The sequence below is a fragment of the Streptomyces sp. SudanB52_2052 genome, assembly GCF_964272415.1.
Taxonomy (GTDB): Bacteria; Actinomycetota; Actinomycetes; order Streptomycetales; family Streptomycetaceae; genus Streptomyces; species Streptomyces olindensis.
Map to the genome: position 1 here is coordinate 1,072,659 of NZ_OZ186796.1, position 112,498 is coordinate 1,185,156.

The 112,498-nt window shown below is 71.8% G+C and carries 98 protein-coding genes, 3 tRNA genes and 2 pseudogenes (2 of these 103 only partly in view); 52 read left to right on the forward strand and 51 right to left on the reverse strand.

All coding sequences use genetic code 11. The annotated features are described in order from the left end of the window. The 5 genes and pseudogenes from ACSUPV_RS04625 to ACSUPV_RS04645 form a co-directional block, all read left to right on the forward strand. Positions 1–708, forward strand: the 3' portion of a protein-coding gene (locus tag ACSUPV_RS04625) for a lysylphosphatidylglycerol synthase transmembrane domain-containing protein (protein ID WP_436946968.1). The gene continues 276 nt to the left of window position 1, outside the view; only the last 708 of its 984 coding nucleotides appear in the window; the start codon falls outside the window, past its left edge; it ends in the stop codon at positions 706–708. Between the two features lie 321 nt (positions 709–1,029). Then, positions 1,030–2,127: a mechanosensitive ion channel family protein gene (locus ACSUPV_RS04630; RefSeq protein ID WP_031112935.1), complete on the forward strand. Its 1,098-nt coding sequence runs from the start codon at positions 1,030–1,032 to the stop codon at positions 2,125–2,127. 242 nt (positions 2,128–2,369) lie between these two features. Then, on the forward strand, positions 2,370–4,589 hold the full coding sequence (locus tag ACSUPV_RS04635) for an NADP-dependent isocitrate dehydrogenase (protein ID WP_359795152.1): 2,220 nt from the start codon (positions 2,370–2,372) through the stop codon (positions 4,587–4,589). 142 nt (positions 4,590–4,731) lie between these two features. After that, on the forward strand, positions 4,732–5,520 hold the full coding sequence (locus ACSUPV_RS04640) for an N-formylglutamate amidohydrolase (RefSeq protein ID WP_031112932.1): 789 nt from the start codon (positions 4,732–4,734) through the stop codon (positions 5,518–5,520). Between the two features lie 61 nt (positions 5,521–5,581). After that, positions 5,582–5,743 (forward strand): annotated as a pseudogene (locus ACSUPV_RS04645) (cytochrome P450); the annotation flags it as partial. 9 nt (positions 5,744–5,752) lie between these two features. Here ACSUPV_RS04645 and ACSUPV_RS04650 read toward each other — a convergent pair. The 3 genes from ACSUPV_RS04650 to ACSUPV_RS04660 all read right to left on the reverse strand — a co-directional run bounded on the left by ACSUPV_RS04650 (position 5,753) and on the right by ACSUPV_RS04660 (position 8,330). After that, positions 5,753–6,265, reverse strand: coding sequence for a hypothetical protein (locus tag ACSUPV_RS04650; RefSeq protein WP_436946969.1), 513 nt, complete (start codon positions 6,263–6,265; stop codon positions 5,753–5,755). Beyond that, a complete protein-coding gene (locus ACSUPV_RS04655; protein WP_031112930.1) occupies positions 6,262–6,837 on the reverse strand; it encodes an RNA polymerase sigma factor in 576 nt (191 codons plus the stop codon). Before ACSUPV_RS04655 ends, ACSUPV_RS04650 begins: the two co-directional genes overlap by 4 nt. A 62-nt stretch (positions 6,838–6,899) precedes the next feature. Continuing rightward, positions 6,900–8,330, reverse strand: coding sequence for a S8/S53 family peptidase (locus ACSUPV_RS04660; protein ID WP_436946970.1), 1,431 nt, complete (start codon positions 8,328–8,330; stop codon positions 6,900–6,902). A gap of 181 nt (positions 8,331–8,511) precedes the next feature. Here ACSUPV_RS04660 and ACSUPV_RS04665 point away from each other — a divergent pair, with 181 nt between their 5' ends. Continuing rightward, positions 8,512–11,079 carry a CHAT domain-containing protein gene (locus ACSUPV_RS04665; RefSeq protein WP_359790414.1) on the forward strand — a complete coding sequence of 856 codons (2,568 nt, stop codon included), beginning with the start codon at positions 8,512–8,514 and terminating at the stop codon, positions 11,077–11,079. 82 nt (positions 11,080–11,161) lie between these two features. On the opposite strand, the gene ACSUPV_RS04670 is transcribed toward ACSUPV_RS04665, so the two are convergent. Continuing rightward, a complete protein-coding gene (locus ACSUPV_RS04670; protein ID WP_436946971.1) occupies positions 11,162–12,901 on the reverse strand; it encodes a LuxR family transcriptional regulator AbsR2 in 1,740 nt (579 codons plus the stop codon). Positions 12,902–12,997: 96 nt separating this feature from the next. On the opposite strand from ACSUPV_RS04670, the gene absR1 reads away from it, so the two are divergent. The 12 genes from absR1 (at position 12,998) to ACSUPV_RS04730 (ending at position 32,508) form a co-directional block, all read left to right on the forward strand. Then, positions 12,998–14,080 carry a beta-glucuronidase AbsR1 gene (gene absR1, locus ACSUPV_RS04675; protein ID WP_436946972.1) on the forward strand — a complete coding sequence of 361 codons (1,083 nt, stop codon included), beginning with the start codon at positions 12,998–13,000 and terminating at the stop codon, positions 14,078–14,080. 288 nt (positions 14,081–14,368) lie between these two features. Beyond that, entirely contained in the window at positions 14,369–14,671 is a 303-nt protein-coding gene (locus ACSUPV_RS04680; RefSeq protein ID WP_436946973.1) for a trypco2 family protein, read from the forward strand. 263 nt (positions 14,672–14,934) lie between these two features. Continuing rightward, positions 14,935–16,047, forward strand: coding sequence for a hypothetical protein (locus ACSUPV_RS04685; protein ID WP_436946974.1), 1,113 nt, complete (start codon positions 14,935–14,937; stop codon positions 16,045–16,047). Then, positions 15,990–18,353 carry a hypothetical protein gene (locus ACSUPV_RS04690; protein WP_436946975.1) on the forward strand — a complete coding sequence of 788 codons (2,364 nt, stop codon included), beginning with the start codon at positions 15,990–15,992 and terminating at the stop codon, positions 18,351–18,353. Before ACSUPV_RS04685 ends, ACSUPV_RS04690 begins: the two co-directional genes overlap by 58 nt. Before the next feature lie 344 nt (positions 18,354–18,697). Further along, positions 18,698–20,065, forward strand: coding sequence for an ATP-grasp domain-containing protein (locus tag ACSUPV_RS04695; protein ID WP_436946976.1), 1,368 nt, complete (start codon positions 18,698–18,700; stop codon positions 20,063–20,065). A gap of 301 nt (positions 20,066–20,366) precedes the next feature. Further along, positions 20,367–26,573, forward strand: coding sequence for an amino acid adenylation domain-containing protein (locus tag ACSUPV_RS04700; RefSeq protein WP_436946977.1), 6,207 nt, complete (start codon positions 20,367–20,369; stop codon positions 26,571–26,573). A 19-nt stretch (positions 26,574–26,592) separates the two neighbouring features. Beyond that, entirely contained in the window at positions 26,593–27,012 is a 420-nt protein-coding gene (locus tag ACSUPV_RS04705; RefSeq protein ID WP_436946978.1) for a RidA family protein, read from the forward strand. Next, positions 27,009–27,884, forward strand: coding sequence for an alpha/beta hydrolase (locus ACSUPV_RS04710; protein WP_436946979.1), 876 nt, complete (start codon positions 27,009–27,011; stop codon positions 27,882–27,884). The genes ACSUPV_RS04705 and ACSUPV_RS04710 overlap by 4 nt, the downstream gene beginning before the upstream one ends. Continuing rightward, on the forward strand, positions 27,881–29,140 hold the full coding sequence (locus ACSUPV_RS04715) for an MFS transporter (protein WP_436946980.1): 1,260 nt from the start codon (positions 27,881–27,883) through the stop codon (positions 29,138–29,140). The genes ACSUPV_RS04710 and ACSUPV_RS04715 overlap by 4 nt, the downstream gene beginning before the upstream one ends. Then, positions 29,137–31,011, forward strand: coding sequence for a non-ribosomal peptide synthetase (locus tag ACSUPV_RS04720; protein ID WP_436946981.1), 1,875 nt, complete (start codon positions 29,137–29,139; stop codon positions 31,009–31,011). Before ACSUPV_RS04715 ends, ACSUPV_RS04720 begins: the two co-directional genes overlap by 4 nt. Positions 31,012–31,111: 100 nt before the next feature. Beyond that, a complete protein-coding gene (gene gntA / locus ACSUPV_RS04725) occupies positions 31,112–31,816 on the forward strand; it encodes a guanitoxin biosynthesis heme-dependent pre-guanitoxin N-hydroxylase GntA (RefSeq protein WP_436946982.1) in 705 nt (234 codons plus the stop codon). Beyond that, positions 31,813–32,508 carry an MOSC domain-containing protein gene (locus tag ACSUPV_RS04730; protein ID WP_436946983.1) on the forward strand — a complete coding sequence of 232 codons (696 nt, stop codon included), beginning with the start codon at positions 31,813–31,815 and terminating at the stop codon, positions 32,506–32,508. Before gntA ends, ACSUPV_RS04730 begins: the two co-directional genes overlap by 4 nt. 87 nt (positions 32,509–32,595) lie before the next feature. Here the strand turns inward: ACSUPV_RS04730 and ACSUPV_RS04735 are convergent. From ACSUPV_RS04735 to ACSUPV_RS04750, 4 genes are all read right to left on the reverse strand, one after another. Next, positions 32,596–32,669 (reverse strand) — tRNA-Pro (locus ACSUPV_RS04735). 65 nt (positions 32,670–32,734) lie between these two features. After that, a complete protein-coding gene (locus tag ACSUPV_RS04740) occupies positions 32,735–33,031 on the reverse strand; it encodes a hypothetical protein (protein WP_436946984.1) in 297 nt (98 codons plus the stop codon). A 129-nt stretch (positions 33,032–33,160) separates the two neighbouring features. Next, positions 33,161–33,760, reverse strand: a complete 600-nt coding sequence (locus ACSUPV_RS04745) for a M28 family metallopeptidase (RefSeq protein ID WP_436946985.1) — start codon at positions 33,758–33,760, stop codon at positions 33,161–33,163. Positions 33,761–33,931: 171 nt separating this feature from the next. After that, on the reverse strand, positions 33,932–34,930 hold the full coding sequence (locus ACSUPV_RS04750) for a LacI family DNA-binding transcriptional regulator (RefSeq protein WP_436946986.1): 999 nt from the start codon (positions 34,928–34,930) through the stop codon (positions 33,932–33,934). Positions 34,931–35,041: 111 nt separating this feature from the next. On the opposite strand from ACSUPV_RS04750, the gene ACSUPV_RS04755 reads away from it, so the two are divergent. Together ACSUPV_RS04755 and ACSUPV_RS04760 are read left to right on the forward strand one after the other, a co-directional pair. After that, positions 35,042–36,193, forward strand: a complete 1,152-nt coding sequence (locus ACSUPV_RS04755) for a Gfo/Idh/MocA family protein (RefSeq protein WP_436946987.1) — start codon at positions 35,042–35,044, stop codon at positions 36,191–36,193. A gap of 138 nt (positions 36,194–36,331) precedes the next feature. Further along, complete coding sequence (locus ACSUPV_RS04760) at positions 36,332–36,979, forward strand: hypothetical protein (protein WP_382609965.1); 648 nt, start codon at positions 36,332–36,334, stop codon at positions 36,977–36,979. Between the two features lie 24 nt (positions 36,980–37,003). Here the strand turns inward: ACSUPV_RS04760 and ACSUPV_RS04765 are convergent, their stop codons facing one another. Continuing rightward, positions 37,004–38,038, reverse strand: a complete 1,035-nt coding sequence (locus ACSUPV_RS04765; protein WP_436946988.1) for a LacI family DNA-binding transcriptional regulator — start codon at positions 38,036–38,038, stop codon at positions 37,004–37,006. 109 nt (positions 38,039–38,147) lie between these two features. Here ACSUPV_RS04765 and ACSUPV_RS04770 point away from each other — a divergent pair, with 109 nt between their 5' ends. Genes ACSUPV_RS04770 through ACSUPV_RS04785 form a run of 4 tightly spaced genes read left to right on the forward strand, consistent with a single transcriptional unit; the run spans position 38,148 to position 42,151 of the window. Next, complete coding sequence (locus ACSUPV_RS04770) at positions 38,148–39,305, forward strand: phytanoyl-CoA dioxygenase family protein (protein WP_436946989.1); 1,158 nt, start codon at positions 38,148–38,150, stop codon at positions 39,303–39,305. A gap of 8 nt (positions 39,306–39,313) precedes the next feature. Next, positions 39,314–40,090: an SDR family oxidoreductase gene (locus ACSUPV_RS04775; protein WP_031112889.1), complete on the forward strand. Its 777-nt coding sequence runs from the start codon at positions 39,314–39,316 to the stop codon at positions 40,088–40,090. A 43-nt stretch (positions 40,091–40,133) separates the two neighbouring features. After that, positions 40,134–41,138 (forward strand): Gfo/Idh/MocA family protein, encoded by a 1,005-nt coding sequence (locus tag ACSUPV_RS04780; protein WP_436946990.1) that lies wholly within the window; start codon positions 40,134–40,136, stop codon positions 41,136–41,138. After that, a complete protein-coding gene (locus ACSUPV_RS04785; RefSeq protein WP_436946991.1) occupies positions 41,135–42,151 on the forward strand; it encodes a Gfo/Idh/MocA family protein in 1,017 nt (338 codons plus the stop codon). The genes ACSUPV_RS04780 and ACSUPV_RS04785 overlap by 4 nt, the downstream gene beginning before the upstream one ends. A gap of 51 nt (positions 42,152–42,202) precedes the next feature. Here ACSUPV_RS04785 and ACSUPV_RS04790 read toward each other — a convergent pair whose 3' ends face one another. From ACSUPV_RS04790 to ACSUPV_RS04810, 5 genes are read right to left on the reverse strand one after another with little or no spacing between them, the layout of a single operon-like run. Then, positions 42,203–43,222, reverse strand: coding sequence for a Gfo/Idh/MocA family protein (locus tag ACSUPV_RS04790; protein ID WP_037770413.1), 1,020 nt, complete (start codon positions 43,220–43,222; stop codon positions 42,203–42,205). An 18-nt stretch (positions 43,223–43,240) separates the two neighbouring features. Then, positions 43,241–44,143 (reverse strand): sugar phosphate isomerase/epimerase family protein, encoded by a 903-nt coding sequence (locus ACSUPV_RS04795; RefSeq protein ID WP_031112882.1) that lies wholly within the window; start codon positions 44,141–44,143, stop codon positions 43,241–43,243. Position 44,144: 1 nt separating this feature from the next. Next, on the reverse strand, positions 44,145–45,056 hold the full coding sequence (locus ACSUPV_RS04800) for an ATP-binding cassette domain-containing protein (RefSeq protein ID WP_031112881.1): 912 nt from the start codon (positions 45,054–45,056) through the stop codon (positions 44,145–44,147). A 5-nt stretch (positions 45,057–45,061) separates the two neighbouring features. Beyond that, complete coding sequence (locus ACSUPV_RS04805; RefSeq protein WP_037770422.1) at positions 45,062–46,138, reverse strand: ABC transporter permease; 1,077 nt, start codon at positions 46,136–46,138, stop codon at positions 45,062–45,064. Further along, a complete protein-coding gene (locus tag ACSUPV_RS04810) occupies positions 46,138–47,157 on the reverse strand; it encodes a sugar ABC transporter substrate-binding protein (protein WP_037770424.1) in 1,020 nt (339 codons plus the stop codon). The genes ACSUPV_RS04805 and ACSUPV_RS04810 overlap by 1 nt, the downstream gene beginning before the upstream one ends. Positions 47,158–47,479: 322 nt before the next feature. On the opposite strand from ACSUPV_RS04810, the gene iolC reads away from it, so the two are divergent. The 7 genes from iolC (at position 47,480) to galE (ending at position 55,651) form a co-directional block, all read left to right on the forward strand. Beyond that, positions 47,480–48,457, forward strand: coding sequence for a 5-dehydro-2-deoxygluconokinase (iolC, locus tag ACSUPV_RS04815; RefSeq protein WP_382609984.1), 978 nt, complete (start codon positions 47,480–47,482; stop codon positions 48,455–48,457). 13 nt (positions 48,458–48,470) lie between these two features. Continuing rightward, entirely contained in the window at positions 48,471–49,349 is an 879-nt protein-coding gene (locus ACSUPV_RS04820) for a Cgl0159 family (beta/alpha)8-fold protein (protein WP_031112871.1), read from the forward strand. A gap of 14 nt (positions 49,350–49,363) precedes the next feature. Beyond that, the gene (iolB, locus tag ACSUPV_RS04825; RefSeq protein ID WP_031112869.1) at positions 49,364–50,257 is read left to right on the forward strand and encodes a 5-deoxy-glucuronate isomerase; all 894 of its coding nucleotides are present in this window, start codon (positions 49,364–49,366) and stop codon (positions 50,255–50,257) included. After that, positions 50,254–52,125: a 3D-(3,5/4)-trihydroxycyclohexane-1,2-dione acylhydrolase (decyclizing) gene (gene iolD / locus ACSUPV_RS04830; RefSeq protein ID WP_037770432.1), complete on the forward strand. Its 1,872-nt coding sequence runs from the start codon at positions 50,254–50,256 to the stop codon at positions 52,123–52,125. The genes iolB and iolD overlap by 4 nt, the downstream gene beginning before the upstream one ends. Positions 52,126–52,169: 44 nt before the next feature. Continuing rightward, positions 52,170–53,663 carry a CoA-acylating methylmalonate-semialdehyde dehydrogenase gene (locus tag ACSUPV_RS04835; RefSeq protein WP_436946992.1) on the forward strand — a complete coding sequence of 498 codons (1,494 nt, stop codon included), beginning with the start codon at positions 52,170–52,172 and terminating at the stop codon, positions 53,661–53,663. 21 nt (positions 53,664–53,684) lie between these two features. Next, complete coding sequence (locus tag ACSUPV_RS04840) at positions 53,685–54,470, forward strand: GntR family transcriptional regulator (protein WP_031112854.1); 786 nt, start codon at positions 53,685–53,687, stop codon at positions 54,468–54,470. 80 nt (positions 54,471–54,550) lie between these two features. Next, entirely contained in the window at positions 54,551–55,651 is a 1,101-nt protein-coding gene (gene galE / locus ACSUPV_RS04845; RefSeq protein WP_436946993.1) for a UDP-glucose 4-epimerase GalE, read from the forward strand. 30 nt (positions 55,652–55,681) lie between these two features. On the opposite strand, the gene ACSUPV_RS04850 is transcribed toward galE, so the two are convergent. The 6 genes from ACSUPV_RS04850 to ACSUPV_RS04875 are packed head-to-tail and all read right to left on the reverse strand — an operon-like array spanning position 55,682 to position 63,304. Beyond that, entirely contained in the window at positions 55,682–57,493 is a 1,812-nt protein-coding gene (locus tag ACSUPV_RS04850; protein ID WP_037770434.1) for a glycoside hydrolase family 15 protein, read from the reverse strand. A gap of 27 nt (positions 57,494–57,520) precedes the next feature. Further along, a complete protein-coding gene (gene rfbB, locus ACSUPV_RS04855) occupies positions 57,521–58,531 on the reverse strand; it encodes a dTDP-glucose 4,6-dehydratase (RefSeq protein ID WP_037770437.1) in 1,011 nt (336 codons plus the stop codon). Beyond that, positions 58,528–59,595 carry a glucose-1-phosphate thymidylyltransferase gene (locus tag ACSUPV_RS04860; RefSeq protein WP_037770439.1) on the reverse strand — a complete coding sequence of 356 codons (1,068 nt, stop codon included), beginning with the start codon at positions 59,593–59,595 and terminating at the stop codon, positions 58,528–58,530. Before ACSUPV_RS04860 ends, rfbB begins: the two co-directional genes overlap by 4 nt. Further along, a complete protein-coding gene (locus ACSUPV_RS04865; RefSeq protein WP_078651158.1) occupies positions 59,592–60,569 on the reverse strand; it encodes a UDP-glucuronic acid decarboxylase family protein in 978 nt (325 codons plus the stop codon). The genes ACSUPV_RS04860 and ACSUPV_RS04865 overlap by 4 nt, the downstream gene beginning before the upstream one ends. Before the next feature lie 17 nt (positions 60,570–60,586). Continuing rightward, complete coding sequence (locus ACSUPV_RS04870; RefSeq protein ID WP_037770614.1) at positions 60,587–61,912, reverse strand: UDP-glucose dehydrogenase family protein; 1,326 nt, start codon at positions 61,910–61,912, stop codon at positions 60,587–60,589. Positions 61,913–61,966: 54 nt separating this feature from the next. Continuing rightward, positions 61,967–63,304, reverse strand: a complete 1,338-nt coding sequence (locus ACSUPV_RS04875) for a glycosyltransferase (RefSeq protein WP_078651159.1) — start codon at positions 63,302–63,304, stop codon at positions 61,967–61,969. 129 nt (positions 63,305–63,433) lie between these two features. Between ACSUPV_RS04875 and ACSUPV_RS04880 the strand changes: the two genes are divergently transcribed. Next, the gene (locus tag ACSUPV_RS04880) at positions 63,434–64,396 is read left to right on the forward strand and encodes a class I SAM-dependent methyltransferase (RefSeq protein ID WP_436946994.1); all 963 of its coding nucleotides are present in this window, start codon (positions 63,434–63,436) and stop codon (positions 64,394–64,396) included. A 14-nt stretch (positions 64,397–64,410) separates the two neighbouring features. Here ACSUPV_RS04880 and ACSUPV_RS04885 read toward each other — a convergent pair whose 3' ends face one another. From ACSUPV_RS04885 to ACSUPV_RS04895, 3 genes are read right to left on the reverse strand one after another with little or no spacing between them, the layout of a single operon-like run. Beyond that, complete coding sequence (locus ACSUPV_RS04885) at positions 64,411–65,358, reverse strand: NAD-dependent epimerase/dehydratase family protein (protein ID WP_037770454.1); 948 nt, start codon at positions 65,356–65,358, stop codon at positions 64,411–64,413. Beyond that, entirely contained in the window at positions 65,358–66,101 is a 744-nt protein-coding gene (locus tag ACSUPV_RS04890) for a sugar transferase (RefSeq protein WP_382610000.1), read from the reverse strand. The genes ACSUPV_RS04885 and ACSUPV_RS04890 overlap by 1 nt, the downstream gene beginning before the upstream one ends. A 28-nt stretch (positions 66,102–66,129) precedes the next feature. After that, complete coding sequence (locus ACSUPV_RS04895) at positions 66,130–67,191, reverse strand: glycosyltransferase (protein ID WP_051649445.1); 1,062 nt, start codon at positions 67,189–67,191, stop codon at positions 66,130–66,132. On the opposite strand from ACSUPV_RS04895, the gene ACSUPV_RS04900 reads away from it, so the two are divergent. Together ACSUPV_RS04900 and ACSUPV_RS04905 are read left to right on the forward strand one after the other, a co-directional pair. Then, on the forward strand, positions 67,190–68,746 hold the full coding sequence (locus ACSUPV_RS04900) for a Wzz/FepE/Etk N-terminal domain-containing protein (RefSeq protein ID WP_436946995.1): 1,557 nt from the start codon (positions 67,190–67,192) through the stop codon (positions 68,744–68,746). The two genes, ACSUPV_RS04895 and ACSUPV_RS04900, sit on opposite strands and share 2 nt — an antisense overlap. A gap of 18 nt (positions 68,747–68,764) precedes the next feature. Further along, on the forward strand, positions 68,765–70,180 hold the full coding sequence (locus ACSUPV_RS04905) for an O-antigen ligase family protein (RefSeq protein WP_436946996.1): 1,416 nt from the start codon (positions 68,765–68,767) through the stop codon (positions 70,178–70,180). Here ACSUPV_RS04905 and ACSUPV_RS04910 read toward each other — a convergent pair. From ACSUPV_RS04910 to ACSUPV_RS04935, 6 genes are all read right to left on the reverse strand, one after another. Continuing rightward, a complete protein-coding gene (locus ACSUPV_RS04910; protein WP_359790378.1) occupies positions 70,138–71,154 on the reverse strand; it encodes an NAD-dependent epimerase/dehydratase family protein in 1,017 nt (338 codons plus the stop codon). The two genes, ACSUPV_RS04905 and ACSUPV_RS04910, sit on opposite strands and share 43 nt — an antisense overlap. Before the next feature lie 46 nt (positions 71,155–71,200). Further along, a complete protein-coding gene (locus ACSUPV_RS04915; RefSeq protein ID WP_436946997.1) occupies positions 71,201–72,232 on the reverse strand; it encodes a glycosyltransferase family 2 protein in 1,032 nt (343 codons plus the stop codon). Continuing rightward, the gene (locus ACSUPV_RS04920) at positions 72,229–73,431 is read right to left on the reverse strand and encodes a glycosyltransferase (RefSeq protein ID WP_436946998.1); all 1,203 of its coding nucleotides are present in this window, start codon (positions 73,429–73,431) and stop codon (positions 72,229–72,231) included. The genes ACSUPV_RS04915 and ACSUPV_RS04920 overlap by 4 nt, the downstream gene beginning before the upstream one ends. Next, complete coding sequence (locus ACSUPV_RS04925; protein ID WP_436946999.1) at positions 73,428–74,903, reverse strand: lipopolysaccharide biosynthesis protein; 1,476 nt, start codon at positions 74,901–74,903, stop codon at positions 73,428–73,430. The genes ACSUPV_RS04920 and ACSUPV_RS04925 overlap by 4 nt, the downstream gene beginning before the upstream one ends. Positions 74,904–75,026: 123 nt before the next feature. Next, a complete protein-coding gene (locus tag ACSUPV_RS04930) occupies positions 75,027–76,085 on the reverse strand; it encodes an LCP family protein (protein WP_078651162.1) in 1,059 nt (352 codons plus the stop codon). Further along, positions 76,085–77,407 (reverse strand): DegT/DnrJ/EryC1/StrS family aminotransferase, encoded by a 1,323-nt coding sequence (locus ACSUPV_RS04935; protein ID WP_078651163.1) that lies wholly within the window; start codon positions 77,405–77,407, stop codon positions 76,085–76,087. Before ACSUPV_RS04935 ends, ACSUPV_RS04930 begins: the two co-directional genes overlap by 1 nt. A gap of 143 nt (positions 77,408–77,550) precedes the next feature. On the opposite strand from ACSUPV_RS04935, the gene ACSUPV_RS04940 reads away from it, so the two are divergent. Further along, positions 77,551–78,291 carry a TetR/AcrR family transcriptional regulator gene (locus tag ACSUPV_RS04940; RefSeq protein ID WP_031112828.1) on the forward strand — a complete coding sequence of 247 codons (741 nt, stop codon included), beginning with the start codon at positions 77,551–77,553 and terminating at the stop codon, positions 78,289–78,291. Between the two features lie 233 nt (positions 78,292–78,524). Next, complete coding sequence (locus ACSUPV_RS04945) at positions 78,525–79,625, forward strand: hypothetical protein (RefSeq protein ID WP_436947000.1); 1,101 nt, start codon at positions 78,525–78,527, stop codon at positions 79,623–79,625. Positions 79,626–79,661: 36 nt separating this feature from the next. On the opposite strand, the gene ACSUPV_RS04950 is transcribed toward ACSUPV_RS04945, so the two are convergent. From ACSUPV_RS04950 to ACSUPV_RS04960, 3 genes are all read right to left on the reverse strand, one after another. Next, positions 79,662–80,480: a DUF427 domain-containing protein gene (locus tag ACSUPV_RS04950; protein ID WP_031112826.1), complete on the reverse strand. Its 819-nt coding sequence runs from the start codon at positions 80,478–80,480 to the stop codon at positions 79,662–79,664. Positions 80,481–80,624: 144 nt separating this feature from the next. Beyond that, positions 80,625–81,608 carry an aldo/keto reductase gene (locus ACSUPV_RS04955; protein WP_031112824.1) on the reverse strand — a complete coding sequence of 328 codons (984 nt, stop codon included), beginning with the start codon at positions 81,606–81,608 and terminating at the stop codon, positions 80,625–80,627. 88 nt (positions 81,609–81,696) lie between these two features. Next, on the reverse strand, positions 81,697–82,359 hold the full coding sequence (locus ACSUPV_RS04960; protein WP_037770471.1) for an NUDIX domain-containing protein: 663 nt from the start codon (positions 82,357–82,359) through the stop codon (positions 81,697–81,699). A gap of 242 nt (positions 82,360–82,601) precedes the next feature. Here ACSUPV_RS04960 and ACSUPV_RS04965 point away from each other — a divergent pair, with 242 nt between their 5' ends. Further along, entirely contained in the window at positions 82,602–83,864 is a 1,263-nt protein-coding gene (locus ACSUPV_RS04965) for an FAD-dependent monooxygenase (protein ID WP_436947001.1), read from the forward strand. 66 nt (positions 83,865–83,930) lie between these two features. Here the strand turns inward: ACSUPV_RS04965 and ACSUPV_RS04970 are convergent. Then, positions 83,931–84,004 (reverse strand) — tRNA-Pro (locus tag ACSUPV_RS04970). A 98-nt stretch (positions 84,005–84,102) separates the two neighbouring features. Between ACSUPV_RS04970 and ACSUPV_RS04975 the strand changes: the two genes are divergently transcribed. The 3 genes from ACSUPV_RS04975 (at position 84,103) to ACSUPV_RS04985 (ending at position 87,710) form a co-directional block, all read left to right on the forward strand. Continuing rightward, on the forward strand, positions 84,103–84,699 hold the full coding sequence (locus ACSUPV_RS04975) for a DUF309 domain-containing protein (protein ID WP_436947002.1): 597 nt from the start codon (positions 84,103–84,105) through the stop codon (positions 84,697–84,699). A gap of 74 nt (positions 84,700–84,773) precedes the next feature. Beyond that, positions 84,774–85,553 (forward strand): precorrin-6A synthase (deacetylating), encoded by a 780-nt coding sequence (gene cobF, locus ACSUPV_RS04980; RefSeq protein WP_031112815.1) that lies wholly within the window; start codon positions 84,774–84,776, stop codon positions 85,551–85,553. A gap of 81 nt (positions 85,554–85,634) precedes the next feature. Next, positions 85,635–87,710, forward strand: coding sequence for an MDR family MFS transporter (locus ACSUPV_RS04985; protein ID WP_382610033.1), 2,076 nt, complete (start codon positions 85,635–85,637; stop codon positions 87,708–87,710). A gap of 18 nt (positions 87,711–87,728) precedes the next feature. Here ACSUPV_RS04985 and ACSUPV_RS04990 read toward each other — a convergent pair whose 3' ends face one another. Further along, positions 87,729–88,469, reverse strand: coding sequence for a cobalt-precorrin-6A reductase (locus ACSUPV_RS04990; protein ID WP_382610036.1), 741 nt, complete (start codon positions 88,467–88,469; stop codon positions 87,729–87,731). Between the two features lie 107 nt (positions 88,470–88,576). On the opposite strand from ACSUPV_RS04990, the gene ACSUPV_RS04995 reads away from it, so the two are divergent. Beyond that, complete coding sequence (locus ACSUPV_RS04995) at positions 88,577–89,377, forward strand: TIGR01458 family HAD-type hydrolase (RefSeq protein WP_031112811.1); 801 nt, start codon at positions 88,577–88,579, stop codon at positions 89,375–89,377. Here the strand turns inward: ACSUPV_RS04995 and ACSUPV_RS05000 are convergent. Then, positions 89,363–90,136: a sulfite exporter TauE/SafE family protein gene (locus ACSUPV_RS05000; RefSeq protein ID WP_031112809.1), complete on the reverse strand. Its 774-nt coding sequence runs from the start codon at positions 90,134–90,136 to the stop codon at positions 89,363–89,365. The two genes, ACSUPV_RS04995 and ACSUPV_RS05000, sit on opposite strands and share 15 nt — an antisense overlap. 79 nt (positions 90,137–90,215) lie before the next feature. Next, complete coding sequence (locus ACSUPV_RS05005) at positions 90,216–91,403, reverse strand: thiolase family protein (RefSeq protein WP_436947003.1); 1,188 nt, start codon at positions 91,401–91,403, stop codon at positions 90,216–90,218. 195 nt (positions 91,404–91,598) lie between these two features. Here ACSUPV_RS05005 and ACSUPV_RS05010 point away from each other — a divergent pair, with 195 nt between their 5' ends. From ACSUPV_RS05010 to ACSUPV_RS05025, 4 genes are read left to right on the forward strand one after another with little or no spacing between them, the layout of a single operon-like run. Continuing rightward, positions 91,599–91,856, forward strand: coding sequence for a WhiB family transcriptional regulator (locus ACSUPV_RS05010; RefSeq protein ID WP_031112805.1), 258 nt, complete (start codon positions 91,599–91,601; stop codon positions 91,854–91,856). Then, complete coding sequence (locus tag ACSUPV_RS05015) at positions 91,853–92,335, forward strand: Dps family protein (protein ID WP_031112804.1); 483 nt, start codon at positions 91,853–91,855, stop codon at positions 92,333–92,335. Before ACSUPV_RS05010 ends, ACSUPV_RS05015 begins: the two co-directional genes overlap by 4 nt. Before the next feature lie 33 nt (positions 92,336–92,368). Then, complete coding sequence (locus ACSUPV_RS05020) at positions 92,369–92,713, forward strand: DUF3140 domain-containing protein (RefSeq protein WP_031112803.1); 345 nt, start codon at positions 92,369–92,371, stop codon at positions 92,711–92,713. A gap of 2 nt (positions 92,714–92,715) precedes the next feature. After that, positions 92,716–93,363 (forward strand): endonuclease, encoded by a 648-nt coding sequence (locus ACSUPV_RS05025; RefSeq protein ID WP_037770487.1) that lies wholly within the window; start codon positions 92,716–92,718, stop codon positions 93,361–93,363. Positions 93,364–93,411: 48 nt separating this feature from the next. Here the strand turns inward: ACSUPV_RS05025 and ACSUPV_RS05030 are convergent, their stop codons facing one another. The 8 genes from ACSUPV_RS05030 to ACSUPV_RS05065 all read right to left on the reverse strand — a co-directional run bounded on the left by ACSUPV_RS05030 (position 93,412) and on the right by ACSUPV_RS05065 (position 101,618). Beyond that, the gene (locus ACSUPV_RS05030; protein WP_037770490.1) at positions 93,412–94,101 is read right to left on the reverse strand and encodes an SDR family oxidoreductase; all 690 of its coding nucleotides are present in this window, start codon (positions 94,099–94,101) and stop codon (positions 93,412–93,414) included. After that, entirely contained in the window at positions 94,098–94,979 is an 882-nt protein-coding gene (locus ACSUPV_RS05035) for a cupin domain-containing protein (protein ID WP_436947004.1), read from the reverse strand. The genes ACSUPV_RS05030 and ACSUPV_RS05035 overlap by 4 nt, the downstream gene beginning before the upstream one ends. Next, positions 94,976–96,337, reverse strand: coding sequence for an amidohydrolase family protein (locus ACSUPV_RS05040; RefSeq protein WP_359790394.1), 1,362 nt, complete (start codon positions 96,335–96,337; stop codon positions 94,976–94,978). The genes ACSUPV_RS05035 and ACSUPV_RS05040 overlap by 4 nt, the downstream gene beginning before the upstream one ends. 42 nt (positions 96,338–96,379) lie before the next feature. Next, positions 96,380–97,360, reverse strand: coding sequence for an alpha-ketoacid dehydrogenase subunit beta (locus ACSUPV_RS05045; RefSeq protein ID WP_436947005.1), 981 nt, complete (start codon positions 97,358–97,360; stop codon positions 96,380–96,382). Continuing rightward, positions 97,348–98,325 carry a thiamine pyrophosphate-dependent dehydrogenase E1 component subunit alpha gene (locus tag ACSUPV_RS05050; RefSeq protein WP_436947006.1) on the reverse strand — a complete coding sequence of 326 codons (978 nt, stop codon included), beginning with the start codon at positions 98,323–98,325 and terminating at the stop codon, positions 97,348–97,350. Before ACSUPV_RS05050 ends, ACSUPV_RS05045 begins: the two co-directional genes overlap by 13 nt. Continuing rightward, positions 98,325–99,662 (reverse strand): M24 family metallopeptidase, encoded by a 1,338-nt coding sequence (locus tag ACSUPV_RS05055; RefSeq protein ID WP_436947007.1) that lies wholly within the window; start codon positions 99,660–99,662, stop codon positions 98,325–98,327. Before ACSUPV_RS05055 ends, ACSUPV_RS05050 begins: the two co-directional genes overlap by 1 nt. Before the next feature lie 52 nt (positions 99,663–99,714). Continuing rightward, positions 99,715–100,356, reverse strand: coding sequence for a helix-turn-helix domain-containing protein (locus ACSUPV_RS05060; RefSeq protein ID WP_436947008.1), 642 nt, complete (start codon positions 100,354–100,356; stop codon positions 99,715–99,717). A gap of 98 nt (positions 100,357–100,454) precedes the next feature. Further along, positions 100,455–101,618, reverse strand: a complete 1,164-nt coding sequence (locus ACSUPV_RS05065) for a sensor histidine kinase (protein ID WP_436947009.1) — start codon at positions 101,616–101,618, stop codon at positions 100,455–100,457. A 179-nt stretch (positions 101,619–101,797) separates the two neighbouring features. On the opposite strand from ACSUPV_RS05065, the gene ACSUPV_RS05070 reads away from it, so the two are divergent. The 5 genes and pseudogenes from ACSUPV_RS05070 to ACSUPV_RS05090 all read left to right on the forward strand — a co-directional run bounded on the left by ACSUPV_RS05070 (position 101,798) and on the right by ACSUPV_RS05090 (position 105,817). Further along, complete coding sequence (locus tag ACSUPV_RS05070; RefSeq protein ID WP_382610069.1) at positions 101,798–102,526, forward strand: response regulator; 729 nt, start codon at positions 101,798–101,800, stop codon at positions 102,524–102,526. A 111-nt stretch (positions 102,527–102,637) separates the two neighbouring features. Beyond that, complete coding sequence (locus ACSUPV_RS05075; RefSeq protein ID WP_382610072.1) at positions 102,638–103,456, forward strand: hypothetical protein; 819 nt, start codon at positions 102,638–102,640, stop codon at positions 103,454–103,456. Positions 103,457–103,633: 177 nt separating this feature from the next. Continuing rightward, positions 103,634–104,446, forward strand: coding sequence for an SAM-dependent methyltransferase (locus ACSUPV_RS05080; protein ID WP_031112782.1), 813 nt, complete (start codon positions 103,634–103,636; stop codon positions 104,444–104,446). Positions 104,447–104,519: 73 nt separating this feature from the next. After that, the gene (locus ACSUPV_RS05085; protein WP_031112781.1) at positions 104,520–105,056 is read left to right on the forward strand and encodes an NUDIX hydrolase family protein; all 537 of its coding nucleotides are present in this window, start codon (positions 104,520–104,522) and stop codon (positions 105,054–105,056) included. Positions 105,057–105,089: 33 nt separating this feature from the next. After that, positions 105,090–105,817: pseudogene (locus tag ACSUPV_RS05090) on the forward strand (family 43 glycosylhydrolase). Positions 105,818–105,891: 74 nt separating this feature from the next. Here the strand turns inward: ACSUPV_RS05090 and ACSUPV_RS05095 are convergent. Further along, positions 105,892–105,965 (reverse strand) — tRNA-Pro (locus ACSUPV_RS05095). 136 nt (positions 105,966–106,101) lie between these two features. On the opposite strand from ACSUPV_RS05095, the gene ACSUPV_RS05100 reads away from it, so the two are divergent. Further along, positions 106,102–106,806, forward strand: coding sequence for a transketolase (locus tag ACSUPV_RS05100; protein WP_359790406.1), 705 nt, complete (start codon positions 106,102–106,104; stop codon positions 106,804–106,806). A 44-nt stretch (positions 106,807–106,850) separates the two neighbouring features. Further along, a complete protein-coding gene (locus ACSUPV_RS05105; protein ID WP_436947010.1) occupies positions 106,851–107,768 on the forward strand; it encodes a transketolase family protein in 918 nt (305 codons plus the stop codon). Positions 107,769–107,781: 13 nt separating this feature from the next. On the opposite strand, the gene ACSUPV_RS05110 is transcribed toward ACSUPV_RS05105, so the two are convergent. The 6 genes in view from ACSUPV_RS05110 to tdh are tightly spaced (at most 55 nt apart) and all read right to left on the reverse strand, a layout consistent with a single transcriptional unit that may run on beyond the window. Continuing rightward, positions 107,782–108,138, reverse strand: a complete 357-nt coding sequence (locus ACSUPV_RS05110; RefSeq protein WP_031112777.1) for an MmcQ/YjbR family DNA-binding protein — start codon at positions 108,136–108,138, stop codon at positions 107,782–107,784. A 30-nt stretch (positions 108,139–108,168) separates the two neighbouring features. Further along, entirely contained in the window at positions 108,169–108,696 is a 528-nt protein-coding gene (locus tag ACSUPV_RS05115; RefSeq protein ID WP_031112775.1) for a GNAT family N-acetyltransferase, read from the reverse strand. Continuing rightward, the gene (locus ACSUPV_RS05120) at positions 108,693–109,265 is read right to left on the reverse strand and encodes a helix-turn-helix domain-containing protein (RefSeq protein ID WP_031112774.1); all 573 of its coding nucleotides are present in this window, start codon (positions 109,263–109,265) and stop codon (positions 108,693–108,695) included. The genes ACSUPV_RS05115 and ACSUPV_RS05120 overlap by 4 nt, the downstream gene beginning before the upstream one ends. A gap of 46 nt (positions 109,266–109,311) precedes the next feature. After that, positions 109,312–110,214, reverse strand: coding sequence for a LysR family transcriptional regulator (locus tag ACSUPV_RS05125; protein ID WP_037770514.1), 903 nt, complete (start codon positions 110,212–110,214; stop codon positions 109,312–109,314). 31 nt (positions 110,215–110,245) lie between these two features. Beyond that, entirely contained in the window at positions 110,246–111,439 is a 1,194-nt protein-coding gene (locus ACSUPV_RS05130; RefSeq protein WP_436947011.1) for a glycine C-acetyltransferase, read from the reverse strand. A gap of 55 nt (positions 111,440–111,494) precedes the next feature. Then, a protein-coding gene (gene tdh / locus ACSUPV_RS05135) for an L-threonine 3-dehydrogenase (RefSeq protein WP_031112768.1) crosses the window boundary here: on the reverse strand, positions 111,495–112,498 show its 3' portion. Its footprint extends 25 nt past the window's final position; 1,004 of the gene's 1,029 nt are visible here — the last part of the coding sequence; its start codon lies beyond the right edge, outside the window; its stop codon occupies positions 111,495–111,497.

Genomic DNA, 112,498 nt, shown 5'->3' on the forward strand with positions numbered 1-112,498 from the left:
CTGGCGACGCAGTTCGCGGCCGGCGCGGCCAACCACCTGCTGCCGACCGGGCTGGGCGCGAGCGCGGTCAACCTGCGGTTCATGACGGTGTGCGGGCTGCCGCTCGCCCGCTCCTCGGCGGCGCTCGCGCTCTACCTGCTGGCGGAGAGCGTCGGCCGGGTGGCCCTGCTGGGCTTTCTGCTCCTCGCGTTCCCCGACGCGCTGCGGCTCGGCACCCTGGTTCCGGAGACCGCGTTCGGCCCGCTGCTGGCCGGGGCCGGCGCCCTGGTCCTGGTCGCGGCGGCCGTGCTCGTCCTCGTCCGGCGGGTGCGCTCGGCCGTGGTGACCTTCCTGCGGACGGCGCTCGGCGAGGCGCGCTCGGTGCACACCCGCCCGGCCCGGGCCCTGGCGCTGTGGGGCGGGTCGTTCGCCTTCCCCGCGCTGCAGGCGACGGTTCTGGTGCTGGTGGGGAAGTCGCTGGGGCTGGACGTGCCGCTCGCGCACATGGCGGTGGCCTACCTGGCGGCGACGGTCGCCGTCGCGCTGGTGCCCACGCCGGGCGGGATCGGCTCGGTGGAGGCGGCGCTGGTCGTGGCGCTGGTCGCGGCGGGCGGCCCGGCCGCGGTGGCCACGGCGGTGGTCCTGGCCTTCCGGGTCGTCACGGTGTGGCTGCCGCTGGTGCCGGGCGCGCTGACGCTCGGGGCGCTGGTGCGGCTGAAGGTGATCTGAGTCCGGGCGGCGCTCCGGTCCCGGCGCGCGGGAGCCGCGCGGGACGTGGCGAACGGACGCCGCGCCGGACGTGGTGCCGGACAGCCGAGGGGGCGCACATGACGGCGCGTCATGTGCAGTAACTCACGCCCCGGTCACCCCCGTCCGCGGTACGAACCCCCGTCCGGGATGCGGCAGGATGAACGATCGTGCCGACCGCGGGTCAGGGTGGTCGGTCCCCATCGGACATCCCGGAAAACGAGCAGGTGACGACGTGACGAGACTTCACATCCGGCCGCCGGCGACGGCGTTCGCCGCGCTTCCCCTCCCCGGAGGTGACCGGTGAACCGGGCCCTCACCGTGGACGATCTGCTGTTCGCCGGCATCGCCCTCGCCTCGGGCCTGCTGGCCGCGTTCGCGCTGCGGATCCTGCTGCGCTGGCTGGGCGGGCACGCCGACCGCACCCGCTGGAGCGGGGACGACGTGATCGTGCACGCGCTGCGGGCCGTGGTGCCGTGGGCCGCGGTCGTGGGCGGCGCGGCGGGCGCGGCGGCGGTGCTGCCGCTGACCCGCACGGTGCAGCACCACACCAACCAGGTGCTCACCGTGCTGCTCATCTTCGTCGCGACGGTGTCCGCGGCGCGGGTGGTGGCCGGACTGGTACGCACGGTCACCCAGTCCCGGTCCGGGGTCGCCGGCTCGGCCACGATCTTCGTCAACATCACCCGGATCCTGGTCCTGGCGATCGGCTTCCTGGTGGTGCTCCAGACGCTGGGCATCTCCATTGCCCCGCTGCTCACCGCCCTCGGTGTCGGCGGTCTGGCGGTCGCGCTGGCGTTGCAGGACACCCTCGCCAACCTCTTCGCGGGCATCCACATCCTCGCCTCCAAGACCGTCCAGCCCGGTGACTACATCCGGCTCAGCAGCGGTGAGGAGGGCTACGTCGAGGACATCAACTGGCGGCAGACGACGATCCGCAACCTGTCCAACAACCTCGTCGTGATCCCCAACGGTCAGCTCGCCAAGGCGAACATGACCAACTTCATGCGGCCCGAGGAGCAGCTGACCATCCTGGTCCAGGTCGGGGTGGCCTACGACAGTGACCTGGACCACGTGGAGCGGGTCACCAACGAGGTCATCGCCGAGACGATGAAGGACGTCGAGGGCGCCGTGCCCGACCACGAGCCGATCATCCGTTTCCACACCTTCGGCGACTCCCGCATCGGCTTCACCGTCATCCTGGGCGTCGGCGAGTTCAGCGACCAGTACCGGATCAAGCACGAGTTCATCAAGCGCCTGCACAAGCGGTACCGCGCGGAGGGCATCCGCATCCCCGCCCCGGCCCGGACGGTGGCGCTCCAGCAGGGCGCGGTCGTCATCCCGCAGCAGCGGACCGGCGAGACCGAGCCGGGCGAGGTGCCGGCCGCCAGGTTCGACTGAGCGCCCCGGCGGTCGTGGGCCGCTCGCCGGCCAGGTCCGGCGTCCCGCACGGGCGACCGCCGTACCGGTCGGCGGACCGGCCTGGGCAGCCGCCGGGGCCGCCTCCGTCCCGTACCCCACCCCCGGCGTGGGCCCCCGGGTGATCAGTGGCGCAAAACTGGCAGCGGACCCCTGTCGAGACGAGGTCGATCACGAGATATCTTGATGTCGAGCAATGTTGCAGACGTGGAGCGGAGCACCCGGTGACTGACTCGACCATCATCTATACGCACACTGACGAGGCCCCCGCCCTGGCGACGTATTCCTTCCTGCCGGTGGTCCGGGCGTACGCCTCGCAGGCGGGTGTCCCGGTGGAGACCCGCGACATCTCGCTGGCCGGGCGCATCATCGCCGTGTTCCCGGAGTACCTGACCGAGGACCAGCGCATCCCGGACGCCCTCGCGGAGCTCGGCGAGCTGGCCAAGACGCCCGCCGCCAACATCATCAAGCTGCCGAACATCTCGGCGTCCATCCCGCAGCTCAAGGCCGCCATCGCCGAGCTGCAGGGCCAGGGCTACGCGCTGCCGGACTACCCGGACGACCCGAAGACCGACGAGGAGCGCGAGATCCGCGCCCGCTACGACAAGGTCAAGGGCTCCGCGGTGAACCCGGTCCTGCGTGAGGGCAACTCGGACCGCCGCGCCCCGGCCTCGGTGAAGAACTACGCCAAGTCCCACCCGCACCGCATGGGCGCCTGGACCGCCGAGTCCAAGACGGACGTGGCGACCATGGGCCAGAACGACTTCCGCTCCACCGAGAAGTCCGTGGTCATCGCCGAGGACGGTGCCCTGCGCATCGAGCTCGTCGGCGACGACGGCACGACCACCGTGCTGCGCGAGTCCGTACCCGTCCAGCAGGGCGAGGTCGTCGACGCCTCCGTGATGCGGGTCGCCGCGCTGCGCGAGTTCCTGACCGCGCAGGTCGCCCGGGCCAAGGCCGAGGGCGTGCTGTTCTCGGTGCACCTGAAGGCCACGATGATGAAGGTCTCCGACCCGATCGTCTTCGGCCACGTGGTGCGCGCCTTCTTCCCGAAGACGTTCGCGCAGTACGGCGACAAGCTCGCCGCGGCCGGCCTGACCCCGAACGACGGTCTGGGCGGCATCTGGAAGGGCCTGGACGCCCTGCCGGAGGGCGCCGAGATCAAGGCCTCCTTCGACGCCGAGCTCGCCGAGGGCCCGGAGCTGGCCATGGTCGACTCCGACAAGGGCATCACCAACCTGCACGTCCCGTCGGACGTCATCATCGACGCCTCCATGCCGGCGATGATCCGCACCTCCGGCCACATGTGGGGCCCGGACGGCCAGGAGCACGACGCCCTCGCGGTCATCCCGGACTCCTCCTATGCGGGCGTCTACCAGGCCGTCATCGAGGACTGCAAGGCCAACGGCGCCTTCGACCCCTCGACCATGGGCTCGGTGCCGAACGTCGGCCTCATGGCGCAGAAGGCCGAGGAGTACGGCAGCCACGACAAGACGTTCGAGATCGCCACGACGGGCACGGTCCGCCTGGTCGACCAGAACGGCACCGCGCTGATCGAGCAGTCCGTCTCGGCCGGTGACATCTTCCGCGCCTGCCAGACCAAGGACGCGCCGATCAAGGACTGGGTGAAGCTGGCCGTCACCCGCGCCCGCGCCACCGGCGACCCGGCGGTGTTCTGGCTGGACGAGACCCGCGCCCACGACGCCAACCTGATCGCCAAGGTCAAGACGTACCTGGCGGAGCACGACACCGAGGGCCTGGACATCCGGATCCTCAACCCGGTCGAGGCGACCAAGCTGTCGGTGGAGCGCATCCGCCGCGGTGAGAACACCATCTCCGTCACCGGTAACGTGCTGCGCGACTACCTCACCGACCTGTTCCCGATCCTGGAGCTGGGCACCAGCGCCAAGATGCTGTCGGTCGTCCCGCTGATGGCGGGCGGCGGCCTGTTCGAGACGGGCGCGGGCGGCTCGGCGCCGAAGCACGTGCAGCAGCTGGTCAAGGAGAACTACCTGCGCTGGGACTCCCTCGGTGAGTTCTTCGCGCTGGTGCCGTCCTTCGAGCAGTACGCGAAGGTGACGGGCAACGCCCGCGCCCAGGTCCTGGCCGACACCCTCGACCGGGCCACGGCGACCTTCCTCAACGAGGACAAGTCCCCGACCCGTCGCGTCGGCGGCATCGACAACCGCGGCAGCCACTTCTACCTGTCCCTGTACTGGGCGCAGGAGCTGGCCAAGCAGACCGACGACGCGGACCTGGCCAAGGCCTTCGGCCCGATCGCCGAGACGCTCGCCGCGAACGAGCAGAAGATCGTCGACGAGCTGATCGCCGCCCAGGGCAAGCCGGTCGACATCGGCGGCTACTACCAGCCCGACCCGGCGAAGGCCGCGGAGGCCATGCGCCCGTCCGCCACGTGGAACGAGGCCCTGGCGTCCCTGAGCTGACGGCCCGGATCCCCCGATCCCCTGGCTCCGCCCCGGCCGGCACCGCGCCCGGCCGGGGCGGAGCCGTCTCACCCGCCGCCGCACCCACCGCTTCACCCCGCCGCCTCACCCACCGTCCCCGATGCCACCCGGGAGCCGCCCCATGACCGACGCGCCGCCCTCCTTCGCACTGCTCCCCGGGGCCGGCCACTCCCCCGTGATCCTCCACGTGCCGCACTCCGCACGGGACATCCCGGACGCCGTACGCGACGGGATCGTGCTCGACGACGAGGAGCTGGCCCGGGAGCTGGACCACATCACCGACGCGCACACCGCGGAGATCGCCGCGACGGCGGCCGGGCTGGCCGGCGTCAGGCCGTGGCGGTTCGTCAACCGGCTGTCGCGGCTGGTCGTCGACCCGGAGCGGTTCCCGGACGAGCGGGAGGAGATGCGGGCCGTCGGGATGGGCGCGGTGTACACGAGGACCACGCACGGCGATCCGCTGCGGTCCGAGGGCGTCGACGCGGGGCCGCTCGTCGAGCGGTACTTCCTGCCCTACGCGCGGGCGATGACCGAGGCCGTGGCGGACCGGCTGGCGGCCACCGGGCGGGCCGTGATCATCGACGTGCACTCCTACCCGAGCCGGAGACTCCCGTACGAGCTGCACGGGGAAGGCCCCCGCCCCGCGGTCTGCCTCGGCACCGACTCCTTCCACACCCCGGCCGCGCTGCTGGACGCCGCCCGGGCGGCGTTCGGGGAGACGGAGCTCGACACCCCGTTCCGCGGGACCTACGTTCCCCTGGAGTACTACGGGACGCGGCCCGAGGTGAGCGCCCTCATGGTGGAGATCCGCCGGGACACCTACATGACCGAGCCGGGCGGTCCCGCCGGACCCGGGCTGGAACGGCTCGCCGCCGCCCTCGCCGGGCTCGTCGACGCCGCGTCCCGCTGAACCGCCACCGGCTGGAGCACTCCCGCGCGGCAAGCGCCCGGGACGCGGCGAGGGTGGGTCCATGACGGAGGAGACCACCACGCTGACCGGCCAGGCACCGCCCCCGGTGCGGGACTGGCCCGCCCTCGACCTGGACGGGACGGAGTTCGACCCGGTCCTCGCGGAGCTGATGCGCGAGGGGCCGCTGACCCGGATCCGCCTGCCGTACGGCGAGGGCCGGGCGCGGCGGGGGCTAGGCCCGCAGCCACTCCGTCACCACCACGTCCCCGCCCGTGCGCAACCGCAGGGCGAACGGGCCGGAGGGCGGCACGTCGCCGGTGAAGCGGCCCAGGTCGTCGGCGGTCAGCGCGGCGCCGGGCCGGGGGCCGCCCAGGACCTCGATGCGGGCCGGCTGCGGCGGCAGCACCTGTCCCATCAGCCCGTCCTCGGTCACCTCGACGTCGACGGTCACCTCGCCCGCCCGGAACGTCAGCATCCGGGGCACGTCGGTGACTCCCCGGACCGGGATGGCGTCGACGAGCGAGTCGAAGGTCAGCTCGGCGACGCGGGCGTCGAGGTCGTGCAGGGCGTACGCGTCCACGGCGACCTGCTGCAGCTCCGCGGGCACCGGGTCCAGCACGGCGGCGGCCTGCCGGAGCTCCTCCTCCAACAGCCCGGCGTCGAACTCCTCGTCTCCCCAGTCCTCGTCGCCGAAGACCTCGTCGTCCCTGTCGTCCCTGTCGTCCGTGTGGTTCGTGCCGCTCACATCGCCCCCCGGGCCTCGAGCCGGGCCCGCAGGCGCCGCAGACAGCGCTGGCGCAGCGGCCCGATGCTGCCCACCGCGATCCCCAGGGCGGCGGACACGTCCTGATAGCTGGGCGGCGGCGTGGCCATCAGCACACGCAGCAACTGCCTGCACCGCTCGCCCAGTTCCTCGAACTCCTGCCACAGCCGCCGGACGCGTTCGCTCTGGGCGGCCGCCTCCTCGGAGTCGAGCAGCGACTGCTCCGGCGTACCGTCCTCGCTGACCCGGTCCAGGAGCTGCGGATCGTCCGTCAGGGTCAGCCGCCTGGAGCTGCGGATCACCTTCAGGCACTCGTGGCGCGCGGTGCTCGCGAGCCACGCGCCCGCCTTGTCGGGTTCCCGGATCCGCCCGAGGTACTGGGCGAAGCGGAACCAGGCGGTCTGGTACACCTCGTGCGCGTCGGCGTCGGAGAGCCGGTGGGCCCGCACCACGGACCACACCAGGGGGCTCAGCCCTTCCACGAGCGCTTTCCAGGCCGCCGCGTCGCCGTCGGCCGCGGCCTGGACGAGCGCGCCGGCATCAGTACGGTCCACGGCAGCCCCACCCCTCGAGTACGGCACGTCATCGTACGCCGTGGAGGGGGCGGCTTCGGCCGTCACAGGGCCGGGGCGAGGCGCACGACCGGGACCGGGCGCCAGGTGGGCGGACGCAGCGCCGGGACGTGCGCCCCGCGCACTTCGGCGTAGCCGGCGTTCGCCGCGAGCAGGTGCCGCCGGGCCGTGCGCGGGTCGGTCTCCTTGTGCGCCGTCATGTGGGCGGCGACCATGCCCGCGGTCACGGGGGTGGCGAAGGAGGTGCCGCTCCACTGCGCGTAGCCCTCGAACATCACCTGGTCCGGCTTGGCGGAGGCGCTCTCGTCGCTCAGCACGCCGGTGTGGCGGGGGTGGCGGCAGGTGCAGCCGTAGGAGAAGCCGTAGCGGCAGGCGTCGTACGTGGAGTGCTGGTACACGTACGGCACGGGTGTCTCGAAGCCGGTGAGGGCGCTGGTGAGGCGCTCGCCGGGGGCGTAGACCTTCACCCAGGGGCCGTAGTTGGTGAAGCAGGCGCCGAACTCGCCGTCGCTGCGCAGGGCGCCGACGGAGAGCACGCAGTCCTCCCAGCCGGGCAGGTCGGCGTAGGCGGCGGGCCAGAAGGGAGTGGCGCTGCCGTTGTTGCCGGCGGCGGCGACGAGCAGGGTGCGCTGCTCGCGCAGTTCCCGCATGAAGTTCTCGACGCCGAGCAGGCCGTCGGTGCGGCCGTTGGAGGTGCCGGCGGAGAGGCTGAGGACGTCGGGCCAGCCGCCGGCGTCGACGGCCTCGAAGAGCTTCTCGCCGAACTCGGACTCCAGGACGGCGCCGGCGTCGTTGAGGGTGCCGCGGACGGTGATGTCGGTGTTGGGCGCGACGGCGGCGACCAGCCCGGCGATGAACGTGCCGTGTCCGACGTACTGCTGGAGGATGCCCTGCTCGTCGCACTCCTGGACCTGGGCGTCGCCCTCGGTGTGGGCCAGCAGGCCGCAGGAGCGGTAGTCGTGCGTGAGGCCGGTGTCGACGACGAGGACGCCGACGGCGGTGTCCGGGTCGTGGGGCGTGTCGGCGGCGGCCGGGTTGGGTGGCTCGCTGAGCGGGGCGGGGACCGGTTCGTCGCCGGGGCAGGCGTTGACCGCGATGTGCACCACGTGGTTGCGGGTGACCATCCGGTGTCCCGCCCGGGCCTCCTGTTCCCGCACGGAGCGCAGGGCGTGCGCGACGGCGCGGTCGGCGTCGCGGCCGCCCTCGCCGGGGTCGCCGACGCGGATCCGGGTGATGCCGCTGCGGTTGGTCCGCGGCCCGGCCCGGCGGACCTGCTCCTGGTCGAGGTCGGGTGCCGCCGTGAAGTGCGCCCGTACCGTGTCCTCGACGACTTGGGCCTCCTCGCCGTCGCGGACGAGGACGACGCCCTTCTCGTACATGAATCCGGCCGAGTCGTCCGGGCCCATGGCGAGGGGCACGTCCGGCATCGAGCGCTGGATCTGGTCGAACTGCTCGTGGAATCGCTGAGGTGCCATGGCGGGTCCTCCCAGTGGGGCGACGGCGTCGGCCGGTGCCGTGGAGCGGTCGTCGATTCTCTTCGACAAGAGTCACGGTGCGGTCTTTTGATACAGCGCCACCCCCGTGTGGTGCGGTTCGCGGGCCACTACCATCCGAGGAGTGACAGCGGGAAGCGAGTCGGTTACGGAACTGCTGCCGATGGTGTTCGCCGACCCGGGCGAGGCTCTCGCGAGGGCCCGGGCGCTGCTCGACGCCGACCCCTCCCCGCTGGACGCCTCGGTGGCGCATCAGGTGATCGGCATCTGGCAGCGGGACTTCGGCGATCTGCGGCTCGCGCTGAGCCATCTGCGGCGGGCCCGGGCGTGCGCGGCGCGCGCGGACTCGGCGGACCGGGAGGCGGACGTGCTGGCCACGCTGGGGGTGGCGCTGGTGCACGCGGGCCGCACCCGGGAGGGCCTGGCGGCGTTCGAGCGGGGCGTCGCACGGGGCGGCGGGCACACGCGGGCGCGGGTGCTGTACCGGCGGGCGTACGTGTGGTGGGTGCTCGGTCACCATCGCGAGGCGCTGGAGGACGTACGACGCGCGGTGCCGGTGCTGCGGCAGGCGGAGGACGTGATCTGGACGGCGCGGGCGCTGACCCTGCGGGCCACCGTGCATCTGGCGCTGGGTGCGGTGGAGCGGGCGGAGGCGGACTTCACCGCGGCCGAGGCGCTGTGGGACACCACCGGCCAGGAGCACGACAAGGCGGACGCGGTGGAGAGCCGGGGCCTGGCCGCGTTCCGGTCCGGGGACGTGCCGGCGGCGCTGCGGCTGCTGGACGAGGCGGAGGAGCGGTACGCCCGGCTGGGCACGCCGACGTTCATGCTGAACATCCGGCGCTGCGAGGTGCTGATGGCGGCCGGGCTGGCGCCCGAGGCGCTGGCCGAGGCGGACGCGGCGATCAGGAAGCTGGACGGGATCGGCGGGCAGTCCACCCGCAAGGCCGAGTTGCTGCTGGCCGCCGCGCGGGCCGCCCGCCCGGCCGGGGACCCGCACACGGCGATCGCGCGGGCCGCCCTCGCGGTACGGCTGTTCGCGGGGCAGCGGCGCACGTGGTGGGAGGCGCACGCCCGGCTGGTGCTGATCGAGGCGCGGCACGCTGCCGGGCGCGGCTCGGGGCGGCTGGTCGCGGACGCCGCCGCGGTGGCCGAGAAGCTGGCGTCCTTCGGTGCTCCGGCCGCGCCGGAGGCGTCGCTGCTGGCGGGCCGGATCGCGCTGGGCCTGGGCTGGACGGCGGACGCGGAGCGGCACTTGGCCGTCGCCGCGCGCAGCCGGCACAGCGGCCCGCCGCTGGCGCGGCTGACGGGCTGGTCGGCGCAGGCGCTGCGGGCGCAGGCCGCCGGGTCGACCCGGGGTGTCCTGGAGGCCTGCCGGCGCGGTCTGGACGTGCTCGACGACCACCGGATGACACTGGGCGCCTCGGAATTGCGGGCCCGCGCCACCGAACAGGGCGCGGAACTAGCGGCGTTGGCGCAGCGGGCCAGTCTGGTGTCGGGCGGGCCGCGACGGCTGCTGGTGTGGAGCGAGCGCTGGCGGGCCACCGTACTGTCGGCCCCGCCGACCCGGCCGCCCGCCGACCCGGAGCTGCTCAGCGGCATGACCGCCTTCCGGGAGATCGCCTCGCGGGCGGAGGCGGCCCGGATGGAGGGCCGGCCGGTTCCGGCGCTGGAGCGTGAACAGCGGCGGCTGGAGCGGGAGATCCGCTCCCGGACCCTGCACATGCGGGGCGAGGCGCCCGGGGGCGGCGACCGGTTCGACGTCGGGCGGCTGCTGGAGCGGCTGGGCGACGAGGTGCTGCTGGTGGAACTCGCCGTGCTCGACGGGCGGGTGCAGGTGCTGCTGTGCGGGCAGGGGCGGGTGCGGCGGTTCGAGGCCGGGCTGCTCGCGGAGGCGGAGACCGAGGCCGAGCACGTCCAGGCCGGACTGCGGCGGCTGGCCCACCCGGGGGCCGAGGCGCGGCTGCCGGTGGTGGAGGCGGCGGGGCGGCGGCTGGAGGAGCTGCTGCTGGGGCCGGCCGCGGCGCGGCTGGGCGGTGGCCCGGTGGTGATCGTGCCGCCGGGGCGGTTGCACCGGGTGCCGTGGGCGCTGCTGCCGTCGCTGCGGGAGCGGGTGCTCAGCGTGTCGCCGTCGGCGGGCAGTTGGCTGCGTGCGCGGGAGACCGCGCCGCCGCCGGACGGCTGCCATGTGCTGGTGCGCGGCCCGGGCCTGGCCACGGGTGGCGCGGAGGTGCCCGAGCTGGCCGGCCGGTACCCGTGCGCGACCGTCCTGGAGGACGACGAGGCGCGCGTGCCGCGGGTGTTGGAGGAACTGGACGGGGCGGCGCTGGCGCACATCGCCGCGCACGGCGCGTTCCGGGCGGACAGCCCGCTGTTCTCCTCGCTGCGGATGGCGGACGGGCCGATCGTCGTGCACGACTTCGAGCGGCTGGACCGCAGCCCGTACCGGATCATCCTGTCGTGCTGCGACACGGCCCGCTTCGCGTCCGTCGGCGCCGACGAACTGCTCGGCCTGGTCACCGCGCTGCTGCCGCTGGGTACGGCCGGGGTGGTGGCGTGCAGCGCGCCCGTGAACGACGCCGCCGTGGTGCCGCTGATGCTCGCGCTGCACAAGGGCCTCGGCGGCGGGCTGTCCCTGGCGGAGGCGCTGCGTGACGCGCGGGCCGCGCTGCCGGGCGACGCACTGCACCAGGCCACGGGGTGGGCGTTCTCGGCGTTCGGGGCGGCGTGACCTGTGTGCCCCTAACCGGGTCGGGTTGTGTGGCGGCCTGACCCGTCCCCTGTGCGGGTCAGGCCGCCGGTCCGGGTGGGGCTCAGGCGGGCTGGGCCTGTGGTGGTTCCGTCAGCCACGGCAGGGCGCCGCGGTCGCTCGCGCCGAGCCGGGCGTAGGCGCTGTACAGGTGGTTGCCGACGGTACGGATGGACAGGGTGAGGCGTTCGGCGATCTGCCGGTTGCTGAGGCCCGCCGCCGCGAGGGTGACGATCTGCCGCTGCCGGGCGGTGAGTTCGCCGAGGACCAGCCCGGACAGCGCGGGCGTGCGGGCGCCCTGGCAGCGCCGGGCCAGGGCGACGGCCCGGGTGCGGGAGTGCCGGGCGGCGCGCGGATCGCGATGGGCGCGTACCGCCTGGGCGTGCGCCTCGGCGGCGAACAGCGTGAAGCCCCGCCGCTCCAGTTCCTCGGCCACCTCGTCCAGGGCCGGGCCGTCGGCCCGGGTGAGGGCGTCGGCGTGCCGGGCGAACACGCCACTCAGCCGGTCGATGACCTTCTCGGGGACGCCGAGGCGGACGGCGTCGTAGGGGTCGGTGAGGGCCTCCAGGTCCAGGTCGCCGGGGCTGTCGGCGGCCGGTTCCCCCAACAGGGCGCGGGCGCGGGCGAGTTCGTCCCGGCACGCCGTGTTCCCCGGCTCGCGGCTCAGACCCTCGCGCGCCCAGGCCACCGCTTCCCTCGGCTCCCCCCGCAGCCGCGCGAACCGGGCGCGTACGGCGGCGTACCGGCCCGGCAGCGGGCCGCCCTCGGCGACCAGCCACTCCCCCACCGGCGTGGGCGTCGCCCGTACGTCGTCCTGGTCGATCCGGCGCGACAGCGCGGCCGCCTCGGCGTCGAGGGCGCAGGCGTAGGCGTCCGGCGTCCGGGCCAGCCGGCGCGCCCGCAGCCGGCCCGCGGCGGCCCTGAGCACCGGGCCGTACAGGGGGTGGGCGAGGCGGACACCGCCCAGGTCGTCGACCTCCACCAGGCCGTCGGACTCCAGGACTTCGAGGGCGCCGAGGTCCAGGTCGTCCGGATCCGACGGCAGGGGCTCGGCGAACGCGAGCCGGTCGAGGGTCTCGCGTTCGACCGGGCAGGTGCGGCCGAGGACATGGGCGGTGCGCTCGCGCACGGCCGTGGTCAGCGGCACCGGACCCCGCCAGGCCCGCTCCTCCGACTCCGGGACGGGGGTCAGCAGTCCGCGCACCGCGCCCAGCAGGTCGCGCAGCAGCCGCAGGTCGCCCCGGCTCAGGCGCCGCAGCCGGTCGGCGGTGAGCGGATCGAGAGGTCCGGCGCCGGCGGTGATGAGCCGCGCGATGTCCTCCTCGGGCAGCGGTTCCAGGGCGAGGCTCGGCAGGAGTTCGCCGGTCCACAGCCGGGAGACCGCGCCGGGCACCGGGGCGCCGTCCCCGGCGACCACCAGCAGGCGGGTGCGGCCGTGCACGGCGAGTTGGTGGACCAGGGCGGCGGAGGCGTCGTCGAGCAGGTGCGCGTCGTCCACCAGCAGTGTGCGGACGTCGGACAGGAGCCGGACCGCGCGGTGCAGGGTGACCGACTCGGGCAGCAGATGGGCGAACGCGGCGAAGGGCAGGCCGCGGCTCTCGGGTGTGCCCGCCGCCCGGGCGCAGCCGGTGCCGCGGATCGCCTCGGTGACGAGGCGGGTCTTGCCGCAGCCCGCCGGGCCCGTCACCACGATGCCGCGGTGCGGGCCGGCCAGGGACCGGCGGACCAGCTCCAGTTCGTCCTCCCGCCCGGCGAACGGCCAGGGCAGCTCCAGCGTCGTCGCGTCCCGTTCGTAAGTCGTCACACAGACATGAGCGCGGCTACTCAGTTCTGATACAGGGCGACTTGAGTAGCCCCCGACTCAGGCGCCCGGGACGGGCCGCACGGCAGGCTGTGGCCCATGACCGCACGCTACTGCTCGCTGGCTCAGGCGCCGGCGCCCGCCTTCGCACCGGGGCTGGCGGCCGAGCGGCTGAGCGCGCTCGCGAGCGGACGGCGGATGTGGGTCAACGGCACCGTTCTGCACTACTGGTTCTTCGACGGTGACGACGACGCGTCCGTCATCCCCGTGCCGGGGACGGGGATGACGCGGCGGGTGTCCTGGGCGGGCGCCGAGGAGCAGCGGGACGTGGTGCGCGGGTGCTTCCGGGAGTGGGAGGACCTCGGCATCGGCGTCACCTTCGCCGAGGTCGACGACCGTGCGGAGGCCGAACTGCGCATCGGGTTCCAGCCCGGCGACGGCTCGTGGTCGGCGGTGGGCCGGGAGGCGCTGCTGGCCGGCCTGCACGAACGCACCATGAACTTCGGCTGGGACCTGACCGCGCCCGGGGAGCGCGCGACGGCCCTGCACGAGATCGGGCACGCGCTCGGCATGCTGCACGAGCACCAGAGCCCGTTCGCCGGCATCCACTGGGACGACGAGGCCGTGTACGCCGAGCTGGCGGGCCCGCCGAACCACTGGAGCCGGGAGAGGACGTACTACAACGTCCTGCGCAAGCTCGACCCGGCCGAGGTGAACGGCTGCGTCTGGGACCCGCAGTCGATCATGGAGTTTCCGTTCTCGTCGGGGCTGGTCCTGGAGCCGGAGCAGTACCGCGCGGGTCTGCACCCGCCCGGCACCCTGTCCGCCGCCGACAAGGAGTTCGTGCTCCGCTGGTATCCGCCGGCGGACCCGGCGCCGCCCGCGCTGGTGCCGTTCCGCTCGGCGCCGCTCGGGCTGGGCCCGGGCGGACAGGCCGACTTCGTCGTCGATCCGCCGGAGACCCGCACGTACACGCTGGGCACCTTCGGCGACGGCGACACGGTCGTCGTGGTCTTCGAGGAGCGGGACGGGGAGCCCCGCTACCTCGCCGGCCAGGACGACGGGGGGACTCCGCACAACGCCACGATCGGCGTGCGGCTCGTCAAGGGCCGCCGCTACGTCGTCCGCGTACGCCTGTACTCCGCCTGGGGTTCCGGCGAGACGGCGGTGATGTGCTGGTGACGGCACGCACGCGCCGCGCGGACACCTGAGCCACAGTCCGGCACCGGGGGAGCGGTCGAGGACGTCGCCCATGGGGGTGGGTGACGTCCTCGACCACGCCATGTGCGGGGCCGGGAACCGGAGTACGGCTGTCCCCGGCACGGCGTCCGGCTCCGTGCGCCGTCCCTCGGCCTCTCCCCCATGCGGGTCCCGCGCCCGTCAGCACCTAGCATGATGGGCTGATCGCACAGACCTCTCCGCCACCACGACCGTTCGGCCGCGGAGAGGCCGGGAAGGGATGGGGGACTCGTGGAGATCGGCCTGACGGAGACCATCAGGGCACTGCGCAGTGAGCTGGCCCAGGCCATGGCGGACGGCGAGGGCCAGCCGGTCCGGCTGCGCGTGCAGTCGGTGAAGCTCGACGTGCAGGTGGCCGTGACGGCGTCGGCCGAAGCCGACGGTGGGGTCAAGTTCTGGGTGCTGTCCGCCGGTGGGAAGGCCACCGAGGGCGTGTCCGCCACGCACACGGTCTCGTTGGAGCTCACCGCCGAGACGGCCGACGGCGGCTCCGTCCTGACGAACTCCGGGCGTGCGGCACTTCTGGAGGACTGACACCGTGGATGAGTCGGCCCGCCGGCAGCGCCTTCGGCCGTGTCCGAACTGATCGCCGTGCCGGATGCCGTGCAGCGGGTGGCCATGGTGGTCCGCCGCGGCCCCGACGGCTCCCCCCGTTTCGCCGCTTCCGGCTTCCTGCTGGCCCCGCGACTGGTCATCTGTGCCGCACACGGGCTCGCCACGTCCGGTGCCGACTACGAGGTGCGGTTACCCGGACGGCCCGTGACCCGGGCCCCGGTGACCGCCGTGTTCCGGCACCGATGCCCGAGGTGGATCTGGCCCTGCTGGTCCTCGGGGAGGGCCCGCCTGGCCTCTCCCCCGCCCGGTGGGCCGTGCTGCCCCAGGCGGTGGCGTCCGTTCCGTTCGTCGCCGTCGGCTTCCCCGATCACGCGTTCCGGCAGGAGACACCGACGACGCGTCAGCTGACCGGGTCGATCCTCCTAAGCTCCTTCCTCGGCAGCCACGAGATGGAGCTGTCCCTGAGCAGCCCCGCGCCGCGACAGGCGGGCGGGTCTCCCTGGCAGGGCATATCGGGAGCGGGGGTGACCACGACGGACGGCGTCCTGGTGGGCGTGTGCACGAGCCACCACGTTCCGTCCGGGTCGGCGAGCCTGACCGCGACGGGTCTGGCGCGGCTCACCCGAGATGCGGACTTCGCGCGCCTGCTCGCCGAGCACGGGGTGGAACAGGTGGCGGCGGACGGTCTCCCGCCCTCTCCGGGCACCACGGCCGGGAACCGTCGCGTCCGCACCCACGCCGAGGTGATGCGCGGCCTTCTCGGACGGCGCAGTTACCTCGACCAGGAGCACCTACCCTTCGTCCACCCGGGAATGGACCACCCCTCGCATCCCGACCGCCTGTTCGGCCGGCTGAGCACGGCCGGCTCCCGCGGGGTCCTGCTGATCGGCCCGGCCGGGTCGGGAAAGACGCGGACGTCCTTCGAAGTGGCGCGCCGGGCCCACCGTGCCGGGTGGCAGGTCCTGCACGTCCAGGCCGACACCGCCGTGACCGCCGACGACGTGGCCGCGGCGGTGCTGTCCTGCGAGCGGCGACGGGTCCTGCTGGTGCTGGACTACCTCGACGCCTGCCCGCAGGTGGACCTGCGCGCCCTCGCCGAGGTGCTGCTCCCGGAAGCACGGAACCGCGGGATCGCCCTGGCCTGCCTGGCCTCGGTGCGCCCCGGGTCGCTGCCCGCCGTTCAGCTGCGTGGCAGTGCCGGCCTCCTCGACGAGGTCTGCCTACGGGACGACTGGCCCCACCAGTCGGCCGTCATCACCCAGGTCATCCAGCACGCGGCCCCCGAGACGGTGCACCTGTGGGCGAGGAGGCGCTGGCCCGGCTCTGTGGCCGCCGCCCGGTCACCGCGCTCCTGATCGCGCGGGCGATCGAGGAGCAGGGTCTGGCCCGGCTCCCGCAGCAGCAGCGGCGGCGCGAGCCCGGCACGCACCATCCCCACCGCCGCCCACTCGACGCGGCCCCGGTGCCGGCCTCGGCCCGGCCCGGTGAACTGCTGGACTGGCTGCGCGAGGGCATGCGGCGCGACGCCCTGGCGACGACGGCCGGGCCCGGCCCCTCGCCTTCGCACATCGCCTCCCCCGACTCCGCCCAACTCGCGTTCGCCGTGGCGGTCGCCGCCTGCCCCCAGCCCAGGGAAACGGTCGAGCAGGCCGTCAACGCCCTGCTCGACGCGGCCGACGGCCCGGCCGGGTCGCTGAGCGGCCGGCGGGTCGTCGACACGCTGATCTCCCTGGGATGGCTCGACGAGACCGACGGCCGGCTGGTCGTGGTGCACGACGTCGTCACCGACGAACTCGTGCTGCAGTCGCTGATGCCCCCTCCCGGGTGGAGCGTCGACGCGGACTCCGCCGCCTCGGTCTTCTCGGCGCTGACCCGGCATCCTCGTACCTTCGCCGTGCTGACCGGCCATGTGCGGCGGCTGGCCGCCGACATGGCGGAGCGCGGATCCGCCCATCGGATCGCTGCCCTGGAACGTTTCTGCGGGGAATGGGTCACCGCCCACGCGGGTCCGCTGGGACGTCTCCTGGCGCCCGCTGGCCAGGACGGCGGGCAGGCGCTGCTGACGCTCGTGACGGGCCGCCCCTGGCAAGGGTTCGATCACGCGGTGTGGGGGCGCCTGGTGGCACCGTGGCTCGCCCGTGCCGAGGCCGAGCACATCGCGCAGCCGTTCCTGACCGCCGCCTTGCAGAGCGTGAGCCGGACGCCCACCTGCCTCGTGGAGGCATCCTTGGGCTGGCTGGAGCGCCGAGGCGACCAGACCGACACCGAGCAACTGCTGCTCGCCCTGCTGGAACGCCCCGACCTCGCTCCGGAGGCGGAGGACGCGGTGGTCGGCCGCACCCTTGCCTGGGTGCCCTCCCGGCCGGGCTGGCGCCACACGCCCGCCCTGCTGAAACGGCTGCTGAGGATGCGTCACCCCGGCGACCGGCTGGGGCGGGTGGTCGAGGTCGTGCGGGACTGGCTGACCCCGTACCGCAGTTTCGGGGTCGCCCCGGTGGTCCGCGCCTTCCTTCAGCAGGAGGACATCGGCGCGGCCGCCCGCCAGGAGATCGTCGACCGGATGCTGACCTGGCTGCGCGGTGCTCATCGGACCGGTTCGGACGCGGGTCCCGAGATGTGTGCCCTTCTGGAGCACGACGGCCTCCAGGGCGACGACCGTGCGGAAGTGGCCCGTTGCGCGCTGGACTGGCTGGAGCAGCAGGGGATGCACCCGAGCTCGGGCCGGGTCCTGCGCAGCCTTCTGTCCGAGGACGGCTGCCCGCCGGACCTCCGGCCCCGGTTGATCGCCTTCGCCCGGTGGTGGGCCGCCGAGAGGTCGGCGGGGCTGCCGGGGCGGTCCTTCGTCCTCGGCGCACTGCTGTCCGACGGCAGCGCCCCGGAGACCGGCGCCGCTCTACTCGACCAGGTGACCGAGCGCCCGGACGCCGCCGCCGCGCCCGCCATGCTCCAGCGTCTCCTGCTGCACCACGAGCACCTCGGCCCTGACCAGGCGAAAGCCGCCGTCACGCTCGCCTTCGGCTGGCTCGACCGCCATCCGGAACACGAGGAGTGCGCTTCGGTACTCGGCCCCCTGCTCCGCGTGCCGGGCCTGCCCTCCGCGCAGGTCCGGCACGCCGTCCGGCTGGGCACCGAGACGCTCCTCGCGCGTCCGGACGACCACAAGCTGATGGCGATCCTGCTCAGCCAGCTGGAAGGCCTGACGGCGGAGCAGGCGGGGGCCATCGCGGACGTCGGCCTGGCGTGGCTGTCGTGCCACGGGGGGAAGGTGCAGCGTCCGGTACTCGCCTCCTTCCTCACGCGCCCGGACCTGTCCGTCGAGCAGGCCCGCGCCGGCATCGACATCGCCCTGGACCGGCTGAGCACCGAAACGGCGGCCAAGAACCGCACCATGCTCTCGGGTGTCCTCCGTCATCCGGCTCTGGACGAGCACCGCCGGTCCCGCGCGATGGACTGCGCCCTACGGTGGCTCGAGCACAACGGGACGCTGCCGAAGGCACGTCTGATCATCGAGGATCTGCTCACGCTCCCGGCCCTTCCTCCTGACGGGAGACGTCTCGCGATCCGCTGGGCCGAGGACTGGCTGGCCGGCCACGGGCACGAGCCGTACGCCCATCACCTGCGCGCCGCGCTCGACGCGCACGCGGACGTTTCACTCACCTGACCGCCGCGGCCGTGTCCTGCCGGACCGGGGAAGCGCGGAGGCCGCATCGAATCGCTCTGAGGTCCCCAACCGTGAGACGCGTCGACGCCATGACCAAGATGCATCGGCTGGCCGCACGGTAAGCCCGCCCCTCGGTCAACGAATTATGGCTGAAAGGCATCGGGGCCCCGGTAATCCGCTCTGCAACAACTTCACGCCGAGGCGGAAGTGGAAGCGGAACGCCGCCGACAAACGGTTACGGGAGGTCATAGACAAGACGAACATCGCTGATGCGGAATCTCGATCCTTGCAGGCAGAAGCCCTGCGCGGGCCCGGCTGTCCGCCGATCTTCGTAGGATCCCTGGGTGGATGGCCACGGCTGTGCTAGCATCACCGACGGCTCAGAGGAAAGCGATCAGAAACGGGAGATGATCGTGTCACGGGGGCGCGTGCTCGTTATCGGGGACAGCATCCGATTAGTCTCGAAGGCGAAGTCGGCCGGTGTAGACGTCGTCTATATGCAAAAGCCGTCACAATTCGATCCCACGCTGATTCCGCACTGCCAGCAGCTCGTCCTGGTGGATTATCAGCACGTGCCCAGCGCCGCCGCGATGGCTGCCGCGCTGCACCGGATCGCACCGATCACGCGGATCGTCACACAGACCGAGGCAGCACAACTGGTGGCCGGTCACTTGACCGACGCCCTGGGAATTCCCGGAACATCGGAACGATGCGCCCGGCTGCTGCACGACAAATCCGCGATGCGGGCTCTATTGAACGAGCAGGGCATCGGGGTCGTTCCCTATGCGGTCAATCCCACCCAGGCGCAGCTCCGTGAATTCGTCATCTCGCACGGGGCGGCCATTGTCAAACCGACCAAGGGCTCGGGCAGCCTCGGAGTGCGCCGGATCGAGTCGGTCGAGGACGTCGACGAGGTATGGGACTGGTGCCAGGCGTTCGAGCTCGGTGAATTCCAGGTCGAGAAGCTTCTGGTCGGTCCCGAACTGAGCGTGGAATCCTTTTCCGAATCGGGTCGGCACACGATCATCGCGGTGACCGCCAAGGACACCGAGGGCGGTACCGTGGAACTCGGCCACGTCATTCCGGCGCCCCTGACCGAGGACCAGCTCGACCAGATCCGCAAGTTGACGGTGCGGCTGCTCGACGCGGTCGGTCTCGAGGACGGCCCGTCACACACGGAGATCATCCTCACCGCCGAGGGACCGCGGGTCGTCGAATCGCACACCCGCCGCGGGGGCGACCGGATCAACGATCTCGTCAAGATGGTGTACGGGGTCGACATGGAGGAGGCCACCTATCGCCTCGTCGGCCACGGTGCTCCGCTCGACGGCCATCTGCACCCCGCCCGCGGCGCGGCCGCCATCCGTTTTCTGACCGCGGCACCGGGGGTCGTCACCTCCGTCACCGGCCTGGACGCGGCGCGAGCCGTCGACGGGGTGGTAGAGGTGTCGGTGAGTGTGGAGGCGGGTTCCGTAGTGCCCGAGCTCCGCTGGTCGGACGACCGCTGCGGGCACGTCATCGTACGTGCCGACGACACCGACACGGCCGTCCGTCTGGCCCGTACGGTCGCCGGACACATCTCGATCCACACCGAGCCCGTCACGGACGACTGTCCGGATCCGGACGCGGCGGCACCGGACACGCTGAGCGCGATCCTGCGCCCGTACGACGAGGTGTTCGACCCGTTCCACGGGGCCGTGACCGCGCCTTAGCCACGGTCCGGGATCCGGCCTTCCCGGCCGGATCCCGCACAGGATCAGTCCCCCCGTCGTCGCGAGGGCCGGAAAAAAAGCCCGGGCTCGTCGGCGTGCCGGGACGCGGACAGCGGCGCCCCGCCCGCCCTACCGGACACGGCAACGACACGGAGCGCGCTTCCGGAACACCCGGGCGCCCCGGACCTCGTGCGGCAGGGCGCCGATCCCTTGCATCTACATCACTCGTCACGTCGACGAGCCACAATTCGTTCCGAGTTTGGAGTGCGGTATGACCGGGGGACCGGACACAGGCGCAAGCATGCTCTCGTACACCCAGGAAAGCCTCTGGCTCTTCCATGAGCTCGCCGGCTCCGACGAGCCCGCGTACAACGAATCGGTGGCCTTCGAGACGTCCGGTGACCTCGATCCGGACGCGTTACGCCGCGCCATCCGGGCCACCGTCCTGCGGCACGACGCACTCCGCACGACGTTCCACGAGACCCCCGACGGGCCGCGAGCCCAGGTGCACCACCCCGACGGGGACGCCCTTCCGGACAGTACGACCGTAGTCGACCTGCGCACCCTGGCCGCTGCCGAGGCCCGCCTCAGGGCGGAGGAGGTCCTCGCTGAACACCACCGGCGACCGTTCGACCTGAGCACGGCTCCCCTGCTGCGGGCGGTCGTGGTGGCGCTGCCGGGTGACGTCTGGCTCCTCGGCCTGACGGCTCACCACATCGTCATCGACGACTGGAGCATTCGCCTGGTCCTCGACGAAGTAGCGGAGAACTACCGCACCCTGGTGGCCACCGGACGCCTGCCGCAGCGACCCGTCTCCGGCGCCGCGTTCCGCGCCTTCGTCAGGGAGAGCCGCTCGGCGACCGCGGATGCCCAGCAGACAGCCGCCGTCGAACGCTGGCGCCGGTCGCTGGCCGACGCCCCGGAACTGCTCGGCATGCCGCTGGACCGCCCGCGACCCGCGGTTCAGACCTTCCGCGGCGACAGCATGACCATCACCGTGCACAGCGCGGACGTCGAACCGCTGCTGAAGGAATGCGCCCGCACCTGCCGCAGCACCGCATTCCCGGTGTTCCTCGCCGCCTATGCGCTGTTGCTGCACCGCTACACACGGCAGGAAGGTTTCGCCATCGGCACCACGGTGCTGAACAGGCCGGGCGCCGAGGATTTGGAGCAGGTCGGCTGCTACGTCAACACCCTGCCCCTGTTCGTGCCGGTGGACCCGGACGATACGTTCCGCACCGTGCTGTCCGCCGCGCGGAAAGCCGCCGAGCGATTGCTGGACGACGGCGACGCGCCTTATCCGAAGGTGGTCGAGGCACTCGGGGCCGAGCGGGCGCGGAACCACAACCCGGTCTTCCAGACGATGCTCACGATGCTCGACGGCCGTCCCTCGATCGACCTCGGACCGGGACTGGTCTCCCAGTACCACCCCGTCCGCCGGACCGCCGCCAAGTTCGACCTGATGCTGTACGTCAACCGGGCCGACGACGCCTACGAGTTCGAGCTCGAGTTCAACACGGACCTGTTCACCCGGGACACCGCGGAGCGGATCCTGCGCAACTACGCGCGACTGCTGACCTCGCTGGCCGACGCCGGCGTCGACGCACCGGTGGGCACGCCGTCCATGACCCGCGACGAGGAACGGAACCTGATCCTCGGCGAGTGGAACGACACGCAGGTCGCCCACCCGGACGGTACCGTCGCCGATGTCATCGAGGAGCAGGTCCGGCGAAGCCCCGACAGCCCGGCCATCGAGTTCGAAGGCACGGCGTACACGTACGACGAGCTGAACCGGCGGGCCAACCAGGTGGCGAGCCGCATCCGCACCGTCCTCGGGACGACCGGGGCCGGCCCCTTCGTCGGGGTGTTCATGGAGCGCTCCGCGGAGATGGTGATCGCGCTGCTCGCCATCGTCAAGGCGGGCTGCGCGTACGTGCCCATCGACCCCGAATACCCGGCCGCCCGGATCGAGTTCATGATCCAGGACGCCGGTGTGCCGCTGATCCTCACCCAGGAGCACCACCGCCCGGCCCTCGGCAGCACCGGCGCCCAACTCCTCGTCCTCCCGGACGAGTCCCTGGACCAGGAGGACGACACCGATCCCGTCCGCGAACTGGGCCCCGACTCGCCCGTGTACATGATCTACACCTCCGGATCCACGGGGCAGCCCAAGGGTGTGATCAACCGCCATGACGCGCTGGCCAACCGGCTCCACTGGATGCAGTCCGCCTTCCCGTTGACCGGAGGTGCCCGAGGGGACCGGGTGCTCCAGAAGACCCCCTACAGCTTCGACGTCTCGGTATGGGAGTTCTTCTGGCCACTCATGACCGGGGCCTCCATCGTCGTGGCCCGGCCCGGCGGACACCGCGACCCCGACTACCTCAAGGAACTCATTCGGTCCCGGGCCGTCACGACCGTGCACTTCGTCCCCTCGATGCTGAACGTGTTCCTGGAGGCGGAGGAACTCGCCCAGCACTGCGGCCCGCTCAAGCGGGTCATCTGCAGCGGCGAGGCGCTCCCCCGCAAGACCATCGAGGTCTTCGCCGCCACGCTCCCCTCCTGCGAACTGCACAACCTGTACGGCCCGACCGAGGCCGCGATCGACGTCTCGCACTGGCCCTGCCGGACCGACTACCCGGGAGAGCTCGTCCCCATCGGCAAGCCCATCGACAACGTGCGGCTGTACGTCCTGGACCGGGACCTGCAGCTCCAGCCGGTCGGCGTCCCCGGGGAGCTGTGCATCGGCGGCGTCGCCGTGGCGACCGGGTACCACCGGCGCGACGACCTCAACGCCACAAGGTTCGTCTCCGACCCCTACGGAACGGCCCCGGGAGCCCGCCTCTACCGCACCGGCGACCTGGCACGCTTCCTGCCGGACGGTCAGATCCAGTACCTGGGACGCATCGACAACCAGGTCAAGTTGCGCGGTCTGCGGGTCGAGCCCGACGAGATCGCCGCGGTCATGCGCGACCTGCCCGGCATCCAGGACGCGGCCGTCGTCGTGGACGCGTCGGGTCCCGCGCAGGCGCTGGCCGCCTACGTGGTGAGCACCGCGTTCGACCCCGACGACCTGCGTGCCCGGCTGCGGAAGCTGCTGCCCGAGTTCCTCGTCCCGCATTACCTGATCGAGGTCCCGCAGCTGCCCACTACTCCCAACGGCAAGCTGGACCGGCGTGCCCTGCCCTCGCCGGCGGCCCACGCGGCACCGGTCGACCGGGCCGGCCGCCCACTCGCCACGACCGCCGAGCAGGACGTGGCCCGTGCCTGGACGGACGTCCTCGGACTCCAGGCACCGGTCGGCGCGGACAGCAACTTCTTCGCCCTCGGCGGGGACTCGATCACGGCATTGCGCGTCGGTTCCCGGCTGCGCGCTGCCGGATACGTCGTCAACCTGCGCGACGTGTTCGCCCACACGACGATCGCGGAGCTCGCCGCCTCGCTGACCCGCGAAGACTCGGCCTCGCCCGGGCCGGCCGCCATCGAGGCGTTCGGCCTGCTGACGGACGACGACAAGGCGGCGCTCCCCGCGGCGGCGGAAGACGCCTGGCCGCTGACGAAGCTCCAGTCGGGCATGATCTACCACTCGCTGCTCGACGAGGACTCCCCGGTCTACCACGACATCTTCGACTACGAGTTCACCGGCGTGGCCGATCCGGCCGCACTGGTCCGTGCCGTACGGGAGACCGTGGCACGCCACGCTCAACTGCGGTCCTGCTTCGACCTGGAGCGCTACGACGAGCCGCTCCAGGTCGTGCTCCGCCCGGACGCGGACGGCGCCGCGCCGTCGCTGGAGGTCGTGGACCTCACCGCGCTGCCCGCCGACGCGCAGGACCGGGCGGTCGAGGAATGGATCGACGCCGAGAAGCGCCGCCCGCTGGACCTCGCCAGGCCGCCCCTGCGCTTCTGCGCCCACGTACGGGGCGACGGCCGTATCAACCTGGCGTTCTCGTTCCACCACCTGATCCTCGACGGGTGGAGCGTCGCCCTCGTCATCGAGGAGATCCGGCGCCGCTGCGCCGGGCTCCCGGCCGGCCGAACGGCCGACGCCGCCCCGGAGCCCACCTACGGCACCTACGTGGCGCTGGAGCGCGAGAGCGCACGACGCCCGGCGGACCAGGACGCCTGGCGCAGGCTGCTCGACGGGTTCTCCGCGACGCTGCTGGCGGGCCACTCCGGATCCGCGGCGCCGGAGACGATCGAGTCCGCGGTACTGGAGCGGGCCGTCGCGGCAGGGCTGGAGGAACGGCTGCGCCTGCGCGCCGCGGCCCTCGGACTCCCGCTCAAATCGCTCTATCTGGCAGCGCACTGCGCGGCCGTGGCGGACCTGACCGGCAGGTCACGCGTGGTCACCGGGCTGGTCGGCAACGGCCGCCCGGAAGTGCCCGGCGGCAGCGAGATGGTCGGTCTGTTCCTGAACACCCTTCCGCTGCCCGTCGAGGTGCGAGAGGCGGACGACACGGAGCTGCCGGCCTCGGTCTTCGAGCGCGAGCGGGAACTCGTCCCGCTCCAGCGGTTCCCCCTCGCGGACATCGAGCGGCAGCAGGGCGGAGCGCTGTTCGACGTGGTCTTCAACTACACCGACTTCCACTCCTACGCGACAGCCGGTGACACAGCCACCGCCACGCGAGACACGGTGTCGATCGAAAACGCCCGGTACTTCGAGCTCACCAGCTTCCCGATGACCGTCCATGTGCACCGGGACCACTTCGCCGGTACGACGCAGCTCGTCGTGTCCCACGACCGCGGGCGGGTCAAGACCTCCACGGCGGAGCAGTTCCTGGGCGAGTTCCTCGCCGCCCTCGAACGGTACGCGGGGCCGGAACCGGCCGACGGCGGTCCGGACGCCACGGAGCGTGCCGTCGCCGCGATCATCGCGAAGGTGATCGGCAACGAGACGGTCGGGGCGGAGGAGAACTACCTCGACGCCGGGGTGGACTCGATCAGCTCCATCCGCATCCTCGCCAAGCTGCGCAGGCAGTTCCCCGGTGCCGCGCTGCGCGACGTGATGGAGGCGCGCACGGTACGGGCCCTGGTCCGCAGGCTGGCGGCGCGGGCGCCCGAGCCCGCGACCGCGGAGTCGGCGGGCAGCGTCGGGGAGTCCGCGGGCAGCGTCGGGGAGTCCGCGGGCGCGTCACTCGACGGGCTCCCTCCGGGAGTCGTCGACGCCTACCCCCTCACCGCCACCCAGCTCCGGATGATCAGGGCGACGAGGCGGGACCCCGCACAGTCCGCCTACCATGACGTCTTCGCCTACTCCGTCGCGCTGCCACTGGACGCTCCCCTGCTGCGCGCCGCACTGCGGCGGATGACCGCGTCCTGCGAGACGCTGCGCGCCGCCGTCGACCTGGCGGCGTCACCCGTTCCCCGGCAGCTCGTGTACGCCTCGGTCGAGCCCGATCTCACCGTGGTCGACGCCGTGGACAACCCCTCGGCGCCCGACGAGTGGTTCGAGAAGGAACGGGGTTCGGGGTTCCGCTGGGAGCAGCCCGGGCTCATACGGTTCGCGGCACACCGCATCGCGCCGGACCGCTTCGTGCTCTCGCTGAGCTTCCACCACGCGGTCGTCGACGGCTGGAGCCTCTCTCTCCTGATCCGGGACCTCCTCCTGTCGTACGCCTCGGAGGTCGGCGCATCCGCCGCCGGTGCCGGAGCAGGCGTTGACGCCGGGCCCGTCCGGTCCGTCGGCGAGGCCGGCTCCTTCCGCGACTACGCCATGGCCGAGACGGCCGCCCGCTCCTCCGCCGAGTCGCGGAAGTTCTGGCACGACGTCCTCGCGGGCCACCCGGGAGCGTGGCTGCCCCGCTACCCGTCCGACGGCGACACCCGCTGGGCCGAGGCGACCGTCGTCCTCCCGCCCGACCGGGAAGCCCGGCTGCGTGAGGTCGCGCGCGGCACCGGCCACCCGCTCAAGTACCTGCTGCTGGCAGCGCACTTGAAGGTGCTGGCCCTGGTCACGGGTGAGCCCGACGTCTTGACCGGGGTGTTCACCCACGGCCGCCCCGAGACCGACGACGCGCAGGAACTGGTCGGGATGTTCCTCAACTTCCAGCCGCACCGGGTCCGGATCGAGGCCCAGACCTGGCCGCAGCTCATCGACCAGGTGTTCACGTTCGAGATGCGCGCGCTCGCACACCGCCGCTGCGCCGCCGACGGCGACGGCCCGGACGACTGGCCCCGCTACTCCGCGCTGTTCAACTACACGGATTTCCCCGCGTATGCGGACGCCGTTCACGGCGGGGGGCACCTCACCGGTGTCCGGTGGTTCGAGCACACCGACGCGCCGTTCCTCGCGACCGTGGGCCGCGACCCGGACCGTGCCGCGCTGGAGATCACCCTGAACGCCGACGGCAGGGTCCTCCCGCAAGGCGTGGTGGACGAGCTGGCGCGTCTGTACGAGGCCGTCCTGGCGCAGATCGCCGAGACCCCCGGCGGCTCCGTCCGCGACACCACCGACCGGATCGAGACATGTGTGGACGGCCTCGGCGCGCGCCGGAGCCCGTCCGTCTGAAAGGGAACAGAGAACCTCCGTGAACACCTTCCGAAACCCCCAGGGGATCGCGGCGCCGCTCGCCGCGTACTCGCACCAGGCCGAGATCACCGGCCCGGTCCGGTGGCTCGTGATCTCCGGCCAGATCGGCATGACCCCCACCGGTGAGCTCCCTGAGGACCCGGTCGAACAGCTCGGCATCGCGCTGGACAACATCACGGCCAACCTCGAAGCGGCCGGAATGCGCCACGAGGACCTGGTCAAGCTGACGTTCTACTTCGCCGGCGAGGTCGATCTCCAGCGGCGGCGCCGGCGGATGGCTGAGTGGCTGGGCGACCTGCGCCCCTGCATGACCGTCATGACGGTGGCCGCACTGGCCACGCCCGCGCTGCGCGTCGAGGTCGAGGCGCTCGCGTGCACCGAGGACATCCCGGCGACACAGAGGAGTGAGCAGCAGTGATAGTCCAGACCACCCTGGAAGGCGTCCACACCTTCGAGCAGCCGGACGGCTACGTCACGCACTACCGGCTCTGGGGCGCCGAGACCGCTGCGGACCTCGTGGTGATGCTGCACGGGGGCATGAGTCACGCGGGCTGGCAGGCACCGCTCGGGGCCCGGCTCGCCGAACTCGGTGACGACGTCGCCTTCCTCGCCGTCGACCTGCGCGGCTCGGGACTCAACGCCGTGCGCGGACACATCCCGGACGGCGACCTGGCCGTCCGGGACATCGCGCTGCTGCTGGGCAGCCTCAAGGAAGCCCGCCCCGGAACCCGCATCCACCTGGCCGGCTGGTGCTTCGGCGCCCAGGTCGCGACGGTCGTCGCGGCCGGGCTCGCCGACCGCGAGGTGCTCGCGAGCCTGCTCATGGTCTGCCCCGGCTTCTTCTTCAACGACCGCTACTCCGACGTGCTGGACCGCTCGATCGACGCCGCTCTGGAAGTCGTCGAGGAGCTCGGCATCACCGTCGAGACGACGCGCCCCTTCATCAGGGTGCCGCTGCGCCCGACCGACTTCACCGATCGTGCGGAGTGGCTCGCGGCCATCGAGGACGACAAGCTGAAGCTCTCCCACGTGACGGTCGGCACGATCGACGCCTGGGAGGCCATCGCCGTCAAGTCGGAGACGGAGTACGGACGCATCGGCCCGCTGCCGGTACGGGCCGTGTTCGGCACCCGGGACAAGCTGGTCGACAACGACCGCGTGCGCGCCTTCCTCCAGAGCCACCCCGACCTGGAGACACACGACCTCGACGCCGGTCACGCCGTCCACTTCGAAGAGACGGAGGCACTCACGCGTCTGGTCGCGGGCTTCGTGGCCGAGCTGAAGCGATGACCACGGGAGTCGCGCGCTACCGCACGGTCCTGTCGACCCCGGGAGCATGGGGGTTCTTCCTCCCCGGCATGCTCGCCAGGTTCCCGCTGGGCATGACCGGCATCAGCATCCTGCTCTTCGTCTCCGCGACGCGGGGCGACTACGGCACCGCAGGTGCGCTGTCGGCCGTGTCCGCGGTCGGGTACGCGGTGGCCGCGCCTCAACTGGCTCGCGTGGCCGACCGGGTGGGGCAGCACAAGGTCCTGCTCTCCTGCGCGGTGCTGTGCGCGGTCAGCGGCGGCGCGTTCGTCGTGAGCACGCTGAGCGACGGGACTCCGCTGTGGGTTCTGTTCGTCACGGCGGCGCTGACGGGTGCGGCGACACCCGCGTTCGGCTCGATGGTGCGGGCGCGCTGGAGCGGTCTGCTGGACGGCTCGTCCTTGAAGGGGACGGCCTTCGCACTGGAATCCCTGGTCGACGAGGTCGTCTTCATCGTCGGCCCGGTCATCGCCACCTCACTCGCGGTCGGGGTGAGCCCGGCCGCGGGCCTCGTCAGCGCGCTGGTCCTGGTGTGCGGTGGCAGCGTCCTGCTCGCGCTCAGCCGGCGCACGGAGCCGCAGCGCAAGCCCGGGCCCAGGGCCGGCAAGAGCGCCCTGTTCCTGGGACCGGTTGCCCTCGTGGGGGCACTGAACCTGTGTTTCGGCGCCATGTGGGGCTCGGTCGACATAGCCACCGTGGCGTTCGCCGACGAGAAGCAGCAGCCCTTCATGGCGGGGGTCCTGCTGGGGATCTACGCGATCGGCAGCTCTGTGGCGGGAGTGGCGTACGGTGCGCGGGAGTGGTCGGCTCCGCTGCCGCGGATCCTGTGGGTGTCGACCCTGGTCATGGCGGTCGGGATCCTGCCGATGCTCGTGGTCCACAACTTCGTAGGGGCCGGCCTCGTGCTCCTGCTGGCCGGGTCGAGTTCCTGCCCGGCCATGATCGTCGCCATGATGCTGGTCGTGGACGGGGTGCCCGCCTCCCACCGCACGGAGGCGCTGGCCTGGCAGTCCACGGCTCTCTGGCTCGGGGTGTCCATCGGCTCCTCGGTGAGCGGCCACCTCGCGGACGCCCGTGGCGCACAGGCCGCCTACGCCTTCGCGGCCCTCTGCGGCGGCGTCGGCTTCGTGATCGCCCTGGCCGGCGGCCGACGGCTGCGGCCGGTACAGGCCGAACCCGCGGACGCCCCAGCCGCTGATGACCGTCCGAACCTTCCCACTGAGTCAGGTATCCGATGACCTCCATCAGCATCACCCGTCCTCCTGCCACCACCGCCTCCCCCCTCTGGGTGGCCGACCGGATCGCCGCGAGGGCCGGACATCCGGACGCGGCGGTCCGCGAACGCGTCGCCCTGCGGACCGCCGATGGGACCGTCACCTACGCCGAGTTGGCGGAGCGCGCGCAGAAGACCGCCGTCGAACTGTCGACGCTCGGAGTCGGCGTCGGTGACGTCGTCGGTCTGCGACTGCCCTCCGGCCCGGGCGCGGTCATCGCCATGCTGGCGTGCTGGCACGTCGGCGCCGCCTTCCTGCCCATGGACGCCGCGGCCCCCGACGCGTACCGCGACCGGCTGCTGAGCCGTTCGGGAGCCCGGGCCGTCGTCGACGCCGACGGACCCCGGGCACTCGCGGACACGGCTCCCGCCACGCGTCCGGCGACCGGCCGCCCCCAGGACCGGGGGGCTTACGTCATCTACACCTCGGGATCGACCGGCACCCCCAAGGGAGTGCTCGTCGGCCAGGACGCCTTCGCCGACCACGCCACCGGCATCGGCGACCTCCTCGAACTGCGCGACACCGACACCGTGCTCCAGTTCGCGGGGCTCGGTTTCGACGTCGCCCAGGAAGAGATCTGGCCGACGCTCGCCGTCGGCGGCACGGTGGCCTTCCTGGACTCCGCGGACCGCGCCCTCAGCCCGGCGGAGCTCGCCCGCCAGGTACGTGGCCTGGGTGTGTCGGTGCTCCAACTCCCCACCGCCTACTGGCGTCTGGTCTGCGCCCAGATGCAGGGGACGGAGGGCGCCGACCTCTCCTTCGACGGCGTACGCACCGTCGTGATCGGCGGAGAGGCAGCGGCCACGAAGGACGTCCAGGCGCACCGGAACGGACCGCTGGGCCACTGCACGCTGGTCAACGGCTACGGGCCGACCGAGACGGTGGTGACCTGCGCGGCCTTCGTCCTGCGGGCGGACGAGCCCGTCCCGGCCACGACCGGCCTGCCCATCGGCGGCCCGGTGGGCAACCGCCTGCTCTACGTCCTCGATGCCGATCAGCGTCCGGTCGAGGCGGGAAGCCCCGGCGAGCTGTGGGTCGGCGGGAGTCCGCTCGCCCACGGATACCTCGACGATCCGATGCGTACGGCCGAGCGCTTCCGCCCCGACCCGTTCGCCACGGTGGCCGACGCGCGGATGTACCGCACCGGCGACCTGGTCCTCCACCATCGGGACGGCGCGTTGGAGTTCCTCGGCCGCCTCGACAATCAGGTCAAGGTCCGCGGCTACCGGATCGAACTCGACGAAGTGGACCGGCACTTGACCGCCACGCGAGGCGTCACCGCGGCTGCTGCGGTGGCCCTCGGCGACGGGACCGGGACCGGCGGACGCATCCTGGCCGCCGCGCTCTCGGTGACCGCGGGCGGCCCGACGGCCGAGCAGATCCGCGAGGACCTGCGCGGACGCCTGCCCTCCCACCTGGTCCCCGGCCTGATACGCGTCCGCGACAGGCTTCCGCTGACCGCCTCCGGCAAGATCGACCGCCGTGCCGTGGCCGCGGAGCTCGCGGAGGAGTACGCGGGCTCGTCGCCGGAGACCACCGCACAGGAAGCCCCTGCGCCGGAGGACGACGCAGCCACGCATGCCCTGGCGCCCGCGGCCGACGCCGACACGACGCACGAGGCCGCGGAACTCACCCTGCTCCTCGAACTGGTACGCACCCTGCTCCGCACCCCGGACTTCGGCCCCGACGACGACTTCCTGGCCTGCGGCGGGGACTCGCTCGTCGCCCTCCGGGTGAGCGGCGCGATGCGCGAACGCGGTTGGCGCCTGCGACCGTCGGACCTCCTGACGGCGGGCGACGCACGGTCCGTGGCGACACGCATCGTGCCGTGCTGAAGGGGAGCGCGGTGCCGACGTGACGAGCGGCCGACCGAAGAACGAATCAGCAGCACTGCACAGCACAGCACGCTGGCCGATACGCCGAGGGAGAGGTTCCATGACAGCCGTACCCGTCCGTGACCAGTTGACGGCCTGGATCGAGAGCGAGGAGTTCTCCTGCCTGGGGGCCAAGTCGGCTCTGCGCCGCCAGAGTCTGCGCCAAGCCCACGTGGGGGTCATGGGCACCGAGAGTGCGACGGCCGCGCTGCACGGCGCCCTCACCGAGTTCGTCTCGCGCGACCTCAACCCCGAGCAGAACTTCGCCACCATCGTCGCCGTCTTCGAGGGCCCCTTGGGGCTCCGGGAGCCCGACTTCCACGCACTGCTGTGGCGGCAACTGACCGACCTGCACGCCTTCGACGCCGACCGCGGCTTCGCCTGGGCGGAGGGCGCGGACTCGAATCCGGACTCCCCGAAGTTCGGTTTCAGCGTGGCCGGGCACCCGTTCTTCGTCGTAGGCCTGCACGAGAACGCGTCCAGGATCACCCGGCGTTTCCCGTTCCCCGCGATGGCGTTCAACTCGCACCACCAGTTCCGCCGACTGGTGGAGAACGGCGTCTACGGAGGTCTCCAGCGCCGCATCCGTGAGCGCGAAATGCGCCTGCAGGGTTCCATCAACCCGAACCTCGCCGAATTCGGCGAGTCGTCGGAGGTGCGTCAGTACTCGGGGATGCAGACGGACGCCCAGTGGCACTGCCCTTTCGTCCCTCGGGACGGATCAGCCGCAGGCCCCGAGCCGGCCACGCGCCGGCCCGACGCGTGAACAGCTCGCACGGCTCCGTGCTCAGCGTCAACGTCGGCCGGGCCCGCGCGGTGCCCTACACGGACGCCCCGGGCGGCGCGACGGGAATCGACAAGCAGCCGGTGGACGGGCCGGTCCGGGTGGCCCCGGCGGGGCCACCCGGCCTCGCGGGCAGCGGAGTCAGCGGTGACGAGGTGTGCGACCTGCGCTTCCACGGCGGCGCCGACCGTGCCGTGTACGCGTTCGCCCGGGAAGACCTGGACGACTGGCAGCGGGAGCTGAACCGGGCGCTGGGCAACGGCTCCTTCGGCGAGAACCTGACCGTCCGTGGCTTGGACCTCCGTCACGCGCTGATCGGAGAACGGTGGCGGGTCGGCCCCGACACCGTCCTGGAGGTGACCGGCGGACGTATCCCTTGCCGCACCTTCGCCGGCTGGCTCGGTGAGAAGGGCTGGGTACGCCGCTTCACTCGCGCCGCGTCTCCCGGGGCGATGCTCCGCGTCATCGAGGCGGGCGACATCAGCGCGGGCGATCACATCACCGTCGTGCAGCGCCCGGACCACGACGTGACCGTGTCCCGCCTGTTCCGGGCGGTGACCACGGAACGGGCGATGCTGCCCGACGTACTCGTGGCCGCCCCCTGGATGGAGCGCGAACAACTGGAGATCGCCCAGCAGTACACCGCCAGGTACGCCGCAGGCCCCTACCGGTAGCCCGCTCCCTCAGCCCCCAACCGGTCCCAAGAAGCGATCAAGGGCCGGAAACCTCCGAAACCGGCCCTGACCCGCGACTCTCACGAGTCGGGACGACAGGATTTGAACCTGCGACCCCTTGACCCCCAGTCAAGTGCGCTACCAAGCTGCGCCACGTCCCGCTGCGTCTCGCGGGGTGACCCGCGTGATCGCGCAGGTCAACCCTACCGCATGTGCGGAGCGGGGCTCAGCCTCGCGGTCCTGGGGGCGGCATGTGTTCGGGGTGTGAGGCGCGCAGCGTGTACGTGCCGAGCAACTGCTCGCCCGGCTCGAAGGCTTCGTCCCGGGGCCCTCGCCGACGGCCGATCCGGGCGCCGGTCCAGCCGGTGAGACTCACCGTCGAGACGGCGACGGCGAGGACGGCCCACCAGGGGAGTTCCGCCTTGGTCGCGTGTCCGGCGCAGGCCGCGACGGCCAGGAGCGCCGTGACGGCGCCTCCGGTCAGTCCGGCTCGCCGGACGGGTCGGTGCCGCGTCTCGTCCACCTGCTGCTCCCCCTTCACCGCGCGCTCGTATGCCCCGGAATTCCCAACTGCCGGGCATATGCCGCAAACAATACGCGAATCGGCGGGAACTCCCGACCAGGGCATAGGGGTTGAGACGGGCGCGGACGGTCATCTCGGCCGCTGTCGAGGTGTCAGGCGAGCAGGGTCGCCAGGGTGGCTCGCGTGACGTCGGCCAGGTAGTCGTAGTCGAGCGTGGCGGGGGTGTCGGTCGTCCGGTGGTAATCCGGGTTCCCCTCCCCCTCGTACGCGCCGATCGTCACGTCGCCCCGCGCCTCGAACGGCGTCGCGTTCCACCGTCACCGAACCGTCCGCCGGTGGCCGGCCCACCATGTCCAGGTGCACGACCCGGTGCACACCGGCCCCCGCCGCCCGCAGTTCGTCGGCGTACGCCGAGGAGCCCCACAGCCCCTGTTCCTCGCCGGAGAACGCCACGAACCGGATCGTCGAGGTCCGCGCGACCGGCGCGAGAAGGCGTGCGATCTCGATGACCGCGGCCACGCCGCCGGCGTTGTCGTCGGCGCCCGGCGCCCTGGCCTCCGCGTCGCGCGGGTCCTCCGCCGACACCGACTCGACCGGGGCCTCGGCGAGCCGCTGCGCCGCCCTGCCCGCCTTGTCGCCCCTCGCCGGCACGAAGCGCTCGGCGGCAGTGGGCGGGTGCCCCTTCTCCGGGGGCACGAGGGGCAGGCCCTGCCGTACGTCACGTCCCATGACGGGCCTCCCGGGAACGCTCGATGCGAGCGGGTGAACACCCCTGGGTGCCGACCGCGTGACGGCCGCGGTGGCCGAAGAGCCGCCAAGCGGCTCCGACCCGAGCGGAATTGACGCGCCTGCGACTTCGGGAAATGCCGTGGAAAGCAACCCCGTTGCCCGCTCAACCGGTCAGGCCGGCGGCGCCGTCGTCCCCCGGATCTCCAGCGTCGGCGCGGCCAAATGGAGCCGCCCCTCGCCCCCGGGCCGCTCGAAGCGGTCGAGGAGGAAGCGGGCGGCCCGGCGGCCGACCTCGTGGCCGGCGTTGTCGACGGTGGTGAGCCACAGGTGGCGCAGCCGGGAGACGCTCGTGTTGTCGTAGCCGACGACGGACACGTCACGCGGGACGCGCAGGCCGAGTTCCTCCGCCGCCGACAGGGCGCCGACGCAGGTGATGTCGTTGACGGCGAAGACGGCGGTGGGGCGGTCGGGCCGGCTCAGGAGGCGGACGGTGGCACGGTAGCCGCCCTCCTCGGTCATGTCGCCGGTCTCGACGAGGGCTCGGTCCGCCAGGCCGTGCGCCCGCATCGTCGCCTCGAAGCTGCGGCGGCGCAGCTCGCCGACGGCGCCGTAGCCGGCCAGGTGCGCGATGCGGCGGTGGCCCAGGCCGATGAGGTGCTCGGTGACCAGCCGCGCGCCCTGCTCGTCGTCGCCCGCGACCTGGTCCACCCCGGGCGGCACCGGCTCGCGGGCACCGGCCAGGACGACCGGCATGCGCGCGGCGACGGCCCCGAGAGCCGCGGGGTCGGGCAGGGTGCCGACCACGACCAGGCCGTCGACGCGCAGGTCCAGCAGCGGATCGGCCGGGTCCTGGCCGGCGCGGCGGTTGAGGCGGGCGTCGGCCAGCAGCATGTGCAGGCCGCCCGCGTGCAGCAGGGAGTTCAGGCCGTCGAGGAGGTCCACGAACCAGGGGTTGCGCAGGTCGTTCAGCAGGACGCCGACCGTGCGGGTGCGCTGTTCGCTGAGGCTGCGCGCGGCGGCGTTGGGCCGGTAGCCGAGCTCCCGGGCGGCCCGGAGCACGGCCTCCCGCTTCTCGGGGCGTACCTGGTCGGAGCCGCGCAGCACCAGCGAGACCAGCGACTTGGAGACGCCGGCCCGTTCGGCGACGTCTCGGATGGTCGGCGCTCTCATGACATGGACCGTTCCATGAGGGGCGCGGGCTTGTCAAAGGGTTGACAGCGAGCGGAAACCGCGCTCAGGGTGGGCTGGACAGGTTCTGGAACGGTCCAAAGAGGGGCTCTCATGGTGGACACGCTCGGCGTCGCCGTCGTCGGATTCGGCTGGATGGGGCGGGTGCACACCCAGGCGTACGCGCGCGTGCGGCACCACTATCCGCAGCTGTCCCTCGTTCCGGAGCTGGTGGCGGTCGCCGAGGAGGTGCCGGGCCGGGCGGAGGAGGCCGCCGCGCAGTTCGGGTTCGCCTCGACGACCCGCGACTGGCGCGACGTGGCCGCCGACCCGCGGGTGCGGGCGGTCAGCATCACCGCGCCGAACTTCCTGCACCGCGAGATCGGCGTCGCCATGGCCGAGGCGGGCAAGCACCTCTGGATCGAGAAGCCGGTCGGCCTGACCGCCGAGGACGCCCGCGCGGTGGCGGACGCGGTGGCCAAGGCGGGCGTGCAGGGCACGGTGGGCTTCAACTACCGCAACGCGCCGGCCGTCGAGGCGGCCCGTGAGCTGATCGCCTCCGGGGAGATCGGCGCGGTCACGCATGTCCGCGTCCGGCTGTTCAGCGACTACGCGGCCCATCCCGAGGGGGCGCTGACGTGGCGGTACGAGCGGGAGCGCGGGGGCAGCGGGGTGCTGGGCGACCTGGCGTCGCACGGCGCGGACCTGGCGCGGTTCCTGCTCGGCGACATCACGTCCCTCACGGCCGACGCGGCCATCTTCCTCCCGGAGCGGGCCCGCCCGAGCGGGGCGACGGCGGGCCACAGCCGGGCGTCCGGCGGGGACCTCGGCCCGGTCGAGAACGAGGACTACGTCAGCTGCCTGCTGCGCTTCGCCTCCGGGGCGCGCGGGGTGCTGGAGGCCTGCCGGGTCTCGGTCGGCGAGCAGAACAACTACGGCTTCGAGGTGCACGGCACGAAGGGGGCCGTGTTCTGGGACTTCCGGCGCATGAACGAGCTGGGGATCAGCCGCGGCACGACGTACCAGGACCAGTCCGTCAGCACGGTGTACGTCGGCCCGGGCCACGGCGAGTTCGCCGCGTTCCAGCCGGGGGCGGCGAACGCCATGGGGTACGACGACCTGAAGGTCATCGAGGCGTACCGCTTCCTCCGCTCGATCGCGGAGGGCACGCCCCATGGGGCGACGCTCGCGGACGCCGTGCACAGCGCGGCCGTGCTGGACGCGATGAGCCGGTCGGTGGGCAGCGGCGCCTGGGAGACGGTGTAGGTACCGACCTGGGGGTGTCCTCAGGGCCACCATGGATCGGGCTCTCAGGCCCAGGGACGGCGGGCCCTGGGCACGGCAGGCTTCTCGGTGTCGGCGAATCCGCCGGAACCAGCCACACCGACCTCTCGGGGGACTGCCATGTCCGAACCCTTCTTCCGGCGTCTGACCGGCCTCGCGGGCATCACCGCCGCGGTCGCCCTGATCATCGGAGTGCCGCTGTACTTCGTGTACTCGGGCCCGCCGCCGGACTCCAACGTCCTGTCCAGGCTGCTGGTCCAGATCGTCGCGCTGGCGTCCCTGGTGGTGTTCGTGACGGCCTTCCGCGAACTGGTCAGGCGGGTCAGCCCCGCGTACGACTGGGCCGGTTCCCTGGCCTTCGCCACCGGACTGGTCTATGCGACGGTCGTCCTGGTCTCCAGCGGCCTGGAGGCCGGCGAGGTCATCGCCACCGACCGTGCGATCGATCCGACGATCGAGGTCAGCGGCACGTACATCCTCTACGGGTCGATCTCCCGGCTGCTGCTGGCGCTCTTCCTGACCGTGGTGGGCCTCGTCCTCACCCGGGCGGAGCTGCTGCCGCGCTGGACCGGCCGGTCGGCGTACGTCCTCGCGGTCGTCAACCTGGCGTTCGTGCCGTCGCTGTTCTTCGGCAACGACCCCGCCGACTTCTACGCGGCGAACGGCTGGGGCTCGACGGCCTCGATGGGCGCTCTGCTCAGCTACTGGCTGCTGGCCGTCGGCGTCTCGGCGTACCGCAGCGCCGGGCGCCCCGCGCTCTCCCGCTGATCCCGCGACCACCGCGGGCGACGGTCACACGGCCGTCGCCTGCGGCGGCATGTTGTACGGCGTCACCACCTGGATCGCCGACGGCAGCGTCGGCCCCGCCGGGGGCAGGGCACCATGGGCGCGCATCACGGTGTGGCAGGCCTCGCGTACGTCCTGGCGCAGGTCGTGGTGGAGCACGGCGGACAGGCGGTGCTCGCGCAGCAGGCGGGTGTTGTCGTGGTCGAGGTCGTGCGCGACGAACACCGCGCACGCGCGGCCGAGGTCGTCGAAGGCCCGCAGCGTGGCGATGTTGCCGCCGCCGATCGAGTAGACGGCGCGGATGTCCGGGTCGCGTTCCAGGGCGGCCCGGACGAGGTCGTACTGGGTGGCGTCCAGCCCCTGCCCCTCGGCGATCTCGACCAGCGTGCGCTCGGGGTGCCGGGCGCGCATGACGCCGCGGAAGCCCATCTCGCGCTCCTCCTCGTTGCGGAAGAAGCCGCTGCTGAGGCTGGTGAGGATGTTGCCCGGGCGGTCGCCGAGCCACTGCCCCATCAGATACGCGGCCGTGGCGCCCGCCGCCCGGTCGTCTATGCCGACGTAGGCGAGGCGGGCGCTGGCGGGCAGGTCGGTCACCAGCGTCACGACCGGGATGCCGGCGGCTTCGAGGCGGCCGACCGCGGCGGTGACCTCGGGGACGTCGGGGGCCTTGAGGATCACGCCCTGCGAGCCGCGCCGGGCGATCCGGTCAAGGGTCCGCACCAGTTCCCCGACCGGGCCGGTCTCGCGGAAGTGGAAGCGGGAGCGCAGCACCGCCGGGTGCAGCGCCGGCAGCTCGGCCTCCAGGGCTGCCCGGATCGCGGTCGTGAAGCGCTCCGGCGCCTGCATGACGATGTCGACCATGAACGTCCGGCCCACGAGCCTGACCTGCGTGCGCTGCCGGTCCAGGTCCGCGATGGCCTGGTGGACCTCCCGTGCGGTGCTCTCGCGCACTCCTCCCCTGCCGTTCAGGACCCGGTCCACGGTGGCCTCGCTCAGGCCCGCCTGACGTGCGATCTCCCGGATCGGGAACGGGTGGCCCACGCCTCGCCTCCTTGAGGGGTTTTTGATGGCTCACTGCTGGTTGTTCGAGGGGTTTGTACTGACAAGAATGACAGGGCTGCGTCGGTCCGTGACCCTCGAAGGGACGACGATGTCCATCACTTCCCTCTCCCGCCGCGCCTGGCTGTCCGAGCACGACTGCGATCTCGACGCGTTCCGCGCGCTGGTCGAGCAGGCGACGGACCCCAGCGACTATCCGCACGCCTCCGCCGTCGAGCGGAACGTGCTGGTCTACGACTCCGGTCTGCTCGAAGGCGACCGGGTGGTCCAGGCCGAGCTGGTGCGGGCGCTCGCCGACGGGCCCGGCATCGTCGTCTTCCGCGGTGCCTTTCCCGACCCGGAGGTGGTGGACCGGGCCACCGCGGTGTTCGACGGGCTGATCGCCGAGCAGCGGGCCTCGGGCGCGACCGCCGGTGACCACTTCGCCGCGCCGGGCGCCAACGACCGGGTGTGGAACGCGCTGGAGAAGGCGGCCCTCTACGACGCGGAGGCGTTCGCCGACTACTACGCCAACGAGGTGCTCGCGCTGGTCGCCACGGCCTGGCTGGGCCCCGGCTACCAGGTCACCTCCCAGCTCAACGTGGTCAACCCGGGCGGCGCCGCCCAGACCGTGCACCGCGACTACCACCTGGGCTTCCTGTCCGGCGAGGTGGCCGCCGCCTACCCGGCGCACGTGCACCGCCTCTCCCCCGTGCTGACCCTCCAGGGCGCGGTCGCGCACTGCGACATGCCCGTGGAGTCCGGGCCGACGATGTACCTGCCGCACTCGCAGAAGTACGAGCCGGGCTATCTCGCCTGGCGGCTGCCGGAGTTCCGGGCGTACTTCGAGGCGCACCACGTGCAGCTGCCCCTCGCGAAGGGCGATGCGGTCTTCTTCAACCCGGCGCTGTTCCACGCCGCCGGCACCAACCGCTCGGCGGACATCCGGCGCATGGCCAACCTGCTCCAGGTGTCGTCGGCGTTCGGGCGGGCGATGGAGACGGTGGACCGGGAGGCCGTCGCCAACGCCGTGTACCCGGTGCTGCTGAAGCGCCGGGCCGAGGGTGCCGACCGGGCGTGGCTGGAGCGCGTGATCGCGGCGAGCGCCGAGGGCTACCCCTTCCCGACCAACCTCGACAGCGACCCGCCGGTCGACGGCCTGGCCCCGCCCTCGCAGGCGGATCTGCTGCGGCGGGCGCTGCGCGAGGACTGGACGCCGGAGCTGCTCCGGGCGGAGCTGCGGGCCGCCGCCGAACGACGAGAGAGCTGAGGAACTCCATGGGACTTCTCCACGACAAGGTCGTCCTGGTCAACGGCGGCAGCCAGGGCGTTGGCGCGGCCATCGCGCGGGCCGCGGTCCGTGAGGGGGCGGCCGTGGCCGTCACCGGGCGGCGTCCGGAACCCGGTGAGGCGCTGGTGGCCGAGCTGGCCGCCGCCGGGGGCAAGGCGATGTTCGTACGGGCGGACCTCGCGGACGCCGAGCAGGCGAAGACGTCCGTCGCCGAGGTCGTCGACGCGTACGGCCGGATCGACTGCCTGGTCAACTCGGCGGGGCTGACGTCCCGGGGGACGCTGCTGGACACCACGCCGGAGCTGTTCGACCAGCACATCGCGATCAACCTCAAGGCGCCGTTCTTCGCGATGCAGGCCGCCGTCGCGGACATGCTGGCGCGCAAGGCGCCCGGCACGGTCGTCAACATCATCACGTCGTCGGCGCACGGCGGGCAGCCCTTTCTGGCGCCGTACGTCGCCGCGAAGGCGGGCCTCGTCGGGCTGACCCGGAACGCGGCGCACGCGCATCGCTGGGACCGGGTACGGATCAACGGGCTGAACATCGGCTGGACGGCGACCGAGGGCGAGGACGCCACGCAGAAGGCGTTCCACGGGGCCGGGGACGACTGGCGGGAGGAAGCCGCCGCGAAGCTGCCCATGGGCAAGCTGGGCCAGCCGGACGAGATCGCCGACTTCGTCGTCTTCCTGCTGTCGGACCGGTCCGGGGTGGTCACCGGGTCGGTGATCGACTGGGACCAGAACGTGCTCGGCGGACTCGACTGAGACCCCTCGCAAGAAACCCTCCCCTCTCTAGGAGCAACACCCCATGCGTATCGGAATCCTCGGCCTCGGCCGTATCGGTGCCTTCCACGCCGAGACCCTGTCCGGGCTCGACGCCGTCGAGTCGCTCGTCGTCACCGACCCCTTCGCGGACGCCGCCAAGGCCGCCGCCGAGCGGTTCGGGGCCGATGTGGTGGACTCGCCGGAGGCGCTGCTGGCCGCCGGTGTCGACGGGATCGTCGTCGCGGCCGCCACGGACGCCCACCCGGCGCTGATCCTGGCCGGTGTCGAGGCCGGTGTTCCGGTCTTCTGCGAGAAGCCCGTCGCCAAGACCATGGCCGAGGGCGTGGAGGTGCTCAAGGCCGTCCAGGGCAGGGACGTGCCGATCCAGATCGGGTACAACCGCCGCTTCGACACCGGTTTCGTCAACGCCCGCGCCGCCGTGCGGAGCGGTGAGCTCGGCAAGCTGCACACGGTCCGCTCGACCACGCTGGACCCGGCGCCGCCGCCGGCCGCGTACATCGCCGCCTCCGGTGGCATCTTCCGCGACTGCTCGGTGCACGACTTCGACATCATCCGCTGGGTGACCGGCCGCGAGGTGACCGAGGTGTACGCCGTGGGCGGCAACCGGGGCGCCGAGTACATCAAGGAGGCGGGTGACGCCGACACCACCGGCGCGATCCTCACCCTGGACGACGGCACCATCGCGGTGGTCTCCAACTCCCGTCACAACGCCCGGGGTTACGACGTCCGCATGGAGATCCACGGCTTCACCGACTCCATCGCCGTCGGCCTGGAGGACAAGCTGCCGCTGCGCTCGGTCGAGCCGGGCGTGACCTTCCCGGCGGGCACCCCGCACGACTTCTTCATGGACCGCTTCACTGCGGCCTACCGCGCCGAACTGACCGCGTTCACCGAAGTCGTCGCCGGCAGCCGCCCCTCCCCCTGCACGATCGAGGACGCCCTGGAGGCGGGCTGGATCGCCGACGCGTGCACCCTGTCGCTGCACGAGCACCGCCCGGTGACCATCGAGGAGGTACGCCAGGCATGAGCGACAAGGGCCGGGAACCCCTGCGCATCGGTGTGCTGGGGGCCGCGCGGATCACCGAACGCTCCCTGATCGACCCGGCCCGGGCGACCGGCCACCGCCTCGTCGCGGTGGCCGCCCGCGACAGCGCCCGGGCCGAGGCGTTCGCCGCCGAGCACGGCGTGGAGCGGGTGGCCGGCTCGTACGCCGAGCTGGTGGCCGACCCGGAGGTCGACGTCGTCTACAACCCGCTCGCCAACGGGCTGCACGGACCGTGGAACCTGGCCGCGCTCGCGGCCGGCAAGCACGTGCTGTCGGAGAAGCCGTCGGCGAGCAACGCCGAGGAGGCGACGGAGGTGCGGGCCGCCGCGGAGAAGGCCGGGACGGTCTTCATGGAGGCCTTCCACTACCTCTTCCACCCGGTCACCCGCCGGCTGCACGAGCTGCTGGCCTCGGGCGAACTCGGCGAACTGCGGCACGTCGAGGCCATGGTCGCCATCGCCGCGCCGCCGGACACCGACCCGCGCTGGTCGCTGCCGCTGGCCGGCGGCGCCCTGATGGACCTGGGCTGCTACAGCCTGCACGCGCTGCGCGTCCTCGCCCCCTGGGCGGGCGGGCCGCCGCGTCTGGCCGGGGCCCGGGGCGGGGAGCGGGCCGGTGTCCCGGGGGTCGACGAGTGGCTGGACGCCGACCTGGAGTTCCCCGGCGGGGCCACCGGCGCGGCCCGCTGCCACATGGCGTACGACGGGCTGGACATGAGCATCCGGATCGTCGGCTCCCGGGGCGAGGCGACGGCCCCGAACTTCGTGCTGCCCCACCTGGACGACCGGGTCGTGGTCCGCACGCCGGAGGGCGAGCGCACGGAGCGGCTCGGCACGCGCTCGTCGTACACGTACCAGCTGGAGGCGTTCGCCGCCCGGGTGCGGGACGGCGCGCCGCTGCCGCTGGACGCGGACGACGCGGCGACGACGATGGAGCTCATCGACGCCTGTTACCGGCAGGCCGGCTTCGAGCCCAGGCCGCGGACGCGGGTCTGAGGCGCACCCGCGTGACAAGGGCCCGGGATGAACCCCGGGCCCTTGTCACCGTCACGCGTACAGCGCGGGTTTCTCGGCCAGTTCGACCTCGATGCGGCCGCCGTCCTCCAGGGCCCGGACGCCCGCCTCGCACACCGCCGCCGCGGCGTAGCCGTCCCAGACGCTCGGGCCGGTGACCTCACCGCGGCGGGTGGCGTCGACCCAGGCCTGGATCTCGCGGTCGTAGGCCGTCTCGAAGCGTTCCGTCCAGTCCTGCGCGATGGTGCCGCCCCAGCGGCCGGCCATGTGGGTGACCAGGGCGTGGCCGTCGCCGATGCGGGCGGTGCCGCGTTCGCAGACGATCTCGGCCTGGACCTGGTAGCCGAAGCCGCAGTTGACGAAGATCTCCACGTCGGAGAGGGCGCCGCCGTCCGTCTCGAAGACGACGAACTGCGGGTCGCGCAGCCCGTCGGGGGCGTTGGCGGACGGCGTCGGGCGCAGCACCGTGACGGCCGTGATCTCGTGGCCCAGCAGCCAGCGGGTGGCGTCGGCCTCGTGGGCGACGGAGTCGCTGATCAGCATGGAGCTGGTGAAGAAGGGCGGGCTGGCCACGTTGCGGTGCCGGTTGTGCAGCATCAGCGGCCTGCCCAGCTGACCGGTCGTCAACAGGGCCTTCAGTTTCGCGTACTCGGGGTCGTAGCGGCGCATGAAGCCGACCTGGACCCGGCGGTGGCCGAGGCGCAGTTCGGCGTCGAGGACGCGCAGGGCGGAGGCCGCGTCGGGGGTGAGCGGCTTCTCGCACAGCACGGGCAGGTCGCGCTCGAAGGCGGCGAGCAGGGTGGCCTCGTGGGCCGGGCCCGGGGAGGCGATCAGGACGGCGTCGACGCCGTCCGCCGCCAGTGCGGCGGCCGGGTCGGTGTGGGCGGTGCAGCCGCCGACGCGGGCGGCGACGGCCTTCGCGCGCTCCGCGTCGACGTCGGCGACGGCCACCACCCGTGCTCCGCTGGTGACTTCGTGGATGCGGCGCACGTGGTCGGCGCCCATCCGTCCGGTACCGATGACCGCGACTCCGAGTGGGGCGCGCTCCGTCATGGCCGTCCTTTCGGGTCGTCAGGCGCCGCAGGACCTCAGGAACTTGCGGGTGCGCACCGCGATGGGCAGCGGCTTGTCCGGCTCGCAGGGGTACATGTCCTGCTCGACGATGGCGAAGAGGTCCACGCCGAGGTTCTGCGCGGCCGCCAGGACCGGTCCCAGCTCGGGGACGCCGGCGGGCGGTTCGCACATCACACCGCGCGCGACGGCCGGGCCGAACGGGACCTCGTTCTTGACGACGTCGGCGAGGATCTCCGGGTCGACCTGCTTGAGGTGCAGGTAGCCGATGCGCTCGCCGTAGGTCTCGATGAGCTTGACGCTGTCGCCGCCGCAGTAGGCGTAGTGCCCGGTGTCCAGGCAGAGGTTGACGTGGTCGGAGTCGGTCGAGTCGAGGAACTGCTCGACGTGCTCCTCGGTGTCGATGTGGGTGTCGGCGTGCGGGTGGACGACGATGTCCAGGCCGTACCTGTCCTTCACCTCGCGGCCGAGGCGCTCCATGCCGGTGGTGAGGTTGCGCCACTGCTCGGTGGTGAGCTCCGGCGGCTCCAGGATCTCGGCGGTCTTGTCGTCCCGCCAGAAGGACGGGATGACGACGAGGTGCTTGGCGTCCATGGCCTGGGTCAGGGCCGCGACCCGGCTGACCTGCTCCCAGGTGGAGTCCCATTCGGACGGGCCGCGGTGCAGTCCGCAGAAGATCGTGCCGGCGGAGACCTGGAGGTTCCGCTTGGTCACCTCGTCGGTGAGCCGGGCCGGGTCGGTGGGCAGGTAGCCGTAGGGGCCGAGTTCTATCCAGGAGTAGCCGGCCTCGGCGACCTCGTCGAGGAAGCGTTCCCAGGGCACCTGCTGGGGGTCGTCGGGGAACCAGACGCCCCAGGAGTCGGGGGCGGAGCCGACCCGGATGCGGTCGAGCGCGAGGGCCATGTCAGGACTTTCCTTCCGAGGACGTGGCTACGGGAGCGGTGAGGTCCCCCTCCTCGGGGAGCTCTTCGACGTCGACGCCGCGGACCTGCGCCAACTCGTGCTTGAGGGAAGCGAGTTCGGCGCCACCGGCCATGTGGTTGGTCAGCTCTTCGAGGGAGACGTCGCTGCGGGAGGCGGACAGCTCCATGGTGCCCAGGCGCAGGACGCTGAAGTGGTCGCCGACCATGTAGGCGTGGTGGGGGTTGTGGGTGATGAAGATGACGCCGAGGCCCTTCTCGCGGGCGGCGGCGATGTACTTCAGCACCACGCCGGACTGCTTGACGCCGAGGGCGGCGGTCGGCTCGTCCAGGATGAGGACGCGGGCGCCGAAGTAGACGGCGCGGGCGATGGCGACGCACTGGCGCTGGCCGCCGGAGAGCGTGCCGATGGGCTGCTCCAGGTCGTCCAGGACGATGCCCATGGCGCGCAGCTCCTCGTCCGCGGTCTTCTTCATCCGCTCGATGTCGAGACGGCGCAGCGGCCAGGGGCCCTTGGTCATCTCGGAGCCGAGGAAGAAGTTGCGCCACACCGGCATCAGCGGGACGACGGCGAGGTCCTGGTAGACGGTGGCGATGCCCTTGTCGAGGGCCTCGCGCGGGGTGGAGAAGCGCACCGGTTCGCCGTCGACGAGGAACTCGCCCTCGGTGTGCTGGTGCAGCCCCGAAATGATCTTGATGAGGGTGGACTTGCCGGCGCCGTTGTCGCCGAGGACGCAGGTCACCTTGCCGGGGTGGACCTCGAGGCTCACGCCGTGCAGGGCGCGGATGTTGCCGTAGGACTTGCCGGCGCCGCGGAGTTCCACGAGGGGGCGGTCCCCGGCGGGCGGAGTGTCCTTCAGGACGGCACCGTGGGTGCCGGTTTCGTTGCTGGTCATCGCGGTCACCTCCGGGTCGCCGTGCGCTGGACCCACAGATTGATGAGGACGGCGCCGAGGAGCATCACGCCGAGGAAGGCCTTGAACCAGTCCGGGTTCCAGCCGGCGTAGACGATGCCCTGCTGCACCATGCCGAACATGAAGGCGCCGAAGACCGGGCCGATCGCGGAGCCGTAGCCACCGGTCAGCAGACAGCCGCCGATGACGGCCGCGGCGATGTAGATGAGCTCCTGGCCCACGCCCTCGCCGGACTGCACGGTGTTGAAGGAGAACAGCTGGTGCATGCCGACGAACCAGGCGCCGAAGCCGACCAGCATGAACAGGGAGATCTTGGTGAACGTCACGGGCACGCCGACGGCCCGCGCGGAGTCCTTGTTGCCGCCGACGGCGAAGATCCAGTTGCCGTACTTGGTGCGCAGCAGCACCCAGGTCGCCAGCGCGGCGAACACCAGCCACCACACCACGGTGATCTTGACGTTGACCCCGCCGACCTCGAACGTCGAGGCGAAGAGCTTCTGCGCCTGGGTGAAGCCGTCCATGTCGCTGATGTCGTCGGTGGCGACGTTGCCGGTGACCAGCTTGGTCACCGCGAGGTTCACACCCTGCAGGATCAGGAACGTGCCGAGGGTGACCAGGAAGCTCGGCAGGCCCGTCTTGACGAGCATCCAGCCGTTGAAGGCGCCGATGGCCAGCGAGACGAGCAGGGCGACGATGACGCCGACCCAGACGTTCATGGTCAGCTGGTAGCTGAGCATCGACGCGGTCAGCGCCGAGGTGATCACTGCGACACCGGCGGACAGGTCGAACTCGCCGCCGATCATCAGCAGCGCGACCGGCAGGGCCATGATCCCGATGGTCGACGACTGGTACAGGATGTTCGCCATCGAGCTGCCGTCGCGCACGGGCGGCGCGGCGAACAAGAAGAACACGAGCACGGCGACGGCGCCGAGGAAGACACCGACCTCGGGCCGGGCGAGCAGCCGCAGGGCGAGCGGGCGCTGCCGGGTCCGGCCGTCGGACTGCTTCTGGCCGGGGGCCGGCGGTGTGTCCACCGCCGGCGCAGCCTGTTGGGTCATGCTCATCACCGGGTGCCCTTCGCGGCGAACTCCCCGATCTTGTCGACGTTGGACTTGTCGACGAAGGCCGGGCCGGTCAGCACGGGCTGCTCGCCGCCGCCGCTGTAGTTGCCGTTGTTCTTGTAGAGCCACAGGCCGTCGACGGCCAGGTAGCCCTGGAGGTAGGGCTGCTGGTCGACGGCGAACTGGATGGAGTCGTTCTTGATGGCCTTGATGAGGTCCTTGTTGAGGTCGAAGGTGGCGACCTTCGCCTTGCTGCCGGCGTCGGAGACCGACTGCACCGCGGTCAGCGCGAAGGGCGCGCCGAGGGTGACGACGTAGTCGATCGACGGGTCCTGCTTGAGCTTGGCGGTGATCGTCGACTTCACGGACGGCATGTCGGTGCCGTTGACGTTCTGCGGGTCGACCTTGCCCTCGAAGGTCTTGGCCACGCCGTCGCAGCGCTGCGTCAGGCCGACGTTGCCCTGCTCCTGCATGACGCAGAGGACCTTCTTGGCGCCGACCTCGTTCAGCTTCTTGCCGAAGGCCTCGCCCGCGACGGACTCGTCCTGGCCGAAGAACTCCAGCAGGTTGAGCTTCTTCCAGTCGCTCAGGCCGGAGTTGAGCCCGACGACGGGTATGCCGGCCTTCTCGGCCTTGCCTATGACGCCCTTGAGCGCGTCCGGCTTGGCGAGGGTGACCGCGATGCCGTCGACCTTCTGGTCGATCGCGTTCTGGACCAGGTTGGCCTGGTTGCCCGCGTTCGGGTCGGCGGAGTAGACGAGCTTGATGTTGTCCTTGGCGGCCGCGGCCTCCGCGCCCTTGCGGACGGTGTCCCAGAAGGTGTCACCGGGCGCCTGGTGGGTGACGAGGGCGACGGTCATACGGGGCGTGGTCGCCTTGCCGGCGGAGGCGTTCGCAGCGCCTTCCTCGGACTTCTTGCCCCCGGAACTGCTGGAGCAGCCGGCGAGGGTCAGGGCCGCCGCTGCGGCCACGGCGACGACGGGCGCGAACCTGCGGGAGCGGGGGTGAGAAGAGCGGTCCATCTTTCCTGGCACCTCACTGTGCTACTGCGGGGGAAAGGAAGGGATCACGAAGGGATCCGTGGTCCCGGAGCCTTACGGAGTCCGGATCATGATGCCGCAAACCGACTGTTGCGATGGCACGGGATACAAGCCCCTGCCGCGCCCGCTGTCAATACTTTGTTAAGACATCATTTCACAAGCAGGTCCGAATGTAAGTACAAAGTATTGACAGCGCTGCCCTCCGGGACCTACACCTGGGGGGCGGCAGGTCCCGTGGATCCACGCCCCCACCGTGTCAGGGCGCCCCGGAGCCCGCATCCCCAGCTTCCCGAGGAGGTCGCGCATGGCCGAGCCAGCCCAGTATTTCGATGTGATCACGATGGGCCGCATCGGGGTCGACCTCTATCCCCTGCAGACCGGCGTGCCCCTGGCCCAAGTGGAGACGTTCGGGAAATTCCTGGGAGGTTCCGCGGCCAATGTGGCGGTCGCCGCGGCCCGCCTCGGACGCCGCACGGCCGTGATCACGCGCACCGGCGACGACCCCTTCGGCTCGTACCTGCACGAGGAGCTGCGGGGCTTCGGCGTCGATGACCGCTGGGTCACCCCGGTCGCCGCGTACCCGACGCCGATCACCTTCTGCGAGATCTTCCCGCCGGACGACTTCCCGCTGTACTTCTACCGCCGTCCCAAGGCCCCGGACCTGGAGATCCACACCGACGAGCTGGATTTCTTCGCGATCCGCGGGGCCCGGATCTTCTGGATCACCGGCACCGGCCTGAGCGAGGAGCCCAGCCGCTCCGCCACGCTCGCCGCCCTCAAGGCCCGCGACAAGTCCGGGATCACCGTCTTCGACCTCGACTGGCGCCCGATGTTCTGGGGCGACCCCGAGGAGGCCCGCCCGTACTACCGCGAGGCCCTGCGCCACGCCACGGTCGCGGTCGGCAACCTCGACGAGTGCGAGATCGCCACCGGCGTGCGCGAGCCGCAGGCCTGCGCGGACGCCCTGCTGGAGGCGGGCGTGGAGCTGGCCGTCGTCAAGCAGGGGCCCAAGGGCGTGCTGGCCGTGCACCGGGACGGCACCCGGGCCGAGGTGCCGCCGGTGCCGGTCGAGGTCGTCAACGGCCTGGGCGCCGGTGACGCCTTCGGCGGTTCGCTCTGCCACGGCCTGCTCGCCGGCTGGGAGCTGGAGCGGACCATGCGCCACGCCAACGCCGCCGGCGCCCTCGTCGCCTCCCGCCTCGCCTGCTCCTCCGCGATGCCCACCGAGTCCGAGGTCGAGGACCTCCTCGCCGGGGTGCCGTCGCCGAGCCCGAGCCACTGAAACGGAGCCCTCCTTGAACATCGGCATCCCCGACCTCACCACGGTCAGAGCCCGGCACCCCGAGGCCGTCGCCGAGGCGGCGGCCCGCCGGGCGCGCCGCCCGCTGATCGGCGACAGCGGCCGGCTGATGATCGTGGCCGCCGACCACCCGGCGCGCGGTGCCCTCGGGGTCGGCGACCGGCGGCTGGCCATGGCCCACCGCGCGGACCTGCTGGAGCGGCTGTGCACCGCGCTGGCGCGGCCCGGCGTCGACGGGGTGCTCGCCACCGCCGACATCCTGGAGGACCTGCTCCTGCTCGGCGTGCTGGAGAACAAGGTCGTCATGGGCTCGATGAACCGCGGCGGCCTCGCCGGGGCCGCCTTCGAGATGGACGACCGCTTCACCGGCCACCGCGCCGAGGACATCGCCCGCCTCCGCTTCGACGCGGGCAAGCTCCTGGTCCGCATCGACTACGACGACCCGGGCTCGCTCACCACGCTGGAGTCCACCGCCCGGGCGATCGACGCCATGGCCGCCCACCGGCTCCCCCTGTTCGTCGAGCCGTTCCTCTCCCGGCGCGTCGACGGCAGGGTCCGCAACGACCTGTCCGCCGAGGCCGTCACCAAGTCGATCGCGATCGCCTCCGGCCTGGGCGGCACCTCCGCCTACACCTGGCTGAAGCTCCCCGTCACCGACGACCCGGACGACATGGCCGAGGTCCTGGAGACCTCCACCCTGCCCGTCGTCCTGCTCGGCGGCGAGGTCGGGGACGACCAGGAGGGCGCCTACGAACGCTGGCGCAAGGCCCTGCGGCTGCCCACCGTCCAGGGCATGGTCGTCGGACGGTCGCTGCTCTACCCGGCCGAGGGCAGCGTGGAAGAAGCGGTGGACACGGCCGTCGGCCTGTTGTGATCCCGGAGGATGCCATGACGTACCACCTTCCCGCCGGCAAGGCGCTCGGCGGCCCCTACGTCGTCGACGTCACGCCCGAGAAGGCCGGCTGGGGCCACTCGAGCCTGCGGGTGCTGGAGCTGCCGCCGGGCGGCTCCCACACCTTCGACACCGGCGACAGCGAATGGATCGTCGTCCCGCTGAGCGGTGCCTGCACGGTCGCGTCCGCCGACGACTTCGGCCAGGACACCTTCGAGCTGCACGGCCGCCCCGACGTGTTCAGCGCGGTGAGCGACTTCGCCTACGTGCCGCGCGACGCCCGGACGACCGTCACGTCCGCCGCGGGCGGCCGGTTCGCGCTGACCGGCGCGCGCTGCACCCGCCGCCTGCCCGCCCGCTACGGACCGGCCTCCGAGGTGCCGGTGGAGCTGCGCGGCACCGGGAACTGCTCACGGCAGGTCAACAACTTCGGCGCGGCCGGGGTCTTCGAGTGCGACAAGCTCATCGCGGTCGAGGTGATCACCCCGGGCGGCAACTGGTCGTCGTTCCCGCCGCACAAGCACGACGAGCACCGGCCGGGCGAGGAGTCCGTGCTGGAGGAGATCTACTACTTCGAGTTCGCCGGCCACGACGGCGTCCCCGGCCTCGGCTACCAGCGCGTCTCCCCTTCCGGTCCCGGCCGGGACACCGACGTGCTCGCGGAGGTCCGCGACGGTGACGTCGTCCTCATCCCGGACGGCTGGCACGGCCCCTCGATGGCCACGCCCGGCCACCACATGTACTACCTCAACGTCATGGCGGGCCCGGAGGCCGAGCGCGCCTGGCTGATCTGCGACCACCCCGACCACGCCTGGGTCCGCGACACCTGGCCGGACCAGCCGGTCGACCCCCGGCTCCCCCTCTACACCGCCCCGGAGACCTCCGTATGAGCGCCCGCACCCGCCGCCTCACGACCGCCCAGGCCCTGGTGCGGTTCCTGTCCGCCCAGTACACCGAGCGGGACGGCGTGCGCCGCCGCCTGATCGCCGGGACCTGGGGCATCTTCGGCCATGGCAACGTTGCCGGGGTCGGCCAGGCGCTGGTCGAGTACGCCGACGTGATGCCGTTCCACCAGGGCCGCAACGAGCAGTCCATGGTGCACGCGGCGGTGGGTTACGCCCGGCAGCTCAACCGCCTGTCCGCGCAGGCGGTGACGACCTCCATCGGCCCGGGCGCCACCAACCTGGTCACCGGCGCCGCGCTCGCCACGATCAACCGCCTGCCGGTGCTGCTCCTGCCCGGCGACTACTTCGCCACGCACTCCGCCGACCCGCTGCTCCAGCAGCTGGAACACCCGGTCGAGGCCGACGTGTCCGTCAACGACACCCTCCGCCCGGTCTCGCGCTACTTCGACCGGATCACCCGCCCCGAGGCGCTGATCCCCTCGGCGCTCCAGGCGATGCGCGTGCTGGCCGACCCGGCCGAGACGGGAGCGGTGACGCTGGCCCTCCCCCAGGACGTGCAGGCGGAGGCGTACGACTGGCCGGAGGAGTTCTTCGCCGAGCGCGTGTGGTCCGTACGGCGTCCCGCGCCGGACCCGGTGGAACTGACCGCTGCCGTCGAGGCGATCCGGTCGGCCGAACGCCCGTTGATCGTGGCGGGCGGCGGCGTCCACCACAGCGAGGCCGAGGCGGCGCTGAAGGCGTTCGTCGAGGCCACGGGCATCCCCGTCGCCTCCACCCAGGCGGGCAAGGGCTCGCTGCGCCACGACCACCCCGCCGACCTCGGCGGCATCGGCCACACCGGCACGGCCGTCAGCGACGACCTCGCCCGCACGGCCGACCTCGTGATCGGCGTCGGCACCCGCTACACCGACTTCACGACGGCCTCCGGCACGCTCTTCCAGCACCCGGACGTGCGGTTCCTGAACCTCAACGTCACCGGCTTCGACGCGCACAAGCTGGCGGCGCGCACGCTGGTCTGCGACGCGCGGACGGGTCTCGAACAGCTCCTGGAGGCGCTCTCCGGCCACCGGGTGAACGAGGACTACGTCGCCGAGTACCGCGCCGGGAAGGCCCGCTGGGACGAGGTCGTCGAGGCCGCCTACCGCGCCGCCGACGACAGCGCCGTCCCGACCCAGACGCAGGTGCTCGGCGCGCTGGACGCCGCCGTCGGCGACGACGACGTGGTGATCAACGCGGCCGGGTCCCTCCCCGGCGACCTGCACAAACTGTGGCGCTCCCGCAGCCCGCGCCAGTACCACCTGGAGTACGGCTACTCCTGCATGGGCTACGAGATCCCGGCCGGCATCGGCGTCCAGCAGGCCGCCCCCGGCACCCCGGTGTGGGCACTGGTCGGCGACGGCACCTACCTGATGATGCCGACGGAGATCGTCACGGCCGTCCAGGAGGGCCTGCCGCTCAACATCGTCCTCATCCAGAACCACGGCTACGCCTCCATCGGCGGCCTGTCGGAGGAGACCGGCGGCGAACGCTTCGGCACCGCTTACCGCTTCCGGGCCGCCGACGGCACCTTCACCGGCGCCCCGCTCCCCGTCGACCTGGCCGCGAACGCCGCGAGCCTCGGCATGGACGTCCTGCGCGCCAAGACCGTGCGCGAGCTGCGCGAGGCCCTGGCGGCGGCCCGCGCCTCCGACCGGCCGACCTGCGTCTACGTCGAGACCGACCCGGCCCCGACCGCACCCCCGGCGGAGGCCTGGTGGGACGTGCCGGTCGCCGAGACCGCCTCCCGCGAGGCGGCCGTCGAGGCCCGCGAGCGCTACGACCGCCAGGTGGCAGACCGCCGCCGCCACCTCTGACCCCCTCCGTTCCTCCCCGGCTCCCCGAAAGGCCCGTGCGCACCATGAAGACCATCACCCACTGGATCGACGGCAAGCCCGTCGAAGGCACCTCCGGCCGGTTCGGCCCCGTCTACAACCCGGCCACCGGCGCCCAGGAGAAGCAGGTCGCCTTCGCGACCGTCGACGAGGTGGACGCCGCGGTCGCCTCCGCCAAGGCCGCCTTCGAGAGCTGGGGCCAGTCCTCCCTGGCCAAGCGCACGGCGATCCTGTTCAAGTACCGCGAGCTGCTGGACGCGCACCGCGACGAGATCGCCGAGCTGATCACGGCGGAGCACGGCAAGGTGCACTCCGACGCGCTCGGCGAGGTCGCGCGCGGCATGGAGATCGTGGAGCTGGCCTGCGGCATCTCGGTCCAGCTGAAGGGCGAGCTGTCCACCCAGGTGTCCTCCCGGGTCGACGTCGCCTCGATCCGCCAGCCGCTGGGCGTGGTCGCGGGCATCACCCCGTTCAACTTCCCGGCGATGGTGCCGATGTGGATGTTCCCGCTCGCCATCGCGTGCGGCAACACGTTCGTGCTGAAGCCGTCGGAGAAGGACCCGTCGGCTTCCTTCCGGCTCGCCGAACTGGCCACCGAGGCAGGCCTGCCCGAGGGCGTCCTGAACATCGTGCAGGGCGACAAGACGGCCGTGGACCGCCTCCTGGAGCACCCCGACATCGAGGCGGTGTCCTTCGTCGGCTCGACCCCGATCGCGAAGTACATCCAGCTCAAGGCCGTTGAGCACGGCAAGCGCGTCCAGGCCCTCGGCGGCGCCAAGAACCACATGCTGGTGCTGCCCGACGCCGACCTCGACCTCGCCGCCGACCAGGCGATCAACGCGGCGTACGGCTCGGCGGGCGAGCGCTGCATGGCCGTGTCGGTGGTGGTCGCGGTCGGCGACACGGGCGACGAACTGGTGGCGAAGATCGCCGAACGGGCCAAGGCCCTGCGGATCGGCCCGGGCACCGACCCGGCGTCCGAGATGGGCCCGCTGATCACCCGCGAGCACCGCGACAAGGTGGCCTCCTACGTGGCGTCGGCCGCCGAGCAGGGCGCCGAGGTCGTCGTCGACGGCACGGGCTTCTCGGTCGACGGCCACGAGGACGGCTTCTTCCTCGGCGTCTCCCTGCTCGACCGGGTGCCGCTCACGGCGGACGCGTACCGGGACGAGATCTTCGGCCCGGTCCTGTGCGTGGTCCGCGCCGAGACCTACGACGACGCGATCAAGCTGATCAACGACTCGCGCTGGGGCAACGGCACCGCGATCTTCACCCGGGACGGCGGCGCGGCCCGCCGCTTCCAGCTGGAGGTCAAGGCCGGCATGGTCGGCGTCAACGTGCCGATTCCGGTCCCCGTCGGCTACCACTCCTTCGGCGGCTGGAAGGACTCCCTCTTCGGCGACCTGCACATCTACGGCAACGACGGCATCGCCTTCTACACCCAGGGCAAGGTCATCACCACGCGCTGGCCCGACCCCTCCGACGGCGGCATCAACCTCGGTTTCCCGAGCAACACCTGACACCCGGAGGGGGGTTCGTCCATGGGGAAGACCGGTGACCGGGCCCGCACCGCGCCCGCACCCGCACTCAGCGCGCTGGACTTCACCCTGGACCGGGGCAGTCCCGTGCCGCTGTACTACCAGCTCGCCCAGCAGCTGGAGGCGGCGATCGAGCACGGGGCCCTCGCCCCGGGCGACCTCCTGGGCAACGAGGTCGACCTCTCCGTCCGCCTCGGCCTGTCCCGCCCCACCGTCCGCCAGGCCATCCAGTCCCTCGTCGACAAGGGACTGCTGGTCCGGCGGCGCGGCGTGGGCACGCAGGTGGTGCACAGCCAGGTCAAACGCCCCCTGGAGCTGAGCAGCCTCTACGACGACCTGGAGGCGGCCGGCCAGGCCCCGACGACGCAGATCGTGCGGCACGAGGCCGTCCCGGCGTCCTGCGACGTGGCGGCCGCGCTCGGCGTCCCCGAGGGCAGCGAGGTCACCGCCCTGGAACGGCTGCGCCACACCCACGGCCGCCCGGTGGCCCTGCTGTGCAACTACCTCCCGCCGACCCTCCTGGACCTCGACGACACCCGCCTGGAGTCGACGGGCCTGTACCGGATGATGCGCTCGGCGGGCATCACCCTGCACAGCGCCCGCCAGACCATCGGCGCCCGCGCGGCGACGCCGGAGGAGGCGGCCCTCCTGGACGAGGAGCAGGGCGCGGCCCTGCTCACGATGGAGCGCACGGCGTACGACGACACCGGGCGGGCGGTGGAGTACGGGAGGCACATCTACCGGGCGTCGCGGTACACGTTCGACTTTCAGTTGCTGGTCAGGGCTTGACCGGAGTCCGAACTCGGGTGCAAAGTCGTATATATACACCGTAAACATACGGTTTTGCGCACCCGTCGCGGGAGTCTGGCATGGCCCGCAGGAACCAGTCGCCGACCGCTCGAGGAGCCGGATCCTCTTGGGCTCCCTCGACCGTCCTCGTCACGGGCGGGGCCGGTTTCATCGGCAGCCACACCTGCGTGGAACTGCTCGACCACGGCTACGAAGTGATCGTGATCGACAACTACTCCAACAGCACCCCGCAGGTGTTCGCCCGGGTGGAACGGATCGCCGGCCGCTTCGTCGGCGCGGTCTACGAGCTGGACATCCGTGATCGGCGCGCCCTCTCGGCCGTCTTCGACCGACACTCCGTGGACGCCGTCGTGCACCTCGCGGCGCACAAGTCGGTGAGCGAGTCGGCCGCGATGCCCGTCGAGTACTACGACACGAACGTCGGCGGCACCACGGCACTGCTGCGCACCATGCACGAACACGGCGTGCACCGAATGGTGTACTCCTCCTCCTGCTCGATCTACGGCGACGCGGAACCCGGCCCGATCGCCGAGACCGCCCCGGCCCGCCCCACCAACCCGTACGCGGCCTCCAAGTGGCTCTGCGAGCAGATCCTCGCCGACGTCTGCGACCGCCGCCCCGAGTACACGGTGCTGTGCCTGCGGTACTTCAACCCGGCCGGCGCCCATCCCAGCGGCCTGCTCGGCGAGGACCCGCGCGGCACGCCCGACAACCTCATGCCGTACGTCGCCCAGGTCGCCGTCGGCCGCCGGGAACGGCTGCACGTCTTCGGCGACGACTACCCCACGCCCGACGGAACGGCGATCCGTGACTACCTCCACGTCCTGGACACCGTGGAGGCGCACCGCCTCGCTCTCGATCATGTCGCCGACGCCCCGGGCATGCATGTGTACAACCTCGGCCTCGGCAAAGGCAGTTCGGTCCTGGAGGTCGTCGCCGCGTTCTCCGAGGCGTGCGGCCGGAGCATTCCGTACGAGGTCGCGCCCAGGCGGCCGGGGGACGTCGCCGAACTCGTCGCCGACGCGACCCCGGTGGCCCGCGCCTGGAGCTGGCGTCCCATGCGTGACCTGTCCGACATGTGCCGCGACGCCTGGCACTTCCAGCAGCTCAACCCACACGGCTACGGCGATTCCGCCCGACGGCCGAACAGCAAGCACTGATCAGCCCCCGTCGATCAGCCCCCGTCCGGATCAGCGACGTGATGCGGGACGGACACCGGGTGGTGCCGACAGGGCGAACGCCGTTTCGACCAGGGCGAGGTGACTGCACGCCTGTGGAGCGTTGCCGAGTTGGCGGCCCGACTCCGGGTCCCATTGCTCGGCCAGCAGCCCGACGTCGTTGCGGATGGCGAGGACGCGCTCGAACACCTCCTGGGCCGGCCCCGGGTGGCCGGTCGCGGCCAGGGCGTCGGCGTACCACAGCGAGCACGCCACGAAGGCACCCTCCCGGCCGGGCATTCCGTCCCCACCGGGGCCGTAGGGCGCGAACCGCCGCACGAAGCCGCCCTGGCCGAGTCCGGACATCGCGCGGACGGTGCCCCATACCCGCTCGTCGCGGGCCGGAAGGAAGCCGACCCGGGGAATCAGCAGGGCCGAGGCATCCAGCGCCGAAGAGCCGTAAGCCTGTACGAAGGACCGCCGGTCCCCGTCCCAGCCGTGCCGACAGACCTGCCGGTGCACCTCCGCGCGCATGGCCCGCCACTCGCCCGACGACCCGGTGCGGCCGAGCAGCCGCCCCATGCGAAGGGCGCGGTCCGCGGCCACCCACGCCATCACCTTGGAGTGCACGAACTGCCGCCGCGGCCCCCGTACCTGCCACAGTCCCTGGTCGGGTTCCCGCCAGTGCCGTTGCAGAAAGCCCATCAGGGCCTCCACGAGTTCCCACACATGGGCGGGCATGGGGATACCGGCCCGCAGCGACAGGCAGAGCGTGTCCAGGACCTCGCCGTAGACGTCCAGCTGGAACTGGCCCACCGCCGAGTTCCCGAACCGCACCGGACGGGATCCCTCGTAACCGGCGAGCCACGGCGCCTCGGTCTCGGGCATCAGCCGCTGCCCGGCGACGCCGTACATGGTCTGCAGGTCGTCGGGGTCGCCCGCGATGGCCCGGACGAGCCAGTCCAGCCAGGCCCTGGCCTCCTCCCGGTAGCCGCTGCGCAGCAGGCAGGACAGGGTCAGCGTGGAGTCGCGCAGCCAGCAGTACCGGTGATCCCAGTTGCGGGTACCACCGATGCAGCCCGGCAGCGAGGTGGTCGGCGCGGCCACGATGCCGCCGGTAGGCGCGTAGGTGAGGGCCTTCAGGGTGATCAGGGACCGCACCACGGCCTCCCGCCAGGGCCCTCGGTAGCGGCACTGGGCGCTCCAGCGCCGCCAGAAGCCGGCGGTCTCCTTCAGCGACGTCTCCGCCGGGACGGACAGCGGCGTCGGTGGCTCGGGCTGGTGCGAGGGCGACCATGTCAGCGTCAGCGCCAGCCGCCGGCCGGCTTGGACGGTGACATCCCAGACCGTGGCGTCCACGCCACCGTTCACCCGCACCGGGCCGTCGGTGTCCAGCCAGACGGCATCCGGCCCGGCGACCGCGACGGTGCAGTGTCCGTCGCCCCTCACCCACGGCACGACGCGGCCCTGGTGGAAACGCAGCCGCAGTTCGCTGCGCATGCACACGGAACCCGACAGACCCTCCACCATGCGGACGACGCAGGGCAGTTGTGTCCGGGGCGGCATGAAGTCGGTGACCCGGGCCGTCCCGGTCGGGGTCTCCCACACGGTGTCCAGGACCAGCGTGTCGGGCCGGTAGGCGCGGCGGGTGCAAGCACCACCGGCGACGGAGCCGACGGGTGCGATCCGCCAGAAGCCGTTGGCCTCGGTGCCCACCAGGGCCGCGAGGCAGGCCGGCGAGTCGAACCGGGGCAGACACAGCCAGTCGACGGAGCCGTCCCGGCCGACCATGGCGGCTGTCTCCAGGTCGCTGATGAGGGCGTAATCCTCGATGGGTGGGCTCATGGCTGGTCCTCAAGGCCTCCTTGGCAATCAGGGCAGGAGAGGCAACCTGTCCTGCCGGTCCGCCCGCCGCTGCAGCGGCTCCCACCAGGAGCGGTGCGTCCGGTACCAGGCGACGGTCTCCGTGAGCCCCGTGGCCAGGTCCTTGAGCGGTACGAACCCGAGTTCCGTGCGGATCTTCGTGGAGTCGACCGAGTAACGCCGGTCGTGACCCTTGCGGTCCTCGACGAACCGCACGTCCGCCCAGTCGGCGCCGCATGCGTGGAGCAGCAGCCCGGTCAGGTCCAGGTTGGACAGTTCGTCACCGGCGCCGATGTTGTAGATCTCGCCCGGCCGACCGCGGGTGCGGACGAGTTCGATACCGCGCACGTGGTCGTCGACGTGGATCCAGTCGCGGATGTTGTGGCCGTCGCCGTACAGCGGCACCGGCCGGCCGTCCAGCAGCCGGGTGATGAACAGCGGGACGATCTTTTCGGGGTACTGGTGGGGGCCGTAGTTGTTGGAGCACCGGGTGACGCGGACTTCCAGACCGTGCGTGCGGTGGTAGGACAGCGCGATGAGGTCCGAGGCGGCCTTGGAGGCGGAGTAGGGCGAGTTGGGCCGCAGCGGGTCGGTCTCCGGCCAGGAGCCGTCGCGGATGGAGCCGTACACCTCGTCGGAGGAGATGTGGATGAAGATCTTCGGTGCGTGCCGCAGGGCCGCGTCCAACAGGGTCTGGGTGCCCAGGACGTTCGTCCGGACGAAGACGCCGGCTCCGAAGAGGGAGCGGTCGACGTGCGTCTCGGCGGCGAAGTGCACGATCTGGTCGTGAGCCGCCACCAGTTCGTCGACGAGGTTCGCGTCGCAGATGTCGCCCCGGACGAACGCGAAGCCGTCGGCGGCGCGGACGTCGGCCAGATTGGCGGGGTTGCCTGCGTACGTGAGCTTGTCGAGCACGGTCACCGCGACGTCGGGCGGACCGTTCGGGCCGAGCAGCGCGCGGACGTAGGCCGAGCCGATGAAGCCGGCTCCGCCGGTCACCAGGATGCGGGTCGTGGTCATGACGGGATCTGCACCTTGCTGTGATCGCCGAGCACGAGCCGGTGTACGGCAGGGGTGCGCGGAGCGGGGGTCACCTCGACGTCGTGGCCGATGAGAGAGACCTCGACGCGGTGGGTGCCGCTGACGGTCGAGCGCCCCAGCACGATGGAGTACTCGATCTCGCTGTCCTCGATGCGGCAGTTCTCGGCGATCGAGGTGAACGGTCCCACGTAGGAGTCGGTGATGACGGTACCGGCGCCGATGACGGCGGGACCGACGACACGGCTGCCGAACACCTTGGCCCCGTCCTCGATCCGGACCCGGCCGATGATCTCGCTCGCCGCGTCGACGCTGCCGCCGGTCCACGGCTCGACGCTCTCCAGGACCGACCGGTTGACCTCCAGCATGTCGGTGACGTTGCCGGTGTCCTTCCAGTAGCCGGAGATCGTCGTGGCACGCACGTCCCGGCCGGCGTCGATCAGCCACTGGATCGCGTCGGTGATCTCCAGCTCGCCGCGCCTGGAGGGCCGTATGGCACGCACCGCCTCGTGCACGGCCGCGGTGAAGAGGTAGACGCCGACCAGGGCGAGGTCGCTGCGGGGCTGCCGGGGCTTCTCCTCCAGGCCCACCACGCGGCCCGCCGCGTCCAGTTCGGCGATGCCGAAGGATGCGGGTTCGGAGACATGGGTCAGCAGGATGCGGGCGTCGGGACGTTCGCGGCGGAAGTCGTCGACCACGCCGGAGATGCCGCCGACGATGAAGTTGTCACCGAGGTACATCACGAAGTCGTCGTCGCCGAGGAAGTCCCGGGCGATCAGCACGGCGTGGGCCAGACCGAGCGGCGCCTCCTGGTGGAGGTAGGTCACGTCCAGGCCGAAGCGGGAACCGTCGCCGACGGCCGCCCGGATCTCCGGTGCCGTGTCCCCGACGATGATGCCGGTCTCCCGGACCCCGGCGGCGGCGATGGCCTCCAGGCCGTAGAAGAGGACGGGTTTGTTGGCCACCGGGACCAGTTGCTTGGCCGAGGTGTGGGTGATGGGGCGGAGCCGTGTGCCGGCGCCGCCGCACAGGACGAGTGCTTTCATGAGGGCCACCCCACTGCGTAGGAATCGGGAGGCGGTACGGACGTGTCCGACCGCGCGGCGAACCAGGCGACGGTGCGGCGCAGCCCTTCTTCCAGCGGCACCTGCGGCTGCCACCCGAGTGTTTCGAAGGCCCGCGTGATGACGGGGCGTCTGCGGACGGGGTCGTCGACGGGCAGCGGCAGGAAGCACAGTCCGCTGTCGGAGCCGGTGATCATCAACACGAGCTCCGCGAGCTCCCGCACGGTCCGCTCGCAGGGGTTGCCGAGGTTGACCGGGCCGGGCAGATCGGCATCCACCATGGCCAGCAGACCCCGGACCATGTCGTCGACGTAGCAGAGGCTGCGGGTCTGGCCGCCGTCCCCGAAGACGGTCAGCGCCTCCCCGTCCAGGGCCTGCGTGACGAAGGTGGACACCACCCGTCCGTCGTCCGCGCGCATCCGCGGGCCGTACGTGTTGAAGATCCGCACGATCCCGGTGTCCGCGCCCCGGCTGCGCCGGTAGGCCATGGTGAGGGCCTCGGCGAAGCGCTTGGCCTCGTCGTAGACGCTGCGGGGCCCGACGGGATTGACGTGCCCCCAGTAGTCCTCGTCCTGCGGGTGTATCTCCGGATCTCCGTAGACCTCGCTGGTGGACGCCAGGACGAAGCGGGCCCGGTGCCGGACCGCCAGCTCCAGCAGGTTCTCGGTGCCCCGGCTGCCGGTGGCCAGCGTCTGCAGCGGGCGGCGGGCGTAGTCGAGCGGGGAGGCCGGACTTGCCAGGTGCACCACGGCGTCGACGTCGCCGTGGACCCTCAGCGGGTCGGTCACATCGCCCGGGATGCATTCGAATCCGGGCTTGCTCATCATGGGAGCGAGGTTGAGCACCCGGCCCGAGGAGAAGTTGTCCAGGCAGCAGACCCGGTCCCTCCGGCGCAACAGCGCTTCGCACAGATGGGACCCCAGGAAGCCGCTCCCGCCGGACACCACGACGCGCATGATCTCTCTCCCGCCAGTCAGCCGAGGTTCGGTCTGCCCGGCGCGCACAGCGTCCAGCCCGCGGCGCACCAGTCCGCCGGGTCGAGGGTGTTGCGCGCGTCGACCAGGGCCGGGGTGCGCACCACCGCGGCCAGGGCCACGGGGTCGATCTCCCGGTACTGGGGCCATTCGGTCAGGTGCAGGACGACATCGGCCTGCTCGCATGCCTTGGTCACGTCCAGTGCGAACTGGAGCGCGGGGTACGCCGCCCGGGCGTTGTCGATCGCCTCGGGGTCATGGACGCGGACCTGTGCTCCCCTGCGGCGGATCGCGTGCGCCACGGCGAGCGCCGGCGAGTCCCGGACGTCGTCGCTGCGGGGCTTGAAGGCGGCGCCGAGGACCGCGACGTTCCGATCCGTGAAGGTCCCGCCGAGGGCCTTCTGCGCGAGGGCGATGGTGCGTTCACGCTGACGAGTGTTGATCTCGTCGATCTCGTGGAGGAAGGCCACCGACTCGCCCAGGCCGAGTTCCTCGGCCCGCGCGGCGAAGGCCCTGATGTCCTTGGGCAGGCAGCTGCCGCCGAACCCGAGCCCCGGGGCCAGGAACCGAGGGCCGATACGGGAGTCGGCGCCCATCGCCCGGGCGAGGGTGAGCACGTCCGCGCCCGTGGCGTCGCAGATCTCGGCCATGGCGTTGATGAAGGAGATCTTGGTGGCGAGGAAGGAGTTCGAGGCCCCTTTGACGAGTTCGGCGGTCGCGGTGTCGGTCACGATGAACGGTGTGCCGGCCGCCAGGAGAGGCGCGTAGACGGCCCGCAACCGCGCTTCGGCGTGCTCCGAGCGGACGCCCACCACTATGCGTTCCGGCCGCAGGGTGTCATGGATCGCGCAGCCCTCACGCAGAAACTCCGGGTTCCAGGCGACGTCGGCAGCGGGGGCGACGGCGTGCAGGAGCCCGGCCAGCCGGGCGGCGGTCCCGACGGGCACCGTGGACTTGCCGACGACCAGGACTTCTTCGTATCCGCTGTCGTGGAGATACGGGGCCAGACCGTCCCTGACGGCCTCGAAATCCCTGAGATCGGAGGCACCCGAACCAGGCTGCTGCGGGGTGCCGACGCAGACGAAGTGGGTGTCGGCGAACCACGCGGCTTCGACCAGTGACGTGGTGAAGCGCAGTCGGCCCGTGTCGACCATCCGCTTGAGCAGGCCGGGCAGGCCGGGCTCGTAGAACGGTGGCCGGCCGGCGGCGAGGGCGCCGATCCGCTCCGCGTCGATGTCCACGCCGAGCACTTCGTGCCCGATCTCCGCCATGCAAGCGGCGTGGACCGCCCCTACGTATCCGGTACCGATGACAGTCAGGCGCATGTCGGTCTCCGTGGTGGGCGCGTCGGGGGGCATGTCGCCGGTCGACGCTCGGGTTCAGTCAGGGGGCAAGGACCCTGCTGCTCGGTTCAACGGCCCTGGCGCGGCCCCCTGGGCCCGGCCGGGGCCGCCGGCCGCCTGCTCCGGGAGGGGCGGCAGGCCGAGCAGGTCGCGGTAGCAGTCGTCGACGGCCGCGCACATCGCGCGGGGCGCGAAGGAGGTACGGACCCGCCGGCGGCCCTGCTGCCCCATCTCGGCGGCCTCCGCGGGATGGTCGAGCAGCCAGGTGACCGCCCGTGCCTCGCGCTCCGGGTCGGCGGGTGGCACGAGCAGGCCCGTGGCACCGTGCTCGACCAGATCGGGGACACCGTTCACAGCCGTGGCGACGACAGGGCGAGCGGTGGCCAGCGCTTCGGTGAGTGCCCGGCCGAGGCCTTCGTAGAGCGACGTCGTCACGAAGACGTCCAGCCCTGCCACCAGCCAGGAGGCATCCGGCCGGTACCCGCCGAAGGTCACGTCGACATCCAGTTCCGCGGCGAGCCGCCGGACCTCGCCCTCCAGCGGCCCGTCGCCGATCATGACGAAGGCGGTGCCCGGGTGATCGGCACGGATCGCGGCCGCCATGCGGATGAAGTCCCCAGGTGCCTTCTGGTAGTCGATCCTGCCGACGGTGCCGACGAGGGGCTTGTCGCGCGGCACGCCCAGCTCATGGCGGGCGACCGGGTCGAAACGCTCGGGGATGTGCCCCAGATCCACGGCTGACGGCACGACATGGACCCGGCCCGGCGGGGCCAGGCGCTCTTCGACCGCCTCCTGCGCCACGCGGGGCGCGACGGCGAGAAACCGATGCGTGAAGCGCCGTGTCGCACGCTCCAGCCAGCGGTACGCCGTCCGCCTGCGGCGGGACATGTACGGGTGGAAGCTGAAGCCGTGGAAGGTGTGCACCACCACCGGTGTGCGGCACAGCCGTGCGGCGGCCCGCCCCAGGAATCCGCCTTTGCCCGAGTGGGTGTGCACGACGGTGAACCGCTCGCGGCGCATGAGACGCACCAGCCTCCAGAGCACCAGAAGGTCCACGGGGGTCAGGGTGTGACGGAATCCCGGCACCTGGACCGTGCGCAGTCCGGCGGCACGCGCCCGCTCCCAGAGGTCACCCCCCGGGACCCCGGCGATCCACACCTCGTACCGCTCGGGGTCCATTCCCTCTGCCGACAGCAGGGTGTTGCCACCCGCTCCCGCCGTGAAGCGGGTGATCACGTGAAGGACCTTGATGCGCGGCAGCGGCGGTGGTGTCGGCAGCGTCACCACCGGGGCCACCTGCGGGGGCGCGGCGGGCCAGCTTGCGGCTCCTGCGGCGGACCGCCCCGAGCCGGTCACGAGCGTCCCCTTCGTCATGATCGACCACCGCCTCGAATGCGTATATTTACGACGTATACGTACATCTTCGCCTATCAGGCGCCACGGGTCAATCCGTCAGAAGCTGGTCATATGTGACCAACCGGAAGCGCGCCGGAAGGAACGCCCATGGCCCTCGCCGACGTGAACGCGATCGAGCGTCTCCTGGTCTGCCCTCGTTGCCTGGCACCACTGCTGGCACGGCCCGGCGGCTTCAACTGCACCAGGCCCGACTGCCTCTACCACGCACCCCTGGCGTTTCCCGTCGCCGGCCGGTGGCCGGTCCTCGTCGACTTCGAGCGCAGCGTCGTCGACCGCGAGGCGCTCATCGCGACGTCCGGCGGCACGAACTCCCGAGGGGCGCGCCCCGCCGGCGCCGACGGACTTCCGGCGCCGCTGCGCCGCATCCTCAAACCGCCCAATCGCGCAGCGGCCCGGAACATCGATCTCCTGCTGCGCGCACTTCCCGGCCGCGCGTCGCGGCTGCTCGTCGTGGGTGGGGCCACCGTCGGCAACGGCGTGGGCGCGATCTACCGGGATCCGCACGTGCAAGTGATCGGATTTGACATCGTGGGCGGTCCCGTGACCCAGTTGATCGCGGACGCCCACCAGATTCCGCTGCCCCCGGCGAGCGTCGACGCGGTGCTCGTTCAGGCCGTACTGGAGCACGTACTCGATCCGCCCCGGGTTGTCGCAGAGATCCACCGGGTCCTGCGGGACCGTGGGCTCGTGTACGCCGAAACCCCGTTCTTGCAGCAAGTCCACGCCGGTGCCCACGACTTCACGCGGTTCACCGCGAGCGGCCACCGTTACCTCTTCCGCCGCTTCGAGGAACTCGCCTCCGGCCCCATCACCGGTCCGGGCACCCAACTGCTCTTGAGCGTCGACCACTTGGTCCGCGGACTGACTCGTTCGGCTCTCGCGGGCCGCGCGACGCGGGCGTTGCTGTTCTGGCTGAGCGCCCTGAACGCCTTGGTGCCCGAGCGCTACGCGATGGACGATGCCACCGCCTTCTACTTCCTGGGGCGCAAGCGGGACGGCGAGATGTCGGCCGCGGAGATCCTGACCTACTACCGCGGAGCACAGTCCTGACGCCGCCTCGGCGATCACAGGGAAGGCACCGGCTGACGCGCGGCGGCGGCCGCGATCATGGCCGCGAGACCGTCCCGTACGCCCGTCGAGGGCCGGAAGCCGAAGGCCTCACGGGCGACCGTGATGTCAGCGGCGGTGCGGCGGGCGTCTCCGGGCGCACGAGGTGCCCGCACCACACGTACGGAGGCGCCCAGCAGCCGAAGCAGCCCGATGACCTGATTCATCGTCACCTCGGATCCGCCTCCCACGTTCGCCACACCGCTCCACGAGGAGTACGCGGCGTCGCGCATGGCGGTCACCACATCCGCGACGTAGGTGAAGTCCCGGCTCTGCTCACCGTCTCCGTACAAGGTGAAGGTCTGATGTGCGAGGGCCGCGGTGATCAGCCGGGAGAACGCCATGTCGGGTCGTTGCCCGGGACCGTAGACACTGAACAGGCGAAGGGAGACGGCGGGCACCCCGAAAGCGGTGCGATACGTCTCGCAGAGGTGCTCTGCGGCCAGTTTGGTCACGCCGTACGGAGACACCGGTCTGGGGCGCACCGCCTCTCCGGTCGGGTACGCCTCGGCATCCCCGTAGACCGAAGAGCTGGAGGCGTACACGAGCCGTGCCAGCTGTGTGGCGCGGGCCGTTTCCAGGACGCGCTGGGTGACGAGGATGTTGCGCTCCACGTAGACGGCGAACTCCGGTCCCCAGGACCCTCGTACGCCGGGCTGCCCCGCGAGGTGGAAGACCACGTCGGCATCGGCGAAGAGCGGCTCCAGCGGCACCGCCAGCAGATCGTCCTGCCGGAAGGTGAAACGGTCCCGGCCGAGCAGAGGGCGGAGGTTCTGCCGCTTGCGCACGGGGTCGTAGAAGTCCGTGAGGGCATCGACGCCCGTCACGTCGTCGCCGCAGGACAGCAGGTGTTCGCAGAGATGGGAGCCGATGAATCCGGCTGCCCCGGTCACGACGGCACGCATCAGGATCGGCCTCCCTCGGTGCACCGCGCCACGTCACCGGCCGCCCCGGCGCAAGAACCCCGGGGCCGGTCCCAGGCGGCGGACAGGAGATACCACGGTGTGCGCGCGGCAAGGCGCAGCACCGTGAAGGGGGTGATGCGCGCCAGAAGCTCCGCGTCCATCGCGGCCCGGCGCGGGAGCATGACCTCGAGGTAGTACCTCTCCGGATCAGGCCTGCCGTCCAGCAGCGCCGCGTCGGAACGTGAGCGAAGCTGGCACGGCCCTGTGAGTCCGGGGCGGTGACGGAACACCCAGTGGTACTGGGGCGGGTAGCGGTGAGCCAGTTCGGCGGCCTCGGGGCGCGGGCCCACCAGCGTCATGTCCCCGCGCAGGACGTTGAACAGTTGCGGCAGTTCGTCCAGGCCGAAGCGCCTCAGCAGCCGGCCCGCAGCGGTCACACGGGGGTCTGACATTCCGGTGAGGCCGGGGCCCGCGGCGTCCTGCCGCATGGTGCGGAACTTGTAGAGAGTGAACTCGAGCGCCCCCTCCCCCATGCGCCGCTGCCGGAAGATCGCCGGTCCGCCGCTCGTGCTGCGCACCAGGACGGTCAGGACCAGCAGCAGCGGTGACAGAAGGACGAGCAGCACCAGCGAAACGACTACGTCCAGGGCGCGGCGCGGCACGGTGAGAGGCACCGGCGTCATGTGCGGGAGAACCTGCTGCTGCGGATGACCAGTGGTGTCCAGGTGACCAGTGGTGTCCATGGGGGTGTCCCTTCATTGACTGCCGTCGTCATGACGCCGCCGCGGGAAGTTCCAGAGCCGCCGTCCAGCGGGACAGCCAGGCGTCGTAGGAGTACCGCCGTCTCACGACGGCCCGGGCACCGTGCCCCAGCCGCTCCCGGACGGCGTCCGAGCCGTCCAGCAGCCCCAGGATCGCTTCGGTCCATTCACCGTCGTCGCGGGCGGCCGGCATCCGGAACCGGCGCAGGATGTCGGCGTTCACCCCGAGGGGGCTGGCTACCGACGGCACACCCGCGGCGCCGTACTGGAGCAGCTTGTAGCCGCACTTGCCCAGGCTGTAACGGGTCGCCGGCAGGGGCATCAGGCCGATGTCGATGCCGGACAGCACGGTTCGCTCGGTGTGCGGGCTCCAGGCGACCCGGTCGACGAAGGCCTCCAAGCGGCCGAGTGAGCGCCGTGTCGTGCCGACGAGCGTCAGGCGGGCGCCGCTGCGCCGGTGGATCTCTTCGAGCGCTCCGGCCATCAGGAGCAGGTACGCCTCGTTGTCGCGCGAGCCGATCCAGCCGAGCCGCGGTGGGTCATGCAGGGCGTAAGAGGTCTTTGGCGCGTAGTCCTCCGGCTCCACGCAACTGGGGATCACCACGACGTCGCGATGGTGGTGCGCGGCCCAGTCCCCGAGGATGTCGTTGCCCGCGATGACACGGTCGGCGTGGTGCACGGCCGCCCGCGCCTTGGCGGCCTTGGGCGCCAGCCTGCGCGCCAGACCGCCGTCTTGGTCCCACTGGAGGGCGTCGTCGAAGTCGTACACGGCGAACTCCGCGCTCGAGAGCAGGCGCCGCTCCCACCAGCCGCGGCTGAGCGGGGATGCCTCCCGGTGCAGCAGCAGGCGCCTCGGGCGCGCGGTGGCGAGCCGGTGCAGGCGCAGTTCCGCCCGTGCCACGGCCAGGGGATGGCGGGCCAGACGGGAGGGCGCGGCGTCGGCCAGCGAGGCGTAGGCGCTCACGGTGAAGTCCGCGTCGACGCGGTCCAGCCATTCGAAGACACGGACCCGTGAGCTGCCGGCTCTGCGGCTGTAGGGAGTGACCGCGCAGTGGCTCGGATGACGGTCCATGGCTTCACATTCCACGCTCGACGCTGATATCGTACATTTACGCCGTAAACCAAAATATGCCTTGTCGTCCACCTGTGAGTCAAGGCGGCCGTCCGGACGGATGGAGGGTTCCATGGACCTCCGGGAATTCATCGACGTGCTGCGCCGGCGGTGGAGAATCGTCATGGTGTGCGGCCTGCTGGGACTGGCCGCGGCCGTCGCCGTGACAGTCATGACGCCACCCACGTACACGGCGAAGGCGCAGCTGTTCGTCGCCACCAATGACAAGGACAGCGCCGACGCCTACGCGGGCGGTCTGTTCACCCAGCAACGGGTGAAGTCGTACACGAGGATCGCGAACAGCCCCACGGTGCTCGAGGCCGTCATCGCCGAGTTGGACCTGAAGACCACGACCGGGCAACTCGCGAAGAAGATCAGCGCGCAGGCGCCACTCGACACGACCCTGGTCGACATCCGGGTACAGGAGAGGTCCGCCGCAAGCGCACAGGCGATCGCCGACGAGACCGCCGTCCAGTTCACGAAATACATCGACAGCATTGAGAAGGCGGCCAGCGACGCGCCACCCGTGATCAAGGCCAGCGTCGTCGGTGAGCCCGGGCCGCCGTCGGCGCCCACGAGCCCGCGTCCGGCGCTGAACCTGGCGATCGGGCTGCTCTGCGGTCTCGTCGTCGGTATCACCGGCGCCGTACTGCGTCAGTCACTCGACACCACCGTCCGATCGGCTGGCGACGTCCGCCGCCGCCTGGGTCTCCCGGAGGTGGGCGCACTGCCGAAACCCGTCCGGCGAGGCGCTCATACCGGCCCGGTCGCCGGCGGAACGCCCCGGGACGAGGCGCTGAGCCAGCTTCGCGCCCGTCTTCCCTCCTCCTCCGACGGGCGCGTGCCGAGTTCGCTGCTGATCGCGAGCGCCCTGCCCCGCGAGGGCAGGACCGCGACCGCCCTCGACCTGGCGGTCAACGTCGCGCGGACCGGCCGACGCGTTGTCCTCGTCGAGGCGGATCTACGCCGACCGCAGCTGGCTCGGACACTCGGCCTGGCCGGAACAGCCGGACTGGCGGACGTCCTCACCGGTGAGGCACCACTCGACGGCGCCCTCCAGAGCTGGGGCGACGGGCTGCTGCGGGTGCTGGCAGCCGGCACTCCAGCACCGGATCCCAGCGCACTGCTCTCGTCTCCGCGCATGACGCAGCTGCTGCGGACTCTCGAGTCCGACGCGGATCTCGTGGTGCTGGACAGCCCTCCGTTGCTCCCCTACGCCGATGCGGCGATCCTCGCCCCGGCGACCGAGGCCGTGCTCCTCGTCCTCCGGGCCGGCAAGATCCGCTACGGCCTGGCGCACCGTGCGCTCGAAAGCCTGACCTCCGTCCACGCGCGCGTGATGGGTGCCGTTCTCACCGGCGTGCCCGCCGAGAGATTCCCCGGACGGCGCCCTGGCAGCGAGGCGAGGGAGCGAAGCCACGCTCCGGTCTCCGACCGCCGGCCGGCGCCGGTTCCCGACGGCGAACCGGGACGGGTGTCCGCTGGTGTCCGTTCCCCGGCCGGGCACCGCCGTTAAGGCACAGGGAGGCTCCGCATGTCGCAGGAGCAGTCCACCTCGGTGCTGATCATCGGCCTCCTGTCCCTGCTGGCCCTGATCCCGTGGGCGGCAGCCTTCCTCAGGGCCCGCACCTTCAGGGACTGGGACCTCACCGCGACTCTGGTCCTGCTGGTCGGAGTGCTGGCCAACGTGGACGCCGCGGCGTATGTGATCGGCTCGGGCCGGCAGGAGCAACTTGACCCCCTGGGCCGCACCGTGATCGGTTCGCCGGGGTGGGTGCACCAGATCGCCGTGGTCTCCAACGGCTTGCTGCTGGGCGTATGTGTGGCCTTCGTCCTCTACCGGCTGCTGGTCGCACGCGCCCGGATCAACGCCGCACCGCTCATCGCCTTCACGATCGTCCTGACCCTCGGAGCGTCCGACGGCCTCAACGGTCAGCCCCTGTGGAGTCCCAGACAGCTCACGCTGCTGGCGGCCCTGCTCGCGGCAGCGGTCGGGCGTCCAGGACGCTCGGCGCTCCTTGGTGGCACCGCCGTCGCCATGGTGTACACCACGATGGGCGGGATCCAGGCGCTCATGGAACCGGCCGACGTCCTACGCCCCTGCCGCGCTGACAACGCGTGCAGTGTTCTCGGAATCCACTACGCGGGCGTCTTCACCAACGAGAACATCCTGGGCCTGATGCTGCTCCTGTGCATCCCCTTCGCCTGGCTGAGTCTGCGCGGCACAGTACGGATCGTCCTGGCGTGCTACCTCGCCTTTCTCGCGGCCGCCACAGGGAGTGTGCTCGCCGGAACAGCGGCGGTCGCCACCGTGGTACTGCTGGCCGTGCTGCGTCCCCGACTCCGTGACGAGGAGACCCGAGGGGTCGCACGCGGTATGCCCGGACGCAGCCTCCTGGCCGTGTCCGTCCTTCTCCCCGCAGCCGTCCTCGGTGTCGTCGTGCCGCTCCGTCATGCGATGTTCGGCGACCTGAGGCTGCGTGCCTCCATCTGGGACATGGCGAAGGAGGAGTGGGCCGACTCACCACTGGTCGGGTACGGGGGCAAGGCCTGGTCGGCCAAGTACCCGCAGGGCGAGATTCCCGCCGCCGTCTCGCCCTCCCTGCACAACGAATGGATCGACGTGGCGTACGCCGGCGGCCTCATCGGAGCCGTTCTCCTCCTCATCCTGCTGGCATATCTCGTCTTCCGGGACGGAACCAGGGGAATACCCACCATTGCCTGCGTCCTGTTCCCCGTTCTGCTGAGCTCGGTCATGGAACGCCCGTGGGCCTTCGGCATCAGCAATGCGTTGACGTTCACCCTCCTTGCGGCCACGCTCGTCCCGACCGGTACGCGCGGGAGCACGACGACGCATGCGCCGGAGACATCCGTATCCCAGGGGCGAGTGCCTCCGGTCGGCACGCGTCACGAAACGCCTTGCTTCGACAGGTCAAGGGCTCGCAGATAATTGCTGTACCGAGGTGACAGGTAGTCCTCGTACGCGCCGTTCATCATCGCTTGGCGTATCTCGCGTATGCCGTCGACCACCCGGAAACGGTTGGTGAACGAAAGGGCCTGCCGGATGAGGGAGAAATCCACCCGGTAGTTCCGCGGGTCCAGTGACTCCCCGAGAACGTCGGCGACCGAACCTGGCACCTCCTGCTGGATCAGCTCGGCGAGATCCTTGATCAGATAGTTCTCGTTGTTCGAGCCACAGTTGTACACCGCGGCCGTCGAACCCGGCTTCGTGTGAAGGCACTTGAGGATCGCCGAAGCAGCGTCACGCACATGGAGGAAGGGCCGCCACTGGGACCCTCCGTGGACCACGAGGTGCCCCTGGGCGACGGCACTGGCCGTCATGATGTTCACGGCCAGGTCGAAGCGCATGCGGGGAGACAGCCCGTACAAGGTCGCGAAGCGCAGGATGCAGGGCTCCGGCCCGTTCGCGTGCGGTGAGAGAAGGTAGTGCTCCGCCAGCACTTTGGTCTGCGCGTACACCGACTGGGGATTGAGGGGAGACCAGACGTCGGCCTGTCCTCCTTCGGTGCTCCCGTAGTTGCTGCAGGTGGACGCGAAGACGATCCGGCCGACGCCGAACCTTCTGCACGCCTCCACGACCCGGATCGTCCCCAGGTAGTTCGTCCGCATGGCCAGATCCTCGTCCACCCCGCACGCGGGATCTCCGACGATCGCGGCAAGATGGACCACCGCGTCGACATTCGCCAGAGCCGTCTGCCAGGAGGCCGGTTCCAGCACGTCCCCCTGCTCGTACGTCACATGAGGCAGGGCGGCCCGCGTGTCCGACACGTGGCCGCTGTCCAGTGACACCACCTCGAGTCCACTGCGGGACAGCGTCTCGTTGACGAGAGAACCCAGATAACCTTGCCCGCCCGTGACGAGAACCCGTGTGATCTTCATTTTCTTGCCTTCCGGCCGTTTCATCGGTTACGCATTACCGGGACTCAGTGCGATGAGTTCTTTCATGCCGTCAGACGCCTTTCGCGCTCGGGCGCGCGAAAACTGCGGTGTCGCCCGACTGACGACGCCGTGCGATCTCGGGCGGGGTCGGGGGCAGCTCGGGACCACGGCGAAACCACCGCAGGTATTCCCGGTACACGGTGATCGTGGCCCGGAGTTCCGGGCGTTGCCCCCGCAGTGCCGCCCCCACCAGCCGGGCCACCGGTTCCACGGACAGGCTCATGACCGTCAGCAGCCATGCCTGGTGTTTCGGCCAGTTCCGGAACATGAAGCGGGTGCGGCTGCACAGCAGCAGATAATGCCGCCACGGTCCGAGTTGGGCCGAACTGACACGTCCGGCGTGATAGACCCGCGCTTCCTTGATGTGGTACGAGGGCCAGTTCAACCGCCGCGCCCGCAAAGCGAAGTCGACCTCCTCCAGATACAGGAAGTAGCCGTCGTCGAAACCGTTCAGTTCGGTGAACAGGGAGCGGCGCACCAGGAAGAACGCGCCGATGACCTGATCGACCGGGCCCGAGCGGGACAGTTCCTCCGGCCGCATGTGCTGGGGCGGGAAGACGGCGGGCACCAGCCGGTCGAGCCCTGTCATCCGGCCGGCGAAGATACGCGGGCTGGGGAACCGGGAGCAGGAGAGCTGCGGACGTCCCTGTTCGTCCACCATGCGCGCCCCGAAGATCCCGAAGCCTCCCGCGGCGGGGGTCCGCAGAAACTCACCGGTGATCCGCAGCGTGTCCGGACAGAGCTCGGTGTCCGGGTTCAGGAAGAGCAGGAACTCCGAGTCGCACAAGGCCGCACCCTGGTTGCAAGCCCGGGCGAAGCCGAGGTTCTCGTTGTTGCGCACCCACCGGACGGGCAGACCGGGGACGTGCGGGTCCCGCTCCGAGCCGTCGCTCGACGCGTTGTCGACGATCACCACCCTGCGGACGCGGAGCACCGACCGGTCGGCTCGGGCGATGGAGTGCAGACAGTTCTGGAGGTGACGTCCGGCGTTCCAGTTGACGATCACGATGTCGGCCGTGAGATGCCGCCCCGGGGTGGTCATGCGAACCCGTACCTGCCTGCCGCCGCGGAGTCCCGCTCCGGTCGCCCGGGCGATCCGTCGAGCAGCTGTCGCAGCGGCTCCAGGGTCCGGTTCCAGTCCAGTCGCCGTCCCTGTTCGTAAGCCGCGTCGCTGACCGCGGTCCACCGTGTTTCGTCACTCAGCGCGTCGATGACGGTGGTGAAGTCCTCCTCTGTGTAGGGCACCGATCCGCGGAGAAGGTCGAGGTGACGTCGCCAGGCCGGGACCAGGACGGGGAGCCCGTGGGCCAGATAGTGCAGATGCTTGGCCGAGAAGCCCTCCTCCCGGATCGGGTCCCGCGTACAGGTGATCAGCCCGAACTGATAGTCGCTCAGGACATCCGGTGACGCGTAGCCGCGGTACCGGATGCCGAGGGACGGGTCCGGAGGCGGGCCGCCGTAGACATCGATGTGGGGGTACAGCCGGCTGAGCCGTCCCAGCAGGGGGAGGTTGATGAACTCACCGCTGAGGGAGCCGACGTAGGCCACGCGCGCCGGACGTGCGAACCGCGCCCGGGTGTCCGAGGGGGTACAGCCCCAGTTGAGCTGGAGGAAGTTGTCCCCGCTGAGCCCGTAGTGCTTCTGGGCGTACCGGCCGTAGGTCTCCCAGGAGAACGAGAGGTGCTCCATTCCCTCCAGGAAGTCCTTTTCCCAGCCGCGGAACCTCCGATGCTGCCAACCCGTGAGCCGGCCCTCGTGAAACACCTCGTCAGCCCAGGGGTTGGGGCAGTCGTAGAGGGTCTCGGCCGAGGTGCCCGTCGTGAGGACACCCGCGTCGAAAGGGGTCTCACAGATGACGAGGTCGAAGTCGTCGAGTGCCAGGTCGGTCCGGAGGATGCGCCGACGCAGACGGTGGTCGCTCAGCAGCACGTAGTACGAGAGGTGACGCCGTCCGAAACCCCACCGCCGGGTGAGCACCCTGGACGCGATGTCGTTCGCGTACAGGGCCAGCTTCGCCGGGCGCAGGGACCCGGGGAGCATCCGGCCGGGGGAACCAGGGGTACTGGACGCCCGGGCCAGGTAGTTGGTGTCCACCAGGCGCACCTCGTGCCCGAGTTCCCTCAGGAACCGCTCGATGGCAAGGGGCTTGACGCTGTTGGCGTACCCGTCCAGCTGAGCCACGATCAGGACCCGCTTGCGCTGCCGCTCACCGGGCCTTTCCGAAGTGGTCGGGGTCATCATGCTTCCTCCTTCACAGGCACTCGCTCCGGCGTGTGCGGGGCTTCGGTGAGGGCGCGGGCCATGAACGACCACGCGATCCCGAGGCCGGCGAGCACGGGGAGGCCCGCCAGCAGCAGCGGCAGCGCGCCGTGCCATCCCAGCCTCAGCACCAGGAGCTCTCCGACACCGGCGGTGAGCATGGCCGACGCGGTCGCCGGCACCCAGCGCCGCGGCAGGCGCCGCTCACGCAGTCGCGCCAGCCTCCGGCACAGGACGACGAGGTACAGGGAACCCGCGACGATTCCGATCGAAGTCGCCACCACCACACCGATGACTCCGAACAACAAGGTCAGAGGCACCGTGAGCGCCAGGTTCACCACCGTCGAACACCAGGAGTACCGGGTTTCCAGCCCTGGGCGGCCGATCGCCCGGACGAAGCAGGTACGCATCCCCGTGAACGCCACCTGCACGGCATATCCGGCCAGCAGAACGGCGGCCACGGCTCCGCTGAGTGCGAGATCGGGTCCCAGCCACACCACGACCGCCGGTCCGACCGCCGTGGTCGTCACCGCCCCGTAGGTGAGAACCGCCGGCAGCCAGCGGGACTGCAGGACATGGAACTCCCGTACTGCTCCGGCGAGTCCCCCGGCGGCGTAGACGTGCGTCATCCGGGTGAGGATCGGGGGGAAGGCGTAGAGCGGCAGGCTGCGCAGGGCGGTCGCCGCCTGGTACCCGGCCGCGAAAATGCCGACGTACCGCACGGGCAGCAGCGCGGCGATCACCAGGGCGTCGATCTCCCCGTTGAGGAAGACGGTGAAACCCGACAACTGCATGCGGGAGGCGTAGCCGATGAAGTCGCGCCGCTCGGCCGGCTCCGGCAGCAGCGGTCGCCGGATGCGGATGTGCCGCGCCCCCGCGCAGAAGCCACCGACCGTCACCAGGGCGTATCTCATGGTGGTCAGAACAGCGAGCAGCAGCAGGTCTTGCCCGCCGTCGACGAGTACGACCACCGCGACCGCGTAGGTCAGACAGGATCCCGCGCTGACGGACGCCAGGCTGCGGAAGCGGGCGTTCGCCTGGAGCAGCGCGATGGCGGAGTTGGAGACCAGGGCCAGGGTGAGGAGCGGGCCGAGGATCAGCAGCAGTTGCTCGGCTTCCTCCGTCAGCCGCGGTGGCACGTCGAGGGCGCTCACCACGACGGGTCCGATCAGCGCGCAGAGTCCGGTGACGAGGGCGCCGAGCGCCAGGAAAACCGCCACCGACCCGACGACCAGTCGCCCCGTGCCGTCCCGGTCGCCGCGGGCGCCGTGGTAGGCGTAGAAGCGCGCGAGCGATGCGCCGACTCCCCCGTCCAGCACGGTGAGGGTGGCCAGGAACACCAGGATCAGCGACCAGACACCGAACCGGTCGAGTCCCAGCCGATGGATCAGGACGGGCGTCAGCGCCAGGTTGGTGAGCAGCGGCGCGCTCTGCGCGAGTGCGCTGAAGCCCATGCCGGAGACGAGAGTCCGTCCCTGGCCGACGGGAGCCCGCGGGTGGGCCGCCTCTCCGGGTCCGGGCGTGCCCCGAGGGCCCGGGAACGGCTTCGCATGGCGGCGGAGGCGCACGTGACCGCCTCACTTCCTTGTCCCGGGCGGGTTTCCGGTCTCGATCCCGTGGCACAGCGATCGCAGGCCGGCCCGGTCGAGGATCAGGACGTACTGGCGGTCGATGAAGTCGGACCGGACGATCGGTGCGGTGGTGAAGTAGGCGTCCCCCGAGTCCAGGTGCCGCAGGCCGAGGACGAGGTCCCGCAGGTCGCCGTTGGACAGCTGGTCGTCCACGCTCACGGTCCTGGCGATGGCGTCGAGCATCCGGTCGATCTTCAGGGGGTTGGTGATGCTCACGTCGTCGCGTATCTCACCGATGAGGGCCCGCAGGAACTGCTGCTGCCGTTTGATCCGGTCCAGCTCTCCACCGGGCAGACCATGGCGCTGCCGGACGTAGGAGAGCGCCTCCTCACCGTTCATGGTGTGGGTTCCCGCTGTGAAGTGCCGTTTCTGCTCCGGGTCGTAGGAATCCGCGGGCACAGTGATCGGCACACCGCCCACGGCGTCGGTGAGCGACCTGAAGCCATGCCAGTCGATGACGGCGAAGTGGTCGATCCTCACTCGCGTGAGCTGCTCGACCGTCTCGACGAGGAGCTGCGGGCCGCCCCAGGAGAAGGCTGCGTTGATCTTCGCCGATCCGTGTCCGGGGATGGGCACCCAGCTGTCACGGGGTATCGACACGGTGTACGACGTGCGCTCGCCGGGGCCGAGGTGAACCAGCATCAGAGTGTCACTTCGCTGGGCTCCGGCCTTCCAGAGGTCGGCCACGGCGTTGCCCCCGGTGGTGGGTTTCGCGGAGCGACTGTCGAGCCCGGCGAGCAGGAAAGTGGTGCCGTGGTTGTTCTTGCCCTCCGGATCGTCCGGCTTTGGGGGCCGCGGGCCGTCGGGGAACGCGTGGGGAATCCGCTCCACCTGGTCGCCGTAGTGGTTGGTGGCCCACCACACGCCGCCGGCACCGAGCGCCAGCAGACCGGCCACCGCGATCACCAGGCACACCAGCAGGGTCCGCAGCCGGCGGCGCGGCCGTCCGCCGCTTCCCGGAGCCTGTCCGGGCGGCCGCTGGTCCCGCCGGCGGCGCGCGAACATCAGCGGCCTTCCCCGTACGGGCGGGCCATGGCGGTACGAGGCCGAGTCGGCCTGCTCGGGTGAGCGTGCGGTCCGGTGGGCCGATCAGGCGTGAGCCGGGCGAGTTCCCCGCAGACCCGGTCGACCGCCGCCTCACTGAGGAAGGGGTGCAGAGGGAGGGACAGCAACTGGGGGAAGAGCAGCTCGGCCCCCGGCAGGCCATCGGGCGGAGTGAGGGCAGTGCGCTGGAAGTGCGGCAAGTGGTGCAGGGGAATGAAGTGGACGGAGGTACCGATGCCGCGCGCCGCCAGCGCCTCGACCAGTTCGTCACGGCCGGTCCCGTACTCCGCCAGCACCCGCACCACGTACAGGTGACGGGCGTGCCGCCCCGGGGCGGGGACGTCCAGCGGCTCGATCCCCGGAACGACCGCGAGCGCCTTGTCGTACCGTGCGGCCAGGGCGTGCCGCCGTCGCTGCCACTCCTCGAAGTGCTGGAGCTGGGCCCGCCCGATGGCAGCCTGTACATCCGTCATGTTGGCCTTCAGGCCGGCCTCCTCGACGGTGTACCGCCAGCGTCCGCCCGGCAGCATGCGCCGCCAGGCGTCGGCGGACATGCCGTGGAGCCTTGCGCGACGGATCCCCGCGGCCAGTTCCGCGTCGTCCGTGGTCACCATGCCGCCCTCTCCGATGGGCAGGTTCTTGGTGGCGTAGAAACTGAAGCAGGTCGCTCTGGACAGGCTTCCCACCGGCAGGTCGCCCACAGAGGTGCCCAGGGCGTGGGCGGCGTCCTCGACGACCCGCGCCAGGGGCAGCCGCGCGGCCTCCGCCAGCGCGGCCACCGGTGCCGGGGCTCCTGCGTAGTGCAGGACCATCATCGCCTGGGGGCGTCCGCAGCTCCGGACCGCTTCGGCGACCGTGGCCGGAGTCGGGGTCGCTGTGCGCGGATCGATGTCGACCAGCACCGGCCGGAGCCCGGCGTGCAGGACCGCGTGGGCCGCGCCGCAGAAGGTCACCGCCGGGACCAGTACCGTCGCGTCGGGCGGGAGCCGCAGGGCACGCAGCGCCAGTTCGAGCGCTGCCGTGCACGAACTCACCGCGATGGCGTGTTCGGCTTCGACGTACGCCGCGAACTCGCTCTCGAAGAGTTCCGTCTCATGACCGGTGGTCACCCAGCCCGAGGCGAGCACTTCCTGTGCCGCTCGCCGGGCCTCCGGACTGATCCGCGTCACCGCGAAGGGCACCTTCTCGACTGCGGACTCCGGTGCGAGCGGCGCGCCGTCGAGAGCGGGGGGTCGGCCGCGTCCGACCGGTCGCTGCCGGGGCCGCAGCCTGTGGATTGTCATGGCCTACTCCCCTGTGCTGCCTTCTCCGGGATCCAGCCCGCTATCCCGTATATTTACGACGTATACGTACAGATTCCTCCGGTTGCTGCGTAGAGTCAACAGGAGCACGACCACCGTTCGGGCAGACCTGCTGGAGGCAACGCATGGCCGAAGAAGAGGCCGGGGTACGGCGGACGGGGAGGGGCCCGGCGCGCCGGGCGAGCGACCGCGGGCGCTACGGCCGGCTGAGCCGGGAGCGCGTGCTGGCCAGCGCTCTGGAACTGGTGGACCGGGAGGGACTGGGCGCGCTGAGCATGCGCCGTCTGGGCGCCGAACTCGGCGTGGAGGCGATGGCGCTCTACCGGTACGCGGCGAGCAAGGACGCCCTCCTGGACGGCCTGGTCGAGGCCCTGTACCTCGAACTGGAGGAACGGTTGAGCATCGAGCCGCCGGCCCGGGCCACCGCCGAGGCGCCGGCGTGGCGCACGCAGCTCCACCGCATCGCGCGAGCCACCTACGACGTCTGCCTCGCGCACCCGCAGGCGGTGCCGCTCCTCTCCACTCGCATGCTGGCGGTACCGCTGGCACGGCGCCCCTCGGCCGTCCTCAGGGACCATGAACGCGTGCTCACCCTCCTGGGGGAGGCCGGTTACGACGAGGCCACCGCCTCTTCCGTCTTCCGCTCCTTCACCGCCTGGCTGCTCGGCTACATTTCCGTGGAGCTGCGCCCCATGGTGGACAACCCTGATGAACCGGACCCCGCCTTCCGTCTCGGCCTGCACCGCCTGTCACCGCAGGAGCTGCCCACGCTCCGGGCGACCGCCACCTCGCTCGTCGAACGGGGCGGCCCCGAGGACCTGATGGCCGGGCTGGACGCACTGCTCGACCGGTTCGCCCGGAAGTAGAAGCACGGCGTGCGGGAACAATTCCCATACCGCCTCCGCCATTTCGGAGTCTGAGCGGCCACCTGTCGCGGGTTACGCCCACTGACGGATAATGATCATTAGTGGCTCACACGAGGGGCCAGTTTCCGACACGAAGGCCTGTGGATTCAGCGGGGTACAATGCGGCGAGTGGCGTCGGCCGCTGAATTATTCACACGGAGTTTCCGGATTCATTCTGATCACAGAGGTCGCCAGTGAAGATTTTCAAGAATTCCCGCCCCATGACCCGCAGGTCGATGCTGGCTCTGACGTCGGTCCCTCTTCTGGCCGCAGTGCGACTCCCCTCCAGCGGCAGCGGCAGGGTTCTCGTCACGGACTACGCCACACCCCAGTTGGCGGCCGACGCCGCCGAAGGGAAGCGCCTTGTCTTTCCTGCGGGGCGCACGTACACGGTCACTTCGCTGTCGATCCCGGCCAACTGCTACGTCGAGGGCAACGGTTCGACCCTGCGCTTCCCGGACAACTCCACCTCGTCGGCCATGCAAAGCGACGAGATACTGAGGGTGAGCGGATCAGGCGTCACGATCGACAACCTCAAGTTCGACGGACGTGCGGCAAACCAGGGAGCCACCTGGTCTCAGTTCCGCCACTGCTTGAGAATCCACGGGAACATGAGCAACGTGACCGTCAAGAACTGCGAGTTCAGGAACATCATCGGCGACGGCGTCTACGTGAACATCGGAAGCTCCGCCAAGAATTGCATTATCGGGCCGAACAACACGTTCTCATCCGACTACTTCAATCGAAACGGTGTTTCGGTCATCACGGGTACACATATCGAAGTGCACGGCAATACCTTCACCAAGTGTTCGCGTTCCGGGATGCCCGGCCCCATTGACCTTGAGCCCAACTCGTCCAGCGACACCCTGTCCGACGTGTCCGTTCACCACAACACGATCATCGGCGGATCCACGACCGGCACGGGCACGTTGCCGGGTATCGTGTACAGCGGATTCCAGAACGCGGCAGCCGACAACATCGCCATCCACGACAATGACATCAGTGGAAGCAGATTCACGGACGGCATCCTGATCATTGGAATGAGCGACGGCCCGTTCAACGCCGCGAAGAACCTGAACGTCTACAACAACAACATCCACGACATCGGGAATGCGAACCGGTTCGGGGTCAGCATCAACTACCACATCGGCGCGCATGTGTACGACAACACGTTCAACGGAATGCAGTGGGCCATCTACAACTACAAGGGCGCTCTGGGCACGTCGACCGGTAACACCTTCATCGGTGTGACCAGGCAGATCACCGATGATGAACCGGACTCCATGCAGGTCTGACGGGCGGGCCTTGTCTCTCTTCACGCGCGTAGGCCCTCATGGCCTCCGGCGCAGCATCGCGCTGAACGGTGTGACGGGCCGTTCCAGGCGCTCGCCGTCCACGGTGATGTCGACCGCCTCGTTGTAGAAGGCGAGCCGGTCCTTGATCGCGGCCACCGCGGGCAGCGGGTCGGGGTAGCTCCAGACGATGTTGGGCGGTACATCGCCCTCGCCACGCCAGGACCAGTACGTCGCGGTTCCCTTGTAGGGGCATCCGGTGCTGTGGTCGGTGGCGTCGAACAGGTCCGGGCGGACGTCCTCGCGGGGGAGGTAGTAGCGGGTCGGCAGGGAGGTCTCGAAGAGCAGGACGGGGGCGTGGGTGTCCGCGACGACCTGGCCGCCGATCTCGACCCGGACGTGGCGGCTGCTCGGCAGGGCGTCGACGCGTTTGTGCGGGTCGCGGGGGTGGATGAAGATCTCTTCCTCCTCCTCGTACCAGTGGTCGAGGCCCGTGTCGGCGCGCCGGAACCACTCGAAGGCGATGTGGTCGGCCAGGTCGTCGGCGGGGAAGGTCCATGCCGCGTTCGGCCGTACGTCTGCGTCGGCCTGGAGGTCGTAGAAGATCTGCGAGCCGGTGTGGGTGCCCGTCGGCGGGTTCTTCGCCGGGCGGAGGAGGTCGGTGCGGACGTCGTCGCGCGGGAAGGCGTACTGCGGCACGGGCAGGTGGGGCTCCCAGACGAGCACCGGGTGCCGGCTGTCGACGACGGTGATGTCGCCGGTTCGGCCGCGCACCCAGCGCTCGCTGGGCTCCCACAGGAGGCCTTCGGGGGTGGTCCTGATCGATCGGGCGGCGGGGTGGGCCGGGTGGGTGGTCATGGCCGGTGCTCCTTCCGGAGGTCCGAATGTTCGATGTCCAGAGACCGATGTCCAGAGACCGATGTCCGGATGACCGATGTCCGGATGACCGATGCCCGGGTGACCGATGTCCGGATGACCGGTTCCCTCCACGGTCCCACGAGCTCAGTGCGCCGCGTCCAGCCTCGCCCGCTGCCCGGCGGTCAGTTCCAGGTCCACCGCGGCGAGGTTCTCCTCCAGCTGGGCCACCGAGGAGACCCCGGCCAGCGGGACGATCGGCAGTTCGCCGCCGAGCTGCCAGGCGAGCACCACCTGATTGAGGGTCGCCCCGGTCTCGCGGGCCACGTCGCGCAGTGCCGCCAGCCGGGCCGGCGTACCGGGATGGTCGAAGTCGGCGGGCAGTCGTTCCGGGCGGCTGTAGGCCCCCTTCAGCAAGGGTGAGTACGCGACCAGGGTGAGGCTCGGTTCGGCCCTCAGGTAACTCAGGAGGTCGGGGCCGGCGTGGCCGAGGCTGCCGTCCGGGAAGAGGTCGTCGGGCACGTCGGTGCGGGGGCGCAGGTGGGTGTGCGCGTACTGGAGCACCTCGTAGCCGGGCAGTCCGGCCGCGGTGGCGAGGGCCCGGGCCCGCTCGACGCGCCAGGTGGCGTGGTTGCTGACGCCGAGCAGTCCGACGGTGCCCTCGGCGACCAGGGAGCCGAAGGCCTCGACGGTCTCCTGGAGCGGGACGGTGTGGTCCTCGATGTGCGCGTACAGCAGGTCCAGCTTCTCGATGCCGAGCCGCTCGCGGCTGCGCTCCACCGACTCGCGGATCACCTTCGCCGACAGACCCTCCCGGTTGTCGATGTAGCTGGTGCCGGGGGCCAGGGGGCGGGCGCCGAGTTTGGTCGCGATGACGATCTCGTCGCCGATGCCGCGGCTGCGCCGCCAGCGCCCGAGGAGTTCCTCGCTCTGCCCGCCCTGGCCGCCGTCGGTCCAGAAGGCGTAGTTGTCGGCCGTGTCGATGAAGGTGCCGCCGGCCTCGACGTAGCGGTCGAGCACGGCGAAGGACGTCTTCTCGTCCGTCACCGAGCCGAACAGCATCGTGCCGAGCGCGAGCACGCTCACCTCGCGGCGGGTCCGCGGGTCCGTGCCGATCGTGCGGTACTTCATGGCTGCTCCTCCCGTACGCGCCCCGGGTCTCGGGACACGAACGGGAGTCTTCAGCTTGAAGCGCACTTCAAGTCAAGGGCTTACCCGCTCACTTCGCGAACGGCCCCTCCAACGCCGCCCACTGCAGCAGCATGATGGTCTTCGCGTCGGCGATCTCCCCGGTGCGGATCATCTCCAGGGCCCTGCGGAAGGGCAGTTCGAGGATCTCGATGTCCTCGCCCTCCTCGCCGAGGCCGCCGCCCTCGTGGGTGCGGGTCGACGGGCCGTAGGCGGCGGCGTAGAAGCTGACGCGTTCGGTGACCGAGCCGGGGCTCATGTAGACGTCGAAGACGTGCCGGACCGCGCCGATGGTGTGGCCGGTCTCCTCCACGACCTCGCGCCGGACCGCGATCTCCGGGTGCTCGTCATCGTCGTCGAGGAGGCCGCCCGGTGTCTCCACGAGCATGCCGTCGGGGTGTCCGTTGACGTACACGGGGAAGCGGAACTGGCGGGTGAGCAGGACGGTTTCGCGTTCGGCGTCGTACAGCAGCATGGTCGCCCCGTTGCCGCGGTCGTGCGTCTCGCGTTCCTGGGTGCTCCAGGTGCCGTCGGCGTGCCGGAAGTCGAAGGTCGTGGTCCGTTCGACGTACCAGTGGCTGGACAGGAGCTTCACGTCGCGCACCTTGACGCGGGGGTTGCCGGTCAGGTCCCGGCCGGTGCGGTCGAGTCCGGTGCGGCCCCTGCGGTCGGGGGTGTCGATGCCGGCGGTCATCGGGCACCGGCCGGGCGGGGGAAGACAGGAGAAGTGGTCATGCCCGCTTCTACCATCCGGGGGTCGTCCGTCGCCGTACGTTCCGGGGCGGCCCGGGGGCCCGGGGCCCGGGCACGACGGCGTGGCGTGTCTGCGCCTGCCCGCCGCCCCGTCGGCCGGGAGACGGTGAGGGCCGGCGCCGAGCCCTAGCGGGGAGGCCCGCACGGCCGCGGCGATCCGATTCACCTCACGGGGGAGGACGCATGGAAACACGCGTGGAAACGGTCCGGAGCACGAAACACGCGGTCGTCGTCGGGGCCGGTATCGGCGGGCTGACCACCGCGCTCGCCCTCGGCCGCACCGGGTGGCGTGTGACGGTGCTGGAGCAGGCGGCGGCCGTCGGGGAGGTCGGCGCGGGCATCCAGCTCAGCCCCAACGGGGTGCGCGTGCTGAGTTCCCTGGGCGTGCTCGACCGGCTGCTGCCCACGACGTTCCGTCCCGAGGCGGTCGAGATGCGGCTCGGCCGCTCCGGCCGGCACGTGTTCCGCATCGAGCTCGCCGAGACGGCCGTACGGCGGTGGGGCGCCCCCTACCTGCACGTCCACCGCGCGGACCTGCTCGACGCCCTCCTCGCCGCGACGACCGGCAGCGGCCTGGACATCACCCTGCGCACCGGGTCGGCGGTGCGGAGCTACGAGCAGGACCCGGAGCAGGTCACTGCGGTGCTCGACTCGGGCCGCCGCGTCAGCGGCAGCCTGCTCGTCGGCGCGGACGGCATCCACTCGGTGATCCGCGGACAGATGCTGGGGACCGGCGAGCCCCGGTTCACCGGTCACGTCGCCTGGCGGGTCACCGTCCCGATCGAGCGTCTGGGGCGTGACGCGCCGCCGCCCACCGCGTGCCTCTGGGTGGGCGAGGGACGCCATGCGATCACCTACCGGCTCCGGGGTGGGGCGCTGGCCAATCTGGTGGCCGTGGTGGAGCGCGACGCGTGGCGGGGCGAGTCCTGGACCGAGCGCGGCACCCAGGAGGACGCACTGGCCGATTTCGCGGGCTGGCACCCCACGGTCACCACCGTCCTGCGCGAGGCCGACGCCCACTACCGCTGGGCGCTGTTCGACCGCGAGCCTCTGGAGAACTGGACCGACGGACGGGTCGCGCTCCTCGGTGACGCCTGCCATCCGATGCTGCCCTACCTGGCCCAGGGCGCCACCATGGCCATCGAGGACGCGCAGGTCCTCGCCGACCGGCTCGAAGCACACCGGCTCGAGGCACAGGGACTCGAAGCACAGGGACTCGAAGCACAGGGACTCGAACGCCCCGGCGACGTGCCGCGGGCGCTGCGCTCGTACGCCGCGACCAGGCGACCGCGCACCGCACGTGTCCAGGCCGGATCGCGTCAGAACGGGCAGCGTTTCCACCAGGGCGGCCGCTTCGCCCACCTGCCCCTGTGGTTCCTCGGGAAACTGGCTCCCCGCGTGTACCACCGCCGACTGGACTGGCTCTACGGACACCGGGTGTCTTGATCCTCGAATCCACCGGGCACGGAAAAGGCCTCCGCGGGCAACTGCCCGCAGAGGCCTTCCGCACCGTCGGGACGACAGGATTTGAACCTGCGACCCCTTGACCCCCAGTCAAGTGCGCTACCAAGCTGCGCCACGTCCCGGTGCGCGCCACCCGCGGTGAACCGCGTGATCGCGCGAACAGCACTTTACCCCACACCCCTGGCCGCGCCGAAAGCGGCCCGGGCGCGACAATCGGCCTATGGGCAGCACAAGCGACGAGAACGGCTCGGGCCGTGGGAACAGCTCGGGCCGTGAGGACAGCACGGTCAGTGAGGACAGCACGGGACAGCCGGGCGGTGCGCGGGACCGCGACAGTGAGGGCCGGGCGCGCAACGCCCGGCCGCGGGACGGTCTCGGCCGGCCCCTGCCGTACGGCGCGGACGGTGTGCCCCGTCAGCCCGAGGGCGTCGTCCGCACTCCGGAGGAGACCGTCGCGGAGGCGCAGCGGCTGCTGGAGGAGGGCAAGCCGTTCCACGCCCACGAGGTCTTCGAGGACGCGTGGAAGTCGGGGCCCGAGGAGGAGCGGGAGCTGTGGCGCGGACTCGCCCAGGTCGCCGTGGGCCTGACGCATGCCGCCCGCGGCAACCTCACGGGCGGGGCGCGGCTGCTGCGGCGGGGCGCGAGCGCGACCGAGGCGTGGGTGTCCGGCACCGGGCGGGCCGTGCCGCACGGCATCGACGTCGGGGCCGTCGCCGCTTGGGCGCGGGAGCTCGCCGGGGAGGTGGAGCGGGACGGCCGGGCCGTGGACGCGGGGGCGCGGGCGCCCCGGCTCCGGGGAGCGGGCGCGGGGCGCTGAGCCGGGAGGCGCCGAAGGCACCCGCGTGCGGACGCGGTGAATCCCCTTCCCTGCGCGTACGGCAGACTCGGGGCGTGCGAAAGATTCATGTCATCGGTATCGGCGCGGGCGACCCCGACCAGCTCACCCTCCAGGCGGTCAAGGCACTGCGGAGCACGGACGTGTTCTTCATCCTGGACAAGGGCGAGGTGAAGGCGGACCTCACCGAGCTGCGCCGGGACATGCTGGAGGCGCATCTGACGGCGGGGACGTACCGGGTCGTCCAGGCCCGTGACCCGGAGCGGGACCGGAGCGCCGGCGGTGCCTCCTACTCCCCCGCCGTCGGGGACTGGCGCAGTGCCCGGGCCGACATCTATGAGCGGCTGATCGCCGAGGAACTCGGCGAGGACCAGACCGGCGCCTTCCTGGTGTGGGGCGACCCTTCGCTGTACGACAGCACCCTGGCGATCCTGGAGGAGGTGCTGGAGCGCGGCGCCGTGGCGTTCGAGTACGACGTCGTGCCCGGCATCAGCAGTGTCTCGGCGCTCGTCGCCCGGCACCGGACGGGTCTCAACCGGGTCGCCCGGCCGGTGCAGATCACCACGGGGCGGCGGCTCGCGGAGGGCTTCCCGGAGGGCGTGGACGACGTGGTGGTGATGCTCGACGCCCACCAGGCGTTCCAGCGGTACGCGGACGAGGACGTCGACATCTACTGGGGCGCCTACATCGGCACGCCCGACGAGATCCTCGTCTCGGGACCGATCGCCGAGGCCGCGCCCCGGATCGAGCGGCTGCGGGCCGAGGCCCGTGAGCGCAAGGGCTGGATCATGGACACGTATCTGCTGCGCCGACGCCCCCGCGACGGAAACGACTGACGCGACTGGGGCGCGCATCACCGGGCACCCGTGCGGACGTTCTGGCATGCGCACGTAGCCCACAGGCGTGAAGGTGACGACGTGACCGTCGTGGAGGAAACCGCCCTGCCCGCCTCCCAGCCGCCGGTGCTGGACGCCCGTCGCCGCAACGTCGTCTTCGTGACGATCATGCTGGGGATGCTGCTCGCGGCCCTCGACCAGACCATCGTCGGCACCGCCCTGCCGACCATCGTCTCGGACCTGGGCGGGGCGGACCACATGTCCTGGGTGGTCACCTCGTACCTCCTCGCGGAGACCGTGTCGACCGTGCTGGTCGGCAAGTTCGGCGACCTGTTCGGCCGCAAGGTGGTCTTCCAGGTCTCGGCGGTCGTGTTCATCACGGGCTCGTTCCTGTGCGGTCTGGCCACGAACATGTCGCTGCTGATCGCCTGGCGGGCGATGCAGGGCATCGGCGCGGGCGGGCTGATGGTCACGTCGATGGCACTGATCGCGGACGTGATCCCCCTGCGCGAGCGCGGCAAGTACCAGGGCGCGATCGGCGCGGTGTTCGGGGTGTCCACGGTCATCGGGCCGCTGCTGGGCGGGCTGTTCACCGACCACCTGACGTGGCGGTGGGCGTTCTACGTCAACGTGCCCATCGCGATCGTCGTGGTCCTGGCGGCGGCCCGGACCATTCCGGTGGTGAAGTCGGCGTCCCGGCCCGTCATCGACTACCTGGGCATCGCGCTCGTCGCGGCCGGGGCCAGTGCGCTGATCCTGGCGACGAGCTGGGGCGGCAACGAGTACGCGTGGGGCTCGGGCGTGATCATTGCGCTGTTCGCGGGCGGAGTGGTCGCGCTCGGCCTGTTCTGCTGGGTGGAGACCCGGGCACGCGAACCGATGCTGCCCATGCGGCTGTTCGCCAACCCGGTGTTCACGGTCTGCTCGGTGCTGAGCTTCATCGTCGGCTTCGCGATGCTGGGCGCGCTGACGTACCTGCCGACGTATCTGCAGTACGTCGACGGCGACTCGGCCACGGTGTCCGGGGTGCGGACGCTGCCGATGGTGGCCGGGCTGCTCATCGCGTCGGTGTTCAGCGGCAGCGTGGTCAGCAGGACGGGGCGGTACCGGATCTTCCCGATCGTCGGCGCGGTGGTGATGGGCGTCGGCCTGTTCCTGATGTCCCTCATGGGGCCGGGCACCGGCGCGGGGCTGGAGTCCCTGTACATGGTCGTGCTGGGCACCGGCATCGGCCTGTGCATGCAGGTGCTGACGATCGCGGTGCAGAACACCGTGGACTACGCCGACCTGGGCACGGCGACGTCCGGGGTCACCTTCTTCCGTACGCTGGGCAGTTCGTTCGGCACGGCCGTGTTCGGCACGATCTACACCAACGCGCTGACGCCCAACCTGCGGGAGGGGGTGGGTCGGGCGGCGCAGTCCGGTGGCGTGGACCCGGACACCGTCGCGAGGGCGGCGACCAGCCCGGACGGTGTGCACGAACTGCCGTCGGCGGTGGCCGCCCCGATCGTCGACGCCTACGCCGACACGCTCCAGACCGTGTTCCTGTGGACGGTGCCGGTCGCCGCGCTGGGCTTCCTCGTCGCCCTGTTCCTCAAGCAGGTCCGGCTGCGCGACACCGCCCGGACGGGGTCGACGGACCTGGGCGAGGGGTTCGCCTCACCGCACGGCCCGGACTCCCAGCGGGTGCTGGAGGCCGCCGTCGGGAAGATCATCGGCAGTACGGATCTGGACACCACCCGCCGGATCGTCCTGGAGTCGGACACCCGGCTCGATGTGGCCGGGGCGTGGGCGGTGATGCAGGTCGAGCTGTTCACGCGGCTGGTCGGCCATGCCAGCCTGGGGCTGATCGCCGCCCGGCGCCGAATGCCGCCCGAGGTGCTGCTGCCCGTCTTCGAGCGGATGGTCGAGGAGGGGTTCCTGACCCGTACCGGCTCCCTGCTCTCGCACACGGAGGCGGGTGCCCGCGAGGCCGCCGTCATCAGCCGGGCCTGGGCCGCCTGGCTGGAGGACCGGCTCGGGCAGGACATCGGCCGCCCCTCGGACAGCGACCTGCGCGTGGCGGTCGACGCGATCGCGAAGAGGCTGCTGGTGGAGGACCTGAGCCACGGGCTGCCGACCAGGCCGGAGAAGGTCCTGGCGACCAGCTCCGTGTGAGGCCGGGCTCCCCGGCTCCTACCGCAGCCCCAGCCGTTCCAGGGCTCCCGCCACGTCGGGCACGGCCGTCACGCCGTCCGGCAGCGGTGGCCGCCGGACGACCACGACGGGCAGGCCGAGGTCACGTGCCGCCGTGAGTTTGGCCGCCGTGGCCGCTCCGCCGCTGTCCTTGGTCACCAGGACGTCGACGCGGTGCTCGCGCAGCAGGGCCGTCTCGCCGGGCACGGTGAACGGGCCGCGGGCCAGGAGCACATGGAGGTCGGGCGGCAGTGGCGGCTCGGGCGGATCCACCGACCGTGCCACGAAGTGGAGGTCCGTCAGGTGCGCGAAGGCGGCCAGGCCGAGGCGCCCGGTGGTGAGGAGGACCCGGCGTCCGAGCCGGGGCAGCAGGTCCGCCGCCGCCTCCAGTGAGGGGACCGGGTGCCAGAGGTCCCCGGGACCCGGCCGCCACCCGGGGCGGCGCAGCACCACCGCCGGTACACCGGTCGCGGCCGCGGCCCGGGCCGCGTTGGCCGTGATCGACTCGGCGAAGGGATGCGTGGCGTCCACGAGCGCGCTCACGCCCTCCTCGCGCAGCCACCGGGCCAGCCCCTCGGCCCCGCCGAAGCCCCCGACGCGCACCTCCCCGTCGAGCGCCCCGGGCTTCGCCACGCGCCCCGCGAGGGACGTCGTGACACGGACGCCGGGGCGGCCGGACAGGGCGGCGGCCAGGGCGCGGGCCTCGGTCGTGCCGCCGAGGATCAGGACGTGACAGGACACGGCCTCGAGCGTACGGGGTCCCGTGCGGCGGCCACCGGGACGGGTGCCGACGCCAGGACGGGTGCGGAGCACCGGCGGGCACGTCCGGCGGTCGCTATCGTCCTGGCATGGAGTCCGTGCGTGCCGTGCTCGTCGACATCGACGGGGTGCTCACCGTCTCGTGGCGGCCGTTGCCGGGGGCCGTCGAGGCGTTGCGGGAGGTCCGGGAGGCCGGTCTCGCCGTGCTGCTGGTCACGAACACGACGTCCCGCACCCGGGCGTCGATCGCCGGGACGCTGGCGGACACGGGGTTCCCGGTGTCCGCGGAGGACATCCTGACCGCGCCCGCCGCCACCGCCGCCTATCTCGCCGAGCACTGTCCCGGCGCCCGGTGCGCGCTGCTGAACAGCGGCGACATCGCGGAGGACCTGGACGGGGTGACCGTCGTCGACCCGGCGGACAGCGGCGCCGTGCCGGATGTGGTGCTGGTCGGCGGGGCCGGTCCCGAGTTCGGGTACGAGGCGCTCGACCGGGCCTTCGGCCTGCTGCAGCGCGGGGCCCGGCTGGTGGCGATGCACCGCAATCTGTACTGGCGTACGGACGAGGGGCTGCGGCTGGACTCCGGCGCGTTCCTGGCCGGGCTGGAGAAGGCGGCCCGGGTGGAGGCCGAGATCACCGGCAAGCCGGCCCGGGCGTTCTTCGAGGCCGCGCTCGCCCGGCTCGGTGCCGGGGCCGGCGAGGCCGTGATGGTCGGGGACGACGTCGAGTCGGACGTGCTGGCTGCGCAGCGGGCCGGTGTCACGGGTGTCCTCGTGCGGACCGGGAAGTTCCAGCCGGAGACGCTCCGGGCCGCCGACGGCACGCCCGACCACGTGATCGACTCCTTCGCGGACCTTCCTGTGCTGCTGCGGGGCTCAGCGCAGCAGTAGTTGCAGACCGCCGACGACCGTCGCCGCGATGACCAGCTGTTCGAACAGGCGCTGGTTGATCTTGTGCACGGCCCACTTGCCGATCAGCGCGCCGGGCACGACGAACAGCACGAGCGCCAGGTCGAGCAGGAGCGAGGGGCCGTCGATCAGGCCGAGACCGGCACTGAAAGGCAGCTTGGAGATGTTGACGATCAGGAAGAAGAAGGCGGAGGTGCCGAGGAAGCCGAGCTTGCGGAAGCCCGCGGACAGCAGGTACATCGACATCACCGGGCCGCCGGCGTTGGCGACCATGGTGGTGAAGCCGCCGAGGACGCCGTACGAGCGGGCCTTGAGGCGGCCGGCCCGGGTGGTGACGGACTCCGGCTCCCGCTCCGCGTCGGCCGTGCGCCTGCGCCACACGGTGACGCCCGCCATGAGCAGCAGGATCGCACCGATCGAGGTCCGGACGATCGCGTCGTCGGCCCACATCAGGAACACCGTGCCGACGACGACGCCCGCGGCGACCGCCGGGAACAGCCGCCACAGTGTGGGCCAGTGGGCGTGCCGCCGGTAGGTGGCGACGGCGAGCAGGTCCCCGGCGATGAGGATCGGCAGCAGCACGCCGGTGGAGGCGCGGGCGGGCAGCACCGCGGCGAAGATGGCGAGGCTGACCGTGTTGGCCCCGCTCACGGCGGTCTTGGAGAAACCGACGAGCAGGGCCGCGAAGGCGAGGGCGGCGAACTCCCAGCCGGTGATGTGCCAGAGCGTCATGGTGTTCATGCGAGCACTGATGCTATGTGCAACGAACCGGGGCGCACAGTGCCGTCTCGCCTGATGGCTGTCCTGTGGCCGACAGACCCTAGGCCCGCTCGACCAGCAGCGCGCTCCCCTGCCCCACTCCGACGCACATCGTCGCCAGCCCCCGTCCCGCCCCGGTGCGCCGCATGCGGTGGAGCAGTGTCGTCAGGATGCGGGCGCCGGAGCAGCCCAGGGGGTGGCCGAGGGCGATGGCGCCGCCGGTCGGGTTGACGAGGTCGGGGTCGATGCCGAGCTGGTCGACGCAGGCCAGGGCCTGGGCCGCGAACGCCTCGTTGAACTCGGCCTCCTCGATGTCGGCGACGCTCCAGCCGGCGCGGGTCAGGGCCTTGCGGGTGGCGGGGACCGGGCCGATGCCCATGACGTCGGGGTGCACGCCGGCGGAGGCGCCGGCGACGTAGCGGCCGAGGGAGGTGAGGCCCAGGTCGTTCAGGGCTTCCTCGCTGACCAGGAGCAGGCCGGCGGCGCCGTCGTTCATCGGGGAGGCGTTGCCCGCGGTGACCGTACCGCCCTGTCGGAAGACCGGCTTCAGCCGGGACAGCTTCTCGAGGGAGGTGTCCTCGCGGACGCACTCGTCGGTGTCGACGGTCACGCCGTCGGGGCGTTCCAGGGGCAGGAGTTCGTCGTCGAAGTGGCCGTTCTTGCGGGCCAGGGCCGCCAGCCGGTGGCTGCGCAGGGCGAACTCGTCCTGGCGTTCGCGCGGGATGCCGTAGCGGGCGGCGACCTCCTCGGCCGTCTCGCCCATGGACAGCAGGCCGTGCAGGTCCTTCATCGCCGGGTTGACCAGGCGCCAGCCGAGGCGGGTGTCGGCGGTCTCGACGCGATGCGGCAGGGCCTCGTCGGGACGGGGCAGGACGAAGGGGGCACGGCTCATCGACTCGGAGCCGCCCGCGATGACGATGTCGGCCTCGCCGGCGGCGATGGTGCGGGCGGCCGTGGTCACGGCCTCCAGGCCCGAGGCGCAGAGGCGGTTGACCGTGGCTCCGGGCACGGATTCGGGCAGGCCGGCGAGCAGGGCGGCCATGCGGGCGACGTTGCGGTTGTCCTCGCCGGCCTGGTTGGCGGCGCCCCAGTAGACGTCGTCGACGCGGGCCGGGTCCAGTGCGGGCACGTCGCGGACCAGGGCGCGGACGACGGTCGCGGCGAGGTCGTCGGGCCGTACCGAGGAGAGGGATCCCCGCAGCTTGCCGATGGGGGTGCGGCGGGCGGCCGCGAAGTGGACGGGACGCACGAGAGGGCTCCTCACACCGCGTGTTAATTAGCACTGCTAGTTTCGGACTATAGACCCTCGGTCGCCCCCTGGGAAGATTGTGCGACGCCGGAGGGCCCAGAGGGGCCCGGAGGGGCGTTCCCGCAGGCCGGGGCACGGCCCCCGGGGCGTCGCGTGCCGCGTTTGCACCAGTGCGCCCTGGGCACCCGCGCGGTCATGGAGTGGTTGCGGAGCGCCGCCTGCGTGGACGAGGACCCCGAGCTGTTCTTTCCCGTGGGCACGGCGGGCCCCGCCCTGCGGGACATCACGGCCGCCAAGCGGATCTGCGCGCGCTGTCCGGTGACCGACGACTGCCTGAGCTTCGCGCTGAGCAGCGGACAGGCCTCGGGCGTGTGGGGCGGCACCTGCGAGGAGGAGCGCGACGCACTGCTCAGGACCACGAGGAACGACGCGAGAAGGAGAAGCGCCCTATGACGGCTGTCAGGAGCACACTGCCCGACGAGGCCCGCCGGGTCTCCTGCGAGGCACTCCAGGACACCCTGGTGGATCTGCTCGGACTCTCGCTGATCGGGAAGCAGGCGCACTGGAACATCGTCGGACCGCGGTTCCGGTCCATCCACCTCCAGCTCGACGAGGTGGTCTCGGCCGCTCGGAACTTCGCCGACACGGTGGCGGAGCGGTCCGCGGCGCTCGGCGTCCCGCCGGACGGCCGGCCGGAGACCATCGCCAAGGCCTTCACGCTGCCCGCCCCGAAGGAGGGCTGGGTGCGCGACTCGGACGCCGTGCAGGTGATGGTCGAGTCGCTGCAGGACGCGATCGCCCGGCTGCGCGAGCGCATCGACGCGACCGAGAAGGCCGATCTGGTCACCCAGGACCTGCTGATCGGCATCACCGCCGAGCTGGAGAAGCAGCGGTGGATGTTCGACGCGGAGAACTTCCCCCGCGAAGGCTGACCGGCGCCCACGTACGTACGGAAGGGGCACCCCATGACCGACGCCCTGGAACTGGACGCGCTGTGGGAGGACTTCCACCGCGTGGTGAACATGACGTCACAGGAACTCGCCGCCTGGCTGCGCACGCGTGACGCCGACGAGGAGGCGGAGCCGCTGCCCGAGGAGGCGGGGACCGAGACCGGGAAGCACGTCCTGGCGATCCTCCAGAAGCGGCGCACCGACCTGACCGAGGACGACCTGCGCGTGATGCGGAACGTAGTGGACAGGGTCACCTCGCAGGTGGACCTGGAGAACGAGCCGATACCCGAGGTGACGGCCGAGGACACGCGCCGCCGGCACCGGCTGATGACCGTCGGCCACGATCCGCTGAAGGCCTAGCCGTGGGCCGGCAGGAGCGCGTCGTACGCGAACTCGTCGACGCGCACGGCCGGACGTACGCCGACGAGGCGGGCATCCGGCTGAAGGACACACCGCAGCCGCTGTACCGGCTGCTGGTGCTGTCCCACCTGCTCAGCGCCCGCATCCGCGGATCGATCGCGCTCGCCACCGCCCGTGCCCTGCACGAGGCGGGGCTGCGCGATCCGCGCCGGATGGCGGAGGCGGACTGGCAGGAGCGGGTGGACGCGCTCGGCCGGGGCGGCTACCGGCGCTACGACGAGCGCACCGCCACCCAACTCGGCGACGCCGCGGAGCTGTTGAACGAGCGGTGGGGCGGCGACCTGCGGCGGCTGCGCCGGGAGGCGGACGGCAAGGTGTCCGAACTGCGCCACCTCCTCCAGGAGTTCCCCGGCATCGGACCGGCCGGGGCCGACATCTTCCTGCGCGAGGCACAGAGCGTCTGGCCGGAGGCCGCGCCCTACCTGGACGCCAAGGCATTGCAGGGTGCCGAGCGGCTGAAGCTGCCCAAGGACCCGGACCGCCTCGCCGAACTGGCCGGGCGGACCGACCCGGCCGTGCTCGCCGCCGCGCTGGTGCGGGCGGCCGTGGACAAGAAGGTCGTGGAGGACACGCTGCGGCGCGCCGACTGACGGCTCCCGCCGCCCTCACCCCGGGCAACACGCACCCGGGCAACGCACTCACCCGAGCAACCAGCCCCCGTCCACGGTCAGTTCGACCGCGTTGACCGACTGGTTGCGCAGCAGGAAGTCGACCGCGTCCACCACGTCCGCCATCGTGGCGAGCCGCCCCGTGGGCGTCTCGGTGCGCAGCGCGGCGAGCACCTTCTCCGGTTTGGCCTGCCAGTACGGGCTGTCGCCGACGACGCCGGGGTGCACCACATTGACCCGGACGGGCGCGAGTTCGACGGCGAGGGAGTTCATCAGGCCCCGCACACCGGCGTTGACCGTGGCCACCGTCGTCGCGCCCGGGTAGGGGCGCTCCTTGGCCTGGCCGCCGAACAGCACGATGGCGCTGCCGTCGTGCAGCCGGTTCCGCAGCGCGTGCACGACCTCGGTGTAGCCGACGAGCTTGAGGGTGACCAGGCGCAGGGCGGCGTCGATGTCGTAGTCGGTCACCTTGTTGTCGTCCCGGGAGACACCCGCGATGACCAGGTGGTCCACGCGCCCCACGCCGGCGAGGGCCGCCGCGATCTCCAGCGGCCGTGCCAGGTCCAGGGCGAGCCCCCGGGCGCCGGCCTCCTTCGCGACCGCGTCGGCCCGGTGGGCGTCGCGGCTGGTGAGGACCACGTCGTCGCCGCGCCCGGCGCGCGCCCGGGCGAACTCCAGACCGATCCCGGATGTGCCGCCGACGACGAGCACCCTGCTCATGACCCCTCCTCCAGTGCCGTACGCAGGTAGTCCCAGTCCCGCGTGAACCGGTACGAGTGCCGTGCCGGCGGCTGCGGCGCCTGGGTCTCCAGCCAGCGCAGCGGCCCCTGCCCGGCGTTGATGAAGCCGTGCACGCAGCCGGTGCCCGCCCAGGCGAGGTCCCCGGGCTCCAGCCGGTACCGCTCGCCGTCGAGGGTGGCCTCCGCGACGCCCTCGAGGATCAGGTACGTCTCCTCGAAGGGGTGGTCGTGGGTGCCGATGACCCCGTCGGACGCGTACCGCACCATGAACATCGTCGAGCCGACCGCGCCCAGGTCGCCGTCGACCATCATCTTCACAGTGATCCCGCTGTAGACCAACAGCGCGGTGCGCATGCTCGCCGTGGCGGCCAGCAGGTCCTGGGACTGCTTGGCGGGGTCCATCTGGTCGGGCTCGAAGTGGCCGAAGGAGCGGGTGCGCGGGTCGCGGACGTCGACGCGGACCGGGTCGCGGGCGGGCAGGCCGGGCACCGCCTGGGTGTCGTACCCGTAGCGGGCCCGTGGGACGGGGGCCAGCATGTCCGCCCAGCGGCCGCCGGCGGCCCCGGCCCCGCGCCAGGCGTGCGGCACCCCGATCGGCAGCAGGCCGTAGTCGCCCTCCTCCAGCAGGTACGCGCCTTCGGGCACGTCGAGGATCACGCCTCCGGCGAGGACATGGAAGGTCTCCTCGTAGGAGTGGACATGGGCGGGGACGCGGCCGTCGGGCCGTAGGTCGCACAGGCCGAAGCCGGTGTGCACACTGCCGTCGTCCTCGCCGACCAGCGTCCGCCGCCGGTGGCCGTGACGGTCGTAGGGCGGCTCGGGCAGGTCGGCGGCGCGTCGTACCAGGTGGTTCGTCATGCCGTCGCCTTCGCCCTCTTCTCCTCCTTCGCCGCGAGGAGCCGGTCCCGGGACTCCCCGACGAGCCGCAGGGCGCGTGCGGTGTCGGCGAGCAGCCGGCCGTCCCGCTTCCGGAGCACGCCGTCGACGAGCACGGTGTCCACGTTGGCCACGTCGGCGCAGAGGGTCACCGCGGCCGCCGCGTCGTGCACGGGGGCGACGTTCAACGCGGTGGCGTCGATCGCGACGATGTCGGCACGCTTGCCGGGGGTGAGGGAGCCGGTGCGGTCCTCCAGCCCGGCGACGTGGGCGCCGTTGACGGTGGCGATCTCCAGCATCTGCCGCGCGGTGAGCATGGTGTCGGGCACCGGCATGTTGGCCTGCCAGCAGTCGGCGTTGACGCGGGCGCGTTCGGCGCCGAAGGCCGCGCGGATCTGGGTGAACATGTCGCCGGGCACGGTGGTGACGACGTCGGTGCTCAAGGAGGGCCGCAGGCCGTGCTCGATTGCCTGCATCACGGGCGGCCAGCCGTGCCCCATCTGGAGCTCCACCTGCGGCGCGACCGACACCGTCCCGCCGCTGTCGGCGACCATCCGCCACTCCTCCTCGCTGAGGTAGCAGCAGTGGACATAGGTGGTGTCCGGGCCGAGGAGGCCCAGGCCGCGCAGTTGCCGGACCATGCCGAAGCGGCCGGCAAGCCGCCCCATGGCGACATGCACCGTGATGGGGAGGCCGAGTTCGCGGGCGAGTGCCCACTCCTGTGCGACGACCTCGTCGACGCAGAAGCCGGGTCCGCGGGTGGCGAGGGCCATGGTCAGCAGGCCGTCGTCGGACGCGAAGTGCGTCGACCGGATCCGCCGCACGTCGTCCGCCGGGATCGCGATCCTGCTCTCGAACCAGTAGTCGGCGAGGGAGGTGTTGGCGCTGCCGTAGGCGTACTGCGCGCGGATGCCGCTCTCCGCCAGGGCCTGGACCGCGGCGTCCGGGTGTTCGGGGGTGTTGTTGATGTGCGACCAGTCGACGAGCGTGGTGATGCCGGCGTCGAGGCACTCCAGCGCGCCCGCGAGATTGCCCGCGTGGACGTCCTCCGGGGTGTACAGGGGCGCGAAGGTGTCGAGGATGTCGACGAAGTAGTCGTCGAGGGTGGCGTCGGGTGCGACGCCCCGGATCGGGGCCTCCCAGGTGTGGCGGTGGGTGTCGACGAAGCCGGGGATCACGATGCGGCCGCTCATGTCGAGGACCTCGGCGTCGGCGCTGATCTCGGGCTGGACGGCGGCGATCCGGCCGTCCTCGACGAGGACGTCCCCCTGGGGCAGGTCCCCGATGTCGGGGTCCATCGAGATCACGTGACCGGAGCGCAGCAGAGTCCTGGTGGTCATCGCGCTTCCTCCCATGGGGTGTCGGTGCGTGCGGTGGGTGGCTCAGTAGGCGGCCAGTCCCCGGACCGCCGTGACGACCTTGTCGACGGTGGGGATGACCTGTTCCTCCAGCGCGTCGGCGAAGGGCAGCGGGACGCACTCCCCCGCCACCCGCCGCACGGGCGCGTCCAGCAGGCCGAAGCCCTCGTCGGCGACGATCGAGACGACGGTGGCGCCCCAGCCGCCCTGGTACGGGTTCTCCTCGACGGTGACGAGCCGCGAGGTCCTCCGCAGGGAGGCGAGAACGGTCGCGGCGTCCAGCGGGACCAGGCAGCGCAGGTCGACCACCTCCGCCTCGATCCCCTCCCCCGACAGCGCGTCGGCGGCCTTCAGGGCCAGGGGCACCATCGAGGCCAGGGCGACGAGTGTGACGTCCTCGCCCTCGCGGACGACGGCGGCGCGGCCCAGCTCGACGACGTGCCCGGGCGGTGGCGGTGCCCCCTTGGCGGCCAGGAGCGCCTTGTGCTCGAAGAAGACCACGGGGTCGTCGCTGCGGATCGCCGCGGCCATCATGCCGATGACGTCGGACGGTGTCGCCGGTGCGGCGATCTTCAGGCCCGGCACGGTCAGCGCCCAGTTCTCGGTGGCCTGGGAGTGCTGGGCGCCGAAGCCGAGTCCGCCGCCGTTGGCGGTGCGCACGACGAGCGGCACGGTCACCTGGCCGCCGGTCATGTAGCGGACCTTGGGGATCTCGTTGGCGAGGTAGTCCCAGCAGCAGGCCAGGAAGTCGGAGAACATGATCTCCGCTACGGGCCGCATCCCGGTCATCGCGGCGCCCATCGCCGCACCCGCGATGGCCTGTTCGGATATGGGCGTGTCCCACACCCGCTCGGGCCCGAACTCCTTCAGCAGCCCCGTGGTCGTCTTGAACACCCCGCCGGCCGCGCCGATGTCCTCCCCGAGGCACACCACCGACGCGTCCCGGCGCATCTCGCGCGCGATGCCCTCGGCGACCGCCTCCCGGTAGGTGATCAGGTCCGCCATGCGGCACCTCCGTCCGCCCACACGTCGGTCAGCGCCTCCCGCGGGTCGGGGTCCGGTGCGGCCCTGGCCGCCTCGACGGCCCGCTCCACGAGCGCCCGGGCCCGCTCGTCGGCCGCGGCGACCGTCTCCTCCCCGACCCCCAGCTCGGCGAGCCGCCCCCGGGTGAGGTCCAGCGGGTCGTGCTTCAGCCACCGTTCGACCTCCTCGGCCGGGCGGTAGGCCGCCGGGTCGGCGCGGCTGTGCCCGAAGTGGCGGTAGGTCTCGGCCTCCAGCACGGCGGGCCCGTCTCCGGCCCGGGCCCGGCGCGCCAGCCGCCCCACCGCCTCCTCGACGGCCTCCACGTCGTTGCCGTCGACGACCTCGCCCGGGATGCCGTGGGCGGGTGCCCGGTCGGCGGCGGGCCGGGACACGGACGTGACGTCGGCGATCGGCGTGTACTCCATGTACAGGTTGTTCTCACACACGAACAGCACGGGCAGCCGCCAGACGGCGGCCAGGTTGAGCGACTCGTGGAAGGCACCGATGTTGGTGGCGCCGTCGCCGAAGAAGGCGACCGCGAGCTGCTGGGTGCCGCGCAGCCGGGCCGACCACGCGGCGCCGACCGCCATCGGCAGGTGGGAGCCGACGATGGCGTACGAGCCGAGCATGCCGGTGGCCGCCTTGGTCAGGTGCATGGAGCCGCCCTTGGCCCGGCACAGCCCGGTCGCCCGGCTCATCAGCTCGGCGAGGCACTCCTCGGGGGTGGCGCCCCGGGCGAGGGCATGGTGGTGGCCCCTATAGGTGGCGAACACATAGTCGTCCGGGCGCAGGGCGGCGCTCGCCCCCACAGCGATCGCCTCCTGCCCGGCGGCGAGATGGGTGGTGCCCTTGACGAGCCCCTGGAGGAACAGGTCGTGGGCGGCCTTCTCCGTGCGGCGGATGACGGCCATCCGCTCGTAGCAGGTGAGGAGTCCAGCCGCTTCCATCAGCCCGCTCCGTCGCCACGCGCGGTGTTGAGGTGGGACTGCGCCTCGCGCCGGGTGTTCAGCTCGCCGCCGACCGTCCAGTACTTGCGGCCCGCCACCAGCAGTTCCTCCGCAGGGAACTTGGTGATGACCTCGCAGCCGTCGGCGGTGACGACCAGTTCCTCCTCGATGCGGGCGGCGGACCAGCCGTCGGCGGCCGGCCAGTACGTCTCCAGGGCGAACACCATGCCCTCCTCGAGGACTTCGGGGTGGTCGAGGGAGACCAAGCGGCTGAAGATGGGCTTCTCCCAGATCGACAGGCCGACGCCATGGCCGTACTGGAGGGCGAAGGCGGCGGTCTCGTCGGCGAAGCCGAACTCCTCGGCCCGCGGCCACACCCGGACGACGTCGGCGGTGGTCGCCCCCGGCCGGACGAGCGCGATGGCCTCGTCCATGTACTCCCGGCAGCGCACGTAGGCGTCGCGCTGCGCCCGGGAGGCGCTGCCCACGGCGAACGTGCGGTAGTAGCAGGTGCGGTAGCCGAGGTGGCTGTGCAGGATGTCGAAGAAGGCGGGGTCGCCGGGGCGGACCAGACGGTCGCTGTAGACGTGCGGATGCGGTGAACAGCGCTCGCCCGAGATGGCGTTGACGCCCTCCACGTACTCGCTGCCGAGGTCGTACAGCACCTTGCTGACGACCCCGACGCACTCGTTCTCGCGGACGCCCGGGCGCAGGTACCCGTACAGCGCCTCGTAGGCCGCGTCGACCATCGCGCAGGCCTGGGTGAGCAGGGCGATCTCGTCGCCGGTCTTGATGCGGCGGGCCTCCAGGAAGACCTGCTGCCCGTCGACGACGTCGATGCCCTCGGCGCGCAGCGCGGCGAGGACGGGCATCTCGGCGACGTCCACGCCGAGCGGTTCGCCGGCCAGCCCGTGGTCGCGCAGCTCGGTGGCGATCTTGGCGGCGACGTCCTCGGCGATGCCCGCGTCCGGGTGGAAGGCGCCGCGCAGGGTGGAGATGCCGGCGCGGGCGCCGGTGGGCGGGCCGCCCTTGCCGTCGCTGTGGTCGAGCCACGGGTTGTACAGCTGGTGGTGGCGGGCGGCGGAGCCGAAGTCCCAGACGACCGGTTCGCCGTCGCGCACCAGCAGGGCGAAGCGGATCAGCTTGTCCATGGCCCAGGTGCCGATGTGGGTGGCCGTCATGTAGCGGATGTTGGCGAAGTCGAAGCTGAGCACCGCGCCCAGGGCGGAGCGGTTCAGCGACTCGTGCAGCCGGGCCAGCCGCTGTCCGCGCAGTCGGTCCAGGTCGATGCGCTCTTCCCAGTCGACGGCGTTGGGTCCGTATGTGTGGATCGCCATGGCGACCACCCCCACTTCGGAGTGAACGCCCGGGTGGCAGGAGTGTCAAGTGTCACTGAACGTCGCCGGACACGAACCAGACGCCCACAGCGGGTACCTCTCCATCGTTGCGGTAGCGGTGGGGGGTCGTCGACTCGAAGCAGACGGAGTCGCCCGGGCGGACCGGGTACTCGTCGAAGCCGAGCGTGAGGATCAGTTCGCCGGAGATCAGGTAGCCGTACTCGGTGCCCGGGTGCCGCATCAGCGCGCCGGAGCCGGAGGAGGCGCCGCCGGGCCGGTAGGTCACCAGCAGGAAGTCGACGTCCGTGCCCGGCACCCGTCCGAGCCGTTCCCACACGACGCCCGAGTCCAGCTCCAGCGTCTCGCGCTCACCGGCCGTGGCCAGCGGCCCGATCCGGCGGCCCGGGTCGGCGGCGAGGACGGCCGGGGCGTGCGGGACGGTGCCGCGCACCGCCGGGAGCGCCGTCGCCCCGGGTCCCTCGCGGGCGTCGAAGAGGGACTCGACGGAGATGCCCAGGGCCGTGGTGATCGCGTACAGGGTGCTGACGGACGGCTGGCTCTTGCCGGTCTCGATCTGCGACACGAGGCTCGCCGACACGCCGACCTCCCGGGCGAGCGCGCGCAGACTCGTGCCGCGCTCCAGGCGGGCCTGCCGGATGCGCGCACCGACGGGCGGCACGACGGCCGGGGACACGGGCGGCTCCTCTCTCCATGCGCGCGGGGCGCGGCATGTTCAGCTTCATTGAACAGCTCGCGCGGTGTGCCACGCCAGGGAGGCTCCCGGGATCCGCTTCAGCCGCCGCCCGCCGGGAAGGTCGCGGTCACCTGCCACCCCGCTCCCGCCCGGGGCCCGGCCCGCAGATCCCCGCCCAGCGCCGTGACCCGCTCCGTCAGCCCGACGAGCCCGAAGCCACCTCCGTGGGCGGCCTCGGGCAGCTGGGTGCCGCCGTGGCCGTCGTCCGCCACCGTGACCTCCAGCCGGTCACCGGTCCGGGCCAGGCGGACGGTGACCTCCGTGGCGTCGGCCGCGTGCCGCCGTACGTTGGTCAGCGCCTCCTGCACGACCCGGAAGGCCGCCGCCTGCACCTCGTGCGGCAGGTCGTCGGAGACGGCCGGGTCGCGGTGCAGGACGGACTTCTGGCCCGGGCTCGCGAAGCCGTCGACCAGGTCGGCGATGCCGGCCAGGTCGCCGACGGGACGGCGGTCGGCTGCCTCCGGGCCCGTGTCGCGCAGCACGCCCACGGTGCGTCGCATGGACGCCAGCGCCTCGGTCGCCGCGCGTTCGATGCCGGCCAGGACGGGGTCGAGGTCCTGCGGCTGCCGGGCCGCCATCATGCGGGCCATCTGGGTCTGCACGAGGATCCCGGTGACGTGGTGGGCGACGAAGTCGTGCAGGTCGGCGGCGATGGCGACGCGTTCCGCGCGGCGCGTGTCGACGACCGCGACGGTACGCCGGTAGTCCAGGGAGCGCAGGTATCCGGCGAGCCCGGCGACGAGCCCGGCCAGGACCAGGCCGATCACGACGGACGGCAGCGCGTCCTCCAGCGGCGACCGGAGGTACCGCACCGGCAGCAGGAGCAGGGCCACCGCGTCGAGCACACCGCACGGCAGCGCCCAGGGCGACGGGCAGTGGCGTACGGCGATGAACAGCAGGCTGAGCAGGATCAGCACCTCGCCCGGACCGAACGGCACCTCCGTGCGCCCGGCCAGCAGCACGCCCGTCGTGAAGAGTAGGGAGGCCGCGGCGGGCACGGCGGTGCGCAACTGCGGGGTGAGCCACCGGGGCCTGCGGTCGGCCGGCCACAGCACGGCGGCGAGCCCGGCGAGCAGTACCGCCGTCGGCGGCCAGAGGCTGTGCCCGAACCCGACGTGGATCACCACGTCGTACGCGGAGGCCGCCACCAGGAAGCCGACGGCGAAGCCCCGCAGGCACCCCCGGGGAGAGGTCGATCTCATGCCGCTCACGGTAGGCGAGGACCACGGGCGCGGAGATCGCCCGATCGGCCGAGGGCCTGGTCCGCAGGGTGTGGCCGTTCGGCCGAGGCGCGTGTCCGGGTCCGCGGGCGAGGGTGGAGGCACATCCCTCACCCTCCGTCACCTGGATGCCCGAGCGGTGACCAAGGCATGATCGACCCATGACGACCCCAGAACCGGCCACCGCCGGCCGCTCCGGCGCTCCCATCCGGGTGCTCATCGCGGACGACCAGGACATGGTCCGCACCGGATTCCGGTTCTTCCTCGACGCCCAGCCGGACATCACCGTGGTCGCCGAGGCCCGCGACGGCGAGGAGGCCGTGGCGCTGGCCCGCCGCGAACGCCCGGACGTGTGCCTGCTGGACATCCGGATGCCGAAGCTGGACGGTCTGGAGGCGACCCGGCTGCTGGCCGGGCCCCAGGTCGCCGACCCCATGCGGGTGGTCGTGGTGACCACCTTCGACCTCGACGAGTACGTGTACGGCGCGCTGCGCGGCGGCGCCTGCGGCTTCCTGCTCAAGGACTCCGGGCCGACCCTCCTCGCGGAGGCCGTGCGCGCCGCCGCCGCGGGCGACTCGCTGGTCTCCCCGTCGGTCACGGTCCGCCTGCTCAAGCACGTCACGGCGGCGACGCCCGCCGACAGCGCGCCCCGGACGGCGTCCCCGGCCCCCGCGGCGCCGCTCCGGGAGCCGCTGACCGAGCGCGAGCTGGACGTGGTCCGGCTGGTCGCCCTCGGCCGCACCAACGCCGAGATCGCGGCGGAACTGTACGTCTCGCTCTCCACGGTCAAGACGCACCTGTCCAGCGTCCAGGTCAAGCTGGCCGCCCGGAACCGCGTCGAGATCGCGGCCTGGGCCTGGCAGAACGGGCACGCCCGGACCGACGCGTGAGGCGTCCGCGCCCCGGCGGGGCGCTCACCCGAACAGTCCGGCGCCGGTGGTGGGCCGCCGGCACCGGTGGTGCGCTGAGGACACGCGTCATGTCCCCAGGAGGCATTCCCGATGACCCGTCGTCCGCCCCGGCACACCCGCGTCCTCTCCTGCGCCCTCGCGGCGGGCACGCTCCTGGCCGGCGCCGCCTGCTCCGACGGCGGCGGCGAGGACGGCTCGCGCGTCTCGGGCGTCAACGCGTCGCAGGTCGCCGGGGAGCGGCGGCAGACCCCCTCCCCCACCGCCACGCTCACCGAGCGCGGCGCACGGACCGCGCTGATCACCGAGGCGGACATCGAGGACGACTGGACCCAGGTGAAGCAGGCGGAGGCCCAGAACTGGCACGACGGCCTGCTCATCGGCAGGGTGGACGTCTCCGACTTCCTCACCGCCAAGGCCCAGGCCGCCGACTGCCAACGGCTCATGGACTCCCTCTTCGACGACGATCTGCTGGGCAGGCCGTCGGGCGTGTCCGCGCTGCGCGGCTTCACGCAGGGCGACTCCCGCCTGCTGTACCAGGTCGCCTCCTACGACCGGATCCACCCGCAGAAGTCCTTGAACTGGCTGGCCTCCCTGCCGCGGGAGTGCGATCAGTTCACCGTGACCGACGGCCGTGAACAGCGCACCGTCCAGGTCGTCGCCACCTCGCCGCCCGCCGTGGGCGACGCCCGTGAGGGCCTGCGCGTGACGGTGCGGGGCCCCATCGGGGGCACGGAGGCCACCCTCACGCTGGACGTCGCCGCCGTGCGCGTCGGCGACGACGCGATCACCGTCACGGCGGGCGGGCTCGACGGTGCCGAGCAGAACTCCGTCGAGCAGGCGGCGCGGCTCGGCACCCAGCGCCTGGAGGACGTCCTGGCCGGGCGGACGCCCGCCGCGAGCCCCGACTGATCCACGTCGCAGGTCCGCGGCCGAACCACGTCGCAGGCCCGCTGCTCGCTCCTGCCGCGCACCGACGGCTCCACCGGCTCCACCGGCTCTGCCGATTCCCGGGACAGCGTGATCAACGGGACGGCACAATGACGGCGATGGCCGGTTTCGGTCGCTCGTGCGAGGAGAGGAAGAGACGTGAGTGAGAGCCACACCCCGCCGAGCGGCTCGGCGAGGCTGAACACCGGTGTGGCGCACAACGCGCGCGTGTGGAACTACTGGATCGGCGGCAAGGACAACTACGAGGTCGACCAGCAGGTCGGCGAGCACGTCGCCGGCATGTTCCCGATCATCCGGGACATCGCCCGGGCGGACAGGGAGTTCCTGGGCCGAGCCGTGTCGTACCTGGCCGGCGAGCGCGGAGTGCGGCAGTTCCTCGACATCGGCACGGGCCTGCCGACGGCGGACAACACCCACGAGATCGCCCAGCGCATCGCGCCCGACGCACGGATCGTCTACGTCGACAACGACCCGATCGTGCTGGTGCACGCCCGCACCCTGCTGACCGGCACCAGCGACGGCGCCACCGCCTACATCGACGCCGACGTCCACGACCCGGACGCCATCATCGAGCGGGCGGGGCACACCCTCGACCTCACCCGGCCCGTCGCCGTGATGATGCTGGGCATCCTCAACTTCGTCCTGGACACCGACAAGGCCCGGGACATCGTGCGCCGGGTGATGGCCGCGGTCCCCTCCGGCAGCTTCCTGGTCCTCACCCACCCGACCTTCGACGACGAGCTCGGCGGCGCGGGCCAGATCCCGGCCATGAAGTTCTGGAACGAGAACGCCACTCCCCCGATCACGGCCCGCAGCGGCACCGACATCGCCGCGTTCCTCGACGGTCTCGACCTGCTCGATCCGGGCATGGTGTCGTGCGGGCAGTGGCGCGCCGAGCCCGGCTCGGCCGTGCTGGTTCCGCAGTACGGCGCGGTGGCCGTGAAGCCCTGAGGCGTGTGGCCGGTCACAGTTCTCCTGGAGCGGCTACCCAGGAAGTCCACACGGCTGAAAGTATGATCAAGCGATGTCTGACATGACCGAAACCACGCCCGGCTGGCTGTCCTCCGACGAGTTGGAGATGGCGCGCGCCCGCATGCCGATCCTGTATGTCGAGGCCGTCCCGGTACGCGTCGACGACAGCGGCGAAGTCACCAGCGTCGGCCTGCTGCTGCGCATCGGGCCCGACGGTACGGTCAGCCGGACGCTGGTCTCCGGTCGCGTACTGCACCACGAGCGCGTCCGTGACGCCCTGCTGCGCCATCTGGAGAAGGACCTCGGGCCGGTCGCCCTGCCGCGCGTCCCGGCCTCGCTCCAGCCGTTCACGGTCGCGGAGTACTTCCCGACCCAGGGCATCACCCCGTACCACGACCCCCGCCAGCACGCGGTGTCCCTGGCCTACATCGTGCCGGTGACGGGTGACTGCCGGCCCCGGCAGGACGCGCTGGACCTGGTGTGGTTCAGCCCGCAGGAGGCCCTGTCGGAGGCGGTGCAGAGCGAGATGCCGGGTGGGCACGGGGTACTGCTGAAGCAGGCGCTGGCGCACGCGGGCTGTGCGATCTGACCGCTCGCGGCGGTGACGAGAGGATCTTCGCCGATGCGGCTTCCCGACATGCCGCTGCACGATCCGTTCGTCGTCGCCGACGACGTGACGCGCACGTACCACCTCTACACGTCGAACGTCCCCTCCGTGTCGGGCGTCGACGGCACCGGCACGATGGTCTACCGCAGTCGCGACCTGCGCGACTGGACGCACCCGGTCGTGGTGTTCCGGACGGCCGAGCAGGACGGGATCTGGGCGACCGACGGCGCGTGGGCACCGGAGGTGCACGCGTGGGGCGGCAGGTACTACCTGTTCACGACGCTGCACGACGAGAGCAGGCCGCTCCCGGTCCCGCCGCCGAACCGGTGGGGCGTGCCGTTCCGCACCCCGACCCACATGCGCGGCACGATCACGGCGGTCTCCGACTCGCTGCTCGGCCCCTTCACCGTCCTCGACCCCTCGCGCCCGGTCCCGCCCGAGCACCTCATGACCCTCGACGGCACGCTGTACACCGACCCGGCCGGGCAGCCGTGGATGGTGTACGCGCACGAGTGGCTGCAGACCATCCACGGCACGATGGAGGCGGTCCGGCTGACCCCGGACCCGTCCGGGACGGTCGGCGACCCGGTCCACCTCTTCTGTTCCGCACCTTCGACGGGCGGCTGATGCTGATCCTGCACCGGCCCTTCGAGAACGTCCGCGGGAAGCTGTACGAGATGCGGCTCGACGGCCACGCGCTGGAGATCCTGCGTCGGCGCGACGACTTGGACGGCGGCGGCTGAGCCGGACCGGCGGTGGCTGCCGGGAAAGCAATCAGCGGGCCTGCCGATGTCGGCAGACCCGCTGGTCGACTCTGTCGGGACGACAGGATTTGAACCTGCGACCCCTTGACCCCCAGTCAAGTGCGCTACCAAGCTGCGCCACGTCCCGTTGCCCGTCTGACCTGGGGGTTTCCCCTGGCCGAACGCGCAGGGAAACAATACCGCACTCGCACCGGTGATCGCGCATCCGTTTCTCGCGGGTGCCGCTTGACCTCAACATTGGTTGAGGTTGCACGCTCGTCGTCATGACCAACGCGACGCACACGTACACGTACCGGTACGCCGACCTGCCGGGGCTGATGGCCCTGATGACCGGCGACGAGAAGCACGGCCCGGCCGCGACGTCCACGCTGGACGTGCTGTGGGTGCTCTACGACCGGGTGCTGCGGGTGAGCCCGGAGGGGACGGCCGACCCGGAGCGGGACCGTTTCCTGCTGTCGAAGGGACACGGGCCGATGGCGTACTACGCCGTACTGGCCGCCAAGGGCTTCCTGCCGGTGGAGTGGCTGCCGGGGTTCGGCTCGTACGACTCCCCGCTCGGCCACCACCCGGACCGCACGCTCGTGCCGGGGGCCGAGATCGGCAGCGGCTCGCTGGGGCACGGGCTGCCGATCGCCGTCGGCACGGCGCTGGGACTGCGCGCCCAGGGCCTCCACGAGCCGCGGGTGTGGACGCTCGTCGGGGACGCCGAGCTGGACGAGGGCAGCAACCACGAGGCGATCGCCTTCGCCGGGCCCGCCGGACTCGACCGGCTGCACACGGTCGTCATCGACAACTCCTCGGCGACGTACGCCCGTCCCGGCGGGATCGCCGCCCGTTTCGAGGCCGCGGGCTGGTCCGCGCTGACCGTCGACGGCCGTGACCACGAGGCGCTGTACGCCGCCTTCACCGCGCCGCACCCGGGCCGCCCGCACGTGGTGGTGGCCCGCGTCGAGCCGAAGTCCGCCTGACCCCCGACCCCCGACTCCCGACCCCACGGAAGGAATCCGTACCCATGGACACCATGCGTGACCGTTTCGCCCCTGTCGTCTCCCGGCTGCTCGACGAGGACCCCCGGGTCGCCGTGGTCCTCGCCGAGATCGGCGTGGACGGCTTCAGCGAGGCCGCCCGCCGCCATCCCGACCGGGTCGTCAACGTCGGCATCCGCGAGCAGCTCCTCGTCGGCGCGGCGGCGGGGCTGGCGCTGACCGGGCTGCGGCCCGTCGTGCACACCTTCGCCAGCTTCCTCGTGGAGCGGCCCTTCGAGCAGGTCAAGCTGGATCTCGGACACCAGGACGCGGGCGCGGTGCTGGTGAGCGCCGCCGCCTCCTTCGACTGGCCCGCCGGGGGCTACACCCACATGGCGCCCGGCGACGTGGCCCTCCTCGACACCCTGGACGGCTGGACCGTCCACGTCCCGGGCCACCCGGACGAGGCCGAGACGCTGCTGCGGCACGCGGTCGCCGCGGGCGACGACAAGGTGTACGTACGGCTGTCCCTGCAGTCCAACAGCCTTGCGCTGCCGGTGGACGGGGAGCGCTTCCGCACCGTCCGCGAGGGGCGCTCCGGTGTGGTGGTCGCCGTGGGGCCGACGCTCGACGCGGTGCTCGCCGCCACCGAGGGCCTGGACGTCACCGTGCTGTACGCGACGACCGTCCGCCCCTTCGACGGGGCCGCCCTGCGCCGCGCCACCGAGACGGCCGGGACGGACATCGTCCTGGTCGAGCCCTATCTGGCGGGCACGTCGACGGCCGCCGCGAACGACGCGCTGTCCGATGTGCCGCACCGGGTGCTCGGGCTGGGCGTGGGCCGGCGCGAACTGCGGCGGTACGGGCAGCTGGAGGAGCACGTCGCCGCCCACGGGCTCGACGCCCGGTCGCTGCGGGAGCGCGTCGGGAGCTTCCTCGGGGCAGGGGCGGCCGCTGTCGCGTGAGCGCCGGAGGGTGTCACTCCGCCGGAAGGCCCAGCCGGGGATGTGCCTCCAGGAGCCGCGTCGGGGCCGCCTGGCGCCAGGAGTCGGTGAGGATGTCCCGCAGTTCGGCCTCGTCCTCGAGCGCGTCGAGCCGGGCCCGGACCCAGGCGAACTGCGCCTCGTGGTCCGCGATCCAGAACTTGCCCGGCTCGGCGAGCACCAGTTCGTCCCGCTCCACCTTGGGGCAGCGCACGGCGATGGACGTCTCGTCCTCCGGCAGCGTGGCGAACATCTTGCCCGCGACCCGGAACGTGGGCATGCTCCAGGCGATCTTCTCCGTCGTGTCCGGCAGGGACAGGGCGATCCGTCGTACGTCTTCGGCATCCGGCATGGCAGGCACGGTATCTCCCGCCACTGACAATCACCTGGTGGGAGCGGTCGCCGGCACGTGCTTGTAGTAGATCGTCGTCGGCCGGAGCACTCCGTCGGGGCGCGCCGCGTAGTCGGGGATCGCGCCGATCGCGGTCCAGCCGGCGGACCGGTACAGGTGCTCGGCCGGGCTGCCGGTCTCGGTGTCCAGGTGAAGCAGGGTGATGCCGGCCGCCGCGGCGGCGTCCTCCGCGGTGGCCAGGAGCGCGCGTCCGAGGCCCCGCCCCCGGGCCTCCCGGCGCACCATGAGCTTCACGACCTCGGCGCGGTGGCGGCTGTTGGTCTTGCCGGGGAAGGCCAGGCTCACCGTGCCCAGTACGCGGTCCCCGTCGCGGGCCGCCCAGACGGCGAGCCGGCCCGCCGCCACGTCGGCGGCCCGCTCCTGCCACCAGGCCAGGGCCTCCGCGCGGTCGAGCGGGGCGAGGAAACCGACCGAGGCGCCGCCGTCGACGGTGTCGGCCAACAGGTCCGCCAACGCCCCGGCATGACGCCGCAGCCGGGTTTCGTCCAGACGGATCACGGCCGCACCACCGCCAGCAGGTACCGGGCGCCCTCGGGGGCGGCACACCGGAACCGGGTCGGCCCCCACACGCGCATCCGCAGGCAGTCACCGGTGCCCAGGTGGTGTGCGGTGTCCTGCGCGGTCACCTCCAGGGCCCCTTCGAGCACCCAGATGTGCTGCTCCAGGCCGGCCACCGGAGGGCGGTCGTAGGCGAGGTCGGCGCCGGCGGTGAGCCGTCCCTCGACGAGTTCGCCGCGCAGCCCCGGGTGCGGTGGGGACACGGACCGCCGTACGAAGCCGGAGGCCCGGTCCTGCCACTCGGGCTGGTCGGCGGTGCGCACCACGGGTGCCGGCTCGGCCTCGACCTCGCTGAGGAGCTGGGACATGGTCCGGCCGTAGACGGCGCACAGGCGGTTCAGGAGCGAGGCCGTGGGGCTGATCTCGGCCCGCTCGGCACGGGAGAGGGTGGACCGGCTCACTCCGCTGCGGTCGGCCAACTCGCCCAGGGAATAGCCGTGTTGGGCTCGCAGCTCAGCCAGGCGGGCACCCAGCCTGGTGTCGACGGGGTCCAACTCGTCGCTTCTCATATCCGGGACGCTATCCCGGATATGAGACGAGCGCGTTAAGGAGTCCTCACATCGGGGCCACCGCGCTCAGCGCGTCCAGCACCGGCCGGATGAGCGGGTGCTCCTCGGCTCCCCGGCGTACGGCGGCGAAGACCCGGCGCGTGGGGGGCGTGCCGTCGACGGGGCGGACGACCACGCGGGCGAGGTCCATGCCGCGCAGCGCCGAGCGCGGTACGAGGGCCACACCGGCATCGGCCGAGGCGAGGGCGACGACCGCGCGGAAGTCGTCCGAGGAGTGCTCCATGCGGGGTTGGAAACCGGCGTTCTCGCAGGCCAGGACCACCACGTCATGGCAGGGGTTGCCGGGGTAGGGGCCGATCCAGCAGTCCTTGGCCAGTTCGGCGAGCGGCACCTCGGCCGCGTCGGCCAGGCGGTGGCCGACCGGGACGACCGCGTCGAAGGGCTCCGCGTACAGCGGTACGTGGGCCAGCCGGGGGTCGTCGGCGGGCGGGGCGCCGCGGTACTCGACCGCGACAGCGACGTCCACCTGCCGGTCCAGCACCATCGGCAGGCTGGCGTCGCCCTCGGCATCCTGGACGCGGATGCGGATGCCGGGCGCCGACTCGGCGAGGCGGGCCACCGCGGGCGCCACGACCAGGACGATCCCGGTGGCGAAGGAGGCGACCGTGACGGTGCCGGCCGCTCCCGAGCTGTAGGCGGCGAGCTCGGCCTCGGCGCGCTCCAGCTGGGCGAGGACCGCGTTGGTGTGGCTGAGCAGGATCTCGCCGGCCGGGGTGAGCCGTACGCCCTTGGCGCCGCGCTCGACGAGCCGGTGGCCGGTCTCCTGCTCCAGCGCGGCGAGCTGCTGGGAGACGGCCGACGGGGTCAGGTACAGCGCGGCAGCAGCCGCCGTCACCGTGCGGTGGTCGGCCACCGCACGGAGGATGTGGAGCCGCCGCGCCTCGATCATGCGATCGATTCTCTCAGGTCACCGCTGCTTCTCAGCCCTCCAGCTCCGCCCGTGCCGCGACGAACGCGTCCACCGCGCGGTGCACGTCGTCCGTGGAGTGGGCGGCCGACAGCTGCACGCGGATCCGGGCCTGCCCCTGGGGCACGACCGGGTAGGAGAAGCCGATCACGTACACGCCGCGCTCCAGCAGGAGTTCGGCCATGCGGCCGGCCTTCGCCGCGTCGCCGATCATCACCGGGGCGATGGCGTGGTCGCCGGGGAGGACGTCGAAGCCCTCCTCGGTCATGCGGCCGCGGAAGAGCGCCGTGTTCTCGGCGAGCCGTACGCGCAGGTCGTCCGCCGACTCCAGCAGGTCGAACACCTTCAAGGACGCCGCCGCGATCACCGGGGCCAGCGTGTTCGAGAACAGGTACGGCCGGGAGCGCTGGCGCAGCACGGCGACGATCTCCGCGCGGGCGGCGACGTAGCCGCCGGAGGCGCCGCCGAGGGCCTTGCCGAGGGTGCCGGTGATGATGTCGACGCGGTCCATGACGCCGTGCAGCTCGGGCGTGCCGCGGCCGCCCGGGCCGACGAAGCCGACGGCGTGGGAGTCGTCGACCATGACCATGGCGTCGTAGCGGTCGGCGAGGTCGCAGATCTCGCGGAGCGGGGCCACGTAGCCGTCCATGGAGAAGACGCCGTCGGTGACGATCAGCCGGCGCCGCGCGTCGGAGGCCTCCTTCAGGCGGGCCTCCAGCTCGGCGAGGTCGCGGTTGGCGTAGCGCAGGCGGCGGGCCTTGGACAGGCGGATGCCGTCGATGATCGACGCGTGGTTGAGCGCGTCGGAGATGACCGCGTCCTCCGGGCCGAGCAGCGTCTCGAACACGCCGCCGTTGGCGTCGAAGCAGGAGGAGTAGAGGATCGTGTCCTCCTGGCCGAGGAACGCCGACAGCCGCGCCTCCAGCTCCTTGTGCACCTCCTGGGTGCCGCAGATGAAGCGCACGGAGGCCATGCCGTAGCCCCAGCGGTCCAGGGCCTCGTGGGCGGCGTCGACGACCTCGGGGTGGTCGGCGAGGCCGAGGTAGTTGTTGGCGCAGAAGTTGAGGACCTCGCCGGGGCGGCCGCCCGCGGTGACGGCGACGGTCGCGGACTGCGGGGTGCCGATGACCCGCTCGGGCTTGTGCAGTCCGGCGGCGCGAATCTCGTCGAGGGTGGCGCGCAGGTCGTCACGCACGGAGTCGAACATCAGGAAGCTCCTAAGGTGCTCGCGGAGGGAGGGAGTCTTGCGGGGGGGGCGGGAGTTACGCCGTCCAGTCGAGGATGACCTTGCCGCCGCGGCCGCTCGCCGCGTCGGCGAACGCCGCCTCGAAGTCGCGGTAGCCGTACCGGCCGGTGATGACGGGGGCGAGGTCGAGCCCGCCCTCCAGCAGGACCGACATGGCGTACCAGGTCTCGAACATCTCGCGGCCGTAGATGCCCTTGAGGGTGATCATCGAGGTGACGATCCGGGCCCAGTCGACCGGGAACTCCTCGGCGGGCAGGCCGAGCATCGCGATCCGGCCGCCGTGCGTCATGTTGGCGATCATGTCGCGCAGCGCCTCGGGGCGGCCGGACATCTCCAGGCCGACGTCGAAGCCCTCACGCAGCCCGAGCGTGCGCTGCCCGTCGGCGATGGTGGCGCCGGAGACGTCGAGCGCGAGACTGACGCCGATCTTGCGCGCGAGCTCCAGACGCTCCTCGCTGACGTCGGTGACCATGACGTGGCGGGCGCCGGCGTGCCGGGCCACGGCGGCGGCCATCAGGCCGATGGGGCCCGCGCCGGTGATCAGCACGTCCTCGCCGACGAGCGGGAAGGACAGCGCGGTGTGCACGGCGTTGCCGAACGGGTCGAAGATCGCGGCCACGTCGAGGTCGACGGGCACCCGGTGCACCCACACGTTGGCGGCGGGCAACGTCACGTACTCGGCGAACGCCCCGTCCCGGCCCACGCCCAGCCCTATGGTGGCCCGGCACAGGTGGCGGCGGCCCGCCAGGCAGTTGCGGCACTTGCCGCACACCAGGTGCCCTTCGCCGCTGACCCGGTCGCCGACGCCGATGTCGGTGACGTCCCGCCCGGTCTCGACGACCTCGCCGACGAACTCGTGCCCGACCACGAGCGGGGTGTCGATCGCCTGCCGGGCCCAGCCGTCCCAGGCCCGGATGTGCAGGTCGGTGCCGCAGATGCCGGTGCGGAGCACCTTGATCAGCACGTCCGCGGGCCCGACGGCGGGTTCCGGGACGTCCGTGAGCCAGAGACCGGGCTCCG

Coding starts and splice junctions, on each gene's coding strand:
- ACSUPV_RS04640 (WP_031112932.1), top strand. CDS start 4,732: ATGACCGACGCGCCGCCCTCCTTCGCACTGCTCCCCGGGGCCGGCCAC.
- ACSUPV_RS04660 (WP_436946970.1), bottom strand. CDS start 8,330: ATGGCACCTCAGCGATTCCACGAGCAGTTCGACCAGATCCAGCGCTCG.
- ACSUPV_RS04665 (WP_359790414.1), top strand. CDS start 8,512: ATGGTGTTCGCCGACCCGGGCGAGGCTCTCGCGAGGGCCCGGGCGCTG.
- absR1 (WP_436946972.1), top strand. CDS start 12,998: ATGACCGCACGCTACTGCTCGCTGGCTCAGGCGCCGGCGCCCGCCTTC.
- ACSUPV_RS04685 (WP_436946974.1), top strand. CDS start 14,935: ATGCCCGAGGTGGATCTGGCCCTGCTGGTCCTCGGGGAGGGCCCGCCT.
- ACSUPV_RS04700 (WP_436946977.1), top strand. CDS start 20,367: ATGCTCTCGTACACCCAGGAAAGCCTCTGGCTCTTCCATGAGCTCGCC.
- ACSUPV_RS04715 (WP_436946980.1), top strand. CDS start 27,881: ATGACCACGGGAGTCGCGCGCTACCGCACGGTCCTGTCGACCCCGGGA.
- ACSUPV_RS04720 (WP_436946981.1), top strand. CDS start 29,137: ATGACCTCCATCAGCATCACCCGTCCTCCTGCCACCACCGCCTCCCCC.
- gntA (WP_436946982.1), top strand. CDS start 31,112: ATGACAGCCGTACCCGTCCGTGACCAGTTGACGGCCTGGATCGAGAGC.
- ACSUPV_RS04745 (WP_436946985.1), bottom strand. CDS start 33,760: ATGGGACGTGACGTACGGCAGGGCCTGCCCCTCGTGCCCCCGGAGAAG.
- ACSUPV_RS04750 (WP_436946986.1), bottom strand. CDS start 34,930: ATGAGAGCGCCGACCATCCGAGACGTCGCCGAACGGGCCGGCGTCTCC.
- ACSUPV_RS04755 (WP_436946987.1), top strand. CDS start 35,042: ATGGTGGACACGCTCGGCGTCGCCGTCGTCGGATTCGGCTGGATGGGG.
- ACSUPV_RS04760 (WP_382609965.1), top strand. CDS start 36,332: ATGTCCGAACCCTTCTTCCGGCGTCTGACCGGCCTCGCGGGCATCACC.
- ACSUPV_RS04770 (WP_436946989.1), top strand. CDS start 38,148: ATGTCCATCACTTCCCTCTCCCGCCGCGCCTGGCTGTCCGAGCACGAC.
- ACSUPV_RS04775 (WP_031112889.1), top strand. CDS start 39,314: ATGGGACTTCTCCACGACAAGGTCGTCCTGGTCAACGGCGGCAGCCAG.
- ACSUPV_RS04780 (WP_436946990.1), top strand. CDS start 40,134: ATGCGTATCGGAATCCTCGGCCTCGGCCGTATCGGTGCCTTCCACGCC.
- ACSUPV_RS04785 (WP_436946991.1), top strand. CDS start 41,135: ATGAGCGACAAGGGCCGGGAACCCCTGCGCATCGGTGTGCTGGGGGCC.
- ACSUPV_RS04790 (WP_037770413.1), bottom strand. CDS start 43,222: ATGACGGAGCGCGCCCCACTCGGAGTCGCGGTCATCGGTACCGGACGG.
- ACSUPV_RS04795 (WP_031112882.1), bottom strand. CDS start 44,143: ATGGCCCTCGCGCTCGACCGCATCCGGGTCGGCTCCGCCCCCGACTCC.
- ACSUPV_RS04800 (WP_031112881.1), bottom strand. CDS start 45,056: ATGACCAGCAACGAAACCGGCACCCACGGTGCCGTCCTGAAGGACACT.
- ACSUPV_RS04805 (WP_037770422.1), bottom strand. CDS start 46,138: ATGAGCATGACCCAACAGGCTGCGCCGGCGGTGGACACACCGCCGGCC.
- ACSUPV_RS04810 (WP_037770424.1), bottom strand. CDS start 47,157: ATGGACCGCTCTTCTCACCCCCGCTCCCGCAGGTTCGCGCCCGTCGTC.
- iolC (WP_382609984.1), top strand. CDS start 47,480: ATGGCCGAGCCAGCCCAGTATTTCGATGTGATCACGATGGGCCGCATC.
- iolB (WP_031112869.1), top strand. CDS start 49,364: ATGACGTACCACCTTCCCGCCGGCAAGGCGCTCGGCGGCCCCTACGTC.
- iolD (WP_037770432.1), top strand. CDS start 50,254: ATGAGCGCCCGCACCCGCCGCCTCACGACCGCCCAGGCCCTGGTGCGG.
- ACSUPV_RS04835 (WP_436946992.1), top strand. CDS start 52,170: ATGAAGACCATCACCCACTGGATCGACGGCAAGCCCGTCGAAGGCACC.
- ACSUPV_RS04840 (WP_031112854.1), top strand. CDS start 53,685: ATGGGGAAGACCGGTGACCGGGCCCGCACCGCGCCCGCACCCGCACTC.
- galE (WP_436946993.1), top strand. CDS start 54,551: ATGGCCCGCAGGAACCAGTCGCCGACCGCTCGAGGAGCCGGATCCTCT.
- ACSUPV_RS04850 (WP_037770434.1), bottom strand. CDS start 57,493: ATGAGCCCACCCATCGAGGATTACGCCCTCATCAGCGACCTGGAGACA.
- rfbB (WP_037770437.1), bottom strand. CDS start 58,531: ATGACCACGACCCGCATCCTGGTGACCGGCGGAGCCGGCTTCATCGGC.
- ACSUPV_RS04860 (WP_037770439.1), bottom strand. CDS start 59,595: ATGAAAGCACTCGTCCTGTGCGGCGGCGCCGGCACACGGCTCCGCCCC.
- ACSUPV_RS04865 (WP_078651158.1), bottom strand. CDS start 60,569: ATGCGCGTCGTGGTGTCCGGCGGGAGCGGCTTCCTGGGGTCCCATCTG.
- ACSUPV_RS04870 (WP_037770614.1), bottom strand. CDS start 61,912: ATGCGCCTGACTGTCATCGGTACCGGATACGTAGGGGCGGTCCACGCC.
- ACSUPV_RS04875 (WP_078651159.1), bottom strand. CDS start 63,304: ATGACGAAGGGGACGCTCGTGACCGGCTCGGGGCGGTCCGCCGCAGGA.
- ACSUPV_RS04880 (WP_436946994.1), top strand. CDS start 63,434: ATGGCCCTCGCCGACGTGAACGCGATCGAGCGTCTCCTGGTCTGCCCT.
- ACSUPV_RS04885 (WP_037770454.1), bottom strand. CDS start 65,358: ATGCGTGCCGTCGTGACCGGGGCAGCCGGATTCATCGGCTCCCATCTC.
- ACSUPV_RS04890 (WP_382610000.1), bottom strand. CDS start 66,101: ATGGACACCACTGGTCACCTGGACACCACTGGTCATCCGCAGCAGCAG.
- ACSUPV_RS04900 (WP_436946995.1), top strand. CDS start 67,190: ATGGCTTCACATTCCACGCTCGACGCTGATATCGTACATTTACGCCGT.
- ACSUPV_RS04895 (WP_051649445.1), bottom strand. CDS start 67,191: ATGGACCGTCATCCGAGCCACTGCGCGGTCACTCCCTACAGCCGCAGA.
- ACSUPV_RS04905 (WP_436946996.1), top strand. CDS start 68,765: ATGTCGCAGGAGCAGTCCACCTCGGTGCTGATCATCGGCCTCCTGTCC.
- ACSUPV_RS04910 (WP_359790378.1), bottom strand. CDS start 71,154: ATGAAACGGCCGGAAGGCAAGAAAATGAAGATCACACGGGTTCTCGTC.
- ACSUPV_RS04915 (WP_436946997.1), bottom strand. CDS start 72,232: ATGACCACCCCGGGGCGGCATCTCACGGCCGACATCGTGATCGTCAAC.
- ACSUPV_RS04920 (WP_436946998.1), bottom strand. CDS start 73,431: ATGATGACCCCGACCACTTCGGAAAGGCCCGGTGAGCGGCAGCGCAAG.
- ACSUPV_RS04925 (WP_436946999.1), bottom strand. CDS start 74,903: ATGGGCTTCAGCGCACTCGCGCAGAGCGCGCCGCTGCTCACCAACCTG.
- ACSUPV_RS04930 (WP_078651162.1), bottom strand. CDS start 76,085: ATGTTCGCGCGCCGCCGGCGGGACCAGCGGCCGCCCGGACAGGCTCCG.
- ACSUPV_RS04935 (WP_078651163.1), bottom strand. CDS start 77,407: ATGACAATCCACAGGCTGCGGCCCCGGCAGCGACCGGTCGGACGCGGC.
- ACSUPV_RS04940 (WP_031112828.1), top strand. CDS start 77,551: ATGGCCGAAGAAGAGGCCGGGGTACGGCGGACGGGGAGGGGCCCGGCG.
- ACSUPV_RS04950 (WP_031112826.1), bottom strand. CDS start 80,480: ATGACCACCCACCCGGCCCACCCCGCCGCCCGATCGATCAGGACCACC.
- ACSUPV_RS04955 (WP_031112824.1), bottom strand. CDS start 81,608: ATGAAGTACCGCACGATCGGCACGGACCCGCGGACCCGCCGCGAGGTG.
- ACSUPV_RS04960 (WP_037770471.1), bottom strand. CDS start 82,359: ATGACCGCCGGCATCGACACCCCCGACCGCAGGGGCCGCACCGGACTC.
- ACSUPV_RS04965 (WP_436947001.1), top strand. CDS start 82,602: ATGGAAACACGCGTGGAAACGGTCCGGAGCACGAAACACGCGGTCGTC.
- ACSUPV_RS04975 (WP_436947002.1), top strand. CDS start 84,103: ATGGGCAGCACAAGCGACGAGAACGGCTCGGGCCGTGGGAACAGCTCG.
- ACSUPV_RS04995 (WP_031112811.1), top strand. CDS start 88,577: ATGGAGTCCGTGCGTGCCGTGCTCGTCGACATCGACGGGGTGCTCACC.
- ACSUPV_RS05000 (WP_031112809.1), bottom strand. CDS start 90,136: ATGAACACCATGACGCTCTGGCACATCACCGGCTGGGAGTTCGCCGCC.
- ACSUPV_RS05010 (WP_031112805.1), top strand. CDS start 91,599: ATGGAGTGGTTGCGGAGCGCCGCCTGCGTGGACGAGGACCCCGAGCTG.
- ACSUPV_RS05015 (WP_031112804.1), top strand. CDS start 91,853: ATGACGGCTGTCAGGAGCACACTGCCCGACGAGGCCCGCCGGGTCTCC.
- ACSUPV_RS05020 (WP_031112803.1), top strand. CDS start 92,369: ATGACCGACGCCCTGGAACTGGACGCGCTGTGGGAGGACTTCCACCGC.
- ACSUPV_RS05030 (WP_037770490.1), bottom strand. CDS start 94,101: ATGAGCAGGGTGCTCGTCGTCGGCGGCACATCCGGGATCGGTCTGGAG.
- ACSUPV_RS05035 (WP_436947004.1), bottom strand. CDS start 94,979: ATGACGAACCACCTGGTACGACGCGCCGCCGACCTGCCCGAGCCGCCC.
- ACSUPV_RS05040 (WP_359790394.1), bottom strand. CDS start 96,337: ATGACCACCAGGACTCTGCTGCGCTCCGGTCACGTGATCTCGATGGAC.
- ACSUPV_RS05045 (WP_436947005.1), bottom strand. CDS start 97,360: ATGGCGGACCTGATCACCTACCGGGAGGCGGTCGCCGAGGGCATCGCG.
- ACSUPV_RS05050 (WP_436947006.1), bottom strand. CDS start 98,325: ATGGAAGCGGCTGGACTCCTCACCTGCTACGAGCGGATGGCCGTCATC.
- ACSUPV_RS05055 (WP_436947007.1), bottom strand. CDS start 99,662: ATGGCGATCCACACATACGGACCCAACGCCGTCGACTGGGAAGAGCGC.
- ACSUPV_RS05065 (WP_436947009.1), bottom strand. CDS start 101,618: ATGAGATCGACCTCTCCCCGGGGGTGCCTGCGGGGCTTCGCCGTCGGC.
- ACSUPV_RS05070 (WP_382610069.1), top strand. CDS start 101,798: ATGACGACCCCAGAACCGGCCACCGCCGGCCGCTCCGGCGCTCCCATC.
- ACSUPV_RS05075 (WP_382610072.1), top strand. CDS start 102,638: ATGACCCGTCGTCCGCCCCGGCACACCCGCGTCCTCTCCTGCGCCCTC.
- ACSUPV_RS05085 (WP_031112781.1), top strand. CDS start 104,520: ATGTCTGACATGACCGAAACCACGCCCGGCTGGCTGTCCTCCGACGAG.
- ACSUPV_RS05100 (WP_359790406.1), top strand. CDS start 106,102: ATGACCAACGCGACGCACACGTACACGTACCGGTACGCCGACCTGCCG.
- ACSUPV_RS05105 (WP_436947010.1), top strand. CDS start 106,851: ATGGACACCATGCGTGACCGTTTCGCCCCTGTCGTCTCCCGGCTGCTC.
- ACSUPV_RS05110 (WP_031112777.1), bottom strand. CDS start 108,138: ATGCCGGATGCCGAAGACGTACGACGGATCGCCCTGTCCCTGCCGGAC.
- ACSUPV_RS05120 (WP_031112774.1), bottom strand. CDS start 109,265: ATGAGAAGCGACGAGTTGGACCCCGTCGACACCAGGCTGGGTGCCCGC.
- ACSUPV_RS05125 (WP_037770514.1), bottom strand. CDS start 110,214: ATGATCGAGGCGCGGCGGCTCCACATCCTCCGTGCGGTGGCCGACCAC.
- ACSUPV_RS05130 (WP_436947011.1), bottom strand. CDS start 111,439: ATGTTCGACTCCGTGCGTGACGACCTGCGCGCCACCCTCGACGAGATT.